At 70.2% G+C, this 111955-nt stretch carries 106 protein-coding genes and 6 pseudogenes (1 of these 112 running past the window's edge); 51 read left to right on the forward strand and 61 right to left on the reverse strand.

Features of this window, described 5'->3' with window-relative positions; translation table 11 throughout:
• Positions 1–352: 352 nt before the first annotated feature.
• Together HFP48_RS00515 and HFP48_RS00520 are read right to left on the reverse strand one after the other, a co-directional pair.
• Entirely contained in the window at positions 353–706 is a 354-nt protein-coding gene (locus tag HFP48_RS00515) for an HPF/RaiA family ribosome-associated protein (RefSeq protein ID WP_006931507.1), read from the reverse strand.
• A gap of 121 nt (positions 707–827) precedes the next feature.
• On the reverse strand, positions 828–2900 hold the full coding sequence (locus HFP48_RS00520) for an MMPL family transporter (RefSeq protein WP_029546841.1): 2073 nt from the start codon (positions 2898–2900) through the stop codon (positions 828–830).
• A 74-nt stretch (positions 2901–2974) separates the two neighbouring features.
• Between HFP48_RS00520 and HFP48_RS00525 the strand changes: the two genes are divergently transcribed.
• Complete coding sequence (locus tag HFP48_RS00525) at positions 2975–3394, forward strand: MarR family transcriptional regulator (protein WP_006931511.1); 420 nt, start codon at positions 2975–2977, stop codon at positions 3392–3394.
• A gap of 35 nt (positions 3395–3429) precedes the next feature.
• Here HFP48_RS00525 and HFP48_RS00530 read toward each other — a convergent pair whose 3' ends face one another.
• From HFP48_RS00530 to HFP48_RS00540, 3 genes are all read right to left on the reverse strand, one after another.
• Complete coding sequence (locus tag HFP48_RS00530; RefSeq protein WP_006931512.1) at positions 3430–4182, reverse strand: anti-sigma factor; 753 nt, start codon at positions 4180–4182, stop codon at positions 3430–3432.
• Complete coding sequence (locus tag HFP48_RS00535; protein WP_006931514.1) at positions 4172–4747, reverse strand: sigma-70 family RNA polymerase sigma factor; 576 nt, start codon at positions 4745–4747, stop codon at positions 4172–4174. Before HFP48_RS00535 ends, HFP48_RS00530 begins: the two co-directional genes overlap by 11 nt.
• A 219-nt stretch (positions 4748–4966) precedes the next feature.
• Positions 4967–5596: a dienelactone hydrolase family protein gene (locus HFP48_RS00540; RefSeq protein ID WP_029546843.1), complete on the reverse strand. Its 630-nt coding sequence runs from the start codon at positions 5594–5596 to the stop codon at positions 4967–4969.
• Between the two features lie 147 nt (positions 5597–5743).
• Between HFP48_RS00540 and HFP48_RS00545 the strand changes: the two genes are divergently transcribed.
• The 3 genes from HFP48_RS00545 (at position 5744) to HFP48_RS00555 (ending at position 9116) form a co-directional block, all read left to right on the forward strand.
• Positions 5744–6415, forward strand: a complete 672-nt coding sequence (locus HFP48_RS00545; RefSeq protein WP_168580489.1) for a fasciclin domain-containing protein — start codon at positions 5744–5746, stop codon at positions 6413–6415.
• Positions 6416–6444: 29 nt separating this feature from the next.
• Positions 6445–7026 carry a lipocalin family protein gene (locus HFP48_RS00550; protein ID WP_072633865.1) on the forward strand — a complete coding sequence of 194 codons (582 nt, stop codon included), beginning with the start codon at positions 6445–6447 and terminating at the stop codon, positions 7024–7026.
• A 224-nt stretch (positions 7027–7250) separates the two neighbouring features.
• Positions 7251–9116, forward strand: coding sequence for a BCCT family transporter (locus tag HFP48_RS00555; RefSeq protein WP_210432791.1), 1866 nt, complete (start codon positions 7251–7253; stop codon positions 9114–9116).
• Positions 9117–9166: 50 nt separating this feature from the next.
• Here HFP48_RS00555 and HFP48_RS00560 read toward each other — a convergent pair whose 3' ends face one another.
• The 3 genes from HFP48_RS00560 to HFP48_RS00570 all read right to left on the reverse strand — a co-directional run bounded on the left by HFP48_RS00560 (position 9167) and on the right by HFP48_RS00570 (position 13654).
• A complete protein-coding gene (locus HFP48_RS00560) occupies positions 9167–10672 on the reverse strand; it encodes an SDR family oxidoreductase (protein ID WP_168578855.1) in 1506 nt (501 codons plus the stop codon).
• A gap of 11 nt (positions 10673–10683) precedes the next feature.
• Positions 10684–12048, reverse strand: coding sequence for a TIGR01777 family oxidoreductase (locus HFP48_RS00565; protein WP_006931521.1), 1365 nt, complete (start codon positions 12046–12048; stop codon positions 10684–10686).
• 241 nt (positions 12049–12289) lie between these two features.
• The gene (locus HFP48_RS00570) at positions 12290–13654 is read right to left on the reverse strand and encodes a deoxyribodipyrimidine photo-lyase (protein WP_168578856.1); all 1365 of its coding nucleotides are present in this window, start codon (positions 13652–13654) and stop codon (positions 12290–12292) included.
• A 95-nt stretch (positions 13655–13749) separates the two neighbouring features.
• Here HFP48_RS00570 and HFP48_RS00575 point away from each other — a divergent pair, with 95 nt between their 5' ends.
• Positions 13750–13974 carry an RNA-binding S4 domain-containing protein gene (locus HFP48_RS00575; RefSeq protein ID WP_029546849.1) on the forward strand — a complete coding sequence of 75 codons (225 nt, stop codon included), beginning with the start codon at positions 13750–13752 and terminating at the stop codon, positions 13972–13974.
• Positions 13975–14048: 74 nt separating this feature from the next.
• Here HFP48_RS00575 and HFP48_RS00580 read toward each other — a convergent pair whose 3' ends face one another.
• The 3 genes from HFP48_RS00580 to rraA form a co-directional block, all read right to left on the reverse strand.
• Positions 14049–14255 carry a hypothetical protein gene (locus HFP48_RS00580; RefSeq protein ID WP_006931527.1) on the reverse strand — a complete coding sequence of 69 codons (207 nt, stop codon included), beginning with the start codon at positions 14253–14255 and terminating at the stop codon, positions 14049–14051.
• Positions 14256–14386: 131 nt separating this feature from the next.
• A complete protein-coding gene (locus HFP48_RS00585) occupies positions 14387–14791 on the reverse strand; it encodes a hypothetical protein (protein WP_029546850.1) in 405 nt (134 codons plus the stop codon).
• Between the two features lie 198 nt (positions 14792–14989).
• The gene (gene rraA / locus HFP48_RS00590) at positions 14990–15487 is read right to left on the reverse strand and encodes a ribonuclease E activity regulator RraA (protein ID WP_029546851.1); all 498 of its coding nucleotides are present in this window, start codon (positions 15485–15487) and stop codon (positions 14990–14992) included.
• A gap of 146 nt (positions 15488–15633) precedes the next feature.
• On the opposite strand from rraA, the gene HFP48_RS00595 reads away from it, so the two are divergent.
• Positions 15634–16386, forward strand: coding sequence for a GntR family transcriptional regulator (locus HFP48_RS00595; RefSeq protein WP_006931543.1), 753 nt, complete (start codon positions 15634–15636; stop codon positions 16384–16386).
• Between the two features lie 153 nt (positions 16387–16539).
• Here HFP48_RS00595 and HFP48_RS00600 read toward each other — a convergent pair whose 3' ends face one another.
• The 3 genes from HFP48_RS00600 to HFP48_RS00610 form a co-directional block, all read right to left on the reverse strand.
• Positions 16540–16917, reverse strand: a complete 378-nt coding sequence (locus HFP48_RS00600) for a DUF5313 family protein (protein WP_006931544.1) — start codon at positions 16915–16917, stop codon at positions 16540–16542.
• Positions 16918–16936: 19 nt separating this feature from the next.
• On the reverse strand, positions 16937–18775 hold the full coding sequence (locus HFP48_RS00605; RefSeq protein ID WP_168578857.1) for a long-chain fatty acid--CoA ligase: 1839 nt from the start codon (positions 18773–18775) through the stop codon (positions 16937–16939).
• 72 nt (positions 18776–18847) lie between these two features.
• A complete protein-coding gene (locus HFP48_RS00610) occupies positions 18848–19012 on the reverse strand; it encodes a hypothetical protein (RefSeq protein WP_162472571.1) in 165 nt (54 codons plus the stop codon).
• A gap of 127 nt (positions 19013–19139) precedes the next feature.
• Between HFP48_RS00610 and HFP48_RS31370 the strand changes: the two are divergent.
• The 6 genes and pseudogenes from HFP48_RS31370 to HFP48_RS31380 all read left to right on the forward strand — a co-directional run.
• Positions 19140–19426, forward strand: a pseudogene (locus tag HFP48_RS31370) (transposase); the annotation flags it as partial.
• Positions 19427–19538: 112 nt separating this feature from the next.
• On the forward strand, positions 19539–20705 hold the full coding sequence (locus HFP48_RS00620) for a site-specific integrase (protein WP_168578858.1): 1167 nt from the start codon (positions 19539–19541) through the stop codon (positions 20703–20705).
• A gap of 4 nt (positions 20706–20709) precedes the next feature.
• Positions 20710–21735, forward strand: coding sequence for a hypothetical protein (locus HFP48_RS00625; RefSeq protein WP_168578859.1), 1026 nt, complete (start codon positions 20710–20712; stop codon positions 21733–21735).
• A gap of 520 nt (positions 21736–22255) precedes the next feature.
• Complete coding sequence (locus tag HFP48_RS00630; protein WP_246872493.1) at positions 22256–22795, forward strand: hypothetical protein; 540 nt, start codon at positions 22256–22258, stop codon at positions 22793–22795.
• 263 nt (positions 22796–23058) lie between these two features.
• The gene (locus tag HFP48_RS31375) at positions 23059–23664 is read left to right on the forward strand and encodes a hypothetical protein (RefSeq protein ID WP_246872494.1); all 606 of its coding nucleotides are present in this window, start codon (positions 23059–23061) and stop codon (positions 23662–23664) included.
• A gap of 19 nt (positions 23665–23683) precedes the next feature.
• The gene (locus tag HFP48_RS31380; protein ID WP_246872495.1) at positions 23684–24082 is read left to right on the forward strand and encodes a hypothetical protein; all 399 of its coding nucleotides are present in this window, start codon (positions 23684–23686) and stop codon (positions 24080–24082) included.
• A gap of 610 nt (positions 24083–24692) precedes the next feature.
• On the opposite strand, the gene HFP48_RS00640 is transcribed toward HFP48_RS31380, so the two are convergent.
• Positions 24693–25301 carry a mobilome CxxCx(11)CxxC protein gene (locus HFP48_RS00640; protein WP_168578861.1) on the reverse strand — a complete coding sequence of 203 codons (609 nt, stop codon included), beginning with the start codon at positions 25299–25301 and terminating at the stop codon, positions 24693–24695.
• 351 nt (positions 25302–25652) lie between these two features.
• On the opposite strand from HFP48_RS00640, the gene HFP48_RS00645 reads away from it, so the two are divergent.
• On the forward strand, positions 25653–26900 hold the full coding sequence (locus HFP48_RS00645; protein ID WP_168578862.1) for a hypothetical protein: 1248 nt from the start codon (positions 25653–25655) through the stop codon (positions 26898–26900).
• 268 nt (positions 26901–27168) lie between these two features.
• On the opposite strand, the gene HFP48_RS00650 is transcribed toward HFP48_RS00645, so the two are convergent.
• The 9 genes from HFP48_RS00650 to HFP48_RS00690 are packed head-to-tail and all read right to left on the reverse strand — an operon-like array spanning position 27169 to position 36844.
• Positions 27169–27927: a 3-hydroxyacyl-CoA dehydrogenase gene (locus HFP48_RS00650; RefSeq protein WP_102799203.1), complete on the reverse strand. Its 759-nt coding sequence runs from the start codon at positions 27925–27927 to the stop codon at positions 27169–27171.
• 39 nt (positions 27928–27966) lie between these two features.
• Entirely contained in the window at positions 27967–29121 is a 1155-nt protein-coding gene (locus HFP48_RS00655; protein WP_006937359.1) for an acetyl-CoA C-acetyltransferase, read from the reverse strand.
• A gap of 29 nt (positions 29122–29150) precedes the next feature.
• Positions 29151–29630 carry a MaoC/PaaZ C-terminal domain-containing protein gene (locus tag HFP48_RS00660; protein ID WP_029547283.1) on the reverse strand — a complete coding sequence of 160 codons (480 nt, stop codon included), beginning with the start codon at positions 29628–29630 and terminating at the stop codon, positions 29151–29153.
• Positions 29627–31147 carry a long-chain-fatty-acid--CoA ligase gene (locus tag HFP48_RS00665; RefSeq protein WP_168578863.1) on the reverse strand — a complete coding sequence of 507 codons (1521 nt, stop codon included), beginning with the start codon at positions 31145–31147 and terminating at the stop codon, positions 29627–29629. Before HFP48_RS00665 ends, HFP48_RS00660 begins: the two co-directional genes overlap by 4 nt.
• A 40-nt stretch (positions 31148–31187) precedes the next feature.
• Positions 31188–32348, reverse strand: coding sequence for an acyl-CoA dehydrogenase family protein (locus HFP48_RS00670; protein WP_210432792.1), 1161 nt, complete (start codon positions 32346–32348; stop codon positions 31188–31190).
• An 8-nt stretch (positions 32349–32356) separates the two neighbouring features.
• Positions 32357–33139, reverse strand: a complete 783-nt coding sequence (locus HFP48_RS00675; RefSeq protein WP_168578864.1) for an enoyl-CoA hydratase-related protein — start codon at positions 33137–33139, stop codon at positions 32357–32359.
• Positions 33136–34803 carry a long-chain-fatty-acid--CoA ligase gene (locus HFP48_RS00680; protein WP_168578865.1) on the reverse strand — a complete coding sequence of 556 codons (1668 nt, stop codon included), beginning with the start codon at positions 34801–34803 and terminating at the stop codon, positions 33136–33138. The genes HFP48_RS00675 and HFP48_RS00680 overlap by 4 nt, the downstream gene beginning before the upstream one ends.
• 11 nt (positions 34804–34814) lie before the next feature.
• Entirely contained in the window at positions 34815–35984 is a 1170-nt protein-coding gene (locus HFP48_RS00685; RefSeq protein ID WP_168578866.1) for a thiolase family protein, read from the reverse strand.
• Positions 35985–36016: 32 nt separating this feature from the next.
• Entirely contained in the window at positions 36017–36844 is an 828-nt protein-coding gene (locus tag HFP48_RS00690) for a CoA transferase (RefSeq protein WP_029547289.1), read from the reverse strand.
• 98 nt (positions 36845–36942) lie between these two features.
• On the opposite strand from HFP48_RS00690, the gene HFP48_RS00695 reads away from it, so the two are divergent.
• The 3 genes and pseudogenes from HFP48_RS00695 to HFP48_RS00705 all read left to right on the forward strand — a co-directional run bounded on the left by HFP48_RS00695 (position 36943) and on the right by HFP48_RS00705 (position 38353).
• A complete protein-coding gene (locus HFP48_RS00695; protein ID WP_102799196.1) occupies positions 36943–37560 on the forward strand; it encodes a TetR/AcrR family transcriptional regulator in 618 nt (205 codons plus the stop codon).
• A 295-nt stretch (positions 37561–37855) separates the two neighbouring features.
• Positions 37856–38042 (forward strand): annotated as a pseudogene (locus HFP48_RS00700) (type II toxin-antitoxin system RelE/ParE family toxin); the annotation flags it as partial.
• A gap of 5 nt (positions 38043–38047) precedes the next feature.
• On the forward strand, positions 38048–38353 hold the full coding sequence (locus HFP48_RS00705) for an XRE family transcriptional regulator (protein ID WP_044476017.1): 306 nt from the start codon (positions 38048–38050) through the stop codon (positions 38351–38353).
• A 288-nt stretch (positions 38354–38641) separates the two neighbouring features.
• On the opposite strand, the gene HFP48_RS00710 is transcribed toward HFP48_RS00705, so the two are convergent.
• The 3 genes from HFP48_RS00710 to HFP48_RS00720 all read right to left on the reverse strand — a co-directional run bounded on the left by HFP48_RS00710 (position 38642) and on the right by HFP48_RS00720 (position 41787).
• A complete protein-coding gene (locus HFP48_RS00710) occupies positions 38642–39802 on the reverse strand; it encodes a serine hydrolase domain-containing protein (protein WP_168578867.1) in 1161 nt (386 codons plus the stop codon).
• An 85-nt stretch (positions 39803–39887) separates the two neighbouring features.
• Positions 39888–41099 (reverse strand): hypothetical protein, encoded by a 1212-nt coding sequence (locus HFP48_RS00715; protein ID WP_168578868.1) that lies wholly within the window; start codon positions 41097–41099, stop codon positions 39888–39890.
• Positions 41100–41265: 166 nt separating this feature from the next.
• Entirely contained in the window at positions 41266–41787 is a 522-nt protein-coding gene (locus HFP48_RS00720; protein WP_168578869.1) for a hypothetical protein, read from the reverse strand.
• A gap of 464 nt (positions 41788–42251) precedes the next feature.
• Between HFP48_RS00720 and HFP48_RS32030 the strand changes: the two genes are divergently transcribed.
• Positions 42252–42386, forward strand: coding sequence for a hypothetical protein (locus tag HFP48_RS32030; RefSeq protein ID WP_006937388.1), 135 nt, complete (start codon positions 42252–42254; stop codon positions 42384–42386).
• A gap of 622 nt (positions 42387–43008) precedes the next feature.
• Here the strand turns inward: HFP48_RS32030 and HFP48_RS00725 are convergent.
• Positions 43009–44484, reverse strand: coding sequence for a glyceraldehyde-3-phosphate dehydrogenase (locus HFP48_RS00725; protein ID WP_102799200.1), 1476 nt, complete (start codon positions 44482–44484; stop codon positions 43009–43011).
• A 695-nt stretch (positions 44485–45179) separates the two neighbouring features.
• Here HFP48_RS00725 and HFP48_RS31385 point away from each other — a divergent pair.
• Positions 45180–45341, forward strand: a complete 162-nt coding sequence (locus HFP48_RS31385) for a hypothetical protein (RefSeq protein ID WP_230304382.1) — start codon at positions 45180–45182, stop codon at positions 45339–45341.
• Between the two features lie 486 nt (positions 45342–45827).
• Here the strand turns inward: HFP48_RS31385 and HFP48_RS00735 are convergent, their stop codons facing one another.
• The 3 genes and pseudogenes from HFP48_RS00735 to HFP48_RS31390 form a co-directional block, all read right to left on the reverse strand.
• Positions 45828–47219 (reverse strand): Hsp70 family protein, encoded by a 1392-nt coding sequence (locus HFP48_RS00735; protein WP_168578870.1) that lies wholly within the window; start codon positions 47217–47219, stop codon positions 45828–45830.
• 121 nt (positions 47220–47340) lie between these two features.
• Complete coding sequence (locus tag HFP48_RS00740; RefSeq protein ID WP_029546913.1) at positions 47341–47862, reverse strand: hypothetical protein; 522 nt, start codon at positions 47860–47862, stop codon at positions 47341–47343.
• A gap of 130 nt (positions 47863–47992) precedes the next feature.
• A pseudogene (locus HFP48_RS31390) lies at positions 47993–48130 on the reverse strand (transposase); the annotation flags it as partial.
• Between the two features lie 132 nt (positions 48131–48262).
• On the opposite strand from HFP48_RS31390, the pseudogene HFP48_RS00750 reads away from it, so the two are divergent.
• Positions 48263–48486, forward strand: a pseudogene (locus HFP48_RS00750) (type II toxin-antitoxin system Phd/YefM family antitoxin).
• A 157-nt stretch (positions 48487–48643) separates the two neighbouring features.
• On the opposite strand, the gene HFP48_RS00755 reads toward HFP48_RS00750, so the two are convergent.
• Positions 48644–50128, reverse strand: a complete 1485-nt coding sequence (locus tag HFP48_RS00755; RefSeq protein ID WP_043803025.1) for an adenylate/guanylate cyclase domain-containing protein — start codon at positions 50126–50128, stop codon at positions 48644–48646.
• A 112-nt stretch (positions 50129–50240) separates the two neighbouring features.
• Between HFP48_RS00755 and HFP48_RS00760 the strand changes: the two genes are divergently transcribed.
• Genes HFP48_RS00760 through HFP48_RS00770 form a run of 3 tightly spaced genes read left to right on the forward strand, consistent with a single transcriptional unit; the run spans position 50241 to position 54347 of the window.
• Positions 50241–51794 carry a succinic semialdehyde dehydrogenase gene (locus HFP48_RS00760; protein ID WP_029546915.1) on the forward strand — a complete coding sequence of 518 codons (1554 nt, stop codon included), beginning with the start codon at positions 50241–50243 and terminating at the stop codon, positions 51792–51794.
• Between the two features lie 57 nt (positions 51795–51851).
• On the forward strand, positions 51852–53183 hold the full coding sequence (locus HFP48_RS00765; RefSeq protein WP_006935339.1) for a diguanylate cyclase: 1332 nt from the start codon (positions 51852–51854) through the stop codon (positions 53181–53183).
• Positions 53184–53237: 54 nt separating this feature from the next.
• Complete coding sequence (locus tag HFP48_RS00770) at positions 53238–54347, forward strand: CapA family protein (RefSeq protein WP_029546917.1); 1110 nt, start codon at positions 53238–53240, stop codon at positions 54345–54347.
• Positions 54348–54357: 10 nt separating this feature from the next.
• Here the strand turns inward: HFP48_RS00770 and HFP48_RS00775 are convergent, their stop codons facing one another.
• Both HFP48_RS00775 and HFP48_RS00780 read right to left on the reverse strand, forming a co-directional pair.
• Positions 54358–55128, reverse strand: a complete 771-nt coding sequence (locus tag HFP48_RS00775) for a DUF427 domain-containing protein (RefSeq protein ID WP_029546918.1) — start codon at positions 55126–55128, stop codon at positions 54358–54360.
• Between the two features lie 69 nt (positions 55129–55197).
• Positions 55198–56673 (reverse strand): NAD(P)/FAD-dependent oxidoreductase, encoded by a 1476-nt coding sequence (locus tag HFP48_RS00780; RefSeq protein ID WP_065923231.1) that lies wholly within the window; start codon positions 56671–56673, stop codon positions 55198–55200.
• A gap of 98 nt (positions 56674–56771) precedes the next feature.
• Here HFP48_RS00780 and HFP48_RS00785 point away from each other — a divergent pair, with 98 nt between their 5' ends.
• On the forward strand, positions 56772–57365 hold the full coding sequence (locus tag HFP48_RS00785; RefSeq protein ID WP_065923230.1) for a TetR/AcrR family transcriptional regulator: 594 nt from the start codon (positions 56772–56774) through the stop codon (positions 57363–57365).
• 12 nt (positions 57366–57377) lie between these two features.
• Here HFP48_RS00785 and HFP48_RS00790 read toward each other — a convergent pair whose 3' ends face one another.
• Positions 57378–57683, reverse strand: a complete 306-nt coding sequence (locus HFP48_RS00790; protein WP_006935328.1) for a DUF1540 domain-containing protein — start codon at positions 57681–57683, stop codon at positions 57378–57380.
• A 148-nt stretch (positions 57684–57831) separates the two neighbouring features.
• Positions 57832–58526 (reverse strand): annotated as a pseudogene (locus HFP48_RS00795) (MFS transporter); the annotation flags it as partial.
• Between the two features lie 116 nt (positions 58527–58642).
• On the opposite strand from HFP48_RS00795, the gene HFP48_RS31395 reads away from it, so the two are divergent.
• From HFP48_RS31395 to HFP48_RS00815, 4 genes and pseudogenes are all read left to right on the forward strand, one after another.
• The gene (locus HFP48_RS31395) at positions 58643–58801 is read left to right on the forward strand and encodes a hypothetical protein (RefSeq protein ID WP_238406244.1); all 159 of its coding nucleotides are present in this window, start codon (positions 58643–58645) and stop codon (positions 58799–58801) included.
• A 79-nt stretch (positions 58802–58880) separates the two neighbouring features.
• Positions 58881–59507 (forward strand): TetR/AcrR family transcriptional regulator, encoded by a 627-nt coding sequence (locus HFP48_RS00805; protein WP_161995345.1) that lies wholly within the window; start codon positions 58881–58883, stop codon positions 59505–59507.
• Between the two features lie 31 nt (positions 59508–59538).
• On the forward strand, positions 59539–62727 hold the full coding sequence (locus HFP48_RS00810; RefSeq protein WP_168578871.1) for a carboxyl transferase domain-containing protein: 3189 nt from the start codon (positions 59539–59541) through the stop codon (positions 62725–62727).
• 34 nt (positions 62728–62761) lie between these two features.
• Positions 62762–63375, forward strand: a pseudogene (locus tag HFP48_RS00815) (UdgX family uracil-DNA binding protein).
• Positions 63376–63439: 64 nt separating this feature from the next.
• Here HFP48_RS00815 and HFP48_RS00820 read toward each other — a convergent pair.
• The 3 genes from HFP48_RS00820 to HFP48_RS00830 form a co-directional block, all read right to left on the reverse strand.
• Positions 63440–65101, reverse strand: coding sequence for an alpha/beta-hydrolase family protein (locus tag HFP48_RS00820; protein ID WP_198163347.1), 1662 nt, complete (start codon positions 65099–65101; stop codon positions 63440–63442).
• Between the two features lie 29 nt (positions 65102–65130).
• The gene (locus tag HFP48_RS00825; protein ID WP_029546925.1) at positions 65131–65511 is read right to left on the reverse strand and encodes a PLDc N-terminal domain-containing protein; all 381 of its coding nucleotides are present in this window, start codon (positions 65509–65511) and stop codon (positions 65131–65133) included.
• A gap of 211 nt (positions 65512–65722) precedes the next feature.
• The gene (locus tag HFP48_RS00830; RefSeq protein WP_161995342.1) at positions 65723–66640 is read right to left on the reverse strand and encodes a helix-turn-helix transcriptional regulator; all 918 of its coding nucleotides are present in this window, start codon (positions 66638–66640) and stop codon (positions 65723–65725) included.
• Between the two features lie 204 nt (positions 66641–66844).
• Between HFP48_RS00830 and HFP48_RS00835 the strand changes: the two genes are divergently transcribed.
• Complete coding sequence (locus HFP48_RS00835; protein WP_246872496.1) at positions 66845–67603, forward strand: DUF998 domain-containing protein; 759 nt, start codon at positions 66845–66847, stop codon at positions 67601–67603.
• Here HFP48_RS00835 and HFP48_RS00840 read toward each other — a convergent pair.
• From HFP48_RS00840 to HFP48_RS00860, 5 genes are all read right to left on the reverse strand, one after another.
• Positions 67556–68284: an ABC transporter substrate-binding protein gene (locus tag HFP48_RS00840; protein WP_065923225.1), complete on the reverse strand. Its 729-nt coding sequence runs from the start codon at positions 68282–68284 to the stop codon at positions 67556–67558. The two genes, HFP48_RS00835 and HFP48_RS00840, sit on opposite strands and share 48 nt — an antisense overlap.
• A 169-nt stretch (positions 68285–68453) precedes the next feature.
• Positions 68454–69401, reverse strand: a complete 948-nt coding sequence (locus tag HFP48_RS00845) for a CopD family protein (protein ID WP_065923224.1) — start codon at positions 69399–69401, stop codon at positions 68454–68456.
• Between the two features lie 16 nt (positions 69402–69417).
• Entirely contained in the window at positions 69418–70020 is a 603-nt protein-coding gene (locus tag HFP48_RS00850) for a copper resistance CopC family protein (protein ID WP_029546927.1), read from the reverse strand.
• 31 nt (positions 70021–70051) lie between these two features.
• Complete coding sequence (locus HFP48_RS00855; protein ID WP_168578872.1) at positions 70052–70537, reverse strand: hypothetical protein; 486 nt, start codon at positions 70535–70537, stop codon at positions 70052–70054.
• Positions 70538–70544: 7 nt separating this feature from the next.
• Positions 70545–71219, reverse strand: coding sequence for a DUF6474 family protein (locus tag HFP48_RS00860; protein ID WP_006944681.1), 675 nt, complete (start codon positions 71217–71219; stop codon positions 70545–70547).
• Positions 71220–71326: 107 nt separating this feature from the next.
• On the opposite strand from HFP48_RS00860, the gene HFP48_RS00865 reads away from it, so the two are divergent.
• A complete protein-coding gene (locus tag HFP48_RS00865; protein WP_029546929.1) occupies positions 71327–72919 on the forward strand; it encodes a TM0106 family RecB-like putative nuclease in 1593 nt (530 codons plus the stop codon).
• Between the two features lies 1 nt (position 72920).
• On the opposite strand, the gene HFP48_RS00870 is transcribed toward HFP48_RS00865, so the two are convergent.
• Positions 72921–73736: an alpha/beta hydrolase gene (locus tag HFP48_RS00870; RefSeq protein WP_006944677.1), complete on the reverse strand. Its 816-nt coding sequence runs from the start codon at positions 73734–73736 to the stop codon at positions 72921–72923.
• Positions 73737–73806: 70 nt separating this feature from the next.
• A complete protein-coding gene (locus tag HFP48_RS00875) occupies positions 73807–74574 on the reverse strand; it encodes an SDR family NAD(P)-dependent oxidoreductase (RefSeq protein ID WP_006944673.1) in 768 nt (255 codons plus the stop codon).
• Between the two features lie 173 nt (positions 74575–74747).
• On the opposite strand from HFP48_RS00875, the gene HFP48_RS00880 reads away from it, so the two are divergent.
• Both HFP48_RS00880 and HFP48_RS00885 read left to right on the forward strand, forming a co-directional pair.
• Positions 74748–75881, forward strand: coding sequence for a helix-turn-helix domain-containing protein (locus HFP48_RS00880; RefSeq protein ID WP_168578873.1), 1134 nt, complete (start codon positions 74748–74750; stop codon positions 75879–75881).
• Positions 75882–75990: 109 nt separating this feature from the next.
• Positions 75991–76773, forward strand: a complete 783-nt coding sequence (locus tag HFP48_RS00885; protein WP_168578874.1) for a class II aldolase/adducin family protein — start codon at positions 75991–75993, stop codon at positions 76771–76773.
• 41 nt (positions 76774–76814) lie between these two features.
• Here the strand turns inward: HFP48_RS00885 and HFP48_RS00890 are convergent, their stop codons facing one another.
• From HFP48_RS00890 to HFP48_RS00910, 5 genes are all read right to left on the reverse strand, one after another.
• Positions 76815–78041 (reverse strand): MFS transporter, encoded by a 1227-nt coding sequence (locus HFP48_RS00890; protein ID WP_168578875.1) that lies wholly within the window; start codon positions 78039–78041, stop codon positions 76815–76817.
• A complete protein-coding gene (locus tag HFP48_RS00895) occupies positions 78038–78457 on the reverse strand; it encodes a MarR family transcriptional regulator (protein WP_029546932.1) in 420 nt (139 codons plus the stop codon). Before HFP48_RS00895 ends, HFP48_RS00890 begins: the two co-directional genes overlap by 4 nt.
• 125 nt (positions 78458–78582) lie before the next feature.
• Positions 78583–79290: a TMEM165/GDT1 family protein gene (locus tag HFP48_RS00900; protein ID WP_006944658.1), complete on the reverse strand. Its 708-nt coding sequence runs from the start codon at positions 79288–79290 to the stop codon at positions 78583–78585.
• A 258-nt stretch (positions 79291–79548) separates the two neighbouring features.
• Positions 79549–80076 carry a hypothetical protein gene (locus tag HFP48_RS00905; protein WP_006944656.1) on the reverse strand — a complete coding sequence of 176 codons (528 nt, stop codon included), beginning with the start codon at positions 80074–80076 and terminating at the stop codon, positions 79549–79551.
• A 181-nt stretch (positions 80077–80257) separates the two neighbouring features.
• On the reverse strand, positions 80258–80881 hold the full coding sequence (locus tag HFP48_RS00910) for a superoxide dismutase (RefSeq protein ID WP_006944654.1): 624 nt from the start codon (positions 80879–80881) through the stop codon (positions 80258–80260).
• Between the two features lie 285 nt (positions 80882–81166).
• Here HFP48_RS00910 and HFP48_RS00915 point away from each other — a divergent pair, with 285 nt between their 5' ends.
• From HFP48_RS00915 to HFP48_RS00925, 3 genes are all read left to right on the forward strand, one after another.
• Positions 81167–82270, forward strand: coding sequence for an acyltransferase (locus HFP48_RS00915; protein WP_102799736.1), 1104 nt, complete (start codon positions 81167–81169; stop codon positions 82268–82270).
• Positions 82271–82279: 9 nt separating this feature from the next.
• Positions 82280–82948 (forward strand): peptide-methionine (S)-S-oxide reductase MsrA, encoded by a 669-nt coding sequence (gene msrA, locus HFP48_RS00920; protein ID WP_006944650.1) that lies wholly within the window; start codon positions 82280–82282, stop codon positions 82946–82948.
• Between the two features lie 150 nt (positions 82949–83098).
• On the forward strand, positions 83099–83695 hold the full coding sequence (locus HFP48_RS00925; protein WP_006944648.1) for a hypothetical protein: 597 nt from the start codon (positions 83099–83101) through the stop codon (positions 83693–83695).
• Positions 83696–83708: 13 nt separating this feature from the next.
• Here the strand turns inward: HFP48_RS00925 and HFP48_RS00930 are convergent, their stop codons facing one another.
• On the reverse strand, positions 83709–84635 hold the full coding sequence (locus HFP48_RS00930; RefSeq protein ID WP_029546935.1) for an LLM class F420-dependent oxidoreductase: 927 nt from the start codon (positions 84633–84635) through the stop codon (positions 83709–83711).
• Positions 84636–85005: 370 nt separating this feature from the next.
• Here HFP48_RS00930 and HFP48_RS00935 point away from each other — a divergent pair, with 370 nt between their 5' ends.
• Genes HFP48_RS00935 through HFP48_RS00950 form a run of 4 tightly spaced genes read left to right on the forward strand, consistent with a single transcriptional unit; the run spans position 85006 to position 87823 of the window.
• Entirely contained in the window at positions 85006–85143 is a 138-nt protein-coding gene (locus HFP48_RS00935; RefSeq protein WP_202916712.1) for a hypothetical protein, read from the forward strand.
• Positions 85143–86129: a DUF4328 domain-containing protein gene (locus HFP48_RS00940; RefSeq protein WP_050034334.1), complete on the forward strand. Its 987-nt coding sequence runs from the start codon at positions 85143–85145 to the stop codon at positions 86127–86129. The genes HFP48_RS00935 and HFP48_RS00940 overlap by 1 nt, the downstream gene beginning before the upstream one ends.
• Positions 86126–86899, forward strand: a complete 774-nt coding sequence (locus HFP48_RS00945) for a glycerophosphodiester phosphodiesterase (RefSeq protein WP_050034335.1) — start codon at positions 86126–86128, stop codon at positions 86897–86899. Before HFP48_RS00940 ends, HFP48_RS00945 begins: the two co-directional genes overlap by 4 nt.
• 9 nt (positions 86900–86908) lie before the next feature.
• Positions 86909–87823, forward strand: coding sequence for a DUF5926 family protein (locus HFP48_RS00950; protein WP_050034336.1), 915 nt, complete (start codon positions 86909–86911; stop codon positions 87821–87823).
• Between the two features lie 105 nt (positions 87824–87928).
• On the opposite strand, the gene HFP48_RS00955 is transcribed toward HFP48_RS00950, so the two are convergent.
• From HFP48_RS00955 to HFP48_RS00965, 3 genes are all read right to left on the reverse strand, one after another.
• A complete protein-coding gene (locus HFP48_RS00955; protein ID WP_246872584.1) occupies positions 87929–89173 on the reverse strand; it encodes an LCP family protein in 1245 nt (414 codons plus the stop codon).
• A gap of 154 nt (positions 89174–89327) precedes the next feature.
• Positions 89328–90131, reverse strand: coding sequence for a CPBP family intramembrane glutamic endopeptidase (locus HFP48_RS00960; RefSeq protein WP_006944640.1), 804 nt, complete (start codon positions 90129–90131; stop codon positions 89328–89330).
• A 32-nt stretch (positions 90132–90163) separates the two neighbouring features.
• On the reverse strand, positions 90164–92752 hold the full coding sequence (locus tag HFP48_RS00965) for a LuxR C-terminal-related transcriptional regulator (protein ID WP_246872585.1): 2589 nt from the start codon (positions 92750–92752) through the stop codon (positions 90164–90166).
• Positions 92753–92900: 148 nt separating this feature from the next.
• Here HFP48_RS00965 and HFP48_RS00970 point away from each other — a divergent pair, with 148 nt between their 5' ends.
• Positions 92901–94061: an AI-2E family transporter gene (locus HFP48_RS00970; protein WP_168578877.1), complete on the forward strand. Its 1161-nt coding sequence runs from the start codon at positions 92901–92903 to the stop codon at positions 94059–94061.
• A 12-nt stretch (positions 94062–94073) separates the two neighbouring features.
• On the opposite strand, the gene HFP48_RS00975 is transcribed toward HFP48_RS00970, so the two are convergent.
• Entirely contained in the window at positions 94074–94883 is an 810-nt protein-coding gene (locus HFP48_RS00975; protein WP_168578878.1) for a hypothetical protein, read from the reverse strand.
• 38 nt (positions 94884–94921) lie between these two features.
• On the reverse strand, positions 94922–95356 hold the full coding sequence (locus HFP48_RS00980) for a hypothetical protein (RefSeq protein ID WP_050034340.1): 435 nt from the start codon (positions 95354–95356) through the stop codon (positions 94922–94924).
• Between the two features lie 386 nt (positions 95357–95742).
• Between HFP48_RS00980 and HFP48_RS00985 the strand changes: the two genes are divergently transcribed.
• The 3 genes from HFP48_RS00985 to HFP48_RS00995 all read left to right on the forward strand — a co-directional run bounded on the left by HFP48_RS00985 (position 95743) and on the right by HFP48_RS00995 (position 98123).
• Entirely contained in the window at positions 95743–96141 is a 399-nt protein-coding gene (locus HFP48_RS00985) for an SHOCT domain-containing protein (protein WP_050034341.1), read from the forward strand.
• Between the two features lie 197 nt (positions 96142–96338).
• The gene (locus HFP48_RS00990) at positions 96339–96608 is read left to right on the forward strand and encodes a hypothetical protein (RefSeq protein WP_006944638.1); all 270 of its coding nucleotides are present in this window, start codon (positions 96339–96341) and stop codon (positions 96606–96608) included.
• Positions 96609–96791: 183 nt separating this feature from the next.
• The gene (locus tag HFP48_RS00995) at positions 96792–98123 is read left to right on the forward strand and encodes a DUF1254 domain-containing protein (protein WP_050034342.1); all 1332 of its coding nucleotides are present in this window, start codon (positions 96792–96794) and stop codon (positions 98121–98123) included.
• Between the two features lie 67 nt (positions 98124–98190).
• On the opposite strand, the gene HFP48_RS01000 is transcribed toward HFP48_RS00995, so the two are convergent.
• Complete coding sequence (locus tag HFP48_RS01000; protein ID WP_050034343.1) at positions 98191–101160, reverse strand: serine/threonine-protein kinase; 2970 nt, start codon at positions 101158–101160, stop codon at positions 98191–98193.
• A 73-nt stretch (positions 101161–101233) separates the two neighbouring features.
• Positions 101234–102040, reverse strand: a complete 807-nt coding sequence (locus tag HFP48_RS01005) for a DUF2470 domain-containing protein (RefSeq protein WP_168578879.1) — start codon at positions 102038–102040, stop codon at positions 101234–101236.
• Positions 102041–102122: 82 nt separating this feature from the next.
• On the opposite strand from HFP48_RS01005, the gene HFP48_RS01010 reads away from it, so the two are divergent.
• From HFP48_RS01010 to HFP48_RS01025, 4 genes are all read left to right on the forward strand, one after another.
• Positions 102123–102827 (forward strand): hypothetical protein, encoded by a 705-nt coding sequence (locus HFP48_RS01010; RefSeq protein ID WP_210432794.1) that lies wholly within the window; start codon positions 102123–102125, stop codon positions 102825–102827.
• A 71-nt stretch (positions 102828–102898) separates the two neighbouring features.
• A complete protein-coding gene (pheA, locus tag HFP48_RS01015; RefSeq protein WP_065923216.1) occupies positions 102899–103813 on the forward strand; it encodes a prephenate dehydratase in 915 nt (304 codons plus the stop codon).
• On the forward strand, positions 103810–104472 hold the full coding sequence (locus tag HFP48_RS01020; protein WP_006944632.1) for a histidine phosphatase family protein: 663 nt from the start codon (positions 103810–103812) through the stop codon (positions 104470–104472). Before pheA ends, HFP48_RS01020 begins: the two co-directional genes overlap by 4 nt.
• 150 nt (positions 104473–104622) lie before the next feature.
• Entirely contained in the window at positions 104623–105270 is a 648-nt protein-coding gene (locus tag HFP48_RS01025; protein WP_006944631.1) for a TetR/AcrR family transcriptional regulator, read from the forward strand.
• Positions 105271–105279: 9 nt separating this feature from the next.
• Here the strand turns inward: HFP48_RS01025 and HFP48_RS01030 are convergent, their stop codons facing one another.
• Both HFP48_RS01030 and HFP48_RS01035 read right to left on the reverse strand, forming a co-directional pair.
• The gene (locus tag HFP48_RS01030; protein ID WP_072633914.1) at positions 105280–106062 is read right to left on the reverse strand and encodes an enoyl-CoA hydratase; all 783 of its coding nucleotides are present in this window, start codon (positions 106060–106062) and stop codon (positions 105280–105282) included.
• 49 nt (positions 106063–106111) lie between these two features.
• Positions 106112–107080 carry an NADPH:quinone oxidoreductase family protein gene (locus HFP48_RS01035; RefSeq protein WP_050034347.1) on the reverse strand — a complete coding sequence of 323 codons (969 nt, stop codon included), beginning with the start codon at positions 107078–107080 and terminating at the stop codon, positions 106112–106114.
• A 221-nt stretch (positions 107081–107301) separates the two neighbouring features.
• On the opposite strand from HFP48_RS01035, the gene HFP48_RS01040 reads away from it, so the two are divergent.
• The 5 genes from HFP48_RS01040 to HFP48_RS01060 all read left to right on the forward strand — a co-directional run.
• Positions 107302–108102: a crotonase/enoyl-CoA hydratase family protein gene (locus HFP48_RS01040; protein ID WP_006944628.1), complete on the forward strand. Its 801-nt coding sequence runs from the start codon at positions 107302–107304 to the stop codon at positions 108100–108102.
• A 78-nt stretch (positions 108103–108180) separates the two neighbouring features.
• Positions 108181–109374 (forward strand): thiolase family protein, encoded by a 1194-nt coding sequence (locus HFP48_RS01045; protein WP_029546945.1) that lies wholly within the window; start codon positions 108181–108183, stop codon positions 109372–109374.
• A 27-nt stretch (positions 109375–109401) separates the two neighbouring features.
• Positions 109402–110163, forward strand: a complete 762-nt coding sequence (locus tag HFP48_RS01050; RefSeq protein ID WP_168578880.1) for a 3-hydroxyacyl-CoA dehydrogenase — start codon at positions 109402–109404, stop codon at positions 110161–110163.
• Positions 110164–110203: 40 nt separating this feature from the next.
• Positions 110204–110866, forward strand: coding sequence for a TetR/AcrR family transcriptional regulator (locus HFP48_RS01055; protein WP_043798285.1), 663 nt, complete (start codon positions 110204–110206; stop codon positions 110864–110866).
• Positions 110867–110918: 52 nt separating this feature from the next.
• Positions 110919–111955 carry the 5' portion of an acyl-CoA dehydrogenase family protein gene (locus HFP48_RS01060; RefSeq protein WP_006944601.1) on the forward strand. Its footprint extends 121 nt past the window's final position, so only the first 1037 of its 1158 coding nucleotides appear in the window; its start codon is at positions 110919–110921; its stop codon lies beyond the right edge, outside the window.

The raw sequence follows: 111955 nt of genomic DNA on the forward strand, positions 1-111955 counted from the left end.
GTGGTGTGACTCTTTCGAGGATAATACACTGAGGTCGGGTCGGGATCTTCGAGGGTGAAGGAGAGTCCGATGTCTGCCGGATTCGATCTGGGCGTCGCATTCAGCGCGTTCCTCAAGTGGCTGAGCGTGACGTTCGGTCTCGGTGTCGGGTTGAGCTGAACACGCTCGGTCCCGTGGGGTCGTGTCCGCGCCGGTGATACCTGCCGTGCCGGGTCGGCGGCCCCCGGCGTGTCCCGCAATGCCGTCGGGGGCGGTGTTGCGGGACACGTCGTGCCGTCCTGAACGGTCGACGGTACGGAACGAGGAACTGCGGCGCGGCGATTCTCGTCCCGACGACTCCCGGGAGAGTCGTCTACTCGTCGACCTCCATGTGACGGATGGAGGGGCCGCCCTTGTGGTCGGTCGAGCGGCCGAGCTTGGAATCGAGCAGGCTGCGGAGGCGGTGCACGGCGCCGTCGAAGGCCTCCTTCACCGATCCCGCGTTGTGGGTGACCGCGATCGGTTGCTGGCCGGCGATCCGCGCCTCGAGGAGACAACGCTTGTCCGTGGTGCCGAACTTGTCCGCGTTCTCGTCGCTGAGGTGGATCTCCACCCGGGTGATCCGGTCGGCGAACCGGTTCAGTGCGGACTCCAACTCCTCCTCGAGGCGACGGGCGATGTCGTCGTCGATCTGGATGTGGCTGTCCTTGTTGAGCTGGATCTGCATCGCGAGCTGTCTCCTTCTCGAGCGCGTCGGTACGGCCGGAGGTCGTTCTCCGTGCCTTCGCGCGCTGCGTCGTGTCGATTCCACCCGAACTCGGTACGGGTGAGCAACCAGGCCGGCCGTGTCAGCCCACCTCCTCCGGTTCCCTGCGCGCGAGCGTGCTCGGCCACCAGATCCGCTTTCCGATGTCGATCGTCAGTGCCGGCACGAGCAGCGACCGGACCAGCAGTGCGTCGAGCAGCACGCCGAACGCGACGATGAACGCGATCTGCGCGAGGAACAGCAGCGGGATCACCGCCAGCGCCGAGAACGTCGCGGCCAGGACGATGCCTGCGGAGGTGATCACCCCGCCGGTCACGGTCAGGGCCCGCAGCGTGCCGCGCCGGGTGCCCACCCGGGCGCTCTCCTCCCGCACCCGGGTCATCAGGAAGATGTTGTAGTCGATGCCCAGCGCGACGAGGAAGACGAAGCCGAACAGCGGCACCACCGGGTCGGCGCCGGGGAACCCGAGCAGATGGTCGAAGACCAGCGACGACACGCCGAGGGTCGCCGCGAAGGACACGACGACCGTCAGCATCAGCAGCACCGGCGCGACGAGTGCCCGCAGCAGCAGGATCAGGATCAGCAGCACCACCGCGATGACGACGGGAATGATCACCGTGCGGTCGCGGGTGGCGGTGTTCTTGGTGTCCAGATCGACCGCCGTGGTCCCGCCCACGAGGGCCTCGGCCCCCGGCACTCCGCCGACCGCGTCGCGGATGCGCTCGACGGTGTTCTCGGCGGCCGGCGAGTCGGCGGGATCCGAGAGGGTCGCCTGCAGCGCGACGCGGCCGTCGACGACGGTCGTCGCACCGTCCGGGCCGGTCACCGGCGCCACCTCGGTGACGCCCTCGACGCGGGCGGCGGCGGCGACGTCGCCGGCCGCGGACTCGCGGGTGATGATCACGGTGGGGGAGCCGGTGCCGGCGTCGAAGTGCCTGCCGAGCATCTCCTGGCCGGTCACGTAGTCGGTCTCGAGCAGGAAGATCTCCGACTGGGCGACGCCGTCGGCCTTGAACTGCGGCAGCAGCATCGCGAAGCCGACGAGGACGAGGCTCGACACCACCCAGATCCGCCGCGGATGGGCGCCGACCCGCTGTGCGAGCCCGTTCCAGAACCGGTGCGCCGACGCCAGGTCGTCCCGATCGGCGTCGGGGTCGGCCGTCGGCCGCTTCGGCCAGAACGCGGCCCGGCCGAGGAGCACCAGTGCGGACGGCAGGAACGTCATGGAGGCGACGAACGAGGCGACGATGCCGATCGCGGCGACGGGGCCGAGGCCGCGGTTGGAGTTCAGGTCGGACAGCAACAGGCACAGCACGCCGGCGATGACGGTGCCCGCCGACGCGGCGATCGGTTCCAGCGTGGCCCGCCACGCGGTGCGCATCGCGGCGAACCGGTCCTGTTCGAGGCGCAGTTCCTCGCGGTAGCGGGACACCAGCAGCAGCGCATAGTCGGTCGCGGCGCCGAAGACGAGGATGAACAGGATGCCCTGGCTCTGTCCGTTGAGGGCGATGACGTCGGCGTCGGCCAGCAGGTACACGAGCAGGCTCGCCAGCGCGAGGGCGAACACCGCCGAGAGGATTACCACGAACGGCAGCAGGGGACTGCGGTAGACGACGACGAGGATCAGCAGCACCACCCCACCGGCGACCAGCAGCAGCAGGCCGTCGATGCCCTCGAACGCCGTCGTCAGATCGGCGATCTGCCCGGCGGGACCGGTGACGTAGATCGTCAGCCCCTCGGGCGGATCGGCAAGCTCGGCGCGCAGTTCGTCGACGGCGTCCCCGACCTCTCCGGTGCTGTCGATCGGCACGATCATCCGCGCGGCCTGACCGTCCTGCGACGGGACCGGCGGCGGGCCGGCCGACGCCCCCGCGAGGTAGGCAAGGTCGTCGGGGGTGATGCCGGAGGGGCGTTCGGCGACGACGATCGCGGGCACGTACCGGGTGTCGGTGAAGTCCGCATAGAGCTCGCCCGCCCGGGTGGATTCCGCGGAGGCCGGGAGGAACGAACTGTTGTCGTTCTGCTGGACCTCGCTGAGCTTGCCGGCGAAGGGACCGCCGGCGCCGGCGATCGCGAGCCACGCGATGAGCAGCAGCGCCGGCAGCAGCCAGCGGATGCGACGAGGTGAACGCGCCGGCGCGGTGACGGTGTTCAATCTTCCTCCAGGAGAATGCGAGTACGCCGAGCCCAGATTACTCAGCTAGCTGAACAATAGTGAAAAGGTATCTCATGACCGACGATCTCGAGAGCTGGCCGACCGGCCGGCTGCTGTCCACGGCCGCCCGGCTGGTGGAGCAGGCCTGGGAATCGACTCTGCGCGCCCACGGTCTCACCCACGCCGGGCTGGTGGCCCTGCACACGATCGCCGACGGTCCGCGCTCCCAGCGGGAGATCGCCCGGGCCTGCCGCGTGACCGACCAGACGATGAGCCGGACCGTCGAGCACCTCGAGCGGTCCGGATTCGCCACGCGCACCGTCGATCCCGCCGACGAGCGGCGCATGCGCGTCCGGATCACCGAATCGGGGTACGAGCTGTACCGGGCGATGATCGAACTCGAGCGCACCGATGCGCAGCCGACCGCGGTGGTGTCCGACCCCGCCACCTTGCGCTCCCTTCTGATCGAACTGGTCCGATCGGCACAGCGCTGAGCCGCCGCGAGGTGCGGGCGATTCCGTCCCCCGGGTCAGCCCAGCGGCAGTTGGGCGAAGATCTGCGTCGGCTGCGCCGACCCGCCCGGCGGTTCGATGCTGAATGCCAGGGCGGTCGAATGCCCGACACCCTCGAGGACGGCCGTGGTGGACGGCGCCACCGCCTCGGCGTCCATGATGCCCGCGGACTCCGGGCCCTCGGGGGTGATCAGCCACATCTGGTAGACGCTGCCCTCGGCGGGCGGCGCCACGTTGTTCATCACCAGCACCCCGGCGTCGGCTTCCTTCGAGTACACCACCGTGGCGACTCCGCCGCCCTCGATCTCACCCGACGTGGTGCGCACGTCCTCCGCCGCGAACACCTGCGCCGAGGTGGGTGCGGTGCCCTCCTGCAACTGGGCGACGACGGCGAATCCACCCACGGCGACCAGCAGTGCGGCCGCCGCGGCGAGCAGGAAGTTGCGGCGCCGGCCGCGCCGCTCGTCCAGCGAGATCGGTGCGACGGGCGGCGCCTGCGGGCCGGATTCGGCGGCGATCGCGTCCAGCAGACGCTCGCGCAGTCCGGCCGGCGGCTCGGTGGCCGTCGACGCCGACACCACGGCCATGGTCTCCCGGACGGCCGCCGTCTCCCGGGCGAACGCCGCCGCCACCTCGGGAGCGGCTTCGGCCACCCGGGACTCGATGTCGCGGCGTTCGGCATCGGACACCGCGTCGAGCGCGTACACGACCGCGAGGTCGATCAGTTCGCGGTCCACATCGCCGAAACCGGGCCGGGCCTCACTCGTCATCGCCCTGCACCCCCAGACACTTGCGTAGACGGAGCAGTCCGTCTCGGATTCTCGATTTCACGGTCGGTAGCGTGACCGAAAGTTGTTCGGACACCTCGCGGTACGTCAGCCCACCGAAGTAGGCGAGTTCGACGGACCGACGCTGCAGATCGGTCAGCGTGCCCAGACAGTGGGCGACCTGCTGCCGGTCCTCGCGCCGGGCCGCCTCCTCGCTGACGACGTCGAACGCCGCGTCGACGTTGCTCGCGCCGTAGCGTGCCTCGCGGTCGGCCCCGGACTGCTCGGACCGCACCCGGTCGACGGCCCGGCGGTGCGCCAGGGTGATCAGCCAGGACAGGGCCGAACCCTGGGCGGCGTCGAAACCGGAGGCGGAACGCCAGACCTGCAGGTAGACCTCCTGCGCCGTCTCCTCGCTGTAGCCGGGATCGCGCAGGACGCGCAGGATCATGCCGTACACGCGGGCGCGGGTCAGGTCGTAGAACTCGGCGAATGCAGCCGCGTCCTGCACCGCCACGCGCGCGAGCAGCGCATCGAGTGTGTCGGTACGTCCGCCGACGCCGGTCATCGGCCCTGTCCGCTCATCGAGCGAAAGCCTAGTCGGGCGATTCGGGCGGCTCAAGCCGTCCTCGGCCGGTCCGTTCGGGCGGCCGGGGCCGGCGGGCGAGGCAAGAGTCGAATCGAGCAAGGCGATCACCTCCGGAACGAATTCTCGAGCGCGACGCCGCCGGCCCGTTCCGGCCGGCCGGCGCCACCGCTGCCGAGCACTGCGACGTCGCGCGGGGTGTCAGGCATGGTCTCCTCCTGCCCGCCGGCCGGCCGGGGCCAGGGATTCACGGAGGAACTCGGCGGTGACGGCATGCCACCAGCCCGGCTTGGTGAGCAGGAAGTGGCCGGCCCCCGCGAGCGGCCGGAACTGGGCGTCGACGCCGCGTCCGCGGGCCTGGGCCGCCTGAACCGCGCTCAGGCGCGGATCGCACCTCGTGTCGGCGGTACCGTGCACCACCAGCAGCCGTCGCTCGGGGGGGACGAGAGCGCCGTCGTTGTCGGGCCACCACGGTGCCAGCGCGACGACGGCCCCGACGCCGGGCTGTGCCGCGAGGTGGGCCGCCACCCTTCCGCCCATGGAGTGGCCCACGAGCCCGATCCGGACGTCGCCGCGCCGCCGGTGCACTTCGTCGAGGGCGCGCAGGGCGTCGTGGACGGGACTCATCCGGTCCCCGTTCCATCCGCGGTGGGTGTAGCGCACCTGCCCGACGGTGATGTCGTACATGCTCAGCCGGGAGCGCAGGGATTCGGTCAGCAAGGTCATCCGCAGCGCGGACAGGTGCCACGGCCGGGCGGCGGCCGTGCTGGCCGGCTTGCCACCCGGAAGAACCAGCACGTGTGCGCGGGGCCGGTTCGATGCAATCTCCATGCCGGGTGTTCGGAGCGCGGCCGGAATCGGATGGGTCGAAAAAATCTTGCAGATCCACCCATCCGCCCTTCCGTCCGCGCCGAATGGCAGATGACACACCTGACCGACGTGGTCGCAAGGACCACGACACCGAAGGGAATTGGGGCCATGGTTATCAACACGCGAAAGAGCTTGGCGGCAGTCGGAATCGGCGCAATGGCGATGATGGGTGTCGCGGCGTGCTCGTCCGACGACTCGGGTTCGTCGTCGGCTACGTCGGCTACGTCGGCGATGGAGAGCGCCACGTCGGCGATGTCGCCCACCACCGAGGCCATGGCGTCGGCCCCGGTGGGTCCGGGTTGCGCCGCGTACGCCGAGCAGGTTCCCAGCGGGCCGGGTTCGCTGGAGGCCATCGCGCAGCAACCCGTCGGGACTGCCGTCGCCGACATTCCGATTCTGACCCAGTTGAACGCGGCGATCAGCGGGCAGCTCAACCCGCAGGTGAATCTCGTCGACACGCTCAACAGCGGCGAGTTCACCGTGTTCGCGCCGGTCGACGACGCCTTCGCCAAGGTCGATCCGGCAACCATCGAGAGCCTGAAGACCGATACGGCCACCCTCACCACCATTCTCACCTACCATGTCGTGCCCGGCCAGATCGCGCCGTCGGACATCGAAGGTACCCAGACCACCGTTCAGGGCGGTACCGTCGAGGTGACCGGTGAAGGCGACGAATGGAAGGTGAACGACGCCAACGTTATCTGTGGCGGCGTGAAGACGGCCAACGCGACCGTCTACCTCATCGACACCGTCCTGCTGCCGCCGGCGCCGCAGCAGTGACCCGGACCCGGTAACTCCCGAGGAGCGACGTGAGACGAACGATCCGAGGCCTCGCGGCGGCCGTCCTGGCCGCCGCGGGCGCCGCCCTCATGGCGGCACCGGCGCAGGCAGCCCCGCTCACCCCGGTGGCGGAGCTGGACGTGAACCGGTACATGGGCACCTGGTATCAGCTGGCCGCCAATCCCGCGCCGTTCAATCTCGACTGCGTGCGCGACACCACGGCGAACTACACCCTGCTCGACGAGCGCAACGTGCGGGTGGAGAACTCGTGCACCACGGTCACCGGTGAGCGACGGGGGATCGTCGGCAACGCGCGGGTCAACGACACCGCGTCGCTGCACGTGAGCTTCCCCGGTGTGCCGTCCCAGGATTCGCTGGACGGTCCGAGCAACTACATCGTGAGCTACCTCGCGGACGACTACTCGTGGGCGTTCGTGGGGGACCCGACCCGGATCTCCGGGTTCGTACTGTCGCGTTCGCCCGTCGTGGACGACGCTGCGTGGCAGCAGATCCGGACCGTGGTCGAGCAGCAGGGCTACAACAGCTGCCTCATGCTCACCTCGCCCACCACGGAGGGCCTGCAGGAGATCAAACCGCTCTGCACCGTGTGAACCGCCTTCTGCGCGTACCGGACTCGTACCGGTGCCGCTCCGCCCGGCCGAATGTCACAGTGCATCAGCTCGATCGATCGCATGTGACATTCGGCCCCCGGCGGGGGTGGCCCGGGTGCTCGGCTGCGTTTCCCGCGGGCGCGCGCCGGCTCTGTTAGGTTCGATTCGCGACGTGGGTGAGCCCTCCGAGCGCCGGATCCGGCTCGCCGCGATACGAGGAGCTGGTGAAGATGATTCGCGACGCATGGCGAGGCTTGCGCAAGCCCGTGTTCGTCCCCGCCTCGCTGGTGATCCTGGGGCTGATCGCCTTTGCGGTCGTCTACGCAGGGTCGGCCGAGGGGGCGTTCGATTCGCTCAACCGCGCCGTCACCGACGGCGTCGGCTGGTGGTACATCCTGATCGCCACCGGATTCGTGATCTTCGCGCTGTACTGCGGGATCAGCCGCATCGGCAACATCAAGCTCGGCCGCGACGACGAGCAACCCGAGTTCGGAACCTTCTCGTGGTTCGCGATGCTCTTCAGCGCCGGCATGGGTATCGGACTGGTGTTCTACGGTGTCGCGGAACCCCTGTCGCACTACGTGGATCCCCCGCAGGCGGGACGCATCCCCGGCTCCACGGACGCCGCCGCGAACCAGGCGATGGAGCTGACCCTGTTCCACTGGGGCCTGCACGCGTGGGCGATCTACGTCGTCGTCGGCCTCGGCCTGGCGTACATGACGTACCGCAAGGGCCGTCCGCTGTCCGTGCGCTGGCTCCTCGAACCGCTGCTCGGGCGCGCCCGCGTGGAGGGTCCGATCGGGCACGCGATCGACGCGATCGCCATCGTGGGAACACTTTTCGGTGTCGCGACGTCGCTGGGCTTCGGCGTCCAGCAGATCTCCGCGGGTCTCGACTACCTGGGCTGGGTGGAGACCGGAAACTGGCTCACCGTCGCGCTGATCGTCGGGGTGACGGGGCTGGCAACCTTCTCGGTGGTGTCCGGCGTCTCGCGCGGCCTCAAGTGGCTGTCCAACATCAACATGGCACTCGCGGCGGGACTCGCGGTGTTCGTCCTGCTGCTCGGGCCGACGCTGTTCCTGTTGCAGTCGTGGGTGCAGAACCTCGGCGGCTACGTGCAGGCCCTGCCCGAACTGATGCTGCGCACCGCGCCGTTCGCGGAGGACGGCTGGTCGGGGGCGTGGACCGTCTTCTACTGGGGCTGGTGGATGAGCTGGGCGCCGTTCGTCGGCATGTTCATCGCCCGCATCTCCCGCGGTCGCACGATCCGCGAGTTCGTCTTCGGCGTCCTGCTCGCCCCCACCCTCGTCGCGTCGCTGTGGTTCACCATCTTCGGCAACGCCGGTATCCTGCGGCAGCGCAACGACGGCGACATGCTCGCCGCCGACGGCACGGTGGACACCAACACGTCGCTGTTCGTGCTGCTCGACGGTCTGCCGCTGTCCGTCCTGACCAGTCTGCTCGCGATCGTCGTCGTCGTGTTCTTCTTCGTCACGTCGTCGGACTCCGGGTCGCTGGTGATCGACATCCTCTCCACCGGCGGTAATCTCGAGACACCGAAGATCACCCGTGTCTACTGGTCGGTGCTCGAGGGTGTGGCCGCCGCGGTGCTGCTGATCGTCGGCGGCAGCGGGTCGCTGACCGCCCTGCAGACGGCGTCGATCGTGACGGCGGTCCCGTTCTCGATCGTCACGGTGCTGGCGTGCGTGTCGATGCTGAAGGCGTTCCGGTACGAGGTCGCCACCGCCCCCCGGTACCTGCAGGTGGCCGTGCGGGAACCGGCCGCAGTCCCGGGTGGGCACAAGGCCGGCCACCGGCCGGGAATCTCCGCCACGTTCGCCGGCCTGGATCCGAGCCGGAACGGAGTCGTGGAGCCCGGTGCGCCCGCCCGCCTCGTCGTCGCCGTGCACGAGGTGCCCGCGAATTCCGTCAGTGTCGACGCGCAGACCGGGCAGGTCGCAATCGCAGACGACGCCCACCCGGAGGATCCGCTGGGCGGCGAGGTGTTCGACACGCCGCACTTCGCCGAGTCCGCCGAGGGTGTGGCCCAGCGAGAGGCCGAACACGGGCGCCAGCCCGCGCCGAACTGACGGCCGCGGCGGCTACTGCCGTCCTTCCGCGGGCCGAATGTCACACCGCATCACTTCACGTGACCATATGTGACATTCGGCCCCGACGTGCGGTGCGCGGTGCCGGCGATGTTCTCGAGCATGCCCTTGAAGATGATGCCGTGGAACGGCACGAGCGCATACCAGTAGATCCGTCCTGCAAGCCCTTTCGGAAAGAAGATCGCCCGCTGGTGCAGCCGGGCCCGGCCGGGATCGAGCGGCTCGATGCGCCACTCGAGCCACGCCCCGCCCGGCGCCCGCATCTCGGCCCGCAGCCGCAGCAGGGTGGGACGTTCGAGGCGCTCGACGCGCCAGAAGTCGAGCGCGTCCCCGGTGTGCAGGGTGCGCGGGTTCCGGCGGCCCCGGGACAGACCGACGCCGCCGACGAACCGGTCGAGCCACCCGCGGATCGTCCAGGCGAGCGGGAAGGAGTACCAGCCGTTCTCGCCGCCGATGCTCTCGACCACCTCCCACACCGTGCCGGCGTCGGTGTCGCAGTCGATAACGCGCTCGTCGACGAAGACCGCCTCCCCCGCCCAGTGCGGGTCGGACGGCAGCGGTTCGGCGGGGGCGCCGACGGGCGACGCGCTCGCCCAGGTGGTTTCGACGTCGCCGCGCTGGAGCTTGTGCAGGGCCAGACGGACGGCCTCGCGGTAGCCGGTCAGTCCGCCGGGCGGCGGCGGGATCACCTCGTCGATATCGTGTTCGGCGACCACCGCGTCGTTGCTCAGCGACTCGATCAGCGCCCGGCCCAGCGACGGCGGGATCGGGGTGACCAGCCCGATCCACAGGCCCGCGAGCTTCGGGGTGAGGACGGGAAGCACCAGGATGCGGCGCCGGCGCAGGCCCGCGACCTCGGCGTACACCTGCATCATCTCGCCGTAGCGCAGCACGTCCGGGCCGCCGATGTCGTAGGTGCGGCTGCGGGGGAGGGGAGCGGTGGCCGCGCCCACCAGGTAGTGCAGCACGTCGCGCACCGCGATGGGCTGGATCTTGTTGTTCACCCACTTCGGGGTGGTCATCAGGGGCAGACGGTTGCTCAGGTGCCGGATCATCTCGAACGACGCTGAGCCCGAACCGATCACCACCCCGGCCTGCAGCACCAGGGTGGGCACGCCGGACTCCACGAGGATCCGGCCCACCTGCTCCCGGGAACGCAGATGCGTGGAGAGATCGGCCGTGTCCGGGTGCAGCCCACCGAGATACACGATGCGCTGCACCCCGGCCGCCCGGGCGGCGGCGGCGACGTTCTCGGCCTCGGCGCGTTCGGTGTCGATGAATTCGCCGCGCCCGCCCATCGAATGCACCAGGTAGTACAGGACGTCGATGTCCCGGCAGGCGACGGCCAGGGACTCCGGGTCGGTCAGGTCGCCGCGCACGATCTCGACGTCGCCGGCCCACGGCACGTCCCGCAACTTGTCGGGGGTCCGGGCCAGTACCCGCACCCGGTGCCCCGCGTCGATCAGCAGCGGGGCGAGCCGGCCCCCGATGTAGCCGGTCGCCCCGGTGACGAGGATGCGCAGCGGAGGGGAGCTCATCCGTTCTCCACTCATCCGTTCTCCACGATGTGGCCGAGTTGGTGCCGCAGGCAGGCCTCGAGCTTCGGCCGGCGGAAGCGGTGCCCGTGGTCGACCAGGCACCGCGGGACGACGCACTGATCGGCCGTGGCGACCTCACGCGCGCCTTCCTCGCCGAGCAGCAGCCGCGGTCCGAACCCGGGCACCGGCAGCAGCGCCGGCCGGTGCAGCACCCGCGCCAGGGTGCGGGTGTATTCGTCGTTGCGAACCGGCTCCGGTGCAACGGCATTGATGGGGCCCGCGATGCGGGGGTCGGCGAGGGCCCGGTGGTAGACGTCGAGCAGGTCGTCGAGGTCGATCCACGACAGCCACTGCCGGCCGGTGCCGAGCCGGCCGCCGAGCCCGGCCTCGAACAGGGGGCGTTGCAACTGCAGCGGCCCGCCGCGCGGTGTCTGCACGATCCCGGTCCGCACCAGTACCACGCGCAGCCCGCCCGCGGCGGCGGGCGCGGTGGCGGCCTCCCAGTCGGCGACGACGTCGGCGAGGAACCCGGTGCCGCGCTGCGCATCCTCGGTGAGCGGCTCGTCGCCGCGGTCGTAGCCGTAGAACCCGATCGCCGACGCGGACACGAACGTCGCGGGTCCGTTCGGAGTGCGTGCCGCGAGATCGGCCAGCAGCCGGGTGGGTTCGATCCTGCTGTCCCGGATCGCGGTCTTGTGAGCGTCGCTGAAGCGCCCGGAGATCGAGGCGCCGGCGAGGTGGACGACGGCGTCGATCCCCTCGAGCAGGTCGGGTGCGGGGTCGTTCGGATCCCAGCGACGTTCGTCGTCGCCGCGCGGTTCGCCGCGTACGAGGCTGACGACGTGATAGCCGCCGGTGCTCAGGTATGCGGTCAGTGCGGTGCCGACCAGGCCCGACGTCCCGGTGACGGCGACCGTGGCGGGCCGCACCCCCTGCTCGTGTGACCATTGGTGGGCGGCGAGGTCGTCGGCGAGCTGACGGTGCCGGTAGAGGAAGGTCTGCTTCAGCAGCTGCTCCGGGACGGGCGTGTCGACCCGGTCGGTGACGCGGGTGCGACGGTCGCCGAGGGCCTCGAAGGTGTGCTCGTGCCGCCACGACACGGCGATCCCCGCGGGCAGCGACGTGAGCCCGTCGCGGCCGACGCTGTCGACGAACCGTGCGGGCGGGTCGTAGGCGTCGGGCTGGTGATCGGCGATCCAGCGCAATCCGCCCGGCAGGCCGAGGACGGCCCGGCCCGACTCGAGGGAGTCGGATTCGGTGATCACCCGCAGCGGCTGCCACGGGGGGAGCAGGCGCCTGACCGCACCCGGTCGGCTGTGCCAATCGAAGACGTCGCGGCGTGGCGCGTCGACGACGCTCGAGTACGTGATGCCCATCGTGCCTTCCTCGGCCTGGTCCGGGTGTGCGGGAGCGGCGCCGGGAGAACTCCCGGCGCCGCTGTGGAATCAGCTGGGAATCATGTTGATGAGAATGGTGTATGCGTTCACCAGAGGAGTGTGGATCGCCATGAACGCCGTTTCGACGAGTTCTCGCATTGTCGTGTTCCTCTCGGTTGTCCGTCCGGGACGGGGGTGGTCCGTCCCATCGGCATTCGGAGCGGTGCGCGGCCCGGATGGGTCAGCCTTTTCCGCCGATCCGCCCGTACCGGTCGAGTGCCACCTGCCGTTCGTGGGCGTGGTCGACGATCGGCGCCGGGTACCCGTCCGGCGGACCGTCCGGGAGCCGGTGCACGCGTTTGCCGTTCACGCCCCGCAGCTCGGGTACCCAACGGCGCACATATTCACCCGTCGGATCGAACTTCTCCCCCTGCGTGATCGGGTTGAACACCCGGAAGTAGGGCGCGGCGTCGGTGCCGCTGCCGGCGGTCCACTGCCACCCGTGCTGGTTCGAGGCCAGGTCGCCGTCGACGAGCCGGTCCATGAAATGCCGGGCGCCCCACCACCAGGGCAGGTGCAGATCCTTGGCGAGGAACGACGCGACGATCATGCGGAGCCGGTTGTGCATCCAGCCCTCGGCGAGCAGCTGCCGCATGCCCGCGTCCACGATGGGGAAGCCGGTACGGCCCTCCTTCCATGCGGCGAAGGCACGTTCGGCGTCGGGGCCGCTGTCGTAGGTGATGTCGTCGAAGCGGCGGTTGTAGTTGCGGCGAGCCGTGTCGGGCCGGTGGTACAGCACGTCCGCATAGAAGTCGCGCCAGGCCAGTTCGCTGCGCAGCCGGTTCGCCGCGCCGCCGTGGTCGGATCGCACGTCGTGCAGCAGGGTGCGCGGGTGGATGCACCCGAACTTCAGGTAGGGGGAGAGCCGGCTGGTGCGGTCGAGGTCCGGTCGGTCCCGCTCGGTGTCGTAGTGCGGCAGGTCGTCGTCGCGGAACTCGTGCCAGCGGTGCAGCGCGGCGGCTTCCCCGGCGGCTGGCAGCGTGACCCCGTCGAGGTCGTCGTCGCCGGGGATCGGCACCCGCGCGTCGAGATTGCCGGGGTCGATCCAGTCGACGGTGCCGGCGTCGGTGGCGGCCGGGGCTCGCCAGCCGTGTTCGTGCCACGCCCGCTGGAAGGGGGTGAACACCTTGTAGGGGGTGTCGTCGGGCTTACGGACGCGGCCGGGCGCGACGGCGTAGGGCGAGCCGGTGCGCACCAGCGGGACATCGCCGAGCGCCCGCTCGACGGCCTCGTCGCGGCGGGTGCCGTAGGGGCCGTGGTCGGAACTGATGTGCACCGCGTCGGCGTCGAGTTCCCGGGCCAGCGCCGGGACGACGGTGACGGGGTCGCCGTGGGTGACGAGCAGCCGTCCGCCCAGGTCCTCGTCGAGGGCGCGCAGGCACCGCATCAGGAAGGTGCGGCGCGGGAATCCGGACGGGCGCAGCAGCGACTCGTCGAGCACGAACAGCGCGAGTGCCCGGTCGGAGGTGTCGGCGACGGACAACAGGGTGGGCAGGTCCCGCAGCCGCAGATCACGGCGGAACCAGACGATACCGGGTCGGCTCACTCGTCCAGTGTGCGTGAGAACGGGGCCCGGCGTGGGCCGGGCGGGCGGGTCGAGGTCGGGCGGGTCGAAAGCACTGCGGGTGAGAGACTGGCCTCATGTCCGACGTGTTCGAAGTGCCCATCCGCGACGAGTCCATCCGGCTCGGTCAATTCCTCAAGCTGGCGAGCCTGATCGAATCCGGCGCCGAGGCGAAGGAAGTGATCGCCGAGGGACTCGTCAGCGTCAACGGGGAGGTGGAGGTGCGGCGCGGGCGGCAGCTGCACGTCGGGGACGTCGTGGAGATCGGGGCCGCCGCCGCACGCGTGACGGCCGGGGCGTGAGCCTCGAGGTGACGGCCTGCAGCGCCGGTGCGACCACAGCTGCAGTCTCCGAAATCCTCGATCCCCTGCGACGTTCAGGGGAGACGCCGCACCTGTTTGCCGAGGGCGAACAGACGGCGGGCGAGCCTCATGACGGGAATACCCAGCGGAATCAGGATGATCGTTACGCACAGCAGCCCACCGACGAGCCATACCACCGCCGCAAGGATCCCCACCACCGCCCCGAGCACGGCCGTGAGGATCCCCAGCACCGCATTGAGCAGGCCCTTTAGCGCTCGCATGATGACCTCCTGGTTACCAGTTTGCGCGCATACGGGCCGGGGCGCACTCGTTTTCGGTCGACCTCCCCACACCGGCTCGGCCCGCAGGTGATGCCCGGGTGCGGGAGGCGAAGGCTGTCTCGGAGGTGCTGTCAGTCGGTTTCGTCCGGGTCCTTGTCCTCGCGCCGATCCAGGATGCCGGCGGTGACGCCGTAGGGCAGGAAGCGCACCGACCGGAGCGGGTCGGTGTTGTTCTTGTGGGCGCGCAGCGCCTCGAGTTCGGTGGGGAAAACCTGCTCGACGCGGGCGGTTCCGTCGCCGTCGAGCGTGTAGATCACCCACACGCCGTCGCCGGTCTCGCCGGCGGTGGGCGGTGCCGGGCGGGTGTGCGGCGCGCCGCCGAGGTCGGGGAAGATGCTCGACCACGGAATCCCGGCGTCCGGTTGCTCGACGAACCGGCCGATCTTGGCGGCCAGGTCCCGCAACCCTTCCCCGGCGTCGCGGAAGACGCGGTCGAGGTCTTCCGGGTCGAATCCGAACGGGTTGTTGTCGCCCATGAGGGCCTCCTGACGTCGCGGGCCGCACGTGCGGCCGTGATCCCTCCAGTGTGGGCACTGCCGCCGAACCTCGCCACCATCGGCTGAGAGGACGGCGGCCCGCGACGTCAGGAGGCGTGTTCGTGCGGCCGGACCGGTTCCGCCTTGCGGCACGCAGGAGGTCCGCGCCGTTCGCAGCGCCACGAGCGTGCCGGTTCCCTATCGGTCCTCGGCGCGGACGACGATCCCGTCGTGGTCGCTGTAGAGCATCTCGCCCGGGTTGAACGTGACGCCGCCGAACTCCACCGGCACGTTCTTCTCGCCGGACCCGGTCTGGGTGCTCTTGCGCGGGTTGGTGCCGAGCGCCTTGATGCCGATCTCGAGGGTGCGCAGGATGGCCGAGTCGCGGACGGCGCCGTTGACGACGACACCGGCCCAGCCGTTGTCGACGCCGCGGCCGGCGATGATGTCGCCGACGAGGGCGGTGTGCACGCTGGCATCGCCGTCGACGACGAGGACGCCGCCGTTGCCGGGCTCGCCCAGGGTCTGCTTGACGAGCAGGTTGTCCTGGAAGCAGCGGATGGTGGTGATCCGGCCGGCGAAGACCTCGCGGCCGCCGAACTGGACGAACTGCGTGTCGCAGCTGCGGATGTCGGGGCCGATCTCGTCGGCGAGGTCGGCGGTGGCCGGAACGTCGTTGGTGGAGGGTTCGCTCATACCGCCGAGAGTAGTGGGGTGACGGCGTCCGCTCGGCGTGGGACAGATAGAGACAGATCATCTGCCTCTTTAGATTTCAAACCGGTAGATTCTTGTATCCTAAGTGCCATCGGGGCTGGGATGGACGACGCACACAGGACGGTGAAATGCCACTCGACGGAAGCTCGACGGTCGTTCGCGTGCCCAAGGCAGGTGAACTGATCGCCGCGAGCCTGCGCCGCCAGATCATCACCGGGGAACTGCACGCCGGCGAGCCGTTGCCGAACGAGGCCGCACTGATGGAACGCTTCGGCGTTTCCCGGCCCACGTTGCGGGAGGCGTTCCGCATCCTCGAGTCGGAAGGCATCATCACCGTCCTGCGCGGCGCCCACGGCGGCGCCCGCGTGCAGGCGCCGGACGGCTCGACCGCCGCCCGCTACACCGGGCTGCTGCTGCAGTACCGGGGTGTCCCGCTGGCCGACGTCTACCGCGCCCGCACCGAACTCGAGGTGGACGCCGTCGGCCTGCTCGCCGCCGCCCCCGCCGGGCGCATCGACACGCTCGCCGAACTGGTCGAGCGGGGCGAGGAACTCCTCGACGACCCCGCCGCCTTCGCCAAGTACGACACCGAGGTGCACCGGGCGGTGATGGAACTCGCCGGGAACCAGACGATGGCGGCGCTCGCGGGGATGCTGCTCGACATCATGGACGCACACAATGCGCTGTACCTGTCCACGCGCGCCGATTCGGCGGAACGTCCCGGGGCGTCCGCGGCGTTGCGTGCCAACCGCAAGCTCGTCACGTTGCTGCGAGGAGACGATGCCGAGGCGGCGCAAGCGTTCTGGCGCAGGCACCTCGACAGCGTCGAGCGGTACATGACGGGTGACTCGGCGACCACGCTCGTCGAGGTGCTGTCCTAGGACCCCGTGCTCCCAGGGCACCGAGCTCCCAGGGCACCGTGCTCCCAGGGCACCGTGCTCCCAGGGCACCGCGTCGAGGGGGAGGTTGCCGCGCCGACATGCGAGTGGGGCGCTACGTAGCGGCCCCCTCGGCGCAGGAAACTCCCGCTCGGCTCAGCGCCCGAATCGTCGCTCGTACTCGTTGCGTTCGCGGTCGGCCCGCACCCGCGCCTTCTCGCCGAGCAGGTTGGGGTCGAGGCCGTGCTGCTCCAGGCGGTGCCGCCGCCAGATCTGCATCAGGGCGATCGCGAAGTACACCAGCGGGATGAAGAGCAGCGCCATCATCGCCAGCGGAATCCACACCGGCCCGGGGATGAGCAGGAACAGCGCCAGGAACGGCACGATCGGCAGGGTGAACCGCACGAGGTAACGCATCGTCGCGCCGGGCCCGACGAGGTCGTTGCGGACCCAGTCCTGGAGCGAGTCGGGGAGTGTGCGGCCGAACAGGTATCCGACGTACTGGGTAAAACTCGGTCGCGCACTACTCGTCATGTATCCGAGGATAGGCCGCCTATCCGTACAGCCCGGTGAGCCGGTCGGAGAAGTTGTCGATGACGATCTTGCGGCGCAGTTTCATGCTCGGCGTGAGGTCCCCGGCCTCGACCGACAGCTCGCGGTCGATGATGGTGAACTTCTTGACCTCCTCCCACCGGTTGAGCTGCTCGTTGAGCTGGTCGATGTACCCGGCGATCAGCTCACGGGTCTTCTCGTCCCGGGCGATCTCCGCGAACGACCTGTCGCCCATGCCGTTCTTCTGGGCCCACTCGTGGATCGCCTCCGGATCGAGGCCCACCAGCGCCACGCAGTACGGCCGGCCCTCGCCGTGGACGATGATCTCGCTCGCGTACGGGCACAGGCCCTTGAAGGTCGCGGCGATGGCGGAGGGCGCGACGTACTTGCCCTGCGAGGTCTTGAACATGTCCTTCTTGCGGTCGGTGATCCGCAGGAACCCGTCGGAGTCCACCTCGCCGATGTCGCCGGTGTGGAACCAGCCGTCGTCCTCGAACGCCTCGGCGTCCGCGTCGGGACGATCGTGGTAACCGCTCATCACACCGGGACCCTTGATGAGGATCTCCCCGTCCTCGGCGATCTTGACCTCGGTCTCCGGGAAGGGCCAGCCGACCGTGCCGAAGCGGTAGGCGAGCGGCCGGTTGAGGAACGTCGCGGCGGAGGTCTCCGACAGCCCGTACCCCTCGAGGACGATGATGCCGACGGCATCGAACCACTGTGCGACGTCGCGGTCCAGCGGCGCGGACCCGGAGACGAAGAACCTCAGCCGGCCGCCGAACCGCTCCCGGATCTTGGAGAAGACGAGCTTGTCGGCGACCTTGTACTGCAACCGGTCCAGCAGCGACGGGTTGCGGCCCTCCTGCTTGGCCTTCGAGACCCGCGTTCCGACCCCGACGGCCCAGTCGAAGATCTTCTTCTTGATGCCGCCCTCCTCCGCCATCATCGCCTCGATGCGCGCGTGAGCCTTCTCGAAGACGCGTGGGGCCGCGCCCATGAAGGTCGGCCGCACGACGGCGAGGTTCTCGACGATCTTCTCGACCCGGCCGTCGATGGCGGTGGGCATGCCCACCTGCAGGGGCAGGCTCAGCAGCACCTTGCCGAACACGTGCGACAGGGGCAACCACAGGTACTGCAGATCGTCCGGGCCGAGAATGCCGAGGGCATCGACGGCGGCGGCGGTGTACGTCCACGCCGAGTGCGGCAGCCGCACGCCCTTGGGCTTGCCGGTGGTGCCGGACGTGTAGATGAGGGTGGCGAGGTGCTCCGGCCGGATCTCCCGGACCCGATCCTCGACGACGTTCGGCGACTCCGCGATCAGCTGCCGGCCCCGCTCCTCGAGGTCGGCCAGGGTGATCACCCAGTCGCCGTCCCCGGGGCCGTCGATCACCACCACCTGCTGCACGTGCGGCAGCTGTGCGCGCTGCTCGACGAGCTTGTCGACCTGCGTCCTGTCCTCGGCGACGACCACGCGGCTGCCCGAGTTGGACACGATGAACCCCACGTCGGGAGCCTTGGTGGTGGGGTAGACCGTCGTGGTCGCGGCGCCCGCGCACATCACCGCGAGGTCGACGATCACCCACTCGTACCGGGTCGACGACGCCAGCGCGATACGGTCCTCGGGCTCGACGCCGAGCGCGATCAGCCCGGCCGTGAGCAGGCGGACACGGTCACCGACCTGCTGCCACGTCACGCTCTCCCAGCCGTCGTCCTTCGGGAACCGGAACGCCTCCGTGCCGGGGCTGGCCGCGACACGATCGAGGAAGAGCCGAGCCACCGACGGTGCCCGCTTCTCGATCTTCGAGTGGTCGACGGGTTCGTCGGAGATTCGCAGCGCTGTCATACCCCGAGTCTAGGAAGGCCGCACGAACCGTGGGGAGGGTTTGGCCTGTTCCTTCCGGCGTCCGGTCCACCCTCACCGCGCCTGCGGTGCGCGCCGGGCGGTGCGGAGCACGGCCCGGTCGAGCACGGAAAGGTCGAGGGACCGGTGCGCGATCGGGGGCGGGTCCGTGATCGCGTCGGTGAGCGCGTACAGCTGCCATCGGCCGGGCACCCCGGCGAGCCGGTGCCGGCTGTGCAACGTCGTCGCGTGACTCCTCGATGGGTCATGCAGTCAAGGCGGGGTCTCACGTCCTCGGCAGGGTCGGTGACGGTCTCGGCGGGCTTGTCGTTGCGGGGACGAGCCAGAACGTCCAGGCAACGTCAACGGCTACCGCGAGATCCTGGGTTTGGATGCCACTTCCGCCGAGGACGGGGCTGGCTGCCGACCTTCCCGATCCCTGGTCGACCGCGGGCTGACCGGGGTGAAGGGGGTGACCTCCGATGCCCTCGCAGGCTGACGTCGGCGATCGGAGCGACCCTGCCCGGCGACTTGTGGCAGAGGTGCCGCACCCCTGCGCGACGAACTTCGCGGCTGTCACGCCGAGGTCGTCGTGGCTGGGGGTACCGCCCGTTGGCGGGGACGACGAAGACACTGCTGTATTCGGTCTACGACTACCGGATGGTGACGTAAAATGCCATTTACGCAGCTATCCCCGCGAACCCCCAGCTGAGCGTGGTTTTACGTTCAGAGACGGTGTCGGCGCCGTCCGGTACCGTTCCCGACCGTGGATATGGAGACCGAACCCGCCGCCGATGGCCAGATCGTGGTGCCCGCGGCCCCGTCCGGGCCCGCCCTCCCGGACCTCACCCCGGCCACCGCCGAGCGGATCGCGGCGTCGGTGGCGTCGGCGCGGGCCGCCGGCACCCGCCGCACCTACGCCTCCGCGTGGCGGGCCTTCACCACCTGGTGCGCCCGCGAAGGCCACACCGCATTGCCGGCGCACCCGGTCACCGTCGCCGCCTACCTCGTCGCCTGCACCGACACCGTCACCGAGGCGGGACAGCGGGCCTACGCCCCGGCCACCCTCGCCCACCGCCTCGCCGCGATCGCCCACCACCACCGCCAGACCGGACACCCGGCTCCCACCGGCGACGACCTCGTGAAAGCGACCATGGCCGGCATCCGCCGCGACTACGCCACCGCGGGCGAGCGGCCCCGCACCCCGCGGGCGCCGCTGCTCACCGCCGACATCGTCGCCATCGTCGACAACGCCCGCGCCGACTGCCAAGGCTGGGCGGACGAAGTGGTCGAACGCCGTGATGCTGCGATCCTGCTGCTCGGCTTCGCCGGGGCGTTCCGCCGCAGCGAACTCGTGGCGCTGACCTGCAGCGACGTCGCGTTGCACCGGCTCGACGGCCTGCACATCAAACTCCGTCGCTCGAAGACGGATCAGGAGGGCCGCGGCACCGTCCGCGCGCTGCCGTTCACGGCCTCGCATACGAGTTGCCCGCCGTGCGCGTGGCTGCGGTGGGCACAGATCGTCGCCGCCCACGACACCGGCGGCCGGCCCGCGGTGATCCGGCTGCTGCGGGGTGCGGAGCCGTTCGCGGCGCACGTGTGCCGCGGCCCCCGCCCCCGCACCGGCGGGGGAGTGCCGCTGCTGCGCGCGATCCGCAAAAACGGCAACCTCTCGGCCACCGCACTGTCGGGGGCGGCGGTGCACCACGCGATCCGCCGCCGCGCCGCACACGCCGGCTACGACCCCGAGATCGTGAAGCAGCTGGGCGGGCATTCGCTGCGGGCCGGGTTCGTCACCCAGGCCTTCCGCAACGGCGCGAGCGCGCACGCCATCATGCGCCAGACCGGACACACCACCCCCGCCATGCTCGAGGTCTACGCCCGCGAACACGCCCCGCTGCTCGGGAATGCCGTCACCAATCTGGGCTTGTAGTGCGATGAGGACCGCGAGGGAGTACAACGGCACTCGTCAGGAGTCCCTGTCCGAGCCGGCAATACCCGCTCGGTATCGGCACGACTGGGCACTGTTCGCCGACTGGTGCACCGCCACCGACCAGCACCCGCTACCCGCGAGTCCGGAGGCGCTGGCGCTGTTCCTGCGCGAGCATCCCGCCGCGGCCGCCACCCAGCGGCGGCGGGTCTCGGCGATCAACACCGTCCACACCCGCCACGGCCACCCGGCGCCCGGCCGCAACGAGACCGTCCGCCGCCGACTGGATGCCGCCCGCGCCGCCCGCCTCGACCGGCTCGCCCCGCTCCTGCTGCGAAAGGCAGCGGAGCTGCCGGTCGCCGGCTGGCCGAGCGGGGTGTTCGGGCGCCGCGACGGGATGCTGCTCGTCCTCGCCGCGACCGGGATGCCGTTCGCCCAGCTCGCCAGGCTGCGCCGCGGCGACCTCCACCTCGACGCCGGTACCCTCGTCGCCACCACGACCGACGGCGAACGGTTCTGTCTGATACCGGAGTCCGGCACCGCCGAGTGCCCGGCGGTGGGGGTGTACCGCAGATGGGCCGAGATCCTGGCGTTCCTGGATCAGTACCCGAACACCGACCTGCTCGCCCAGCACCTCACCGACCCGATCGAGGTCGAGCAGGTCACCCTCACCGACCGGCAGGCCCTCCAACCTATGTTGTCCCCGATCGACCGCTGGGGACACCTACCGCTGATGCCGCAACCGATGACGGCGCAGTCCGTCGCCGCGATCGTGCGAGACCATCTGTCCGGCCGGGCGCGGGCCCGCGGGCCGCTGCCGCTGCCGCTGCGTAAGGAGGGCGACCGCGACGATGCGCTGGCTGCGCGGATCGAGCCGGCGGTCGACCTCGATCCGCACTACTACGAACGCGGAATCCGAGCCCGCCGACTCGCCCAGCACAGTCTGCAGAATCTCGCCGACGTGCTCGACGACATCGAAGACCAGGCTGACCAACTTCTCGATGAGCTGCTGACCATTCTCGACAACCTATAGCCGAGTCGCCTGGAACGCATCCGCTGAGGACGGTCAAGTCTCGTGAGGTGGCATGTGGGGTTTGTTACGCCGATCCTCGGCGGTGGTCCAGTCAGTTACGGCCGATGTCACCTCCTCGGCGGACTTGTCGGTGCGGGAGCGCGCGAGCACATCGAGTCCGAGATAACGACGTCCTTTGATCCACGGCCCTACGACGTTGGAGGCGAGTCGGATGAGGAGTGCTATGGCATACGAAGGAACCCCCAGGAAAACCTGGGGGTTCCTTATCTTCCGTATGTCCTAGAGGGAGGCACGCGGCCCACGATCCTCAATGGCTCTGTGGTAGATACCGTACATGGTTACGACCCCTTATGCAATGAACCCTGGCGATGCGCAGGCTATCGAAAAATGCCTCTCGCCTGGTCGGGTTGGGTCGTATCACCCTCCGCTAGTCACCTGCAGTCATAATGAAGTACCGCTGCAAGCTGCGCTCCGACTCTACCGATGGAATGCTGAGATCGCTGCAGCACTGTGGCCTGTGATGCACATCTTCGAGGTGACCGTGCGAAACGCTGTGAGCGATGCCGTAGCTCACGTCCACGGACCGAATTGGACTCACGACGCCTCCTTCCACACGAAACTTCGGCCTGCACCGCGTGACCGGCACACGAACAAGGTCGTTGGGTATGGCGCTCGAGATGATCTCCAGAAGCAAAGCCGTAGCCATCCAACACCGGGCAAGGTGATCCCCGAACTGAAAATGGCGTTCTGGGAGAGAATGTTCACCCAAAGTCATGATGCCGATTTCTGGAACCCCTACCTCTTCATAGCCTTCCCGAACCTTGATTCCACCCAACCCGTTCGCGTTCACCGCAATGCGCTACGCACGAGATTCGAGCGGGTGCGCAAGATCAGAAACCGGATGGGCCATCATGAATCCATCTCGGACGCTACGCGGTTCGACCTACCTCAGTGCTTCACGGGAATGATGGAGGTTCTGTCATGGAGGTCCAGTGAGATTCATGCATGGGTCGCGGACTTCGAGACCGTTCAAGACGTGCTGTCGCGTCGTCCGCAATGACATGGTGGGTGGGCTTGCCGGTTCCCGTTGTACAGACGCTGGTGCGCCCGATCGCCACCGGAACCACCGACAACCGATCCTCATGGCATTTCTGGTTTCATTGAGTTCGGATCCATGGGTGCTTGCGAATCCTTCGAGCGCCAGGATCACAGAATGCTGATCGTCATTGCATGTGGAACCCCTGTAGAAGGTGGCGATCAATTCCCATCTTCTCTGGGCGCTTGCGATCCCCACCGCGTCCCCCAACTCTGTGGAGAACACTGATGAAGTTTCGACGCCGGAACTCCGAGGCATTGGCGGACCTGATCTGCGGAAACGTCGGCTCATCAGATCCTTCGTCCCAGGATCAACCGAAGTACTTTCCCTACCGCTCGAGCTCCTACATCACCGAGTTCTTCCAGGAGCTCAATACCGACTGGGTGCACGACGGATCAACCCGGCACCGCTGGGTGGCCGATGTCATCGACAGCATGCTGAACGAGCCTCATGCCGGCCCCACCCATCCGCCGGAGGGGTTCTGCCGGCTCATTGACCATCTGATGTCCCCCGGCGACGCGCTCAATGAGGGACCGGACCGACCCAATGCGATGCGGCAGCTCAACGAAGTTCTGACCCGCGAAGGGTATGAGGCCTTTTACGGCGACGATCGCCACTGCTACCTGCGACACATCGATACCCACACCGTGACCGTCATGCAAGCTAATCCGCACCGGCCTCTCACTACGGCCGAGGTGCAACGACGTGACAACCTCGCGCGCTTCCTCGACAACTGCAGCGAGGACGAGCTGATCGAAGAGATACTCGTACCTCTGTTCCGCCAGCTGGGGTTTCATCGCATCACAGCCGCCGGACAAGGACAAGTCCCTTGAGTACGGCAAAGACGTCTGGATGCGCTACACCCTGCCTACCCAGCATTTCTTGTACTTCGGGATCCAGGCCAAAAAAGGAAAGCTGGACGCGGCTGGCGTCACGAGGTCAGGCAACGCCAACGTGGCAGAGATCCACCACCAAGCCCTCATGATGCTCGCCCACGAGATATTCGACCCCGAGACCAACCGGCGAGTACTGGTCGATCACGCCTTCATCGTTGCGGGCGGTGAAATCACCAAAGCCGCACGTAACTGGATCGGCAACGCCCTCGATGCCGCCAAACGCAGTCAGATCATGTTCATCGACCGAGCCGATATCTTGAACCTCTACGTCGTCACCAATCTTCCGCTGCCCTCCGGAGCCCTGCCGACATCACCCACTACTTGGGGAGAATCAAACGACGAACCCCCGTTCTGACGGACCCCGGAATGAACCGCGGCCTACGTCCCGCCGCGGCGGATCATGTCCCCCTCACTCCGGTAAGTTCATGCCTCGACGCTGCCGAAAAAGACAATTGCCCCGACGGCGACGACGAATGGGCCCTCACCTGGAACATCGTGGACCTGCTGCGCGCCGCACCAACCGAACCAGTACGGCGAAGGCTCTTGCCGTTCATGATCCTGCGTCGGCTGGATGTGATCGTCGCTCAAAAAAGACCGAGGTGCTCGTCGAGTATCAGAAGATCCAGGGTTTCGGAATCGACCCGTTTAATTGTGCTCAAGAGGTCTTGCACCGTAGACCACTGCTCGTATTAGCCGTCCTGAGATGATGTGCAGATTCTTACTGCGCAGTCCGAAGGATCGACTCGTCGCTCAAGCGGCGTTGACGAGAGGGGCCCGGTCACCGTCCGCAGCAAACGCAGCTCGCCCCAGTGGGTCCGAGGCTCACACGGTTTGCTGTGAAGTCCTTGCGTAAAATCGCGCGTTGAGTGTCGTTGCTCTGCACATATCGGTTCAGTAGTGTTATAAATTCGTCCTGTTCACGACTTGACAGCCCAGCGAATCCGCTAAGTACCATAGCTACTCGTCTACTTGGCCCAGCGTTTGGGAAAGTCACCACACACTCCGCACTTGGTCGGCTTCATCGATGTTGGAACAACATTACACCCAGCGCACGCCTTCTGGCGTGTAAACAGCGCCGAGCGCATGCCGTACCTTCTTTCCTTGCGGGTGATCTCCTGCGCAAGATCGCTGTCCCGTTGAGAAGAATCGCGAGCCTCAATCAAATCGAATGCGTTTTGAAGCTCCGTTACATCGGACGGAGGGTGAGTCGCCAGTCGTGTATAGGACTCCGCGAGCTGTCGATTTGTCATCATGGACTGAACAGCGTGACTATTCTTGTCACTCCAATGAGCGATTAGCGACCACAGACTCCAGACCAACTGAATTCCTCCTAGCATGGCCGCAACGATCACCACGAGTTCGAGCGCTGATGCCGAGACTCCAATGGCAGCGACAATTCCAACGATTATTGGGATGCCGAAGCCGGCAAACGATAGCGCGTTTAAGCGCCTATTCAGACGGCGTGAACGCGCCTCGAACAGGGCGGCGGTACCGTCCGCTTCAAGCGCGCGGTTCCATGTTTGTATGCGAAGCGCGTCCGTCGGATGAGGCAGCGGGGGCGAAGGTGAGTTCATCTGTCAATCGTGTCTCAGATGATCGGCAGGTCGTGAACGTGCCGTCTGGTTGCCTTCTGGCGCCGCTATACAGATGCCTCCTCTGCAAGGGCCCAAGCTTGGAGAGCCCGCATACTGTAACGCTGCATATTCGAAGCGTGCATATTCCCGCTCGACGGATCGCCTCCGCGGGGGTCGATCTGTCCCGTTAGACGCGTCCGGCGAAGTGTCCGGCCAGGCTCCAGCTATGCTGCGGCTGAATATCTTCGCGATGCGCCCGATCAGTACTACCGCAAGCAGTAGCCTTCACGCTCCCTCGGCGCGTGCTCCGCGCGGTGTACGCGGTCGTCTAGTCTCATCCCCGATGAGCTGATGGACCCTGCAGAGGAGAGACGCAAGGTGAAGGGGCAGGGGTATTCCCGTACGAAGGAGGGCAGTGCACAGCTGCCCGAAGAGCGGCGGTTCAAGTGTGTCCTCATCGGAGTGTGCGTTGCGGTCGTCCTATTCGCGCTCGCGTTCCTCGTGCTGACTGGGGTCAAGTCCTCACAAAGCCCGCAAGACATCACCTCGAACTGGTTCGTGGCTTGGGGCACTTGGGCGGGCGGGCTGGGCACGGCTGCGGCCTTCTTGATCGCCGCATTCAGCATCTCGGTCGCCAGCGCGCACGCCCGGCTCGATCGCCGACAGGCGGCGGAGATCCGCGAGGACAACGACATGGCGCAGGCCCGACTCTTGATCATCTACAAGGTAGAGGGTGCGCACTCGATCTCGTCGTTGGCCACCTATCGGATCGAGAATCGAAGCAAGGACTTCTTCTTCGATGTCACCGTTCCGTACGTCGATTCGCCATACGGCTCGGACGCAAGCATCGAGTGCAGGACAGCTGATCTGGTCGCTCAGGACAACCGGCTCGGCGAATTCATCCCGACCGCTGAACAGCTCACCCCGTACCGCGACCACACCGACCATGAAGCGTGGTTTACTCTTGTCACCGTCCACACGAGTGACGCGAGCGGCATCAGGTTCGCCGTCGAATACACCGATGCCGGGGGGCGACGGTGGCGCCAAGAGCTCGGCGGTGAGATCACTCGAGTCCACACGATCCAGGCCGTCCCTATTCGGCCGCCTGACAGATTTCAGCCTCCTCAGCAGATCAGGCGGATGTCGGACATGGAACTCCGGCGTATGGGTGGTGGGTTCAGTAAGGATCTTGAGCCGCTGGAATCTGATGAAGAATTCCTGGACGTCATCGAGGTGCCCAACGTCGTGCGTTGGAAGCGCATCGAGCGCATTGAGGACATCGTGGCGGAAGCCGACGATGCCAGTGATCGAACCGGAAGTCTGCAAGTCTCGGTGACGTTCAGCCCGAAGGCTCCGCCCTTCTGGGGTGACCACTTCCACGGCAAGCTGGCCGGGTCTGGATTGCGTTATGCCGGCGGAAGCTCCGAAAGAACTCAGACCGATCGCTTCCGTTGCCCCCCGCAGGTCGATACGTCGGGGCTAGGCGATCTCATCGACGCCGCGATTCGATACGCCAACGATCGCTTCGAGGAGAACGAACTCGCGGCGGCGCGCAGGGCGTTGGAGTCGCGACGAAATCGAGCGAATACATCTACCTGATCTACCGCAGTACTTGACATATGAGCTGGTTACCGGCGTGTCGGATTCTTCGGTATCCGCGCTGCGGTGCTTCGTCGAGGGTGCAGTACGCGTCGGCGTCGTCTTGAGACGCCGACGCGTGCGCGAACGGGTGTGGTGGTTGCCCCCCGGAATGCCTACGCCAACTCCACCGCAGGGCTCGCCCTGGTGCAGTGCATGCGTACGGTCGATACCGCCGTTGATCCGGTGCGGGGGCTCGGGTCGACGGTGGTACGGCTGGCGGTGAGTGTCAGCGTGGGGCCATGCGGATGGCACCGTCGAGCCGGATGGTTTCGCCGTTGAGCATCGGATTGGTGATGATGGCTTCGACGAGTTGCGCGTATTCGGCGGGATTGCCGAGGCGGCGCGGGTGTGGGACTTGTGCTCCGAGGGTGGTGCGCACGTGCTCGGGCAGGGTGCCGAGCAAGGGTGTCAGAAACAGTCCGGGGGCGATGGTGTTCACCCGGATCTGCAGGGATGCCAGGTCCCGGGCGATGGGCAGGGTGGCGCCGACGACGCCGCCTTTGGACGCGGAGTAGGCGGCTTGTCCGATTTGACCTTCGAACGCGGCGACGGAGGCGGTGTTGACGATGACGCCGCGTTCGCCGTGGATCGGCTCGTTCGTCGCCATGGCGTGAGCGGCGAGGCGGATGACGTTGAAGGTACCGATCAGGTTGACGTCGATGATCTTTTTGAAGGCCGTGAGTGGGAAGGGTCCGTCCTTGCCGACCGTTTTGACGGCGTTGCCGATGCCGGCGCAGTTGACGGTGATGCGCAGGTTGTTCTCGGCGTTGGCAAGGTCAACGGCCGCGGTGACGGCGGTCTCGTCGGTGACGTCGGCGGGTGCGAAGTGGACGGCGTCGCCGAGGGCGGTGAGCGCGTCGGTGTGCGCGGTGGGAAGGTCGAGGGCGACGACGCGCGCGCCGGCCTGGGCCAGGGCCGTGGTGGTGGCCAGTCCGAGTCCGGAGGCACCGCCGGTGACGAGCGCGGTGGTTCCTGCAATGTTCATGTCGGTCCTGTTCTCTGGGTCGATGCGGTGTCGTTGGGGTCAGGAGATTCGTTCGATGATCGTGACGTTGGCCTGGCCGCCGCCTTCGCACATGGTCTGCAGTCCGTAGCGGCCGCCGGTGCGTTCGAGTTCGTGCAGGAGGGTGGTCATCAGCCGGGTGCCGGTGGCGCCGATCGGATGTCCGAGGGCGATTGCACCGCCGTTGGGGTTCACCCGCGCCGGATCGGCGTCGAGATCACGCATCCAGGCCAGGACCACCGGAGCGAAGGCCTCGTTGACTTCGATGACGTCGAGGTCGTCGATGCGCATCCCGGTCCTTTTCAGGGCCCGCTGTGTGGCGGGAATCGGAGCGGTGAGCATCAGGACCGGATCTGCGCCGAGGACGGTCATGTGGTGGATGCGTGCGCGTGGGGTGAGGCCGTATCGGCGGACGGCATCGGAGGAGGCGATGAGCATTGCCGATGCTGCGTCGGAGATCTGGCTCGCCACAGCGGCGGTGAGCCTGCCCCCGGGAGTGAGGGGGCGCAGCGTCGCCATCTTCTCTACGGTGGTGTCGGGGCGTGGTCCCTCGTCGATCGTCACCCCGGCGAACGGGGTGATTTCGGCATCGAATCGGCCTGCAGCGATGGCATGCAGCGCCCGCCGGTGGCTTTGGAGGGCGAATTCCTCCATGGCGTCGCGGGCGATGTGCCACTGTTCGGCGATCAGCTCGGCGCCGCGGAACTGGGAGATCTCCGCGTCGCCGTATCGGGCGTGCCAGGTTGTCGCGCCGGAGTACAGGTCGGGGGACCCGTAGGCCTTGCCGGCGTCGACGGCGGACAGGAGTGGGAACTGGCTCATTTTTTGCACCCCGCCGGCGACGATCAGATCGGCGGTGCCGCTCATCACGGCTTGGGCGGCGAAGTGCACTGCCTGTTGGGACGAGCCGCATTGTCGATCGAGTGTCACCCCGGGCACGGTCTCGGGCAGGCCCGCCGCGAGGGCGGCGGTGCGGGCGATGTCGCCGGCCTGTGCACCGATGTTGTCGAGACAGCCGAAGATGACGTCGTCGATTCCGGCGGGGTCGAGGTCGTGGCGCCGAACGAGGGTGGAGATGACGTGGGCGGCGAGGTCGACCGGGTGGGTGGCGGCGAAACCGCCGCCCCGCTTTCCGACCGGGGTTCGCACGGCGTCGACGATGTACGCCTCGAGCATCGAATTTCTCCTCGCGAAAGAGTGGTGGGTCAGCGGGTGTGCGACCGGGTGTGGATGTAGGCGTCGACGGTCGCCGTCAGCACCGGCCGACCGTGGTGGCCGGTCAGTTCGGCCTCGAGGGTGGTGAGAGCGCGGTTCCGGACCTCGTCGAGGACGACGTTGCGGATGTGCACGGTGCCGGTGAGGGTGTCCCCGGGTCGCACCGGGCGCAGGAACCGGACTTCGCGCAGGGAGCGGCCGGCGATGACGTGCCAGTCGGAGAAGACGGTGTCGACGACGAGTTTCTGGTACACGGACAGGGTGTGCAGGCCACTGGCGATCAGCCCGCCGTAGGCACCGGCTTCGGCGGCGTCCTTGTCGACATGGAAGCGTTGGGGATCCCAGGTGGAGGCGAAGTCGATCAGCTCGTCTTCGGTGATCGTGTGTGCCCCCAGCCGATACGTCCGGCCGACCTCGAGATCTTCCCCGTACACGAGGGCCGATGCGCGAGCAGCGATGTCGGGCTTCACGATGCGCGCACTTGCTCACGCAGGATGTGTTTGAGGATCTTGCCCGACGGATTCCGCGGAATTTCCCGGAGGACGAGGTCGCGGGGGAGCTTGTAGTCGGAGACGTACTCGGCGGCGAACGTGCGGAGGTCGTCGAGCGTCACCGTGCGTCCTTCCGCAGGGGTGACCACGGCAACGATCGTCTCGCCGAACGTCTCGTCGGGGCGACTGACGATCGCGACGTCGCGTACGTCGGGATGGGCGGCGAGCGCGTTTTCCACTTCGACGGAGTACACGTTGCGGCCACCGGTGATGATCATGTCTTTGAGCCGGTCGACGATGGTGATGTAGCCGTCTGCGTCGCGCACCGCCAGGTCGCCGCTGTGCAGCCAGCCGTCCCGGAGGGTTGCGGCGGTGGCTTCGGGGTTGTTCCAGTAGCCCTTCATGAGCGTCTCGCCGCGCACGATCATCTCCCCGGTCTCGCCGATGCCGACGTCGTTGCCGTCCGAGTCGACCAGTCGCACTTCGGCGTTGGTGATTGCCCAGCGGCCGGTCGCATCCGGACGGGCTTTGACCTCCTCGGGGGTGGAGTAGATGCCGGTAGGGCCGCCTTCGGTTTGTCCGCACAGTTGGAAGAAGCCGACGTGCGGCAGTGTCGTGACCAGCTTCGCGGCGGCGCTGGGCGGCATCGGTGCGGCACCGAAGAATCCGAGGCGCCACGCCGACAGGTCGCGGGTGGTGAGATCGGGCAGGGTGAGCATCATCTGGTACATCGTCGGCACCCCGAGGAACACGGTGATGCGATGCTTCTCCAGCGCGTCGGCGACGGCGGCGGGGTCGAAGGCCGGCAGGACGACGTGGGTGGTACCCATCGAGAACCCGGCGAGGACGAACAGGACGAGTTCGGCGCAGTGGTACATCGGTGCGACGTGGAGGTTGCGGTCGAACGAATTCATCCCCAGGGCGCTCATGGAGTGGCCCACCCACAGCATCCGGTGGTGGTCGAACAGCGCACCCTTCGGCACACCGGTGGTGCCGGAGGTGTAGATGATCATGCAGTCGTCGTCCTCGGCCACCTCGACCGTGGGCGGGTCGGCCGGCATCGTCGCTGCGATCCGGTCGAAGTTCTCGAAGCCCGATGTTCCGTCGAGCGAGAGGATCCGGGTGCTCGACGGATCGTCCATCTGGGCCAGCCCGCGTACCGCCCCGGCGGTGTCGCCGCCGAACAGCAGCACCGAGGCGCCGGAGTCGGTGAGCAGGTAGTGCAGTTCGCGGGTTGTGACGCGGGGATTGAGGGGCACCGCGATCGCGCCCACCCGGTAGGCGGCATACAGCGCCAGGAGGAACCGATCGGAGTTCGGTGAGAGCACGGCGACGCGATCGCCCTTGGCGATCTGCAACGACAGCAGTGCGTGGGCGTACCGGTCGATGTCGGCGTCGAGTTCCCGGTAGGTGCGTTCTCGGTCGCCGAAGACGAGCGCGATGCGGTCGGGATGCCGTCGGGCGTTGAGTGCGAGCTGCCCGGCAAGTGTTGCCATGGTGTGTTTTCCTCGAAGAAGTGGGCAGGGATTGCGGGGATTACAGGGAGCGGCTGATGAGCACTTTCATGATCTCGTTGGTGCCGCCGTAGATCTTCTGCACGCGCGCCGCCGCATACATCTGGGCGATGGGGTATTCCATCATGTAGCCGTAGCCCCCGAAGATCTGCAGGCAGCGGTCGATGATCTCGACCTGCTTGTCGGTGCCCCACAGTTTCGCCATCGACGCGGTCGCGGCGTCGAGGGTGCCGTCGAGATATCGCGCGATGCAGTGGTCCATCAATGCCTTGCCCGCCAGCACCTCGGTCTTGCATTCGGCGAGCACGAACTGGGTGTTCTGGAAGTCCAGGATCGGCTTGCCGAACGCCCGGCGCTCCTTGGCGTACTTGACGGTCTCGATCACCGCGGCTTCGGCCATCGCCACCCCGGCGATCCCCAGGATCAGGCGTTCGCGGGGGAGCTGCTCCATGAGCTGGTAGAAGCCGCGGCCTTCGACTCCGCCGAGCAGGTTCTCTACCGGCACCCGCATGTCGGTGAACGACAACTCGCGGGTGTCCTGCCCGTGCTGGCCGATCTTGTGCAGTACCCGGCCACGCTCGAACCCGTCGAGTCCTCGGGTTTCGGCGACGAACAGGGAGATGCCGGTGGCGCCGGCCGACGGGTCGGTCTTGGCGACGATGACCAGCAGGTCGCAGTGGGTGGCGTTGGAGATGAATGTTTTCGAGCCGTTGACAACGTAGTGGTCGCCGTCGCGGATCGCGGTGGTGCGCACGGCCTGCAGGTCCGAGCCGGTGCCGGGTTCGGTCATGGCGACCCCGATGACCATCTCGCCGCTGGCCATCTTGGGGATCCAGCGCTTTTTCTGCTCGTCGGTGGCGTAGGCGGCGATGTAGTGCGCGACGATCGTCGAGTGCACGTTGAAGCCGAACGCGGTGTCGTGCGCGAGCGCGAGTTCCTGCTGGACGACAGCTTCGTGGCCGAAGTTGCCGCCGCCACCGCCGTACTGTTCGGGCAGGCCCAGGCACAGTAGTCCGGCATCGCCCGCCTTGGTCCAGAATTCGCGGTCCACGTGATGCTGCTGGGCCCAGCGTTCCTGGTGCGGGGTGGCTTCCTTGCGGAAGAATGCGGCGGCGTGCTTGCGCAGCAGCGCCTGATCGTCGCTCTCCCAGGGGGAGCGGTAGTCGGGGAACAACTCGCTCATGATCGTCTCTACCTTCCGGTGAATGCGGGGGCGCGCTTGGCGAGGAAGGCGGCTTGGCCTTCACGGCTGTCCGCGGAGCGCAGCGCGAGGTCGAAGTTGCGTTTTTCGTGCTCGAGTCCCTGCGACAGCGACGTCTCGTACACGCGCACGGCCGCGTCCTTGGCGAGGGCCACCGCCAGGGGTGAGTTCTTCGCGATGCGTTCGGCGATCGTCAGCGCCTGGGGGAGGGCCTCGCCGTCGGGGACGAGCTCGGCGACGATGCGGGCGTCGTATGCCTTCTGTGCGGAGATGGCGTCGCCGGTCAGCAGCATCGCCATGGCTTTGGACTTGCCGACGGCGTGGATCAGTCGTTGGGTGCCGCCGCCGCCGGGGATGACGCCGAGTTTGACCTCGGGTACCCCGAATTTCGCGGACGTGCCGGCGATGACGATGTCGCAGGCCAGCGCCAGTTCGCAGCCGCCGCCGAGCGCGACGCCCTCCACGGCGGCGAGGACGGGCTTGCGGTAGGTGCCGAGGTCGGCCCAGATGTCGCCGCCCGATGCGGTGCGCTCACCGAGCAACGATTGCTCACGTAGCGCGTCGAAGGCGGTGATGTCGGCGCCGGCGCAGAACACGCCGTCGGCGCCGGTGAGCACCACCGCCCGCACGGTGTCGTCGTTCTTCATGTCGGCGAGTTCGGTGGTCAGCGCGGCGAGCAGTTCGGCGTCGAGGCTGTTCTTCGCGGCGGGGCGGTGCAGGGCGAGGACCGCCACCGCACCTTGCCGAGTGGTCTGCAGGACTGTCGTGGTCATCGGGTCTCCGTGTAGAGGTCGGCGTGCTGGGCACGCAGGCTCTTCTTGTCGAGCTTGCCGACGCTGGTACGCGGCAGGGCATCGACGTAGAGCACGGTGTCGGGGAGTTGCCATTTGGCGAATGTGCCGTCGAGCACCCTGTGGATGTCGGTGAGGTCGAGCTCATCGCCGTCGACCGTCACCACCAGGGCGACGGGGCGTTCCTGCCATTTCGGGTGGGCGACCCCGATGACGGCGGCTTCCTTGATCTTCGGGTGGCCGACGAGGGCGTTTTCCATGTCGATCGAGGAGATCCATTCGCCGCCGCTCTTGACGACGTCTTTGAGTCGGTCGGTGAGCTTGAGATAGCCGTGGGCGTCGATGCGGCCGACGTCGCCGCTACGCCAGTAGCCGTCGAGGAATCTGTCGGCGTCGTCGTCGAGCTTGTGGTAGCGCTCGATGATCCACGGACCCCGCAGCAACACCTCGCCCTGGCTCGTGCCGTCGTGTGGCAGATCGTTGCCCTCGGCATCGACGATGCGGATGTCGATACCGTTGATCGGCAGGCCCTGGGAGCGTTTTAGGTCCCACTTCTGCTCGTCGGAGATCTTGCCGCGCAGCGACGGCTTGAGCGCGCCGTTGACCGTCACCAACGGGGTGGTCTCGGTGGCGCCGTAGGCGTGGATGACGTCGGCGCCGGTGCGCTCGTAGAAACCGCGCATCAACGACAGTGCCGGTTCGGTCGCCCCGGAGAGCAGGCGGGTGCGCCGGAAGTCGGGCGCGTGATCGAGGGTGGTGATGTAGTCGAGCATGGGCTGGAAGATCGCCGGTGCACCGTTGGCGACGGTGACCTGTTCGGCGATCATCGCATCGACCAGCACGGAGGTGTCCTCGGCGACGTAGCGGCCGGGCAGCACGATCTTCGCGGCGCTGTAGGCGGCGGACTGCGGCAGGCCCCAGCTCTGTCCGTGAAACATCGGGGTGATGAGCATGACCGCGTCGTCGCTGCGCATCCCGAGGTTCGCGGCCTGGGACAGGGTGTGCAGACAGATGCCGCGGTGCGAGTAGTAGATGCCCTTCGGGCGTCCGGTGGTGCCGGTGGTGTAACACGCGCTGTAGGTGGAGGTCTCGTCGATCACGGGCCAGTCGATCTCCGGTGCGGCGGCCTCGAGGAGATCTTCCCAATGGACGACCCCGGGCAGGGAGGTGTCGATCTCCGACATCGGCTTGTCGGTCATCACCACCCACGTCTCCACACCCGGGGTATGCGGGGCGAGGGCCTCGGCGACCGGCAGCAGCGACTCGTCGACCAGCACCACCGACGCCTCGCTGTGACCGGTGACGTAGCCGAGATCCTCCGGGGCCAGACGCAGATTCATCTGCAGCATCACCGCGGCGAGGCCGGGGATGGCCCAATACAGCTCGAAATGCCGCTTGCTGTTCCAGTCCAAGATGCCGACCACGTCGGCCGGACCGACCCCGAGCGAGCGCAGCGCGTTGGCGCTGCGGATGATCCGGGTGTAGGCGTCGGCGTAGGTGTAACGGTCCCAGCCACCGTCGGCGGTACGGTAGACGATCTCCTGTTCCGGGTACGTGCGGGCGGAGTGCCGGATCACGGTGGTGGTGTTGAGCTGGTAGTGATCGCCGTGGGTGGACGGCAGACCCTTCACGATCTCCTCGGTCATGACGGTGCCTCTCAGATGCGTTCGATGATGGTGGTGTTGGCGGTGCCATGCGCTTCGCAGATGGTCTGCAGACCCACCCGGCTCTCGGAGCGTTCGAGTTCGCACAGCAGGTCGGTGAGCATCCGGGCGCCGGTGGAGCCGAGCGGGTGGCCCATCGCGACCGAGCCGCCGTTGACGTTGAGTTTGTCCTCGGGCACCCCGAACTCCTGCGCGAACATCAGCGGCACGCCGGCGAAGGCCTCGTTGACCTCGAAACGGTCGATGGCCTCGACCCTCAGCCCGGAACGCTTCAGTGCCTTGTGCGTGGCGTCGAGGACGGCGGTGAACTGGATGATCGGGTCGGCGGCGGCCACGGTCAGTGCGCGGAAGCGGGCGCGGGGAATCAGGCCGTGGGCTTGGGCGAACGTGCGGTCGGCGATCAGCAGCGCCGCGGCGCCGTCGCTGAGCTGCGACGAGTTCGCCGCCGTGGTGCGCCCGTCGGCGGCGAACACCGTCTTCAGCGACGCGATCTTCACCGGGTCGAGATGGTCGCGGATCCCCTCGTCCGCCGTGATCGCCTCGCCCGCAGGGTTGTGCGGATCGGCGGTGATCGGCACCAGCTGCTCGCGGAATCGGCCGGCGCGGGTGGCGGCGAGGGCGCGTTCGTGGCTGCGGATGCTGTACTCGTCGAGTGCGGCGCGGGTGAGCTCGAACCGCGCGTTCATCAGCTCCGACGACGGGCCCTGCGCCATCAGACCGCCGTCGTAGCGGGCGAGTTCGAGAGGGCCGTACTGCGGGCCGAGCGGGGCTCCCGGCCGGAACGCGGACGGCATGGACACCTGCGACATCGATTCGACACCGCACGCGACGGCCAGATCGTAGGTGCCGGCCATTATGCCCTGGGCGGCGAAACTCACCGCCTGCTGACCCGAGCCGCACTGTCGGTCGACGGTGACCGCGGGCACCGATTCCGGCAGCCCGGCCGACAGGACGGCGTGGCGGGCGATGTTGGAGGACTGCTGGTCGTGCTGGAGCACGCAGCCGGCGATGACGTCGTCGATCAGCATCGGGTCGATGCCGGTGCGCTCGACCAGATGCCGCAGCGTGTGGCCGAGCAGGTCGGCCGGGTGCCACGCACTGAGGACTCCGCCTCGTTTGCCGACGGGGGTGCGCACCGCGCCGACGATCACTGCTTCGCGCATGGTAGTGGTTTCCTCCTGCAGGTGGGGGTTGGTCACGCGGCGGCGATGCGCGTGAGGGGAATGTCGGCTTTGACTGCGAGCCGTTCGCAGTCGTCGACGGTGTGCGTGCCGAAGAACCGTTCGAGACCCTCGTGGGTCAACTCGTCGCCGAGGACTTCGGCGAGGCGGGTGGCGAAATGGGGCTCGAGTGCACCCAGCGCCACATAGCCGTCGGCTGCCCGGTAGATCCGGTAGGACGGCAGGGCGCCGCCGAGCGGGGCACCGGTGCCCATGAGTCCGTGCCGAACCGCGGCACCCGCATCGGACGCCGCGTGGTCGAGGACGACCCGACGGCGCCCGCCGCGTCCGGTAGCGGTGCGTTCGAGAAGAAGGAGCACGGCAGCAGACACGGCGCGTTCGGCGCCGAGCAGGTCGGCGACCGGAACGGTGGGCATCGACGGTGGAGTGAGGGTACCGTACGCGGCCTGGTAGTTCAGGTCGTGTCCGGCGATTTCCTCCAATTCGCCGTCGTAGCCGACGATTTCGACATGGCCGAGGCGAGGAAAAGTCGCGGTCACCTGACCCAGACCGAGGCGCTGCGCAGCGGAGGGACGCATCGCGGTGACGAGCAGGTCCGCGGAGTCGAGCATGCCGTCCAGGCGGACGCGGGAGTCGGAATCCTTCAGATCCAGCACCACGATGTCTTGGCCGGCAACCAGTTCTGCATACCAGTGGGGGGCGACGCCGGCGAGTGGGTCACCGGCCGGCGACTCGACCTTGGTCACGCGGGCGCCGAGTCGGTGGAGGCGATGGGCTGCGAGCGGGCCGGGCAGGTTGGGGGCGAGGGTGACGACATCGATGCCGTCGAGAATGCGGGTCATGGGGAACCTTCCCATCAGGTACTATACGAATGTATAGCAGACGGGATGACTGTATAGGAAGAGCTACGTCGCTATGCTGCTGAGAAATGAGGAATCGGATGGAGCCAGGACACGACCCGCGGATGAGTACGAACGATCTGACCGCCAAGGCCCGCATCCGCAACGCCGCCCTCGATTTGTTCGGCACCAAGGGCGAGGACGGCACCTCGATGCGTGCGATCGCGTCCGCTGCGGGGGTGACCGTCGGTCTGCTCGTGCACCACTTCGGCACCAAGGACGGCATCCGCGCCGCCGTCGAAGACCACGTCGTCGACCACTTCGCCCACGCCATCGCGCACGCCCCGAACCAGGGCACACCCCAACAGATCGCCACCGCCCGCGACGCCGCGGTGGCGCGCATGCTCGACGCGCATCCCGAGGTCGTCAACTACATGCGCCGCGCCCTGCTCGAACCCGGCGACACCCGCAACACGCTCCTGGAAAAACTCACCGATCTCACCCGGCGCGAGGTGGTGGCGTTGCGCGAGGCCGGCCTCGCCTCGACCGACCGCCACGAAGCCACCCAGATCATCGAAACGATGATCCGCCAAGTAGGCCAGCTGTTCCTGCAGCCGATGGTCGACGCCATGTGGGAAGACCTGACCCCGCTGCGTACGCCGGGCCAGGAGAAACCGGCCCTCACGGTTACCGTGCGGAAGGCGACCTCGCGCCCCTGAACGCGCGCCGCGAAGGCGATAGCCGACCACTGCGTCGGTCAGCTCCAGCGACGTACCGTCGGCAGTCTCGATGCGTCTTTGCCTCCGCGAACCGGAGCTATCGATACATGTCCGAAAAGCGCTGGAGCATGAGGCGTGGCCGGCGCATCCGGTGACTCTCCCCGCCTATCGGGTGGCCGCCGCGGACACCGTCACCGGAGAGGGAACCCGAGCCTTCGCGTTGGCGACCCGGCGCACCGTCTGGTGACACTCGGATACCGGCACCGGAGGCCAGCCAGCCCGATCCCGGCGGCGACGACCTGGTGCGCGCGACCATGGCCGATCGGAGTTGCGCGTGCTGTTCGCGTTTGACCCGCAGCGCAAGGCGATCTTTTTGGTGGCCGGCGACAAGGCCGGGAAGTGGGACAAGTGGTACCGGGTGAACATCCCCCCGTGCCGACGATCGCTTCGACGGTCACCTGAACCGACTCGAAGGGAAGTGAGATCGATGGGCATCAGCCTCGAAGACGTGCTCGCCAAGCGCCCGGTGCGACGGAACCCGGTCGAGGCGCGCAAGGCTCGGATGTTCGACCAGGTCCGCGCCTACCGACTCAAAGTGTTGCGCAAGGCACAGCCTCTGACCCAGAAGCAGGTGGCCGAGCGGCTAGAGGTGGGGCAGAACCGGGTCTCGACCATCGAGCGCGGTGAACTCGACCGTATCCAACTCGACACACTCCGTCGCTACGTCGACGCGGTCGGCGGCACGTTGCGTATCGAAGTCGAACTCGGCGACGACCGGTTCCAGATCGCGTAGACCGCATGGCTGGGGAAGGTGTACCTGCGTTCCCCAGCGCAGCAGAAGTGGGAGAGTTCCTCTCCGTCGAGCGCGCGACAAGCCAACTGAAGCCATCTAGCGCTGGGTTCCCTCGTGGGCACAGAAGCGCTCCGTCGAATAATCCGGTGGCGGAGCGCAGACTCCGGGAGCGTCGGTTGACCATCGGTCAGTTTGAGCATCAGTCGCAGGCCGTAGGAGAGTGCACCCTAGATCGAGCGTGCATGCCGTGCGCGGCCCTCGTTTCGGGGTCGTCTCGGTATAGGGGTGTCACGCTGTGGCCGTCTCGCTGAGGGCGTCGTAGGTGGCGCGCAGGTACTGCTCGCTCCGGGCCGATCCGATGATGCCCGGCCCCATCTTGTTCATCGCGTAGGTGAACGTCATTCGGCGGTCGAGGTCCATCACTGTCATCGATCCACCCCATCCACCCCAGAAGCAGATCCGACCGTCCGGGATGCTCGGCATGGTGTCGTGGCGCGGCAGCGCGTATCCGATGCCCCGCCGGAACGGCACACCCAGGACAAGGTCGACGTCGTTGTTCTGCTCTTCGAAGATCTTGTCGATCGAGGTGCTGTGGAGGAGGCGGACGCCGTTGCTCTCACCGCCCAGCGCGATGGTCGAGAGGATCCGTGCGAGCGAGCGTGCGTTGCCGTGACCGTTGAGGGCTCCCATGTCGGCGTGCCGCCACCCGGGGGTATTGGCGGCGTTCGTGTCGGCTACCGGTCCTGTCATCGTCTTCACCATGACGCTGTCGGGATCGAGTGCGGCGAGGTCGATCTCGAAGGGGGGCAGTGCGGCGATCTCGGCGATACGGCCCCCATCGTTCTCGCGGGCGCCGATCTGGAAGTCGGCACCGAGCGGACCGGCGACGTGTGTGGCGACGAACTCCTTGAACGGCTGACCGGTGATGCGGCGGACGACTTCTCCGACGAGGTGGCCCTGGTTGTTGGCGTGGTAGCCGGCGGCCGAACCCGCCGGCCACCACGGCGTCTGCTGCGCGAGCAGGGTCGTCGACTTGTCCCAGTCGTACATGTCCTCGAGGACGAAGGGCTGCTCCCAGCCCGACACCCCGGGGGTGTGCGAGAGGATGTGCCGGACCTCGATGTCGCTCTTGCCGTGGGCGGCGAACTCGGGCCAGTAGCGCGCGACGGGTGCATCCAGGTTCAGCTCGCCGGCGTCGACGAGCATCAGTGCCGCCAACGCCAGTACCGACTTCGTGCTCGACCACACGTTGACGATGGTGTCCTCGGTCCACGGCGTGGACCGGGCCTGGTCGCGGAATCCTCCCCAGATGTCGACGCGCGCCTCTCCGTCGATGTCGATGACGAGGGCGGCGCCGAGTTCTTCCCCGGACGAGACGTTCTGCTCGAAAAGGTGGCGCACGGCGGCGAAACGGTCGTCACAGTATCCGCCGATGGTCGGTTCATCCATAGTGGTGTCCTCGAGATCTGGGTGGGTGGTGGTGGCGCCGGATCCCGTCGGGTCGACGGGATCCGGCGTGGAGTGGCCGGGGCACTCAGCGGAAGGTGAGGCCGTCGAAGCTGCCCGCCGCAAGCCAGTGGTCCATCATGCGGAAGAACGCCGCCGAGCCTGCCGGATAGCCGACGTTGAGCCGATCCTTCGATTCGGCGGGTTTGCCTTCGTTGTTGTAGTAGCCGGGAGTGCATTCGGGATTACCGAGGGGCCGGCCGTGGTCGAGGAGAAGCTGCACCCACGCCTGCTCGGCTTCCTTCGTCGTCTCGACGCTGGAGGTGCCGGTGCTCAGCACGTGATCGACTATCGCAGCGACGACGCGGGCGGCTTCGACGAAGTTGTGGGGGATGTTCGATCCGAGGGCTGCGCCCTGCATCAACTGGAGCACGAATAGGTTGGGGAATCCGTAGGTGTGCATGCCGTGCAGGGTTCGTGTGCCCTGCGCCCAATGCTCGGACAGCTTGACCCCGTCGCGTCCGGTCGGGTCGAATCCGGCACGGTCGGTGTAGCCGGTGCCGAGGAACTCGAACCCGGAGGCGTAGACGATGCAGTCGACCTCGTACTCCACGTCGGCGACGACCACGCCGTGTTCGGTGATGCGCTCCACCCCCTTGCCGTCGGTGTCGACGAGGTGTGTGTTGGGCCGGTTGAACGCCGGCAGGTAGTCGTCGCGGAAGCACGGACGCTTGCACATCTGACGGAACCATGCCTTGAGCTGCTCGGCGGTGGCGGGATTGGTGACGATCTCGTCGACGCGGGCGCGGATGCGCTCCATCTGCTCGTCGTCGGCGTCTTCGAGTGCCCGTTGCACATTTTCCGGCGAGTAGTGCTCGATCGGTACGGATTTGACGGCCGCACGCATCCTCTGGCCGAGCGCGGTCCACCCGTCTCGGACGAGGTCCTCGTGTTCGATCGCCAACTCGCTCGGGTCGGTGAGCACGCCGTCCCAGATGGTGGTGAAACTGTCCAGCCAGCGCTTCTGCCAACCGGGTGTCGCGATCTGCGCGAACCACTTCTCGTCGATCGGGTGGTTTCCCCGTTCGTCGACAGCCGACGGTGTGCGTTGGACGACGTACAGTTCCCTGCAGTACTTGGCCAGTTCGGGCACGCATTGCACCGCGGTCGCGCCGGTTCCGATCACTGCTACACGCTTGTCTGCGAGCGTGTCCATCGGCGCGCCCAGCGCGTCGCCGCCGGTGTAGTCGTAGTCCCACCGGCTGGTGCGCCCCGCATCCTCACTGGTCTGATGCTGCACCCTCAAAGGGGCGTACTTGCTGCCGACGGCCCTCACCTGCACCTTTCTGGCCTGGTGCTTGCACCAAACCTGCCTGTCTGGCACTGTGATGAGTGCACGGGGCATTAGCTCCGGTGAAGTGGACCCGGCAGCCTTCCGGACGGTTGGTGAGCCGGGTTTCGCGTTTCTACCGCACTGCCACGGTCTTGGTGATCAACGGCCGGACCCGGGCGGGCCATTCGCCGCCCTTGGCCAGGCACCAGGCGACCGCGTCGGGAATCCACAGCATCGGTTCCTGCTTGGCGCGCAGATGGTGATACGTCAGCCGATCCCGGATCCCGTGTTTGCCGGTGGCGTCGAACAACGTGCGGCGATCGGACTTGACGGTGGAATCGTCCTGCTCGAGCACCAGACGCGAGACCGACAGCTCGGCAAGGTCGTCCACCAGCGCCGCGAGGCATCGTGGGCGCCCCACCTTGGGTGTCAGCCCGGTCGCGTCGTAGACGTGCACCTGCACGTCCAATGTCTCCAGGGCCGAGCAGATCGTGCGTCGGCGGGCATCGCGCTCGGACTTGAAGTGGATCCGTTCCTGACCCTTCATTCTCAGCGCCGTCAACGTTCTGCGCGCCTGATCGAGCGCCGACGGATCCGCCACTGCGGCCACCACCAGGATGCCGCGGACGGTGTTCTCATCGACGAAAGCGTGCACGAGAGGTCAGCCTAGAGCGACGCCACTTTCCCCTTCCGGATCCCCTTCGATACGCACCAAAGACAGGTGCGCACCTCGAGGGCCCGCATCTCTCCACCCGCGTACTTTCGATGCGCCCACTGTCGACACGGCCGCAGGAGGTCGACCGTCCTCGGGCCTGCCGGCTGTCACCGGTCCGGGGGTGCAGCGGCCGGGCGCACTGCTCGGGCCATCGCGCCGGCATCCCGGGGCGCCCCGGTTTGATTTCCTGCACCGAGTGCCGTAAATGTGGTTGAAGGTTGCACGACCGTCGCCGTCGACTCGGCGAGGCCCGCTGCCGCGCACCGCCACCCCCTGCCGGCGGTGCGCGCGCACCTCGGGCCGACGAGTCGCCCCTCCCGGACGCCCCGCCTTCCCCTGGGGCGGGGTGTCCGGGCCCTCCCCGTCGCCAGGCGGCCACTCGCAGAAGGAAGAGGCACGTTTTGATGATCTCCACCCTGGTCCTCCGCCCGGTGGCCCGCACCCTTGCCGTCGCGCTGATCTTCGCCGATACCGTCCTGGCCACCCGGGTGCCGCCGCTGCCCGATTGGGACGACGCTGGCCATCCCGCCCGCTACTGAACACCCACGGCCGTTCCGAGTACCGCATCCTGCTCCGAACAGACCTGCATCGCACCGACGCCGCCGTGGCATACCCCGCACTCCGATCGATGACACGCGCTGGCGGACACATGCGTGCGCTGCATCCATGCCACGAATGCAGCATTCGCATCGCAGCGGACCGGGCCTACGGCTCGACACCGCCGCCCCGGGTCTTCGCACTCGGTGGGCGCTTGTGTCGCCTGCGGGCCGAGGCGCTCGCCCCGGCCCGCAGCGCAGCCGCGTTCGTACTCGCTCGCAGCCCTGCTGGGCGTGCTTGCCCGGCATGGTTGACCGGAGCTCACGGGCGGCATTCCTGCTCCCCCGGCTCGATGCTGCGTCGCAGGCAGGGCCCTCAGTTCTGATCGTCCAACGATGCGAAACGAACGTCCCGCCAGAATTCGCGTGGGAGCCCTTCGGCGGCTCGCCTTCCGGAACCGTGAATCGCCAGTACGTGACAGGCGACAGTTCGTCTGTCAGGACGGGCCTGCCCGATTCAGCCCGGTAGACGCTCGTGGTGCCGTAGAAGAACTCTCCACGATTCGGTCCCATATCGCTGCTGCCACGGCATTCACCCCGCAGACGACCCCTCGCAGGTGCGATGTCACTGGGCAGTGGCAGGCGAACCGACCGGCTCCACGGCAGCGCTGCCCGTGACGGGATAGACGGCGTACTCCACGCCCGAGAGGTACTGGACGGTACGCACCACCTGGCATGAGTAACCGAACTCGTTGTCGTACCAGACGTAGAGAATGGCGGTGTCACCGTCGACGATTGCCGCGTTGGCGTCAATGATGCATGCCGCGCGTGAACCGATGAAGTCGCTGGACACGGCGTCGGTTGCCGCGGTGTAGTCGAGATTCCGACTCAGTGCGCCTGTCAGCGATTCCTGACGAAGATGTTCGAGCACTTCATCTTTGGTGGTCTCACGCCCCAGCTGAAGGTGGAGGATGGCGACGGAGACGTCCGGGGTGGGTACGCGGATCGAGTTACCGGTGATCCTTGCCTGAAGGCCGGGAAGCGCCTTCGCCACGGCCGACGCGGCACCTGTTTCGGTGAGCACGAGGTTGAAGGGCGCCGATCGGCCGCGCCGATCGGCCTTGTGGTAGTTGTCCAGCAGGTTTTGGTCATTGGTGAAGGAGTGCACGGTCTCGACGTGGCCTCGCGCGACACCGAACTCGTCGTCCATGGCCTTCAGTGGCGGGACAATGGCATTGGTGGTGCACGACGCGCACGAGACGATGTTCTCGGTCGGGTCGAGGTCGCGGTGATTGACGCCGTGCACAATGTTGGGCACGTCGCCCTTGCCGGGCGCGGTGAGCACCACCTTGGCCACACCCGGGCGGAGGTGCTGCGACAGCCCGTCGCGGTCGCGCCAGATCCCGGTGTTGTCGATCAGGATGGCGTTGTCGATGCCGTACTCGGTGTAGTCGACGCTCGTCGGATCGTTGCTGTAGATGAACTTGATGACGTTGCCGTTGGCGATCAGGGTGTTGTTCTCTGGGTCGACCTTGATCGTGCCGTTGAACTGCCCGTGGACCGAGTCGCGACGCAGCAGCGAGGCGCGCTTGGTCAGGTCGTCACTACCGCCCTTTCGGACCACCACGGCGCGCAAGTTCAACCCATTTCCCGAGCCGGCCTTTTCGATCAGGAGTCGAGCCACCAGTCGACCGATGCGCCCGAATCCGTACAGGATCACATCCTGCGGCTGCGGAGACGTCGGAGCGGTACCGGCCAGTTCGGCAAGACTGCGTGCAACGAACTCAGGGATCGACACTCCGTCGCCGTTCGCCCGGTAGTTCATCACCAGCAGTCCGAGATCGATCTTGGAGGGCCGGAGGTCGAGATGCGTCAGTGCCTCGAGGAAAGGGAACGTCTCTTCGACGGACAGCTCGTCGCCGCTGATCTGTCGGGCGAAACGATGGGTTCGCAGGATGCTGATGACCGACTTGTTCACCAGGGAGCGGCTGTGAAGCAGAATGGTCACCGAGCGCGTGCGGTGTAAGCCACCGATGATCGGGATCATCGCTTCCGCAAGAGCCTCCTCGGAGTTCCACTGTGCCAATTCTGCTGTGCTCACTGTGCTCCTCTGCCTTTCCGGCTCGTGGGACACGTCCGGTGGTTGGATGCCGGCCCGGACGAGACGCACGTCACTCGCCGGTCAGCGTTCCGGATCGGTGGAACAGTTCACGACCGACGCCGATCAGGACGTGCGCAACACCAAGCATATGGAAGCGCTCCCTCGGATCGACAAGCCGGTCGCCGAAACCGTCCCGGGGCGTGGACCTGCCGCCTCACGCGAAGAATGCCACGGACAACCTGCTGTCCTATCCATCAGTAGCAGCAGGAGGAGGCTTCTTCGTGTGAGTGAGCGGCGGCGGCGCACAGCAGCAAGCAAGCAGAGGCCGATACTCCCCCTCGCTGCGGTGCGGACGCAGGTCACATCCTGGTGGATCGGATTCGGTCACGTTCCAGCGGGCGCACGCGGGAAGGCGCATGTGCGCGCCCTCCGCGACCATGGCGAAGAAGAGCGGGGCTCAGGCTCGACGCATGGGCTCATGTCGGCCGTAGCCGTCCCGGTCTGTCCGTCGATCGCGTGCGGGGCAGTGGAGTGCTAGACCCGGCCGCCGCGTCCGAGGCGATGGCCGCAGTGGCTCGGAGCCTGCACGGAGCGGAGCGAGTGGCAGCGTTGACGGTTACCGGGTCTTCGCCTACGTCGACGTCCAGGGACCGGACGCAGGGTGCGCGTTCGACGCCGCCCGCGAGGAAGCGGCGTTGCATCCGCTGTCCGACACGCGCCTGCTCGGCCTTGTCGAGCAGGCACTCGAGGTCGGCTTGCACCCGACGAAGCTGCGCACCCTGTCCGGCACGGGAGTCGGGATCATGCGACGCGACTTCGGGGTCGAGTTGCCCGCGCCCGGCAACGACTGCCTCTGACAGCGCAACACAGGCGAGGCTCCCGGAATCCCTGGTTCCGGGGGCCTCGCCCGTGGCGTAGGAACGTCGTTCCGGCACGAGCCGGAATGACGTGGGCGCCACCACTACCGCGTCCAGCACAACCGGGCGCGTACGGTCGCCACGTCTCGCACCTCCAGCACGAACACCACCTCGATCCGATCGCCGGTCGGTCGCCGGACGGCACCAGCAAAGATGCCGTCGTGGCGCTGTTCGCTGCCGCCGATCCGGCCGGATTGATCGGCTGGGACGGTCCCGGTCCTGAACCCGTGTTCCCACGCCAAGCGGGCACAGACGCCATGGCACCTTCCTCGCCCGTCGTTCCGTCCAACTCTGCTGCACCGCAACATGAGTGGTGGGTAATCGTGCTTATCCACCACACCTGGTGGGGGGCTCACCGGCCTGCCGTCGAGCAAGGACCAAGCGTCACGCCTCAGAACATGTCGATGGTGTGTGGGCTCGAGGGGTTCAGAGTCCGGGTATCGGGGGCAGTTCCGGTAGGGGGAGCGGCGGGGGTGGGGGAAGTGTGGGCAGTTGGTACTGCGGGAGACCGGGAATGAGGGGGGCTGGTTCCGGTGGGGGTGGCGGAGCCGATGTGTCGGCCGGCGCACTGTTCTGCGTCCGGGGGGTGGCGGGGGGCTGGGGCGGATTGTGTGTCTGCGGCTGGTTCGTGGTGCGCGCTTCGGTCTGTTCGGGGATCGTCGGCTGCGTGTCGACCACCGGCGGGGCGGCTTCCGGGGGCGGGGCCACGTCCGCGGTCGTAGTGGGCGGTGGCGGGGCGGTGGGCTGTGCGTCCCGCTCGGAACCCTGCAGCAGGTCGGTGCCGAGGCCGGTGCCGAGGCCGATCGCCGCGACGACGGTGACGACGCTGCCGGCGAGGAGGAGGCGTCGAGGTGTCCGCGGCGGTGCGGTCGTCTCGACGGTGTGCCGGGTGTCGACGGTGTTGCTCGTCTGGTGGGGCGCGGGTGCCGTTGTCGGGGACATCACCGTGCCGGCGGCCTCGCCGGTGGCGGGGCGGGCCAGCAGCGCCGCACCCTCGGCCGCGACGAGTTCGGGTTGTGCGGGCACGATCACCGGGAGGTCGAGCCGGGACTGCATCACGGAGGTGACCAGCGGGATGTGCGCACCGCCGCCGAGGAGCACCGCGGCGTCGGGGGTGCGGCCGGAGCGGCGGATGACCTCCCGGGTGAGGTGGGCCGAGGCTTTTACGGGGCCGTCGATGAGCGAATCGAAGCTGTCCTGGGAGAGCAGCAGCAGACCGCCCTCCCCGGGCATGCACACTGCGCCGTGGGTGGACAGCTGCTCCTTCGCGTCGCGGCACCGGGCGGTGAGGGCGAGCTGTGCTGCCGGGTCGGCCGGCGGGGTGAAGCGGTGCAGTTCCAGGTGATGGTGGTAGATCAGCCGGTCGAGGAGGTCGCCGCTGATCCGGTCCGAGCGTGCGGTGCTCAGCACGAGCCCGGTGGGGCGGTCGACGACGGTGACGGTGAGGCCGGAACTGCCGAGGTCGTAGAACACGAGCGTCTCGTGGTCGCCGAGATCCCCGGACGTCTCCAGTCTCTCGAGCGCGGCCGTCACTTCGGGGACCAAGTGGAAGTGGCCGATCTCGAGTCGGGTCATCGCGGCCTGGACGGCACCGGCCTGCGCCTGGTTCCGGTACGCGACGCCGATGGCCTGGACCTCGTCGATCTCGTCGGTTTCGGCGAGCACCGTGTCGAGGGATGCGGCGGCCGGGTCTCCCGGCCGTTCGAGGGTCGCGGTCACCGACCGTGATCGGAAGAGCGGACCGTGGGGGCTCTCGGTGTCGCGGCACGCGAAGCGCACAGCGCTGGCCCCGACCGACACACCGAGAACCGACGTCATGACGCCGACTATAACGGTTCGGTCACGGGTCGCGCGCACGGAGCAGGTCGGCTCGGTGCTGCCGGTACACCACCGCCGCGCCGCTCGGTCCTGGACCCCACCACTACGCGACTCGGCCGGATCAGCCCGCGACGTCGTGCAGATGGTGCTCGACGTCGTGCAGCAGATACTGGCACAACTGCGCGATGGTGAACCGGCGGCCGTCGCTGCGCAGGCCGTCGCGCCGCCAGTCCTCAACGCCCTCGACGATCTTGACGGTCTCGTCGGTGCGTGAAGCGATCTGCTGGGCGACGGCGGCGGGATCTGCCGCCCAGAACCGCCGGCGGATCGCCTCGGCCTCGCCGTCGTAATCGGCGAACGTCGGGGTGTCCTCGGTGATCATCGCCCGCACTCGTTGTCCGAGGACGGCGATGAGGTCGCGCGCGTGGGAGGCGTACTCGAGCGTCGACCACACCCTCGGAGCGGGACGCTCGGCGACGTTCGGCCGTCGCAGCACGGCCTGCCAGCGTGGCACGCCGGCGCGCAAGCGTTGACCGGTCGTGGCCGGATCGTGCAGCGTGTACCCGCACTCGGGGCACCCTCCGTCGAGCACGAAGGTCCAGTCGCGAGTGTCGGGTTCAGCGGGTTCCGGCGCGGTGTCCATGGCCCCATGGTGCCGCTGTACGGGCTCTTCCGGTCCTGGAGTGCCTCGATCGCGCGGGTGAGGTTGCCGCAGTGCGGCAGTGACGGGATCCGGTGGGGGTCGGGTTGCCGAATCGGAGGGCGTGACGGGGCAGTGCTTCGAGTCGGGCGTTGATCGCCGCGGTGGGTCCGTTCGAGGCGCGGTGGTCGACGCAGGCGAGCACGTCGGCTCTGCGTCGGTGCAGGGTGCGTCCGAGTGAGGCGAGGTCGTCGAGACCATCCGGAACTGACCGATGGTCTTCGTTGAATAACGCACGACAACGGCTCCGTACGGTTCGGCGTTCGGGGACCAGCCGTTTGGGCGGCGGCGGGGCGCGGTGTCGCCGACATCCTGCTACCGGGTGCGCATGAGGGCAATATTCGTGCACGAGGTGCCGCTCGGCGAAGCCGAGGACAAGCTCTCGGCGCTGGTCGACAGCGACGAAGCCACGCACGACATCATCACGATCACCCGGCACGGCAAACCGGCCGCGGTCCTGATGTCGGTCGACGATCTGGAATCACTGCAGGAAACGATCTACTGGCTGTCTCGCCCGGCACCGCCGAGTCGCTCGCGGCCGCCGACGGCGATCCTGCTCAGTGCTGACTCGCAGGGCCGGATCTTGGGGAACCGGATCGGTAGCGCCGTCCCGGTTCCGGCCTCATCACAACCGAAGCCTGGCAGGCCGAGCCCGCCACCGAGACCTCGCCTGCTGATTCACACGAGGGTCACGCACGGGTGATCGTGGTCTTCCGGTCCACGCTCACCGCGCCTGCCGGTGCTGCCGGGCGTGGGCGAGAGCCGCGACCGCCCGCAGCACCTGCGGTGCGCGCCGGGCGGTGCGGAGCACGGCCCGGTCGAGCACGGACAGGTCGAGGGACCGGTGCGCGATCGGGGGCGGGTCCGTGATCGCGTCGGTGAGCGCGTACAGCTGCCATCGGCCGGGCACCCCGGCGAGCCGGTGCCGGCCCCGGTCGGCGAACCTCAGGCCCGAGCCGGTGCCGAGGTCGCGGGCGGTGCGGGAGACCAGGATCTCGCCGGGACCGGCGGTCGCGCCGATGCGCGCCCCGATGTGCACGGACAATCCGGTCAGCTCGGGTCCGGCGTGCTCGACGGTCCCGGTGTGGACGCCGGCCCGGATCTCGATGCCGAGACCGCGGGCGTCGTCGCGGATCCGCGCGGCACAGCGCACGGCCGCGGCCGGGCCGTCGAAGAGGCTCAACGTCCCGTCCCCCGTGACCTTCACGAGCCGGCCGCCGGCCTGCTCCACCTCGGCCCGGACCCGTCGTTCGTGGGCGGCGCGCAGGTCGCGGTAGGCGCCGTCGCCGATACGGGCGAGCAGTTTCGTCGAGCCGACAATGTCGGTGAACAGCAGCGACGCGAGGCTGCGGTCGGCGTCGACGGGATGCTGCATCCCGGTGGCGAGTTCCTCGACGTGGTCGAGGATCGGCCGCCACGCCTCCCCGAGCGAGGCGCCGGGCAGGGCGTTCGGCAACAGGTGGAACGAACCGCGGGGGATCTGCCGCGCGACGAACTCGGCGGCGGCGCGGGGCACGGGGCTGGCGGCCGGGAGCAGCACCCGGGCCGGGCACTGGATCGACGGCAGGGCGCTGGAGTAGTCGAGCCGGAAGATCCACTCGAGGTGCGCCTGCGTCGTGGTCGGTGTCGCGGAGCAGCGTTCGAGCATCGCCATCAGCCGCCGGTTGTAGGGGTTGTCGGCGTGGTGCTCCCACATCCGGACCGAGGCCCCGGAACCCCACTCCCGGCCCACGGTCCGCCAGTTGTCGACGAACTCCGCCCGCCGCACCGGCGTCCATCCGTGCGGCTCACCGTCGCCGCCGAGGAGACGCTCGGCAAACGGCTGGACGAGGACCAGGCCGGCGACGCGGTCCGGGGCGCGGGCGGCGACGAGGCACTGCGGTCCACAGGTGCTGGCGACGCCGACGAGGGTGGCCCGGCGCATCCCCACCTCGTCCATCACGGCCAGCACGTCGTCGGCCTGCTCCTCGAGGCTGGGCACCCGGTCCAGCGGATCGGACAGCCCGATCCCGCGGCGCTGGAAGTACACCGAGCGGCCGAAGGTGCCGTTGCGTTCGATCAGGTAGTGCAGGTGGGGGTCGGTCCACATCAGGTCCAGGTGGGTCTGGATCTCGAGGAACCACACGACGTCCACCGGGCCTTCACCCACCACCTGGTACGCGAGGCCGTGGCCGTCGCGCGGAAGATACCGGGTGACCGGTGGGTCCATCTCCTCAGGCTAGCGGGGCTGCCGGGCGGCGAACAGCCCGCTCTGTGACAAGCACCACGCTGCGCGGTAGGTTGGTGTAACTGCAAGAACTACTCACCAGTAGGGGTATGACATGCCTGCTCCCAGCGCCGCCACCTTCGCACGGTTGGCCGAGCTCATCGCCATCCCGGACGCAGCGAGCCGTCCCACCCGCTCGGTCGTGGAGGCTTTCACCGGTCGTGAACTCGCGACGGTTCCCATCGGCACCGCCGACGACGCCAGGGCCGCCCTCGAGCGGGCCCGCGTCGCGCAGGTCGACTGGGCCCGCCGCTCCGTCGAGCAACGCGCCGAGATCTTCCACCGCTACCACGACCTGGTGCTGGCCCACCGCGAAGAACTGATGGACATGGCCCAGGCCGAGACCGGCAAGGCCCGCGCGTCGGCGCAGGAGGAGGTCCTCGACATCGCCCTCACCGCGCGCTACTACGCGCGCACCGCGCCCCGGCTGCTGCGTCCCCGCCGCGCCACGGGCATGCTTCCCGGCCTGACGAAGACCACCGTGCGCTACCACCCGAAGGGCGTCGTCGGGGTCATCGCACCGTGGAACTACCCGATGACCCTCGCCGTCTCCGACGCGATCGCCGCCCTGCTCGCCGGTAACGCCGTCGTCCTCAAGCCCGACAGCCAGACCCCCTACTGTGCGCTGGCCGTCGTCGAACTGCTCTATCGGGCCGGCCTGCCGCGCGACCTGTTCGCCGTGGTGCCCGGGCCCGGCTCCGTCGTGGGCACCGCCCTCGTCGAGAACGCCGACTACCTCATGTTCACCGGCTCCTCGCAGACCGGCAGCCTCCTCGCCGAGCAGGCGGGCCGCCGCCTCATCGGCTTCTCCGCCGAACTCGGCGGCAAGAACCCGATGATCGTCACCGCCGGCGCGAACCTGCGTGAGGTCACCGACGCGGCCGTGCGGGCGTGCTTCTCCAACTCCGGGCAGCTGTGCATCTCCATCGAACGGATCTACGTGGAGAAGTCCGTCGCCCCCGAGTTCCTCCGCATGCTCGGCGAGCGGGTGCGGAACATGACCCTCGGGCCGGGTTACGAGTACGGCGTCGAAATGGGCAGCATGGTCAACGAGACCCAGGTCAAGGCCGTCTCCGGGCACGTCGACGACGCCGTCGCCAAGGGCGCCACCGTCGTTGCCGGCGGCCGGGCCCGGCCCGATCTCGGCCCCCTGTTCTACGAGCCGACGGTGCTCACCGACGTCCCCGAGGACGCCGAGTGCTACCGGGAGGAGACGTTCGGTCCGCTCGTGTCGGTGTACCCGGTGGACAACGTCGAGGAGGCGATCCGTCGCGCCAACGACACCGAGTACGGGCTCAATGCCAGCGTGTGGGCGGGCACCAAGGCGCAGGGCGAGGCCATCGCGGCGCGGGTGCGGGCGGGCACCGTCAACGTCGACGAGGGCTACGCGCCGGCGTGGGGCAGCACCGACGCGCCGATGGGCGGCATGGGCATCTCGGGTATGGGCCGCCGGCACGGCGCCGAGGGCCTGATCAAGTACACCGAGCCGCAGACGATCGCGACGACCCGGGTGATGAATCTCGGTGGGCCCCGTGGGGTTCCGCCGAAGCTGTGGTCGAAGGTGATGCCGCCCTTCGTCAAGGCGATGCAGTGGCTGCCGGGCCGGTGACGGCCGGCATTTCGCAGAGCCGGAAACACGCGGTGCGACGAACGCGATAATCCGGCTGTGGGCGATCGCCAGGTGCTGCACGGTGCGACGGAGAACCTCCGGGTCCAGCGGCGCCGTCTGCTCGTGTGGTACCTGGCAGTCAGCACCGGGCTCGTCGCGGTAGGAATCGTTGCAGCCCTGCTCGATCCGGCCATCGCCCGATCCGGTAGCTTCGCCGGCATGGCCTCGGCGCTGGCGCTGGGCATCGCCGGGCTGGGGATCCTGCGGTGGGCGCCACGGCGTCCGGGACGCACCCCCATCGTCGCCGCCACCGCGTGCGCGGTCGTCGCGATGCCCGCGGTGATCGCGTTCCACGTCGATCCCTCCCGCATCCTCATCAGCGTCATGGGATCGATGTTCCTGTCGATGTATCTCTCGGCGTTCTGGCCACCGCGGCAGGCCGTCCTGTGGATCGGGGCGCTCACCGCGGCGACCCTCGGCGCCGCGGCCGTCGCCCCGACGCGCCTGCTGTGGGTCGGTTACGTGATCGTCGCCGCCGCCCTGCTCGGGTCCGGGGCGATCTTCGGGGCCGTGGGACGGCTGCTGGTGAACGCGGCGACCCGCGATCCGCTCACCGGCCTGCGCAACCGCGCGGGTCTCGACCTCGAACTGCGCTCGCGGCCGCGCGACCGCGGCACCCGGGTCTGCCTGGGCCTGCTCGACGTCGACGGATTCAAGGCGTTCAACGACGAGCACGGGCATCCCGCGGGTGACGCACTGCTCCGCGACGCCGCCGGGGCGTGGGCGCAGCAGGTGCCGCGCGGCGGGATCCTGGCGCGTCTCGGCGGCGACGAATTCCTCGTCGTGCTCCCGGACACGGACGAAGAGGAGGGGCGCGCGGTGCTCGAGGACATGGTCCGCGCGAATCCCGTGCCGGTCAGCTTCGGGGTCGCGGCGGGCGTCGTCAGCGACCCCATGGACCTCTACCACGACGCCGACATGGATCTGTATCGGGCCAAGGCCGCGACCTGGGCGCACCTGCCGGATCGGTTGGCGCCGCTGCCCCTGCCCGCCGTCCTCGATCTGCTGCCCGTCCCCATCATCGCCGTGCGCGACGGCGGCGCCATCGCCTACGCCAATCCCACCTTTGCGGCGCTGCTCGGCGTCGACGCCCGGGACGTGGAGAACCGGGCGCTGCACGAGATCTTCACCGGCGGCACGTGGCCCGACGGTTCCGTCACCGTCCGCTCGCTGCACGACCGGACCGGGCAACTGTGCGAGTTCGGCCGCCCGGACGGGACCGTCGTGCAGGCGACGGTCGGCGCCGTCCGGATCCGGTGGGAGAACACCCTCGCGACGCTGGTCGTGCTCGGCGACGTCACCGAGCAGCCGAGCTACGCGTCGGGCTGACCTGTGCCCGCGGACGCGCGACGGATCCGGGTGCCGGGGGTTACTGTCGCAGGTGTGCCGGGCACGGTGACGCTCTTCCTCGCCGGAGACGTGATGACCGGCCGGGGTGTGGACCAGATCCTCCTGCACCCCGGAGGTCCCACGCTGCGGGAGTCCTACGTGAAGGACGCCCGGGACTACGTCGAACTCGCCGAGACCCGCAGCGGCGCGATTCCGCGGCCCGCGGGATACGACTGGCCGTGGGGTATCGCGCTGTCCGTGCTCGACGAGTGCGCCCCGGACGTTCGGATCGTCAACCTCGAGACGTCCGTGACCACGTCGCGGGACTACGCGCCGGAGAAGGGCATCCACTACCGGATGAATCCGGCGAACGTCGAGGTGGTCACCGTCGCACGGGTCGACGTGTGCACCCTGGCCAACAATCACGTGCTCGACTTCGGCGTCCGTGGTCTGCGCGAGACCGTCGAGGTCCTCACGGCGGCGGGACTGCGGCTCGCCGGCGCGGGCGGCGACGATCGGCTGGCGTGGCGGCCGGCGACGGTCCCGGTCGGGGCGGGCCGGGTGCGGGTGTGGTCGGTCGGTGCGGTGTCGAGCGGGATCGCCCCGTGGTGGGCCGCGACGGCGACGCGGCCCGGGGTGGCGCTGTTGCCGGAGGTGTCGGAGGCGGGAGCCGACGGGCTGCTCGCCCGGATCGACGCCGACCGCGCGGCCGGCGATGTGGTGGTGGTGTCGGTGCACTGGGGATCCAACTGGGGCTACGCGGTGCCGGACGAGCACGTGCGGTTCGCGCACCGTCTGATCGACGGCGGCGTCGATGTGGTGCACGGGCATTCGTCCCATCACCCGCGGCCGCTGGAGGTCTACCGCGGCAAGCCGGTGCTGTACGGGTGCGGCGACCTGATCAACGACTACGAGGGCATCGGCGGCTACGAGCGCTTCCGCGACGAGTTGCGCCTGCTGTATGTCGTCTCGTTCGACGCGGACTCGCGGGAGCTGCGGGAGTTGCGGATGATGCCGGTGCGGGCGCGGCGGATGCGGCTCGAACACGTCACGCAGTCGCAGGAGCGCTGGCTGCGCGCGGCGCTCGAGGAGTCGTCGGCGATCTTCGGCACTCGGTTGCGGGCCGCGGGGGACGGCGGCCCGTGGATCCGGCTCGAGCGGTGAGCCGGCGCGGTCAGCCGCCCGGACGCGCGACGGGAACGCCGTCGACGACGAGGTCCACCGCCTCGTTGTAGAACGCGACGTGGCCGGCGATCGGTGCGACGGCGGGGAGGGGATCCGGGTACGACCAGGCGACGTTCTCGGCCCGCGGCGTTCCGGTGAAGCTCCAGTACCGGGCCGTGCCCTTGTAGGGGCACGACGTGTGCAGTTCCGTCTCCTCGAGTACCGAGAAGTCGACGTCGGCGGGCGGGATGTAGTACCGCACGGGCAGGTGGGTCTCGAACAGCAGCACCGGGTTCCGGGTCTCGGCGACGACCGTGCCGGCGATGGACACCTGCACGTGCCGGCTGCTGGGCAGCGCATCGACCCGGTGGTGCGGGTCGCGGGGATGAACGAAGATCTCCGTGTCCTCCTCGTACCAGTTTTCGATGCCCGCTCCCCGGCGGCCGAACCATTCGAAGCCGATGTACTCCTCGAGTCCCGCGACGTCGAGCACGAACGCCGCGGCGGGCGCCCGGGTCTCGTCGTCGGTCAGGTCGAACCACCGCGCGACGTCGTTCCTGTCGCCCGGTGCCGGGGCGGGCGCGAGGAGATCGGTGCGCACGTCGTCGCGGGGGAACAGGTAGAAGGGGACGGGATGGCCGGGCGGCCACACGAGCAGCGCGCGGATGGTGTCGACCACGGTGTGACCGGCCCAGGTTCCGCGGACCCGCCGCTCGCTGGGTTCGTACAGGTAGCCGTCCGACGGGGGCGGACGGCGGCGGGTGGCGGACCTGCGGGCCATGCCCCGACGGTACGCCGGCCATCCGGGCACCGAGGACCGCCGGGCGCACGGATCACCGGCGGACACGGATCACCCGGCGGGCACGGGTTCGTCGTCGCGCGTGACGGCGTAGACGCCCGGGTCGAACGCCGACACCCGGCGACGGAGCGCGGCCGACGACCACGGCCAGTTGAAGCTGTTGCGGCCGTTGGCGTCGAAGAAGTAGCTGCGGCATCCGCCGGAGTTGTAGACCGTGCCCGGCAGGGCGGCCTGGACCTCGTCGTTGAAGGCGTCCTGGACGTCGCGCCGCACCTCGAGGGTGCGCCAGCCGCGGCGCACCGCCGTGTCGATCGCGGTCGCGACGTGCTCGAGCTGGGCTTCGAGGATGAGGAACGCCGACGTGTGACCGGTGCCGAGGCTGGGGCCGAGCAGGACGAACGCGTTGGGAAAGCCCGCGACGGACGACCCCAGGAACGCCTGCGGGCTGCCCTGCCAGTGCTCGTCGAGGCTGCGTCCCTGTCCGTCGAACATCCGGCCGGCGATCGGCATGTCGAGGATGTGGAAGCCGGTGCCGAAGACGACGGCGTCGACCTCGGCTTCGCTGCCGTCCTGGGCGATCACGGTGGAGCCGCGGATCTCGCGCACCGCGCTCGGGTGGACCTCGACGTGGGGGCGGGTGAGGGCGGGGTAGTAGGTGTTCGACATGAGCAGCCGCTTGCAGCCCAGGGTGTAGTCGGGGGTCAGGGCGCGGCGCAGCCGCGGGTCGCGGACCTGCGCCCGCAGCTGGGCGCGGCCGATCCACTGCAGTTGCCGCATGAGCCACGGGTGCCGGAAGCCGAGGCCGAGGGCCTCCATGAGCGCGTACTCGGTCGCCTCGACCAGTCGTCGCGCGCCCGGGACGCGGGCGAGCAGCCGGCGCTCGAACCCCGACAGCCGGCGGTCGGGCTTGGGCAGCACCCACTGCGCCGTCCGCTGGTACAGGTGCAGCCGCGCGACGTCCGGCGCGATCTCGGGGACGAACTGGACGGCCGAGGCTCCGGTGCCGACGACGGCCACGCGCTTGCCGCGCAGGTCGTAGTCGTGGTTCCAGCGCGCCGAGTGGAACACCTCGCCGGGGAACTGCGACAGACCGGGGATGTCGGGTACGAGCGGTTCGTTCCACGGTCCCGCGGCGGCGACGAGGAACCGCGCCCGCACGGTCCCGCCGGTGGTCTCGAGGGTCCAGCGCGCGTCGATCGGGTCCCAGTCCGCGCGCAGCATCTCGATCCCGAACCGGACGTGGGACCTCACGCCGCGGGCGTCGGCGGTGTGCTCGATGTAGTCGCGAATCTCGTTCTGCCCGGCGAAGATTCGGCTCCAGTCCCGGTTCCGGGCGAAGGAGTACGAGTACAGCAGCGAGGGCACGTCGCAGGCGCATCCGGGGTACGTGTTGGCGCGCCACGTGCCGCCGAGGGTCCCGGCCTTCTCGAGGACGACGAAGTCGGTGATCCCGCGCCGTCGCAGCGCGATCGCCGCGCCGATGCCGGAGATCCCGGCGCCGATCACCACCACCCGGTATTCGTCCATCGCGTCGTCCCCTCGTCTCCCGTGATCCCCATTCGAATACCGTCGGTATCCGGATAACCACAGTATCCGAACTTCGGCCGCTCCGGTACCGTCGAGTCGTGGCACGACCGACCCGCCAGGAGACCCAGGCACGCACCCGTGAGGATCTGCTCGCCACGGCGGCCGAGCACTTCCTCGAGCGCGGCTACGCCGCGGCGTCCCTCGACCAGATCGCCGAGGACGCCGGTTATTCCAAGGGTGCGGTGTACTCCAACTTCCGCAACAAGGACGAGTTGTGCTTCGCGGTGCTCGATCGGATCCGGGCCGAGCGCATGGGCGAGATCGCCGCGACGCTCGCGGCCGGTGCGACGCTCGACGACGTGGTGACCGCGTTCGGGGTGTGGGCCGAGCGCACCATCGGCGACCGGCGCTGGACCCTGCTCGAGATCGAGTTCTCGGTGCGCTCCCGGCACAACGAGGAGATCCGGTCCCGCATCGCGGCGGGTGCCGAAGGGGTGCGCACGCTCATCGCCGAGCTGATCCGCTCGCTCGCCGACCGGTACGACGTCACGCCCACGATGGATCCCGGGCAGGCGTCGGCCATGCTGCTCGGGCTCGGCATCGGCCTGGGCCTGCAGCGCGCGATCAGTCCCGAGCTGTCGGCGGCCGCGTTGACGGACGCGGTGCGCACGTTGATGCGGCCGCGGCGGTGAGGTCGGCGGAACCTACCGGGCTCTGTAGGTCAGGCAGTTGGCCGCGTGCTCTCCGCTGCCGGTGCCGCCCACGCGGATCTCGCTCGCGGTGCACTCGAGATCCTGGTTGTGCACGCAGTCGGCGCGCTGGCAGGCGCCGACCATGCTGCTGGTGACGGTGTCCAGGCCGCCCTTGGTCGACAGCGGGATGAACGTCTCGCAGTCGGCGCTGCCGTTGTGCCCGGCGACGTTGATGGCGTAGGCGTGGCAGCCGTCGTGGTTGTAGGAGCAGGTGCCGACGCTGCACTCGGTGACGTGCGGCATTTCCATCGTGGTCATGATCGATCCTTCCGGAGGACGGTTGTCCACTATGGGATGCAGACCATGGTAGTGGTGCGGCGGGTGTGCGAACAGGGTAGTGGCCGAGCGGATTTCGTTGGTGTGCGGTGCATTTCGAGAACACCCGTGTTGCGTAAACCGGGTCGGCTCACACCCGGGCCGCGGCGGGCTCGCGCACCGGTTCGAGGCTCGGCCGCCGGGCGACGGGGATGGCGAGGGTGACGGCGGCGGCGACGGGGGCGACACCGCAGCCGATGAGCATCCCGGTGCGGAACCCGCCCTCGGTCGGCAGGCTGTAGCCGCCGACCGGCACGCTCATCTGCGACAGGACCACGCCGACCACCGCCGCCGACACCGAGGTGCCCACTGCGCGCATCAGGGAGTTGACGCTGTTCGCCGACGCCGTGGCGGACTGCGGCACCGCACCCATGATCAGCGCGGGCATGGCCCCGTAGGCGAAGCCGACACCGGCGCTGCCGATGCAGACGACGAGCATCAAGCCCCACGTCGAGCCCATGAGCAGCAGGGACACCCGTAGCCGGCGGCGATGACCAGGCATCCGATCAACAGGGTGACCTTCGGGCCGCGGGTCGCGGACAATTTTCCGCCGATCGGTGAGACGGCCATCATCACCAGGCCGCCCGGTGCCATCCACAGTCCCATGGCCGGCATCGACTGGCCCAGGCCGTAGCCGGTCTCGGCGGGCAGCTGCAGCAGCTGCGGCACGATGAGCGACTGCGCGTACATCCCGAACCCCACCACGACCGAGGCGGCGTTGGTCGGCAGCACCTGGGGCCGGGCGGTGGCCCGCAGGTCCACGAGCGGATGCGGCCGGCGCAGCTCTCGCCGAGCGCATCCCCGACCCCGAGGGGGGCGTCGCGCGCAAGTTCCGCATCACCGCGGAGGGTGTCCGTCGCCTCGACGACGAACGCGCCCGCTCCGTCGCCGGGCTCGAGCGGGTGCTGGTCGACTGGGATCCCGCCGAGGTCGCCGAGTTCGCCCGCTGGCTCGAACGGTTCAACACCGACATCGAGCGTCTGGCGGGGCGCCCCTGGCCCCGGCCGGTGAGCTCGCCCGGATCGTCCCCGTCCCACCCCGAGGGCCGCAGCGGGTCCTGAGCCCGCGCCCGCCCGGCGGCGTGGAGCGACACGAGCGCGGCGTCCGCCGTTGACATTGACGTCAACGTCAACGCATGCTGTGCGGGTGACGACGAGCGAAGCCCAGGAACGGGCCCGGTCCGCCCGGCGCGACAGCGACGGCCCGCGCCGGCAGGCCCTGCTCGAGACCGCCCGCGACTGCTTCGGCGAACTCGGCTACGAGCGCACCACCGTCGCGGTGATCACCGGCCGCGCCGACGTCTCCCGCGCCACCTTCTACGCGTACTTCTCCTCCAAGGAGGAGGTGTTCCGCGCGCTCGCCACCCTCGTGTGCCGGCAGTTCCTCGACGCCCAGCACATGGAGGGGCGGGCGGTGGACGACCTGCGCCGGGTGCTGCGCACCACCACCCGCGCCTTCATCGAGTCCGTCTACGTCAACGGCCGCATCCTCGAGCTGATCGAACACCGCGCCCGCCTCGACGAGGAGGTCGGCGCCGAGTGGGAGAGCGTGCGCGAACGCCTCGTGGGCCGCTACGTGCGGTTCGTCGAGCGCATCAACGCCACCGGCGAGGTGCTCCCGTGCGCGCCACCCGAACGCATCGCCCGCACCCTCGCCGACGCGCAACGCGCCGGCGCCCTGCGTCTGCTCGGCGCCCCGAGACAGGAACAGCAGTCCTACATCGACGACATGATCGCGATGTCCGAACGGCTCATCGGCTTCCGCTGACCGGCCCCGACCGACAGGACCCCCGACACCCATGCTGCTCGTAGCCAACCGCGGCGAGATCGCCCTGCGGGTCATCCGTTCCGCCACCGAACTCGGCCTCGACACCGTCGCCGTGTATGCCGAGGACGACGCGGACAGCCCGCACGTCGCCGCCGCCACCCGCGCCGTCGCGTTGACCGGTGCCGGACCGGCCGCCTACCTCGACGGGCAGGCGCTGCTGCGCGCCGCCGCCGAGACCGGCTGCACCCTCGTTCACCCCGGATACGGATTCCTCAGCGAGAGCGCCGAATTCGCCGAAGCGTGCGCCGCGGCCGGGGTGACGTTCGTCGGCCCCAAGCCGCAGGTGCTGCGGATCTTCGGCGACAAGGCCGCCGCCCGCCGCACCGCCGTCGCCGCACAGGTGCCCGTGCTGCCCGCCACCGACGGGGGCGTCACGGCCGGCGCGGCCCGCGACTTCCTCGCCGCCCACCCCGGCGGCATCGTCCTGAAGGCGCTCGCCGGCGGGGGCGGCCGCGGCATGCGGATCGTGCGCGACGCCGCGGACCTCGACGACGCCTTCCGCGCGTGTACGGCCGAGGCGGAGTTGGGTTTCGGCAACGGCGCGCTGTTCGCCGAGGCCCTGTGCGCTCGGGCCCGGCACATCGAGGTGCAGGTCGTCGCGGCCCCCGACGGCGCGGGCGGGGTGCGGGCTCTCGCGCTCGGTGACCGGGACTGCAGCGTGCAGCGACGCCACCAGAAGCTCGTGGAAATCGCTCCGGCGCAACGGCTCGGCGCGACGGTGCGCCGCGCGCTGCACGAGGCCGCGGCGCGGCTGTGCGCATCGGTGGGCTATCGGGGTCTGGCCACCGTCGAGTTCCTCGTCGCCGGCGACGACGCGGTGTTCCTCGAGGTGAACCCCCGGATCCAGGTGGAGCACACGGTCACCGAGGAGGTCACCGGCGTCGACCTGGCCGCGACGCAGATCGCGATCGCCCGCGGTGCCCGGTTCGACGAACTCGGCCTGCCCGGCGGCGTCACCGCCGACGGCGCCGGCGTGCGCGGCGAGCCCGCCGCCGCGAGGGGCATCGCCGTCCAGGCTCGCGTCAACACCGAGACGATGCGCCCCGACGGCCGGGCCGTACCCGCCTCCGGCACGCTCACCGTGTTCACGCCGCCCACCGGGCCGGGCGTCCGCGTCGACACCTACGGCCGTCCCGGGCTGACGACCAGCCCGCGCTACGACTCGCTGCTGGCCAAGGTGATCACCCACACCCGCATCGACGACTTCGCGGCGGCGCTGCGCAAGACGGACGCGGCGCTCGGCGACCTGCTCGTCGAGGGCGTCGCCACCAATGCCGAGTTTCTGCAGAACATCCTGCGCGACAAGGACTTCGCGGCATCCGACGTGCACACGTCGTGGCTGGACGAACGGATCGCCGACCTCGCCGTCGCCGGCCCCGACGGCGCACCGGCCGTCGCGCCGGAACTGCACGCGGGGGAGGAGGCGGTGCGCGCCGACATGGTCGGCACCGTCGTCGAGACCGCCGCCGACGGCGACGCGCTCGCGCCGGGCGCACCCGTCGCGGTGCTCGAGGCGATGAAGATGCAGCACGTGGTGTCCGCCTCCGGATCGGCGACCGTGGTGCGCCTGCTGGTGCGGCCGGGGCAGACCGTGCAGCCGGGGGAGGTGCTCGCCGTGGTGCGCGCCGGGTCCGGCGACGCGGCCACCGGCGACGGGGGTGAGCGGGACCTCGACGCCGTGCGCGACGACCTCACCGAGATCCGGGACCGGCACGCCCGCACCCTCGACGCCGCCCGGCCCGACGCGGTCGCCAAGCGGCACCGGACGGGCCGTCGCACCGCGCGGGAGAACATCGCCGACCTCGTCGACGACGGCACCTTCGTCGAGTACGGGCCGCTCGTGCTCGCCGCGCAGCGCAGCCGGCGCAGCGAGGAGGACCTGATCGCCAACACCCCCGCCGACGGGCTCGTCGGCGGTCTCGCCCGCATCGACGGTGCCGAATCGGTGGTGCTCTCCTACGACTACACCGTCCTCGCCGGCACACAGGGCATGCGCAACCACAGCAAGACCGACCGGCTGCTCGCCCTCGCCGCCCGCCGCGAGGTGCCGCTCGTGTTGTTCGCCGAGGGCGGCGGCGGACGGCCCGGGGACGTCGACGCCGGACCCGGACAGGGCCTGGAGCTGTCGACGTTCCGCGCGATGGCCGCCCTGCGCGGGCGCGTCCCCACCGTCGCGGTGGTCTCCGGGCGGTGCTTCGCCGGCAACGCAGCCCTCGCCGGCGTGTGCGACGTGCTGATCGCCACTCCCGACACCAACATCGGCATGGGCGGGCCCGCGATGATCGAGGGCGGCGGGCTCGGCGTGTACCGGCCCGAGGACATCGGCCCGATCGACGTGCAGCGCCGCAACGGCGTCGTGCACCTCGCCGCACGCGACGAGGCGCACGCCGTCGAACTGGCCCGGCAGTACCTCGGCTACTTCACCGCCGCCGCCGGCGAGTGGGCGGCCCCGGACCCGCGGCTGGCGCGCCACGTCGTTCCCGAGAACCGGTTGCGCGCCTACGACGTGCGCGCGGCGATCGATGCGATCGCCGACGTCGGTTCCGTGCTCGAACTGCGCGGCGACTACGGTGTCGGCATCGTCACCGCCCTCGTCCGCGTCGAGGGCGCGGCGTACGGGGTGCTCGCCAACAGCAGCCACCACCTCGGCGGCGCGATCGACGCCGAGGCCGCGGACAAGGCCGCCGACTTCCTCGAGCTGTGCCAGGCGCACCGCCTGCCCGTCGTGAGCCTCTGCGACACACCGGGATTCATGGTCGGACCCGAGTCGGAGAAGGAGGCCACGGTGCGCCGGTTCGGCCGGCTGTTCGTCGCCGGTGCGCGCCTGACCGTCCCGTTCGGCACGATCATCCTGCGCAAGGGTTACGGCCTCGGCGCCATGGCCATGGCCGGCGGGTCCTTCCACGCACCCGAGTTCACCGTGGCGTGGCCCACCGGCGAGATCGGCGGGATGGGGCTCGAGGGCGCGGTGCGGCTCGGCTTCCGCAAGGAACTCGAGGCCGCACCCGACCGGGCCGCGCGCGACGAGCTGTTCGCGCAGCTCGTCGCCGCCGCCTACCAGCACGGCAAGGCCCTGCAGGCCGCGACGATCTTCGAACTCGACGACGTCATCGATCCCGCCGACACACGGGCCTGGGTGTCGCGGCTGCGCATGTCCTGAGCGCCGGTGGGTACCCGTCCGTCACCGAAGGGAGGTGGCGGTGAGCAGGCAACCGGGAGCCGAGGAGTTCGTGCCGGAGACCACCGACCTGGCCGAGCTCGCCGCCGCGGCGGGCGGCTGCCGCGGATGCGAGCTGTACCGGAACGCCGAACGCACCGTGTTCGGCGCCGGCCCGGCGATCAGGAGGACCGGGCCGGGGAGCCGTTCGTCGGCCCGGCCGGGCGGCTGCTCGACCGGGCCCTCGAGGAGGCGGGGATCGACCGCGGCGAGGTCTACGTGACCAACGCGGTCAAGCACTTCAAGTTCGAGCGGGCCGCCGCCGGCGGGCGTCGCATCCACAAGAAACCGGCACGCGGCGAGATCGTCGCGTGCCGGCCTTGGCTGGTCGCCGAGCTGCAGGCGGTGCGACCCGAGGTGCTCGTGTGCCTCGGCGCCACCGCGGCCCAGTCGCTGCTCGGCCCGTCGTTCCGGGTGACCGCGCACCGGGGGGAGATCCTGCACGTCGACGGGGAGGTGCAGATTCCGTCCGCTCCGGCCGTCGTCGCCACGATCCACCCGTCGGCGATCCTGCGCGGACCGGCGGAGCAGCGGGACGAGGCCCTCGCCGGGCTGGTCGCCGATCTGCGGGTGGCCGCCGGGGTGCTGTAGTACCTACAGATGTCCAATACCTACAGCTGTTCGGTACCCACAGCGGTTCGGTACCCACAGCGGTTCAGTCGTCGGACGCCGTCCCGGCGAGGGCGTTCTGCACCCGGTGGGTGGCCGCGTCGTCCCAGCCGTCGGGGGCGAGGATGTCCGCCCACAACTGCGCGGCCTCCGGCCCGTACGCGTGGCCGAACCCGGACGGGACGTCGGCGGAGAACACCATGTCGAGCGTGACCTGCCAGAACGTGACGAACGGCAGCCACCGCATGCCCGGATCCACATCCGGGCCGAGCGGCTCCCGCAACCAGTCCGGCTCCCGCAGCAACAGCTCGAACGACCACCAGGTGATCGGATCGCTCGCGTGCTGCCAGAACACCACCCGCGGAAACTGCCACGGCCCGGGCAGGTCCGCGTCGTCCGGGCGGGACGCGAACCGGATGTGGCGGCCGGCGTCGACCACCGGCAGCCGCTCGAGCGACCCCGGGTCGCGGTCCGCGGTGATCTCCCCCCACGGCTGCGCGAAGTTCGGAGTACCCACCAGCAGCGCCCCGTCGGTCCGGGCGACCAGGTCCGGCCCCGACGCGAACGCCGCCTGACCGCCGTACGAGCCCAGGCTCTCGCCGAACACCACCAGCGTCGGCCGATCCGGCTCGGGCCGCGCCGACCACGCCGCATACACCGCCTCGAACAGCGCCCGCCCCGCCAGCCGGGGCGTCTCCCGGTCGGCGACGAACGACAACGCGCTGGGCAGGAACGAGTACTGCATGGCCGCGATCGCCGAATCCCCGCCGGCGACGTATTCGAAGGCCCCGGCGACGTTCGCGTTGACCCAGCCGCGGCCGGTGGTGGTCACCACCGCCAGCACCCGGCGGTCGAATGCGTCGGTGCGCTCGAGCTCGGCGACGACCCGGTCCGCGATGCCCTCGACCGTGTCGGCGGATTCGCGGCCGGCATAGACCCGGATCGGGGTGCGCGCCGGCGCCCCGGTGACGGTCTCGATCTGCTCGGCGCTCGGCCCGCCCGCGACGAAGGTGCGGCCCTCCCGGCCCAGGGTGTCCCACGCCTCGTTCGAGGCCGGCGATCCGGACCGTTCCGGCAGCCCGGGCTGCACCACACCCGGTGCGGTGCCCTGATCGGCCACCTCGGACGAGCGTTCCGCCACGCCCAGCACACCCCGGTGGACGGCGCCGTCGAGCACGAACACGCTCAGGAGCACCACGAGGGTCACCGCCCCGAGCCGGGCGACGGGCCCGGGCACGTACCGCCGGCCCAGCCGGGTCAACCGGTTCGTGCCCGCACGCAGGCCCCGGCCGATCGCCAGCAGCGCCAGCGCGACGACCAGGGCGATCAGCAGCACCAGCAGATAGAACGAGCGCTGGGCCCGCGGCACCCCCACCAGGTCCCGGATGATCTGCTGCCACCACGACCCCAGCACGAGGAACACCGGCACCAGCACCAGCGCCGCCCCGGCCAGAATCCACCAGCCGACCCGGCGGGTCCGCTCCGACCACTGCGGATCGACGCCGCAGCGCCGGACCACCCAGGCGAGCAGGCAGCCGATCCCGTAGCCGGTCACCAGGCTCAGCCCCGACGCCACGCCCTGCAGATACCACACCCGCGGCAGCAACGACGGCGTCATCGACCAGACGAAGAACACCAGCGCGAAGCCCAGACCGATCGGGTGGAACCGGCGCCCGTAGCCGAGCAGCCGAGCGCGCGGCGTGACCACCCGGCCGGGCTCGACGTCAGCGGTGGTAGTCAGCGCAGGGCCTTGGCCTTGAGCCGGTCGAACTCGTCGCCGGTGATCGTCCCGGCCTCGAGCAGTGCCTGGGCCTCGGCGATCTCGGCCGCCGGGGATCGTCCGGCCACCTTGCGGATGTAGTCGTCGGCCGCGTGCTGGGCCGCCTCGTGGGCGGCCGCGTGCCGCTCGGACATGCCGCGGCCCCGCACCAGCAGGTAGACGAAGGCGGTCAGGTACGGGAGGACGACCAGGAAGATGATCCACACGACCTTGACCACGGCGGACGTGGAACGGTCACGGAACAGGTCCGTCAGCACCTGGAACAGGATCAGCAGGTACGCGACGAACGCGAAGACGACCAGGGTGTACCACAACAGGTCCCACAACGAATCCAGCATCACGCACACGCCTTTCACGGTTCGGAGGTGCCCGGGAAACGGACGGAAAGGACACCCGGACGCAAACAGGTACACGGTCTTCGCCGGGCACCGGAACACGGCGGCGCAGAATGCACCGTGGTGACGCGAAATGCACCACGATCGTTCCGGGGTGCGGGTCGAGGCCCAGCGTGGTCGCAGCCCGGTGCGGTCGAGCCCGGTGTGGTCGAGCTCAGTGCGGTCGCAGCTCACTCGGGCTCACGCCGCGCACCGCGCGAAGGGCGCGACGCAGCTCGGCGCTGGACGCGAAACCGGCGATCGCCGCGATCTCGGCGACCGTGGTGCGGGCATAGGCGGGTTCCTGGAGGAGCACGGCGGCGCGGTGCGCGCGCAGTCGCCGGATCTGGGACGCGACCGTGGTGTCGTGGGCCGCGAAGGCGCGCTGCAGGCTCCGCAAGGACATCTGCAGCCGCTCCGCGATCACGGTCGGAGTCAGCATCGGGTCGCTGTGATGGGCCCGGACGAGGGTGAGGGCGCGGGTGTACGCGCTGCCGCACAGTTCGCCGGAATCGGCGCCGTAGCCGAGCGATTCGTGGTGCAGCCCCACCACGAGCTCGATCAGGGCGTTCTCCACGCCGCGCGGGGCCGCGGTGGTGTTGTGACGACCGCGTTCGCGGAGCATGGCCATTCCCACTGCGTTGAGCGCGTGCGTCGACAGGGTGGGCTTGGCCGGCCCGAACGTCACGGCCGTCTCCTCGAGATCGAGTCCGCGTTCTTCGAGCCGGTGGCGGGGAATGCGCACCAGGAGCAGGTCCGAGCCGTCCGCATCCGCGGCCTCGTATCGATTCCACCCGACCTGCAGGACGATCCGGCCGCTCTTGACGTGTACCCGGGTGGTGCCGTGGTCGACCATCCGCTCGCCGGTGAGCATCAGGAACAGGTTCGCGACCTCGCCGTCCTCGACGACGCCGGCCAGAGCACGATGCGGTGACATCTGCACCCGGCCGACACTGATCGCCCCGACGTTGCAGATCTCCATCCGGAACCGGAACTGCGTCACGTCGGGGACGAACAGCTCGGTGCGGCTCCCGGCATCGGAGGCCATCGCCTCGAAGCCCTGCCGGCCCCGCAGTTCGATCTTCCGATACACCCTCGTCCCTTCCGCCCCGGCGCGTCCGTGGCTCGGTGCGTCAGCGTGGCATGCTGCACCGGCCGTGGCGGGGGATACGGGCGACGGATAGCTCACATTCCGCGGGGATCGGGGCCGAAGGTCTCTGGCGTCGCCTCCCCGGCCGGATCATGCTGGACCCATCGGGCGCCCGCACCGCCGAGTCGGCGTCCGGGGAGGTCGACGGTGTCCACCCCTGCTCCGCACACATCCCAGGCCCGGCGCGACGGGTCGCACCGTCCGAGCACGGCGTCGACGGTGCTGCTCGCCTGCGGGGTCGTGTCGTCGCTGTTGTACGTGGTTGCGCACGAGATACTCGCGGCTGTGCTCTACGACGGTTACAGCCGGTTCGATCAGGCGATCAGCGAGCTGACGTCGGTCGGTGCGCCGACCCGGGCACCCCTGACCGCTGTGGGATTCGTGTACGACGTGCTGATCGTCGCCTTCGGGATCGGCGTGTGGCGGACGGGCCGCGGCGTCCGCCCCCTGCGCATCGCGGGAGTTCTCCTGGTGGCCTACGGATTCGTGGGACCCCTGTGGCTGCCGTTTCCGATGACCGGACGTGAGGACATCGAGGCCGGGGCCGCCATGCCGCTCGCCGACACCATGCACCTGGTTCTCAGCGCGGTGACGGTCTCGCTGTGGTGCGCGATGATCGGGTTCGCGGCCGCTGCCTTCGGAACCTGGTTCCGGGTGTACTCGGCGGTCACGGTCGCGACGATCCTGGCGTTCGGAGCATGGACGGGCCGGTACGTGCCGGCGGTCGCCGCCGCCGAGCCGACCCCCGGCATGGGCGCGGTCGAACGCGTGATGTTCGGTGCGTTCGTGCTGTGGGTCGCGGTGCTGGCGGTCGCTCTGCTCGTCCGCCGCACCCGGCCGGCATCGCTTCGCGGTGCGTCAGGAGGACGACGTGCCGTCGCCCCGAGCGGGGGAGAGCCATCGTGAAACCAGCGCGCCGAGCGTGCCGTCCGCGGTGAGGGCGCGCTGCGCCTCCTCGAGATCGGCGCGCAGCACGGCATCGCCGAGGCGCACCGCCAGGGCGATCTCCTCGCGGGTGATGTCGTACTCGACGACGTCGACGTGTGTCCGGTCGCGGGTCAGCCACGTCAGGACGGGACCGAGCTTCATGAAGGCGTCGCACCCGCCGGTCGACAGCTCGTCCAGGGCACGGTCGATCTCGTGGTACGCGTACACCCGGATCCCGCCGATCCGTCCCTCGGCGAGAAGGCGTTTCACCACCGGTTCGCTGGTGTTCCCCTGCTGCACCCCGACGGTCAGGCCCGCCAGGTCTGCCACCCCCTGCACCGCGGGGTGACGGGCGGTGTCGACCGCCAGGGACTGCCCGGACACGAAGTACGGCGCGCAGAACGAGGCCCGCTCGCGGCGCGGCTCGGTGACGGTGGTGCCGGAGGCGACGACGTCGAAGCGCCCCGCCGCCAGCTCGTCGAAGATCGTCTCGAAGTCGTCGCCCTCGTGCGGGACGAATTCCCACCGCAGCCCGAGGTGCCCGGCGAGGGCCCGGGTGAGGTCGATGTCGAACCCCACGGGCCCGCCACGCTCGTAGAACTCGAACGGCGGATCGGGCATCGCCGATCCCACCCGCAGTGCGGAGGTCCGGGTGGTCATCACTGGCGGCCCGGGTGCGGCCGGACGCGGGTCGTCACAGCACCGGTTTCGGACATCGGCAACCGTCCCGTCCGTTGTGCCTGTCCGTTTCGTCGCACTCTTCTCGACACCTCCCATTGTGCGCGGTCACACTCCCGCAATCCAGACGCCGGGACGCCGCGGGGCCAGCTCAGGCGCTGGTGGCCAGCGCCGCAGCGAGCCCGAACGCGACGGACGTCGCGGCGACCTCGAGTACCGCGTTGCGCAGCGACGCCTCCGCGGTGACCCGGTGCGCGGCCGCGGCCGGCACCCACGTCCGCCGCCACCACCACGCCAGCGCCAGCAGTGCCGTCAGGGTCAGCGTCTTGGCCAGCACGATGCGGCCGTATCCGGTGTCGACGAGCGCCGTGACCGAGCCGAGCCGTACCGCCGCGTCGACGACGCCCGTCGCGGCGAGCACGGCGACGCATCGCACCGCGAGCACCGAGTACCGGGGGAGCAGCCGGGCCCACGCGCCGCGGGACCGGACGGTCAGGGCCAGCGCGACGAGCGTGCCGAACCACAGCGCCGCCGCCAGGGCGTGCGCCGCGTCGAGCAGCGATCCGAGGGCCTGCTGGGACATGTGGCCGGTGACCGGCCGGGCGATGAGCGCCAGCGCCGCGGCGACGAGGACCGGGACCGTGGGCCACGCCGCCGACCGGCGATACGCGAGGGCGGCGACGAGGGTGCACACCAGCACGCACAGCAGCGCGGCCACGCCGATCCGGCCGGCGCCCGCACTGCCGAGGTACTCCGCGAAGCGCGACACCCCGAGTCGCGACACGGGGACGTTCGTGGTGTCCGCGGCCTGCAGCACGAGCTGCACGACCTCCGTCAGCACCCAGAGCCCGCCGAGACCGGCGATCACACGCCAGACGTCGCCGGGGGCGACGGGGGGCCGCCGCTCGTCGCGCACCATGACACCGAGCGTGGCCAGGCCGAGCACCGTCGCGCCGACGCACAGCGACAGCGCCCGCACCCAGCTCGACGCGGCCGGGTTCGCCAGCAGCCATCCGGCGGCGACGCCCGCGGTGGCGCCGACGCCGGCGGTGAGCAGCCACGCCCGGTGCGCGGCGGTGCCGGTGCCGCTCGTCGTCAACGCCCCGCCACCGGCGTCAGGCCTTCTTCGGCTTGCGCAGCACGAACCACAGCACGCCGGCGAGGACGGCGACGCCCACGACGACGAAGACCCACACGGCCGGGCCGCTGTCCTCGTCGCTGTCCGCCGCGGGCGCCGCGGCACCGGCGGCGGCCGCCGCACCGGGTGCGCCCGGACCGTCCTGCGTGAGGGTGAAGACCTGGGTGCCGGTGACCGGATGGCCGTCCGCCGAGGTCACGCGGTAGGCGATGGTGTACTCGCCGGCCGGGCCGAGATCGCCGACGGCCACGGAGACCGTGGCGTCCTCGACGAGGGGATCACCCTTGGACCACAGGTTGCCGTCCGGGCCGACGACGGTCAGCGCGGCGAAGGACTCCTGCAGAGCCTCGTTGAAGGTCAGGCTCACGCGCTCGGGGCCCTGCGCGATCTGCTCGCCCGGCGCGGGTGTGCTGGCGATGACAACCGAGTGCGCGGCGGCCGGGCCGGCCGCGAACAGCAATGCCGCCGCGACCGCGCCGAGGAGCCCGGCGAGCCGGGCGAGGCCGAGGAGCCCGGCGAGCCGGGCGAGAACGAGTGGGGTCTGTCGCCGGCGTGCGGCGACGGTGTTCGGGATGTTCATGGGTTTCTCTCTCCGGTGGGGTGGGTCGCGGTCACGCCGCGATGGGCGGCCCCCGCCGGGAGATGCACGGTGCCGGCCGGGCCGACGCGACGGTCCGGCCCGCCTCGACCGGCAGCACCGTCCGGGCTGCCTCGATGCGAGGGGGCGCGGCGGTCCATGCCGCCCGCACCGCCCGGGTCAGCGGCCCGTACAGGCGTTGCGCCGCCTCGAGCAGGGCCGCGCACGCAACGACCGCGACGGTGTGCGCGACGAGCATCGGCGCCGACGCGTGCAGGTGGCCGGTCGTGACCGCGGCCAGCGCCAGGTGCGTCGCCCCCTGCCCGGCCGCGAGCAGCACCGCGGTGGGCACCGCGCGGAGGTGGGCGGCGACGAGCCCGACCCCGGCCGCGACGGCGAGCAGCAACGCCACCGCCGCGTTGCCGGGCACGCCGCCGCCGGCGCCGCCGTGCGCGGCGACCGCCAGGGCGGCGGTCAGCGCTCCCGCGGCGGCGCCGCGCAGGGTCGAGCCGGGCGTCACGCTGGTGTCAGCGCACGCCGAGGCGGGCGAGCAGGTCGGCCTCGATGCCGTCCAGCTCCCGCGAGATGCCGGCGTGCGCGGCCTTGCGGCGCGGTGCCGGCATCTGCTCGGCGGCGTGCACCGCGGCCGTCAGGTCGGAGAGCCGGCCCCGGATGGCGTCGGCGAACTTCTGGGTCTCGGCGTCCTTGGGATGGCGCTCGAGGATCTCGCCGAGCGACTTCTCGGCCCCGGCGATGCGGGCGCTCAGGTGCGCGCCGTGACCGGTGTATTCGCCGAGCTGGTCGACGGCGACGCCCATGCGCTGGGCGCGCGCGGCGTCGAGCTGACCGCGCAGCGCGGTCACGCCCTGGTACACCAGCGGCACGAGCACCGGCGCGAGCAGCCGCACGACGGCGAGGTAGCGCCGCACCTTCGCCGCGGTGAAGCCCTTCTGGGCGGCGGCCTTCTCCTGGGCCTTGAGCGTGGCGAGCTGCTGCTTCTCGACCCGGGTCTGCGATTCGATCAGCGCCTTGTCGGCCTTGAGCTGGGCCTTGGCCGCCTTGATCTCGGCCTTCGTCAGGCGGCTGTCGCGCTTGCGCTGATTCTTCGCGTTGAGTTTGGCCTCGAGCCTCGCCTTGTGCTTGAGAGCCTTCGCCTCCGCCTTGCGGGTGGCGCGGCGCTTCCGCCTCTTGAACAACGCCATCGAACAGGACCCTCCATTCGGTGTACGGCGCCCACGGCGCCACGGGTCAGCCTATCCGTGACGGGGGTTTCCGGTTGACCCTAGGTGGACGAATACTGTTCTTCACTGTGAACGTATCCAGCGAGAGACGGACCTCGCCGGTCCTGATCGAGGCGAGCGCGCTGACCCGCTGCCGGCACCGGGTCCATCTGGACGCGGCCTTTCCGGACGAGTTGGCCGCGGCCCCGGAGCACCCGGGAGCCAAGCAGCGGCAGGAGGCGGCGGCCACCCACCGCGAGGCCGTGCGGCAGCGGCTGTTCGACGCGAACCCCGGCGACTGGGCGCGGATCGACCCCGAGGGGCCGGCGTGGCGGCGCGCCGAAGCCACCCTCGACGCATGCCGTCGCGGCGCGAACCGGATCTGGGGCGCGGTCCTGCCGTCGGAGCCGGACTCGGGCCGGCGGGGCCGGGCCGAGATCCTGCTGCGCGACGTCGAGCGCGGCGGCTACATCCCGGTGATCGTGGTCAATCACAAGGTCACCGACCCGGGCCGGGGCGCGACGACGTCGGGGCTGTTCGCGTGGGAGCCGGTGGTCGACGAGACCCGCAAGGTGCGCAGCCAGGTGCGCGACCAGATGCGGGTGGCCCACCTGTACCGGATGCTCGAGCGTCACGGTCTGGCCAGCCCGGCGCAGGTCGGCGGCGCCATCGGGTACGGCGGGGACTGCATCCTGGTGCACGACCTGAGTGCGGTCCTCGAGGACTACGACGCGCGGCTGGCCGACCGGCTCGCGATCGCCCGGGGCGAGACGCCGACGGAACCGTTGCAGATCGGGGAGTGCAAGACCTGCCCGTGGTGGCCGCGGTGCCGTGAGCAGCTGAGTGCGACGCACGACGTGTCGCTGGTCGCGCCGGGGCAGCGCGCGGCGGTGCTGCGCGAGCTGGGCGTGCACACGATCGACCAGCTGGCCCGCTGGGAGGGGGACCCGCCCGAGACCTGGCCGCAGGGCTCGTTCGAGGACACCGTCGTGGTGGCCAAGGCGTGGCTGGCGGGTGCGCCGCTGGTGCGGCGGCACGACCACGTGCACGTGCGGCGTGCGGACATCGAGATCGACATCGACATGGAGAGCTACCACGAGCACGGCGCGTACCTGTGGGGCACGCTGCTCAACGTCGGCGGGATCTCCGCGTACCGGGCGTTCGTCAGCTGGGATCCGGTGCCCACCGATGACGAGGCCCGCTCCTTCGCCGAGTTCTGGACGTGGCTGTCCGCGGAACGGGCCGCCGCCGCCGCGAGTGGGAAAACCTTTGCCGCCTATTGCTATTCGCGTACCGCGGAGGACAAGTGGCTGCTCGGCTCGGCCCGCCGGTTCGCCGGTTTCCCGGGGGTACCGACCGAGGACGAGGTGCGCGAGTTCATCGACTCGCCGCAGTGGGTGGACATCTACCAGGTCGTCACCGATCAGTTCGTGTGCCCGAACGGCAAGGGACTCAAGAAGATCGCGCCGATCGCCGGGCACCGCTGGCGGGACGAGGAGGCCGGTGGGGAGGCGTCGATGAGCTGGTACCGCGAGGCCGTCGGCTACGACGGGGACCCCGACCCGCAGCAGCGACGTCGCCTGCTCGAGTACAACGAGGACGACGTGATCGCCACGAAGGTGCTCCGCGAGTGGATGAGCGAGCGTGCGGTGCACGAGATCCCGCACATCTCCGACCTGTAGATCACTCCTGCGGGGGCGTCACCGCCTCGGCGAGCCGGATCAGGGCGTCGACCACCGGCGGGCCGAACATCACGGGATCGTTGTGCTCGGCGCCCGGCAGGGCCACCTTCTCGACGAGCCGGCGGGCGGCGCCGGCGACGGCCTCGCTCTGCCCGGGCGGGACGATCGTGTCCGCGGTCCCGTAGACGACGGTGATCGGCACGTCGAGACGCGCGACGGTCTCGGCGACCGGGAAGCGGTCCCACATCAGCCCCGTGGGCAGCAGCGGGTAGTGGTGCCGGCCGACGGTGGGCAGATCGACGAACGGCGAGCGCAGCAGCATGCCCGCGGGCGGATGCTCGGCGGCGAGCCCCGTCGTCACCCCGGTGCCCAGGCTCTCCCCGAGGTAGAGCAGCCGGTCCGGTCGGACGTTCTCGTGCTCGAGGAGGTACTGCCGGGCGGCGCGCACGTCGCGGGCGAGGCCGTCCTCGCTCGGGCGGCCGGGGTTGCCGCCGTAGCCGCGGTAGTCGAAGAGCAGAGTGGCGAAGCCGGCCTCGGCGAGCGCCGACGCCAGCGGCGCGCGGTCGACGCGGTTGCCGCCGTTGCCCGAGGCGAGCAGCACCGTGAAGCCCCGCGCCGTGCCGCGGGGCGGGACGTACCAGGCGCCGAGTTCGAGCCCGTCGGAGGTGGTCAGCAGCACGTCGCGGGCGCCGGGCAGCAGCGACTGCGCCGGTGGCGGCGGGGACCTGTCGGGCAGGTAGATCAGCCGGCGCTGCCCGAACCACAGGGCCGACGCGAGCACCGCGACGACCGCGACCACGAGCCACACCAGGCGCATGGCACCAGTGTGCCGTGGTGTCCTATCGGATCCGGGCGGATCCGAAAGGACACCACGGCGGCGGAGCCGCCTATCGCGGCGCCATGCGCAGCGCGCCGTCCATGCGGATGGTCTCGCCGTTGAGGTAGTCGTGCTCGGCGATCATCTGCACGAGCTGGGCGTACTCGGACGGCTGGGCGAGGCGGGACGGGAAGGGCACGCCCGCCTCGAGGCCCTTGCGGTATTCGTCGGTGACGCCGGCGAGCATCGGGGTGTCGACGATGCCGGGGGCGATGGTGTTGACCCGGATACCGTACTGGGCCAGGTCGCGGGCCGCGGGGACGGTCATGCCGTGGACGCCGCCCTTGGAGGCGGAGTAGGCGATCTGGCCGATCTGGCCCTCGAACGCGGCGACGGAGGCCGTGTTGATGATGACGCCGCGCTGGCCGTACTCGTCGACGGGCTCGGTCTTGGACATCGCGTCGGCGGCCAGGCGCAGCACGTTGAACGTGCCGAGCAGGTTCACGGTGATGACGGTGCGGAACAGCTCGAGGTCGTGCGGGCCGTTCTTCGACAGCACCCGGCCGGCCCAGCCGACGCCGGCGCAGTTGACGACGAGGCGCAGCGGCAGGCCCGAGGCGACGATCTGATCGACGGCGGCCTGCACGTCGTCGGCGCTGGTGACGTCGGTGGCGATGAGGGTGACGCCGGCGGGCGCCTTGTCGCCGACGCGCTCGATGGACTGCGCGAGGTCGAGGCCGAAGACGGTCGCGCCGGCGTCGGCGAGACGCTGGGCGGTGGCTGCGCCGAGACCGGAGGCCGCGCCGGTGACCAGTGCGGCGGTTCCCTGAATTTCCACTGCCGTGCTCCTTTCGTGGCGCCACCGTCCGGCGTGCGCCTTGTCGACGCTCGCACCTTAGCGCGCGTTAGCTCGTGCGGATCGGCAGCGGTGGTAGGGCCGTCCCGCGCCGGAGCTGTCGTGCGGCGACTAGCGTCGACCACGGTAACGCCCGGTAGCGGAGGAGGGGCACCGTGGAATCCGACAGTTCGATCGCCGGGTTGTGTGACGCGGTGATCGCCGACCTCGACGCGTTGTCGGCCGAGGCGGTCGACCGGATCCGCGAACGTCTGCCGACCTACCTGGTGGTGCCGCCGGACGAGCACCGCGAATCGACCCGGCAACAGTTCCTCGTCACCCTCCGGTTGCTCGCGGATCGTCCCGCAGACACGCACCCGGCCGGCCCCGAGTTCGAGCGTGCCCAGCAACTCGGCAGGCAACGGGCACTGCAGGGGTTGACCCTTGCGAATGTGATCGAGTCCTTCCACATCGGGTCGCGAGAACTATGGCGCGCTCTCGTCGAGCACGCGCCGGAGCCCACCACGGAACTGCTGCACGCCGGGGGGCTGCTGTGGGACCTCGTCCATGCGGGGACGACCGCGGTGGCGATGGGACACGACGACGCCACCCGCACGGCGCAGGCGGTACGGGCCAATCGCCGCGCGCTGCTGTTCGAACTGCTCGAGCAGGGACACCCGACGGAGGAGGCCCGAACGCTGGCCGCTGCGCTGGGGCTGGACCCGGACGGGATGTTCCGAGCCGCATGCACGCCGTCCGAGGCGTGGTCCGATGTGCAGCTGCAGGGACTGCAGCACGCCCTGGACGACGGACCGGCGCCGGCGCTGTGCAGCCGACGCGGCACCACGGTCGTCACCGTCTTCCAGACGGTCGCGAGTTCGGTGGTCGTCGACGCGATCCGGCACGTGCGCCCCGACATGTCGGTGGGATTGGGGCTCGCCCGTCGGGGCCTGGAGGGGGCGACAACGAGCATCGGTGACGCCCGGCGCGCGCTCGCGCTGGTGCGGGGCCGGGCACAGACCGCCGACTTCGACGAGTGCTGGCTGCCGGCGATCCTCTTCGAACACCGGGAAGAGCTGGCGCCGATGTTGGCGAAGGGGGCGGAGATCGCGGCCCGGCACCCGCACCTGGCCGAAGCCGTCTCGGCGTTCGCCCAGAGCGGGTTCTCGGCCAGCGCGGCCGCCCGGAGACTGCACCTGCATCCCAATTCGCTCGCGTACCGGCTCGAACGCTGGCAGCAGTTGACCGGGTGGGATCTGCGCACGGTCGACGGGCTCGTCCGGTCGATGGTCGCTCCGGCGCTCTCGTGAAATTGCCGAACAGGATGCCCGAAGTTCGGCTCTGTTGCCGATGGTCACGGGCGAAGCGAAGGCCGAGTATGAACCGGGACACGAGATCGGCCCTCGGGAAGGAGTGCTCATGACCGACGCAGCGCAGACAGGTCCGGGGATCGAGGTGCCACGGCCACCGACGTTCGGCTCGGTCGACGGGGAGCGCCTGCACCGCAAGCAGCGCCTGGCCGCAGCGTTCCGGCTGTTCAGTGCATGCGGCTTCGACGAAGGCGTCGCCGGCCACATCACAGCTCGCGATCCCGAGCATTCCGACCACTACTGGGTCAACCCCTTCGGAGTGCACTTCAGCCTGATCCGGGCGAGCGATCTGATCCTGGTCAACCACGAGGGCGAGATCGTCGAGGGGAACCGGCCCGTCAATCGGGCGGCCTTCGCCATCCATTCCCAGGTCCATGCTGCGCGTCCGGACGCGGTGGCCGCCGCGCACGCGCACTCCCTCTACGGCAAATCGCTGTCGAGCCTGAAGATCGGACTCGAGCCGCTGACGCAGGACGCCTGTGCCTTCTACGACGATCACGCGGTGTTCGACGACTACACCGGTGTGGTGCTCGACGTCGAGGAGGGCCGACGTATCGCCACCGCCCTCGGCGACAACAAGGCCGTCGTGCTCGCCAATCACGGGCTGCTCACCGTGGGTCAGACGGTCGACTCGGCCGCGTGGTGGTTCATCACCATGGAACGGTCGTGCCAGGCCCAACTGATCGCCATGGCCGCCGGCACCCCCCGCCCCCTCGACGCCGCCACCGCGAAGTTGACGTACGACCAGGTCGGACTCGAGTACGCCGGATGGTTCCAGTTCCAGCCGCTGTATCAACGCATCGTCGCCGCCCAGCCCGATCTGCTCGACTGAAGCGGGCCCTGGCGCGGCCGCCCGGCACCGGGCGGCCGGGGTCACGACTCCGGCCCGCCGTCGCGTCCGAGGCGCGTCGCGCCGACGCCCGCGGCGACGAGGCACGCGGCGGCGCCGAGCAGCAGTCCGGCCCGGCCGCCCCACTGTTCGCTGACCCACCCGGCGATCGGGCCGCCGATCGCGGTGGAGCCGAGGAAGGCCACCGCGAACAGCGCCATCACGCGCCCGCGCATGCCGGGGGCCGCGGCGAGCTGCAGGGAGCTGTTGGTGGTGGCGGTGAACGCGACGCTGAGGACGCCGACCAGCACCATCGCGGCGAGCATGAGCTCGAGCGTGGGCGCCACCGCGGCCGCGAGCAGCACCACGCCGAACACCGCGGAGGTGGCCACCACGGCGGTCGTGCCGGTGCGACCCCACGTGGCGACGGCGAGCCCGCCCACGACGGCGCCGGCGCCCATCGCGGCGGTGAGGAAGCCGTAGGTCTCGGCGCCGGCACCGAAGGTCTGCTGCGCGACCACGGGCAGCACCACCTGGAACTCGTACGCCAGGCAGCCCACCAGCGCCATCGTCAGCAGCGGCACCGCGAGTGCCGGGGTCTGCCGCACGTGCGCGAGCCCCTCGCGGAGCTGGCCGCGGGCGCGGGCGGCGGATGGCGACGGGCGCAGCAGGGACAGGTCCAGGCTCGCCAGGGAGGCGACGACGGCGACGAAGCTGAGCGCGTTGAGCAGGAAGCACACGCCGAGACCGCCGACGGCGATGATCAGGCCCGCGACGGCCGGGCCGATCAGGCGCGCGACGGACGCCAGCACCGACTGCAGGCTCACGGCATTGCGCAGGTCCTCCGGTCCGACGAGTTCGAGCATGAACGACTGGCGGGCGGGGTTCTCGAAGCACTGGTTGAGTCCGAGCACCACGGCGAGGACGTACACGTGCCACAGCTGGACGGCACCGGTGACGGTGAGCAGGCCCAGGATCAGGGCCTGCACACCCATCGCGGACTGCAGGCCGATCATGAGCCGGCGCTTGTCGACGCGGTCGGCGACCACCCCGCCGTAGGGGCCGAGCAGCAGCATCGGCACGGTCTGCAGGGCCAGGACGAGGCCGATCGTGGTGCCGGAGCCGGTGAGCTCGAGCACCAGCCACGACTGGGCGACCGTCTGCATCCACGTGCCGATCAGGGAGACCGCCTGGCCGCTGATGTAGCGCCGGAAGTTGGCGCCGCGGAAGGCGGCGAAGGTCTGGCCGCGCAGGTCGGTGAGGACGGTCATCGGCGCTCCTCCGCGGAGCGACGGCACATCTGCTCGGCGAGCGCTTCGAGCGCCGGCAGGGCGTCGTGCAGGGCGTGGAGCCGCTCGGGGGACAGTTCCGCGAGGTGCTCGGTGAACACTGCGGTGCGCATGCGACGCAGGTCGGCGAACGTACGGGCACCGGCCTCGGTGATGTGGGCGCGGACGACGCGCTTGTCGTCCGGGTCCGGGGAACGGGTCAGGAGTCCGGCGTCCTCGAGCTTGCCGAGCATCCGCGAGAGCATCGTCGGATTGAGGCCCTCGATCTCGGCGAGCTCGCGCACGCCGACGGTCTCGCGCCGGGCGACGGTGGCGAGGATCGAGAACTGGGACCGGGTGAGTCCACCTGCGCCGGCGGTGCGGCGGTCGACGCGGCGCGCGATGCGGCCGAGCGCCACGCGCAGGCGGTTGACGTCTTCCTCGTCGAAGCGGTCGTGTGCGGTCGTGATGCCCACCTCCATTTACTTGCCTATCGGCAAGCATACTCCTGGGGAGGCGGACGCGGAGGCACCCGCGCGGTGCTCTACCGCTCGGCGGGTTCCTCGACGGCGACGGGGACCCGTGCGACCTCGGTCCGGCGGCGCAGCAGCGCCCGGCCGGTCACGACGGCGAGCGCGACGGCGAGGGTCACCCCGCCCGCGACCGGGCCGGCGGGCGTGCCGGGGGCCAGGCCTTCGCCGAGCATCCAGGCGCCGAACCCGAAGAACAGCGCCGCCGCCGCCAGCCGGATCGCGTTCTCGGGCAGGTGCTTGCCGAGGACGGCGCCGACGACGATGGCCAGCGCGTCGGCGGCGACCATGCCGATCGTCGAGCCGACCCACACGCCGGCCCAGTCGTTGTCCGCGGCCAGGGCGATGGTGGCGAGCATGGTCTTGTCGCCGAGTTCGGCGAGGAAGAAGGCCGACAGGACGGCGAGGAAGGCCGAACGGGTGACGCGGGCGGCCTTGCCCTGCTCGTCCTCGTCGAGGGAGTCGCCGCGCAGCGTCCACAGGCCGAAGAACAGGAAGGCCAGGCCGCCGACGATCGCCATTGCCGAGGTGGGGATCGCGAGGCCCAGGTAGTGGCCCACGGCGACGGACACGAGGTGCACCGCGGTCGTGGCCGCGAGGATGCCGGACAGGACCACCCACCAGCGGTAGCGCAAGGCGAACGTCATCGCCATGAGCTGCGACTTGTCGCCGAGTTCGGCGACGAACACGACGGCGAAACTCAGGACCAGGGCGGACCACATACCAGGGGTTCCTCCTCCTCGCGTGTCGGTGTGGAGGAGGTGGGGACCTTCCTCCGGCCGTGCGACGCGGGTGCGTCGCGGCCGAAGGTCTCGCCCACCGGTGCGGAATCCGGTTCGCCGGGCCGGGCTGAACGCCAGTATGTCGACCGGGCGATTGTGGGCTACTCCCCTTCGCTTAGGCAACCATAACGTGGGCTGCACGAAAAGGCAAAGGCGGCAATAAGTTTGGAAACCCGAACTTCGAGGTGCGGGTTCCGGTCAGGCGGCGAGCAGCATGGCCAGAACCGCGGTGTCGGGATCGCTGTTGGGATCGACTCCGACCCGGCTGACCAGCGACGTCACCGTCCCGTCGGCCTCCGCCTCCACCCACGCGGCCCGGTGCTCGAGGCCCAGGTGCGGCAGCCCCGGCAGCAGCACGCACCCCGACGCCGCACCCGTGCACTCCGGCAGCGACGGCCGCGTCTCCGACGGCGGGTGCAGCATGATCAGGGCGGGCGGCTGGTGCGCCGCGAACCGGCCCGGTTCCACCGCCTCGTCGCCGATCACCGGACCCTCCGCGAGCACCAGGCCCACCGTGCCCGGCGCGGGGTCGTCGGGCAGTTCCTCCCGTACCCCGAACACCGTCGACGTGGTCAGCAGGCCGGGCAGCGACGCCACCCGCACCGTCACCGCGAGCAGCTGCGCCCATTCCCGCGTGCTCTCCGGCCACCGCCCCGAAACCACGAATCCCCGCAGGGATCCTCCGGTGTGGAAGGCGGCGAGGCCGATCTGTTCGTTCCCACTCATCCCGCTACCTCCTCGGTGTGACGACAGTCGATGACCGATACACGCCGTTGGGTAGGTGAAGAATGACCGTTTCGTCCGCTGGCACACAAGAGCCCCCGAGTGCCAGCCCCGTCGCACGTCCCTCCGGAACGCGCGAAGGGGATGCCGGAATCCGGCATCCCCTTCGCGAGGTGCGACGCGACTAGACCAGCAGACCGGCGGTCTGGGTGCGGGCGCGGTCGAAGCGGGCCTGCACGTCCGCCCAGTTCACGATGTTCCAGAAGGCCTTGACGTAGTCGGCCTTGACGTTCTGGTACTGCAGGTAGAAGGCGTGCTCCCACATGTCGAGCATGAGCAGCGGGGTCAGGCCGATCGGGATGTTGCCCTGCTGGTCGTACAGCTGGACGATGATCAGCCGCTGGCCGATGGAGTCCCAGGCCAGGATGGACCAGCCGGAGCCCTGGATCGAGTTCGCGTTCGCCGAGAAGTGGTCGCGGAACGCGTCGAACGAACCGAACGCATCGTCGATCGCGGCACCGAGCTCGCCGTCCGGCTTGTCGCCACCCTCCGGCGACAGGTTCTTCCAGAAGACGGAGTGGTTGGTGTGGCCACCGAGGTGGAAGGCCAGGTCCTTCTCCAACTTGGTGGCCTGCGCCGCCATCGTGCCGTTCTCCCGCGCCTCCGCCATCTTCTCGAGGGCGGTGTTGGCGCCGGCGACGTAGGTCGCGTGATGCTTGCTGTGGTGCAGCTCCATGATCTTCGCCGAGATGTGCGGCTCGAGCGCGGCGTAGTCGTAGGGCAGGTCCGGAAGCGTGTACTCAGCCACGAAGGATCCCTTCTCTTCGGGCCCGGCGGGGCCCGTGCGTGATTTTCAAGTACTTCTGGGTTTCCACCCAAACCCATAAGTACACCCTCTGCAATACCGCCCGCGCAGCCGGTTGTGCGGGGCGGCGGTGGCGGCGGAGGGAGTCGCGTCGGCGTCCGAAAAGGGACCGACGACCTACCTGCGGAAACGCCGGACAATTCGGCCGGCGGGTGAACGGGCCCTTAACATCGTCGGGTGTTTCGGCCCCTCGCGAGCGACGGGACGCACGACGCCCCGGCGCCACGTGTGGACCTGCCCGGTGTGAACCTGCTCCGCACCGTCGCCGTCCTGGCGGTGCTGTACTCGCACATCTCCTTCTATCTCATCGACGACCTCGGCACCGGCTGGTGGGTCATCGACGTCGTGTACCGGGTGCTCGTCGAGGGCGCCGGCCTCAATCAGCACCTGTCCTTCCTCGGGGTCGCGATGTTCATGACCCTGACCGGGCTGCTCATCACCCGCTCCGCGATCCGCGACGAACCGCGGCGCTTCCTCGTCGCCCGCAGCGCGCGGCTGCTGCCGGCGTTCTGGGTTGCGATCCTCGCCGCGATCCTGCTGGTGCGGCTCGGGATCAACGGGATGTTCAGCGGCCAGACCGGCGTCTCCGGCGTCGAGGCCGTGCTCAGCTTCTTCCTGGGCGGGTTCTTCCTGAAGCCCGAGGTCGCGGTCCTCGGGGTCACCTGGACCCTCGCCGTGCAGATCACGTTCTATCTGTACTGCGTCGCCGCCCGGCCGCTCCTGCGGACCCGGCCCATCGTGGTGCCCGTCCTCGGCGCCGTGGTGTGCATGATGGTGCTGCTGTACAACCTGTACCTGCCCGAGCCGTACACGGTGCCGTTCCTGTCCAAGGTCGCGGCCACGATGCCGACCGTGTTCCTCGGCCAGATCGTGTACCTCGGCTGGGCGCGGCTGACGTCCCGGCGGTGGCTGATCGTCGCGCTGCTCGCCCAGGTCCAGGTGGTGCACCTGGCCACCGACTACCAGGTCTACTGGGCCGGCAGCCGCTACCTGTGGACCATCGTCGTGGTCACCGCGTGCGTGGTCCTGCTCTCCCGCATCGACGGCCGGTTCGCCCGCTCGCGGGTGCTGCACTGGACCGCCACCCGCAGCTACGCGATCTATCTGGTGCACACGCTGGTGCTCTACCGGGTGTACGAGAACACGGTCGCCCACCTCGGCCGCACCGGTGCCGTGCTCGCCTTCGTGGTGGTGTGCGCGGCCGTCGCCGAACTGCTCTACCGCGGCGTCGAGGTGCCGGCCGCCCGCTGGATCACCGCCCGGTGGTTGTCGCCACGCCCGTCGCCCCAGGTGGCGGCCGAGACGGAACCCGTGGAGAAGCCGCGCGCGTAGCATCGAGGCATGTCCTGGTTCGACGACATCCTCGCCCGTGCGGGTTCGAAGTCGGTGATGGTCACGCAGGAGCAGGCGCTGCCCGGCCGCGCCGAGCCGCTGCCCGTTCCCGACACCCATTACGTCAACGGGCACCGCATCATGCCGCCGTTTCCCGAAGGGATGCAGACCGCCGTTCTCGGCATGGGCTGTTTCTGGGGTGCGGAGAAGGAGTTCTGGGGGCTCGAGGGCGTGTACTCCACGGCCGCGGGATATGCCGGGGGATACACCCCGAACCCCACCTACGAGGAGGTGTGCTCGGGCCGGACCGGGCACACCGAGGTGGTGCTGGTCGTGTTCGATCCGAAGGTGATCTCCTACGAGGGCGTCCTCAAGCAGTTCTGGGAGAACCACGACCCCACGCAGGGCATGCGGCAGGGCAACGACCACGGCACCCAGTACCGCTCGGCGATCTACACGTTCGACGAGGGGCAGATCGAGATCGCCGAGGCCACCGCCGAGAACTTCGGCGCCCGGCTCGCCGCGGCCGGCTACGGCGCCGTGACGACCGAGATCGCGCCGCTCACGCAGTTCTACTACGCCGAGGACTACCACCAGCAGTACCTGGCGAAGAACCCGAACGGCTACTGCCCCGTCCACGCCACCGGGGTGAGCTGCCCGGTCGGCCTCGGCGCCTGACGCCACGCCCCGCGCCGCGCTCGGTCCCGAACGGATCGGCATCGGCGACTTCCGGGTTGTGTGACGTTGGCCGGAACGCCTTGCCGTCGTTAGCTGTGCGTATCACTCTGGAAAGAGGGAGTTGTCACGGGGGAGAGGATCGAGGCCGAGATGATGCGGAACACAAGCGGATACCTGCGGGTCCTGCGGCGGGGGCTGCGCGGCCGCCACCCGCTGATCCGGCGCACCGACCGTGCCGAGGCGCGACTCGCCGTGGCGGTGCTGCTCCTGGTCCTGGCGACGATCCCCCTCGCCGGCTGGGTCGGCGCCCGCACCTGGGACACCCAGTCGGCCCTCGCCGTGCAGCAGACCGCCGAACGCACCCTCGTGACGGCGAAGACGCAGGCTGCGGCCGAGACCACGGACGCCACTGCCGGCGAGCTCACGATGGTGGCCTCCGCGTCCGCGCCCGCCACCTGGGCCTGGGGCGACGAGAAGCGCCGGGGTGACGTCACGGTGGACTACGGCACACCCGCCGGCGCCGACGTGCAGATCTGGGTCGATCCGAACGGCGAACAGGCGCTCGCGCCGCTGAGCGCGACGAGCGCGAAGATCTCCTCGGTCCTGGTCGGGCTTTCGCTCTGGTTCGCCGCGGCCCTGCTCGCCGCCGCGGTGTTCGGCTACGGCCGGTGGCGGCTGGATCGCACCCGCAACCGGGAATGGAGCCGCGAAATCGCGGCCTTCCTCGGTTCCACCAGCAGCCACTGACCGCGCCTCGTCGTCACACTTCCGGCATGACCTCCCGCGCCACCAGTTCGAGGTGGTCGAGGTCGGCCAGATCCAGCACCTGCAGGTAGATGCGCTGCGACCCGGCCTCGGCGTAACGGGCGATCTTGTCGACCACCTCGGCGGGCGTGCCGGCGAGACCGTTCTCCCGCAGCTCGTCCACCTCGCGCCCGATCCGGGCGGCGCGGCGGGCGATCTCCGCCTCGTCGCTACCGCAGCACAGCACGAGCGCGTTCGAGTACGTCAGCTCGGAAGGGTCGCGGCCGGCCGCGCGGCACGCGTCCTGCACGCGGGCGAACTGGGCCGCGGTGGCCTCCACCGACTGGAACGGGATGTTGAATTCGTCCGCGTACCGGGCCGCGAGGGCCGGAGTACGGCGCTTGCCCCCGCCGCCGATCACGATCGGCGGACCGGAGCGCTGGTGCGGCTTGGGCAGCGCCGGTGAATCGACGATGCGGTGGTGCGCACCCTCGTACGAGAAGGTCTCCCCGACCGGCGTCTGCCACAGCCCGGTGATCACGGCGAGCGACTCCTCGAACTTGTCGAAGCGCTCCTTCAGCGACGGGAAGGGGATGCCGTAGGCGAGGTGCTCCTCCTCGTACCAGCCTGCCCCGAGCCCGAAGTCGACCCGGCCGCCGCTCATGGCATCGACCTGGGCGACGGTGATCGCGAGGGGGCCGGGGTGGCGGAACGTCGCGGAGGTCACCAGGGTGCCCAGCCGGATCGTGGAGGTCTCCCGGGCCAGGCCGGCCAGCGTGATCCAGGCGTCCGTCGGGCCGGGCAGGCCGGCGGAGTTCATCGCGAGATAGTGGTCGGAACGGAAGAAGGCGCCGTAGCCGAGCCGCTCGGCCGTCTGCGCGACGGCGAGCAGGTCGTCGTAGGTGGCACCCTGCTGAGGTTCGGTGAAGATCCGTAGTTCCATGCCGTCGATCATTTCAGTTCGCCGGAGACCACGTCGGTCTGCGTCGAAGCGCGCACTCGCCGCCGACGGTGCGCCGGAAGCCGTGAACCGTGCGCGGTGGTGGTGCAGAAGATGCCTGTGGGGCAACGAATGACGCGAGCAGCCCGGCCGCTCACCGCCGAAATGTTCCCGGAGTGAGGCGATGTGCCGCTGTGGAAACTGAGCCCTCTGTGGATGAAGCTGTGGAAACTGTGGATAACTCCCGGGCGGAGGCGTTTTCACACGACCCCGCCGGGACGGGGCGAATCGGGCGGGCGGCCCTTCTCCATGGGGTGGGCGGGATCCCCGGTGGTCGCTGCATGCGCCGCAGCGGCGTGCCAGTATTGACGGTGTGAGCTTCCCCGACGTGCCCACCGTCACGGTCGCCGACGTGCCGCCGATCGGTCCCGAGGTCGTGCTGCTCGACGTGCGCGAGGCCGGCGAACGGGATCTCGGGCACGACGGCGACGCCTCGGCGAAGATCTGTTGATGGCCGCCTACCAGATCTGCGTCCGCTGCGGACACCGCTGGCCCGTGTCCTGGCAGCCCCGGCAGTGGTGCCCGGGCTGCCGCGGGCTGCTGCTGTCCCCCGACGACACCGCGGCCCCCGTTCCACCGGGGCGCCGCAACTTCCGCTGGGTGGCACGGCCGCCGCAGGCCCGCTCCGGCCAGGACGGTCCCCGGCCGCGACGGCGGCCGGCGGGCCCGGCTCCGCGCTACCACGAGGTGCCGCGCTGGGGCCTTGCCGATCCTCGCCCGGCCGGCGAGCCGTCGACCCCGTCGCGTGAGGAAACCCTCGCGGATCTCGCCCCGACCCTGCTCGCCGGAACCGCCGTCGTATTCGGCCTCGCCGCCGTCGCAGAGGCCGTCCGCTACGGGCTGCTGCTGTACAACCGCACGCGCCTCGTCGACCCGCTCGCTCTCGCGGCGTCCGACGCCCTGGTGTGGGCCACCCAGTTGTGCGGCCCTGCCGTCGCCCTCGCCGCCGGGGTCGCGGCGACGCTGCGGCTGATCCGCGTGCGGCGACGGATGTTCGCCGCCCGCGGTGCCGCCGACCCGCGCGGCCGGATCTCGCTGCTGCTCGGGTGCCTCGTGCCCGGCGTGAACCTCGCGATGCCCGGCGTCTTCCTCTCCGAGATCACCGGTCCCGACGACCCGCGGCTACGGCGAGCCGTGCGCACGTGGTGGGTGCTGTGGGCGCTCGGCGGCGTGCTGTTCGTCGTCAACGTGCTGTGGCGGCAGAGGGACACCCTGCAGGCGCAGGCCGACGGGGTGCTGCTCGCCGCGGTGACCGCCGCCCTCGCCGCGGCCGTCGCCGTCGCGGCACTGCATGTGGTGCGGCTGTTCGACGACGAGGACCTGCGGGGCCGTCCCCGCCGCCTGCCCCGCCGCACCGTGGCGACCGGCCCCAAGTACGAACCCATCGCGCCGATCGAACCGGTCGGCGCGCGCACCGACGAGGCGGTGGCCTCGTGACGGCGGCCGGCGAACCCCGCGTCGTCGCGCACCGCGGGGCCTCCGCCGCCAGGGCCGAGCACACCCTCGCCGCCTACGAACTCGCGCTGCAGGAAGGCGCCGACGGCCTCGAATGCGACGTGCGGCTCACCCGCGACGGGCATCTCGTGTGCATCCACGACCGCACCGTCGACCGGACCTCCACCGGCAGCGGCCTGGTCAGCGAGATGACCCTCGCCCAGCTCGGGGAGCTCGACTACGGCACCCCCGGCGAGCCGGCGCGCCTGCTGACGCTGCGGCAGCTGATCGAGCTGACCCTCGACTGGACCAGCCGGCCCGTCAAGCTGTTCGTCGAGACCAAGCACCCCGTGCGCTACGGCGGGCTCGTCGAGGCCAAACTCCTCGCCGAGCTGGCCCGCTTCCGGCTCGCCACCCCCGCCTCCGCGGACTTCTCCCGCATCGTCGTGATGTCGTTCTCGGCCGCCGCGGTGTGGCGGGTGCGGCGGTCGGCGCCGCTGCTGCCGACGGTGCTCCTCGGCGACACCTCCCGCTATCTCGGGGGCAGCGCCGCCACCACCGTCGGGGCCACCGCGATCGGCCCCTCGATCCTCACGCTGCGCCAGCACCCCGAGCTCGTCGACAAGGCGGCTGCCGCGGGCCGCGCCACCTACTGCTGGACCGTCGACGATCCCGCCGACGTCGAACTGTGCCGCGACCTCGGCGTCGGCTGGGTGGCCACCAATCATCCGGGGCGCACCAAGCTTCTGCTCGGCGCTTCGCGCGGCGTGTAGTTTTGCGCCGTGGCCAAGAAGAGTAAGAGAAACAGCGGACCCAAGCCCGGCAGCAACCGTGCCGCGAAGCTCGAGCAGCGCCGGCTCGCCCGGGAGGCCGAGGCTGCCACGGTCACCCGGCCGTTCGAGGGTCTCGCTCTCGAGTGCGACCTGGTGGCCCTGCGCGAGTTCGTTCCGTCGGCGGTGTTCACGTTGCCGTTGACCACGCCCGGCCGGGCCGTCCGCGCGGCCACCGTGCTGCCCGGGGCCGTCGCCGCGCTCGCCCGCGAGGAGGGCGACGAGACCACCGCGTACGTCGGGCTGCAGCTCGCCGCCGCCGGCCCCGACCCGGCCGCCGAGCTCGGCGCGGCGATCGCGTGGGCCCGGGAGGCGGAGGCCGGCTCGTCGCTCGCCGTCGCCGAACCCGGACCGGACGAGCCGCGCCTGCACGATCTGATCGACGTCGACGTCGTCCCGGAGATCACCGTGCACCAGGACTTCGACTGGTGGATCCCCGAGGGCGTCGAGGTCTCACCCGACGTCGCGCACACCGTCAAGCACGCCAACGACGCGATCATGCCGTCCGCACGGCTCGAGGGCGAGGGCGTCGTCGCCGCCTGGTGGGTGGATGCCGGTGAGAAGGCGCACCTGCGCTGGGTGCGTCCGGAGGACGAGGACACCCTGATGTCCGCGTTGTCGCGGGTGCACGCCGCGGGCGGACTGCACCTGGGGGAGGGCTCGCGGTTCGCCGGGTCGTTCCGCACCCACGGCCTGCTCGTGCCGGTGTTCGATCTCGACCCCGAGCGGCACCCCAACGAGTGGGTCGGCCCGACCGCCGAGTTCGGTGCGCGGCTCGACGAGGCCTTGGCGGTCGACGCGCCGCTCACCGCCGCCGAGCGGCGCTCGCGCGACGGCCTGCGCAGTCGTCAGGTCACTCTGCGCTGACCCGTCCCGTCGCCGACCCCGGCCCGACCCCGGGCCGAGCGAATGTATCGTTCCGTCGGCCTACGGAGATGAGCGATACATTCGCTCGGCTCGGGGCGAGCGGGCTCACGACGGCGGCGTCAGCAGTTCCGGCGGAATCTGCTGGTCCTGGGCCAACGCGTCGAAGAACGGCACGGCCCGCGACCGATCCCACAGCAGCACATTGCCGATCCCGGAGACGTCCTCGAAGCCGCCGACCGGGACGGTGGCGGTCACCGTCTCGCCGCGCATCGCCCACCCGAGCCGGGCCAGGTGCCACATGTGGTCGCTCTCGTCGACCCGCAACGAGCCGGCGACCCCGGAGGCCAGCGACCACATCCGCACCGGGTTCAGCAGCGTGCTCAGGCCGGTGGCCTTGCTGAGCAGGGCGGACATGAACAGCCGCTGATTGTTCATCCGGTCGAGGTCGGCCAGCGCCGTCGCGCGGGTGCGCACGAAGCCGAGCGCCTGCGGACCGGTGAGTTCCTGGCAGCCGGCCGGCAGGGAGATCCCCGCCAGCGGATCGTCGATGGCCTGCGGCAGGCAGACGTCCACACCCCCGAGGTCGTCGACGATCGAGGCGAAGCCGCCGAACCCGATCTCGGCGTAGTGGTCGATGTGCACGCCGGTGGCGCCCTCGACGGTCTGCACCAGCAGCGCCGGACCACCCAGCGCGAACGACGCGTTCAGCTTGTCCTGGCCGTGGCCCGGGATCGGGACGTACGAGTCGCGGGGGAGGGACACCATCGTGGTGGCCCCGCCGCCGCTGGGCACGTGGATCAGCATGACGGTGTCGGTGCGGTCCGGGCCGGTCTCCCCGCCCGTCGCGAGTTCCTGCTCCTGCTCGGTGCTGAGGCCGGTGCGGCTGTCGGACCCCACAAGCAGCCAGTTGGTGCCCGGGGTGTCGCCGACGCGGTCGTCGTAGTCGGCGAGCGCGTCGACGCGGGTGAGCTTGCCGTCGAGGTACACGGCACCGGCGCCGACGAGGGCGATCAGCACCAGCACGACGATCGCGGCGCGGCGCAGCAGGCGACGGGCGCCGACGGGGCGACGGCGCGGGGCCGGTTCGGGCGCGGGCGGGGTGGGCCGACGTCGCGGCGGCGGGGCCGGCGGTGGAGGCGCCGCGCCGCGGCGCGGCTCGTCGTACGGTTCGGGGGTCTGTCTGGGCGCCCAGTCGCGCTGCTGCCTCGGCGGTTGCTGCCTCGGGGGTTCGTGTGGCGGCGGGGCCGGCCGCGGCTGCCGCGGCGGGGGTGCCGGCGGCCGGTACTGCGGTGTGGGCGCCTGCGACCAGGCCTGCTGCGGGGCGGGGGGACGTCCGTCGCGACGGATGATCTGCGGTCCCTCCGGCGACGGCGACGACGGCGGCGCCGGCCGGCCCATCGGTGCCGGGCGGCGCGGCGGCGGCATCTGCGGAGGCTGATGCGGCGGCCGGGGCCGAGGGTCGGGATGGTCGCCGTTCACGACCTCCCAATGTACGCAGCCCGGGCTAGGGCAGCCAGGACACGTGCCCGCGCAGCGCCTGGTAGCCGACGAATGCGACGCTGTCGATCAGCGCATGCGCCACCACCAGCGGCCACAGTTGCGACGTGCGCTGCCAGTACCGGCCGAACACCAGACCCATGACGACGTTGCCGAGCCCGCCGCCGAGGCCCTGGTAGAGGTGGTAGCTGCCGCGTAGCAGCGACGAGGCGAGCAGCGAGGAGTTCTCCGACCAGCCGAGCTGCCGCAGTCGGGTGATCAGGTACGCAACGACGAGTACCTCCTCGGCGGCGGAGTTCGCGATCGCCCACAGCACCAGCGCCGGCAGCCGCCACCAATAGTCCTCGAGAGTGCTGGGCGCGACGGTGAGGTTGATGCCCGCCGCCCGTGCCACCAGGTACAGGCCGAGCCCGGGGATTCCTATGAGCGCGGCCAGCCCCACGCCGGGGAGCAGGCCGCGGCGCAGCTGGTCCCGGGCGAAGCCGATCGCCTTCGGGCCGATGCCGCTGCGCCACAGCAGGTACACCCCGAGCGCAGCCCATGCCAGCAACCGGACGATGCCGAGCACCTGCCGGGCCAGGTCGATGAACTGCTGCGACGAGCGGGGGACGTTCAGCGCGACGGTCTGGTCGGACAGCGGCTCCGGTGCGAGTGCGGATTCGAGCAGCGACAGCATCGACGACAGCCCGCTCAGGCCGAAGGTGACGAGCAGGACGATGGTGACCTCGACCCACAGGGCGCGGCGGGCCGTCGGGTCGAGGGGCTCGGCGGGTGGCCGGGGCGGTGGCGTCAGCCAGGTACGGATCGTCACGGTCGCGATTGTGCCGCGTCGCGGCGGGCCTCTCACATCCTGATCTTGATCGCGTCCCGACGGGAGTTGACGCCCAGCTTGCGGTAGATCGAGCGCTGGTGGGTTCGCACGGTGTTCACGGACACGAACAGCGCGGCGGCGATCTCCTCCGCTGTCATCGGGGTGCGGAGGTAGGCGAGTATCTCCCGCTCCCGGGCGGACAGCCGAGCGGCGGGGACCCCAGCAGCCGCGAGCGTCTCGTCGGCCCGGACGAGGCGTGCGGTGACGAAGTCGCCGTGGGCGGTTCCCCAGGTCGCATGTTCGGTGAGGAGCCGGTGCAGTGTCGGATCCCGGCCGTCGAACGGTCGCCGGATGTTCTCGGGTGCCGCCACGTCCAGGCTCTTCTCGAGGAGGCGATGGGCTCCGGCGAAGTCGCCCCGTTCCCGCTGCACGAGTGCCGCGGTGACGAGGCGGCTCGCCTCGACGAATGCGCGCGGCTGCACGCCGGGGAGGTTGCGCAACACCTCTACAGCGCGGTTCGGTTGGCGGCCCCGGCGGTACAGCTCCGCCGTCAATGCCGTGACGATGGGAACGTTCGTGGTGTGCCGCAGCGGATCGGCCAGATCGAGCGCACGGGCCGACCCGACCGACCTCTCCGCGAGCAGGGCGTGCGCCAGGCGCGTGTAGATCGGCCAGGGGACCCCGTGCTCCTCGCTCGCGGGTACACCGTCGAGAAGTTCTCGCGCACGGGCGATCTCACGGATGTCTCCGAGTGCGGCGGTCGTCAGCGCGAAGAACACGCGGGCCAGCGACGAATAGGACGTGTCCCCACCGCCGCTCTCGGCCGCGTCGGCGAAGTACTTCAGCGCGTCGGGCAGGGCGTCCCGCCAGTAGGCGATGAAGCCGCGTCCGACGAGGTCGATACCCCCGTCGTAGGTGCGCCATTCGTCGTCCTGTTCGTTCGCCTCGCGTTCGGCCGTTGCGACGGCCTCAGTGAAGTGCCCGCCGTACGCGAGGGCGAATTCGAGGTTCGCGGCGGCGCGTCCGGCGAGTACCGTACGCCCGGCCGCGCGGGCCTCCCGGTGCGCGGACCGCAGCAACTGTACGGCTCGCACCGGACGGCGACGGAGCCGCAGTTCCGTCCACCCCAGCAGGAACAACTCGTACGCGTGCGAGCCGCTCGTGTCCGCTTCGGCGACGGACGCGGCGACCCGGTCCACGGCGTTGCCCAGGTCCGTCTGGTCGTGGGCGAGAAACAGTTCCGCAAGTGCGCGCAGGCGGGCGTGTTCGTCGGACCCGTCCGTCCCGGTGCGCGCCGCCGTGGCTCGCTCGTACAACAGGGCGGCACCGGCTCGGTCGCCGACGACGTCGAGGCAGCACGCCCGGATGAGCAGGATGTCCGGGGATTCGCTCCACCGGGGTGGTAGCTCGAGGCACAGCCGTTCGAGGGTCCGCGCGTTCGAGTCGACGACGAGCCGGACCCAGTGTTGCCGGATCGTGCGCACGGCGAGTTCCGGATCGTGCCCGCGCAGTGCGTGGGTGACGGATTCGGCGGGGGAGAGGTCGGCGAGATGGCGTGCCGCAACGCGATGCAGATGATCTGCTCGGCGAGAGTCGCGTCGCCGCAGGATGATCCGACACTGCCGGGCGAACAGCGAGTGCCATCGGTAGACGGTGGCGTTGTCCGCCTCGACGTACCTGTCGAGGAACAGCCCGAGCCCGTAACACTCCTCGAGCAGACTCCCGCTGTCGGTGTGCCCGGCGAGCGCTTCCGCCAGTTCCTGGTCGAGTTGGGTGCACGTCGTGGCGTCCAGCACGAACTCGCGCAGCTGGGGCCGCAGCCGGCCGAGGACCGACTCCGCGACGTAGTCGGTCAGCAAGGGGTCGGTGTCGATCGAATCGTCGGGCACGTCGCCGCGGGCGGCGAGCAGCAGCGCCGAACGCACCGCGACGGGCCAGCCGGAGGTCCGTTCGTGCATCGTCGCGGCGATCCCGGCCGGACAGGATCCCCCGAGCGCTGCTGCAGCCTGCTCGATATCACCGACGGTGAACGCCAGATCGTCGCGAGACAGGACCGTCGCCCGGCCTGCCACCAGATCGCGGTTGAACCATGTGGTCAGGTCGTGGGTTCCGGCCAGGACGAGCCGTAGGTTGCCCGCGGCGCGTTCGGCGAGGGAGGACAGCACCCCGCGGGCCACGTGCGGACCCGCGAGGTGGGCGTCGTCGACGACGAGGACGACCGGTTCGGAGAGGTCCTCGAGCGTCCGGACCAGCCGGTCCGCGCAGGTGACCGGATCCGTCGAATCGCCCACGAACCCGAGAAAGGGCCGCAGCGCGGCCGCATCACCGATCCGAGCGGCTCGTCGCAGGGCCGTGATCATGCCGGCGAGTATCTCGGTGTCGACGTCGTGATACGAGGTGAGGGTCAGCCAGGCCCGGGGACCGCCGCGGTGGCGGAACCACTGCGTCAGTGCCTTCGTCTTGCCGTATCCCGACGGGGCCGTCAGGAGGGTGACACGATGGCGGTCGACCGCGTCGTCGATGCGGGCGTCGAGTCGCGGGCGCGGGACGATTCCGTACGAGGGCTGCGGGGGCGTGACGAGGAACCATGGCGACCGGTTCGACGGCGTCGATACCCCCATCTTCACGCGGCGATCATAGCCGTCACCGGTCGGATCATCCGTCCAGGATGAATCTGCGGCCTCGGAGAAGGGGACGCGGCCGCCGCCGTGTCACTGTCGGCAGCGCTCTGCCTGCCCCTGTCCGAATCGACGAGCCGAAAGGCCAGCGATGCGCTCTCCCGCCACCCGGCGTGATGTCCTTGATCGTCCCGCAACCCCCGACCGACCCGCCTGGGCGATTCCCCGTGGGCTGATCGTGTTGCTCGCCGCGGCGGCCGCCGTCGTCACCGTCGCGGGGGTGTCGGCGTTCTCCGGCGTGGTGGGTCCGGTGTTCCTGGCCCTCATACTCAGCGTCGCCGTGCAGCCGGTCCAGAGCTGGGCGGGGCGGCGCGGCCTGCCCGCATGGGTCGGTCTCCTCGCCTCCCTGGCGGCGGTCTACTCGATCCTCGTCGGCCTCGTCCTCGCCCTCGTGGTGTCCACGGCCCAGCTCGCCTCCCAGCTGCCCGAGTACGACGCCGAGCTCGACGCGCTGCTCGACGGGGTGCGCGATGCGCTGGCCTCTGTCGGCATCGGTGACGAGCAGATCCGGAACACCCTGGGCAGTGTCGACCTCGGCAGGGTCGTCTCGGCCGTGGAGGCGGTGTTGCAGGGTGCGGTCGGGGTCTTCTCGAACCTGCTGTTCGTCCTGGCCCTGCTGCTGTTCATGGCCGTGGACGGGACGACCATCGGGGCCCGGATGCAGCTCGTGGCCCGGACCAAACCCGAGATCGCCTACGCCCTCGGATCGTTCGCCCACGGAACCCGCAAGTACCTCGTGGTCTCCACCGTCTTCGGTCTCGTCGTCGCCGTGCTGGACGGTGCCGCGCTGTGGCTCCTCGGGATCCCCCTGCCGGTGCTGTGGGCCCTGCTGTCGTTCATCACCAACTACATTCCCAACGTCGGCTTCGTTCTCGGTCTCGTTCCGCCGGCCCTGCTCGGCCTGCTGCAGGGCGGGGTGGGACTGATGGTGTGGGTGGTCGTCGTCTACTCGGTCCTCAACGTCGTCATCCAGTCGGTGATCCAACCGAAGTTCGTCGGCGACGCGGTCGGGCTGAGCGCCACCACGACGTTCCTGTCGCTGATCTTCTGGGCCTGGGTACTCGGCCCGCTCGGGGCCGTCCTGGCGGTGCCGCTGTCGCTGCTGGTGAAGGCGCTGCTGCTGGACGTCGACCCTGCGACCCGATGGGTCGATGCGTTGATCGGCGGAGGACCGACGCCGTCGCCGGGCCCCCACGGGAAGATCGACGGGAGCGGGGCGGTGCCGGGCCGATCGGACGTCTGCGCCTCGTGAGCCCGGCTCCGCTCACCCGCCGAGGAACCGCCCGATCCGGCCCTCACCGGTCCGGAGCGTCTGGACGAGGACCGGCGCTGCCACGACGATCACCGATACGACGAACAACCAGCCGATGGTGGTGAAGACAAGTCCCAGCGCTCCGAACTGGGCCTCGGCGGTCGCGGTGGCGCGCGGCAGGACGACGTATCCGCCCAGTCGGACCGCGGTCAGCCCGACTGCGGTGCACGCCCCGCTCGCCCACAGGACGCGACTCGGCACCGCCCCGACTGTGAGCAGAGCGGGGCACGCCGTCCACACGAACAACCACACGACGGACTCGGTGAAGAGCGCGACGGCCACCCCTGCCGGCGCTCCTGCGGACGCGGCGTGGAGCGCGGCGGTCGACACCGCAGACAGGGCGACGAGGAACAGAACGGCGAACCATCGCCAGGACCGGCGCAGGCCGATGGCGGGCACGGCCCAGATCCTGCCGTAGATCCGGGCCAGGGCCCGCGCGAAGGAGGTTCCGCTGATCGCGAGCATCAGCAGCCCCGCGACCCCGAACGCCGCGAACGACGGATCGACCGGGGGGTGTCCGCCGTATCGGACGAGGGCCGCCGGCGCGTAACCGAACTGGGTTTCGAGCGTGCGGGTGACGATGTCCCGGTCGGTGAGGACCGCGCTCGCGATGATCACCGGGAGCACCGAGGTGAACAGCTGCGCCGCCAACGTCATCGACCGATCGACCATCTCGATCTCCACCAGTCCGGTGAACGCCCGCACGAGCGCGCGACCGGACGCGAGGGTCTCCAGCCGGTCGCGCACCGAGCCGGCGCGCATCGTCGACGCCGTTCGGGCCGGCGACTCGCCGGCACCGGTCAGGCGCAGGTCAGCCCCCGGCCCGCGTCGTCCCGGGCCTTGTCGATCGCGACGATCTCCTCCTGCAGGGAGGCCGCGGCGTCCGGCACCGCGAGGTTCTCGTCGAGGTCCGCCACCGCGTCGTCGAACGACTTCCAGGCCTGGTCGATCGCGTCCACCCGGTCCTGGCCCACGGCGGACAGCGAGTCGGTGACGTCTTCGTAGCCGGCCGCCAACCGTTCCCGCACCTCCCGGATCTCGCCCACCGTGGCCGTCGACGACAGCGAGGTACGGGCCTCGTCCACCGCCGACCGGAAGTCGGCGACGGCGTCGCATGCGGCGGCCTTGTTCTCCTCCGCGGTCGGCGACGACGAGCACGCCGTGCCGAGAACGCCTGTGACACCGATGGCGACGACGGCGGTGGAGATCCTGAGGAAACTGCGGGTCCGGTGCATGCGGTGATACTCCTCGTCGGTTCGTGTCCTGGGGGACGCCCGGGCTGGCGGGCCGATGCAGTCAAGCAGGACGCACGCGGCGGCGCACCGATCGTGGTCCGGAATCGTCCACGGCTGATGAGGGCCCGGTTGCCGGCGGTCCTCCCCGTCGCCGCCGTGCCGACGACCGGGTACGGGACGGTCCGCCGGCCGGGGAGGCGGCCGGTGCTGCACGCCTCGTCCGGCCACCCGTCCGGCCACTCGTCCGCCGAGGAGTAGATCCGTGGCGGGAGGGGCCGAGCCGGCACCGTCGGTGCGACGATCGTCGTCGGCGGACCTGTGCGTACCGCCGCATTCCGGCGCGGGCTGCCGCCCGCGCGAATCCGTCACCTTCGGGAGCTGTCACCGTGGACTTCTGGGACTCGCTGTGGAACATCGTGCTGGTGTTCTTCTGGGCGTTCGTGTTCGTCGCCTCGCTCGTCGCGATGTTTTCCGTCGCGATGGATCTGTTCCGTGACAAAGAACTCAGCGGGTGGTGGAAGGCGTTGTGGCTCGTGTTCCTCGTGTTCCTGCCGCTGCTCACGGCGCTCGTCTATCTCGTCGCCCGGGGCAAGGGGATGTCCGAGCGGTCGGCGCGCGAGTACTCGGAAACCCGTCGCGCGACCGAGGAGTACATCCGGTCCGTCGCGTCCAGCGGCCCGGCCGAGGAGATCGGGCGGGCGAAGGCGCTGCTCGATGCGGGGACGATTTCCCGGGCCGAGTTCGAGTCTCTCAAGGAGCGCGCCCTGGCGGGTCGAGCGGCCTGAGTCGGCCGTCCTCCCGGTCGGGGCGTGAAGCGGTCCGGCGTCGCGTGCGGCCCACTCGTCCGGGTGGGCCGCACGCGACGTGCCTGTCCGGGGTTCCTCCGGTCGGCCGCGGCCGGACACCCCGCAGCCGCATGAGTGCCGAAAGACGTTCGCCCCGATAATCATTCGAATTCGGACTCAGCGTCTATGCTGTCGCCATGTTGCTCATCGGAATCCTCGTGTTCGGGATGGTCGTCGGCGCCGCGGCCCAGTTGCTGCTCGGCAGGTCGGCGGGACGGATCGATTGGACCCTCGCCTTCGCTGCGGGGCTCGCCGGGTCGTTCGTAGGCGGGCTGCTCGTCAGCCTTCTGGCCGGCGACGGACTGTCGCTGCGGCCGAGCGGGATCATCGGCTCGCTCGTGGGGGCGCTGCTCGTCACCGGTGCGGTGGGCTGGTGGCGGGCGCGTTCCGCCACGCCGAAGCCCTGACCCCCGGAGGGCGGGCGCGGAGCGGTGTGCCGGCGTCGAACGGGTCCTCGTCGGTCGTTCGCCGGGGATGACATTTCCGTCCCTGCCTGGCGGGTCGTCGGTGGGCGGATCACGATGACCTCCGGTCGGCCGCGTCACGATGCGCGGCCGGACCGCCGCGACGACCTACCGAAAGGACCGCCCATGCGGTTGGACGATATGGAGGAACTGGCCCGGGACGCGTACCTGTACGCGTATCCGCTGGTGCTCATGGACATCACCATGCGACAGGCCGTCAACGTGCCGGACGAGGTCACCGAGCCCATGCGGGCGCCGGTCAACCGGTTCGCCCACGTGCGGACGTATCCGGGGGCGGAGGACCGTGACGTGGTCCGCTTCAACTTCGACACCCTGTACTCGTTCGCCTGGGTCGATCTGACTGCGGAGCCGGTCGTCTTCGAAACCCCGGCTACCGGCGGTCGCTACTTCCTCACGCCGATCTACGACATGTGGACCGATGTGTTCGCGGTCCCGGGGTCGCGCACGACGGGGAACGAGGCGGCAGCATTCCTGCTCACCGCGCCCGGATGGGACGGGGAGATTCCCGAGGGACTGCGCCGGCTCGCGGCCCCCACCCCCACGGTGTGGATCATCGCCCGCGTCCAGACCGATGGTCCGGGCGACTTCGCCGCCGTGCATGCAGTTCAGGACGGGTTCGCGTTGACACCGCTCGGCCGCTGGAACTCCGGGTCGTCGTCCGCCCCCGCCCCCGCCCCGGTCGATCCGTCGGTCGACGGCCGGACACCGCCCTTCTTCCAGGCCGACGCGTTGAGCGGCGAAGAGATGCTGGTCCGGCTGAGCCGACTGCTGGCCGTCGTCCCGCCGCATCCGAACGATTATCCGATCCTCCACCGGTTGGAGCGTTTCGGAATCGGAGCGGGGAAGGTCTTCGATCCAGCCGTGCTGGACCGGCCGACGAGAGAGGCGATCGACCGGGGCGCCGCCGCGGCCAAAGCGGCCGTTCTGCGCGGGGTGTCACATTTCGCACCCGAGGTGAGCGGCTGGATGAGCCAGCTGGAGAACATCGGGACGTACGGAACGTCGTATCTGAAGCGAGCGGTCGTGGCCGCCGCGGGACTCGGTGCGAACCTGCCCGAGGATGCCGTCTACCCCGGGACCGAGAAGGACTCGGACGGTGAGCTGCTGACCGGCGATCGGCGCTACGTCCTTCGTTTCGACGCCGACTCGCTGCCGCCGGCCCGGGCCTTCTGGTCCCTCACGCTGTACGACCTGGACGGGTTCCAGGTGCCGAATGCTCTCGATCGATTCGCGATCGGTGATCGCGACGAGCTCGTGTACGGCGAGGACGGCTCACTGGAGCTGTACATCCAGGCGGACGACCCGGGCGGCGAAGCGACGAGGAACTGGCTTCCGGCCCCGCGCGGTGAGCGCTTCAGGTTGATGTTGCGGGTGTATTCGCCGGCACCCGCCGTGACGAGCGGCGGGTGGGCGGCTCCGCCGGTGCGGCGAAGATAGGGCCGGTGCGTCGTTCGTGCCGTCAGGCATGTCCCGAGGGACGCAGCGGCGCCGCAGGTACCAGGCCTCACCAGAAGTCCAGTGCCTCCGCCAACGCGGTGGACTGCGCGTGGGTGGGCCGCTGCGCGCCGTCGACGGCGTAGACGGTGGTGCCCACGGTCGCGACGACGAGACCGTGCCGGGCGACGCCCATCGGTGGCAGCTCGGACCAGGTGCCGGTGGTCAGGTCGAACGCCTCGACGTCGGCGAGGACGCGGGTGGGTTCCTCGCCGCCGACGGCGACGATGCGGCCGTCGAGGTGGGTGACACCGAGCCCGCCGCGGGGGGTGGGCATGTCGGGAAGCTGCGTCCAGGTGTCGGTGGCGGGGTCGTAGCGCTCGACGGTGGCGACGTTCTTGTCGGCGGCCAGGTCCCGGCCACCGACGGCGTAGGCGTAGGTGCCGTCGGTGGTGGCGGCGAGGTGCTCGCGCGGGGTCGGCAGGTCGGCGACCGTGCTCCAGCCGCTGCCGTCGAAGACGTCGGTCGTGGCGAGGAGGGTGTCGTCGGCCTGACCGCCGAACACGTAGATCCTGTCCCCGATGGTGACGGCGGCAGCGGCGGCACGCGCCTGCGGCATGGCCGGTAGTTCGGTCCACTGCCCGTCGCGCAGCGCGAACACCCGATCCGACGGTCGGGCGGTGAGGTCGGCGCCCTCGGGCACCCAGCCGCCGAGCACCACCAGCTCGTCCGCGTACTCGACGGCCATCGCGTGGTTGAGCGGGAGGGGGAGATCGGGTCCGACCTTCCAGGTGTCGATGGCCGGGTCGTAGCCCTCCACCCGGGCGGTGGACCCGTTGTTGTCGAGTCCGCCGAACACCCACACGGTGCCGTCGGCGACGGTGGCGGCGGTCTGCTGGCGGGCGGTGGGGGCGTCGCGCAGCTGCCGCCACGCCGGCCCGGGCTGGACGCGGCGCGGCGGGATCTGCAGCGCCTCGGTGACGGAGGTCGACTCGGCGTGGGTGGGTCCGGTGGCGCCGTCGATGGCGTAGACGGTGTCGCCGACCGCGCCGAGGACCAGCCCGTGCCGCGGGGTCCGCAGGTCCGGCAGCTCGGACCACGTGCCGGTGGTCAGGTCGAACGCCTCGACGTCGGCGAGGACGCGGGTGGGTTCCTCGCCGCCGGCGGCGACGATGCGGCCGTCGATGTAGGTGGCGCCGAGCCCGCCGCGCGGGGTGGGCATGTCGGGCAGGGCGGTCCACGCGCCGGTGGTGGGGTCGAAGCGCTCGACGGTGGCGACGTTCTTGTCGGCGGACAGGTCCCGGCCGCCGATCGCGTAGGCGTAGGTGCCGTCGGTCGCGGCCGAGAGGTGCTCGCGCGGGGTCGGCAGGTCGGCGACCGTGGTCCAGGCGGTGCCGTCGAACACGTCGGTGGGGCGGATCAGGGTGTCGTCGGCCTGGCCGCCGAACACGTAGATCCTGTCCCCGATGGTGACGGCGGCGCCGGCGGCACGGGCCCGGGGCATCGGTGGCATCTCCACCCATTCACCGTTGCGGACGGCGAAGACCCGGTTCGATGCGGTGGCGGTGAGGTCGGGGCCGTCCGGGATCCAGCCGCCGAGGACGACGGGCACGCCGTCCCACGTGACGGCCGTCGCGTGGTTGAGCGGGATCGGCAGGTCGGGTCCGGCCTTCCAGGTGTCGATGGCCGGGTCGTAGCCCTCGTGGGCGGGGGAGGAGCCGGAGTCGTCCAGGCCGCCGAACACCCACACGGTGCCGTCGGCGACGGTGGCGGCGGTCTGCTGGCGGGCGGTGGGCGCGTCGCGCAGCGGGCGCCACGCGGCGGTCGGGGCGACCTCGGTGGTCTCGCCGGCCGCGGCGGTCCCGGCGTCGCCGGCCTGCCGCGTCGCCACGTAGACCGCCGTGGCCGCGACGGCGAGCAGCGCGACGGCGAGCACGGCGAGCAGCACCGGCAGCCGCACGGTTCGTCGCGCGGGGGGTTCGCTCGGGCGGGGTGGGCCGGGCGGCGGTGGCGGTGGCGGTGGGGGACCGTTCGGTCCCGGCGGTGCGGGTTTGACGGGTGCCGCGGTGGCCGTGACGGGTGTGGCCGTGACGGGTTTCGCGAGGGGGTGCCGCCCCGTCGGCTGGTCGTGGAACCGCAGCTCGCCGGGCAGGGCCATGTCGTCGACGTGGCGGCCGTGTCGGGCCTGGGTCTGCTGCAGCTCGCGGCCGAAGTCGGCCGCGGTCGCGGGCCGGCGGGCCGGGTCGACGGACATGGCGTGCTCGATGGCAGCGCACACGTCGTCGGGGATGCCGTGGGGGCGCAGGTCCGGGATGGGCTGGCTGGTGATGCGCAGGAACTGCGCGATGATCTCCTCGCCCGTGCGTCGCTCGAACGCGGCGCGGCCGGTGATGAGGGCGAACATGGCCGCGCCGAGGCCGTAGATGTCCGAGGCCGGGGTGGGCGGCTTGCCCTCGAGCACCTCGGGTGCGGTGAAGGCGAGGGATCCGGTGAAGGCGCCGGTGGCGGTTTCGAAGCCGCCGGCGATGCGGGCGATGCCGAAGTCGGTGAGCTGCGGCTCGCCGTACTCGGTGACGAGGATGTTGGCGGGCTTGACGTCGCGGTGCAGGGTGCCGGCGCGGTGGGCGGTCTCGAGGGCGCCGGCGAGCTTGACCCCGACGCGGACGACGTCCCACCACGGCATCGGCCCGTCCCGGCGTACCCGCACCGCCAGCGAGTCGTTGGGGTGGTAGGGCATCACGATGTACGGCCGGCCGGTGGAGGTGACGCCCACCTGGAGGATGTTGACGATGTTCGGGTGGCCGGACAGCCCGCCCATCGCGAACCCCTCGCGCAGGAACCGTTCGCGGTTCTCGGCGTCGAGGTCGGAGGAGAGCACCTTGATCGCGACGGTGCGCCCGAGGGAGCGTTGCCGGCACCGATAGACGACGCCGAAGCCGCCCCGGCCGACGACGAGGGCGTCGTCGAACCCCGCCGCGGCGAGTTCCGCCGCGATCCCCTGCCCCGCGGGGCGGGTGGCTTCCGGATCGAAATCGGCCATGGTTCCCGGCTTTCGGCGTGCGACGCGCTCGGGGGAGTGCTGACTCGAGGATACCGCCGAAGCGCGGGGCCGATCAGGGCCTCGCGCGCAGCCCGTTGGCGAACGGGCAGCCCACGAGGCGGCGCAGGGCGCGGCTCAGGGACTCGACGTCGTCGGCGGGTTCGGGGAACGGAATCCGGACGTCGTGGTCGCCGCGGCCGGACTCGAGTCGCAGGCGCAGGCCGTAACGGTCCAGGCCGAGAGGCCGGATGCGGCCGCGCCGGTCGTTGACGGGGATGTGCCGGGCGATGCGGTGGACGAGGTCGCCGTGGTCCTGCTCGAGGTGCTGCAACCATGCGGACTCGACGGCCGCGAACGGGTCCGGCGCGGCCGCGAGGACGTCGGCGACCTCCACGGACTCGGCGCCGGTGGTGTCGGCGGCGACGACGGACGTGAGGCGTAGGCGCAGCAGTTCGGCGCGGTGCCCGACGTCGAGCAGCGCGGGGTGGGGCAGGGTCGCGGCGATGTCGGCGGCGAGCCGGCGGGGTTCGGCGACGGCGTGGGCGGTGCCGCTGAGCCAGATGAGCGAGCGGACGGGGTTGCGCAGCCGCAGCGGCGAGTGGTCGGTCAGTTCCAGCACGGAGTGCAGGCCCGCGGCGCCGCGCTGCCAGGTCAGCGCGACGGCGGCACAGTCGTCGGGGACGACGACGAGCAGGTCGCCGTCGCTGTGCAGGTGGTGCAGCACCGCGGTGACGGGCGCGGCCCCGTCGGTGGCGAGTACGGCGGAGCCGGTGGCAACTGCGGCGGAGCCGGTGACAACTGCGGCGGAGCCGGTGCGGGCGACGGCGGTGCGGACCGCTACGGCGGTCGTGGGCGCGGAACGGGCGGTGGTGGCCGGCATCGAATCCTCCTCGAATGGTAGGTGAGGCAAACCTAAGTCATGGTGATCGGGGTCGCAACACCCCGGCGACTAGCCTGGAGACGTGCCGATCCCGCTCACCCTCGGAATGCCGCCGTCCCGCGAGGAGCCCCGCGGCCTGCTCACCGCACTGCTCACCCGCCGGCATCCGACCCTCGCCGACGCGCTCGCCGCCCCCACGCTCGACGCGATCGGCGACCCCGTGGTGCCGGTGTCCACGCTGACCGAGGCCCTCGGGGAGACCACCGGGGCGGTGCGGATCGTCGGTGAACTCGACGTCGCCCCCGACGCGGAGCGCCTGGCCGGCCTGCGCCCGGTCCCGGTCCGCTACCAGCTCGACTGCACCGCGGCGGACCTCGACGACGCGCTCGCCGTCGCCGTACCCGCCCCTCTGACCGTCTACGTCGACGCCGGTGACCTGCCCGTGACGGCCCGCGCACTCGTCGGCGCCGGGCACAGCCCCGGCCTGCCCACCGGACGCGACGTGGGGGAGATCGCCGACTTCCTGTCCGTCCTCGCCCACGCCGGCACCGGTTACGCCGCCCGCGCCCGCGACGCCGACGAGGTGCTCGCCCTGCTCGCCGCCACCGTCGCGGCCCTGCGCGGCGACGACGTGCGCGCCGCCCTCGCCGCGCCCGACCCCGGCCGACTGACCGCCCTGATCCCCGAGGCGGCCGCGGCCGTGCGCGAGATCCTGCTCGCCGTCGAGGTCGACGACCCGGCCGGCGTCGCGCGCGACCTCGCAGCCCTCGGCCTGGCGGCGCGATGACCCCGTTGCCGCGATGACCCCGTTGCCGCGATGACAGGGCCCGGACACGTTCGATGCGTACCCTTCTAGGCGTGCCCCGCATCGCCTACTTCGGCCCCACCGGAACCTTCACGGAGATGGCCCTCGCCCGGTTCGAGGACGCCGGCACCTTCGACGGCCCGGTCGAGCGGGTGTCGGCCGCCAGCCCGCCCGCGGCGCTGCAACTCGTGCGCGACGGCGCGGTCGACGGCGCAGTGGTGCCCATCGAGAGCTCGGTGGAGGGCTCGGTGCCCCCCACGATGGACGCCCTCGCGGTCGGCCCGCGCCTGCAGATCGTGGCCGAAACCGAGCTGGACGTCGCCTTCACCGTCGTGGCCCGGCCGGGCATCACGCTCGACGAGGTCCGCACCGTGCACGCCTATCCGGTGGCCGCCGCGCAGGTGCGCCAGTGGATCGTCGACCACATGCCGAAGGCCGACGTGGTGGCCGCCTCGTCCAATGCCGGCGCCGCCGAGGACGTCGCCGCCGGCAAGGCCGACGCCGGCGTGTCCACCGCCCTGGCCGGGCAGCGGCTCGGCCTGCCGGTCCTCGCCGACGGCGTCGCCGACCACGCCGGCGCCCGCACCCGGTTCGTGCTCGCCACCCGGCCCGCCCCCACGCCGGCGCGCACCGGCATCGACCGCACCTCCGTGATCCTGCAGCTGCCGAACGAACCGGGCTCCCTCGTGCGGGCCATGACCGAGTTCGCCACCCGCGGCATCGACCTCACCCGCATCGAGTCCCGCCCTACCCGCCAGGAATACGGGACCTACTTTTTCCACTTGGACTGTGTCGGCCACATCGACGACGCGCTCGTTGCCGAGGCGCTCAAGGCGCTGCACCGCTTCGCGCAGGTGCGGTTCCTCGGCTCCTGGGCGGCGGTGTCCCAGCACGGTGTGGCCCCGGTATCGGACGAAGAGGATGCGCAGTGGCTGCAACGGCTGCGGCGCGGGGAGGAAGAGCGTTGAGCGGCCGATTGATCCTGGTCCGGCACGGGCAGACGGTGGCGAATGTCGCACGTCGCCTGGACACCAAGCTGCCGGGCGCCGAACTGACCGACCTCGGCGTCGCGCAGGCCCGCACCCTCGGACAGGGCTTCGCGCAGCAGCCGCCGACAGCCCTGTTCGCCTCGCAGGCCCTGCGCGCCCGGCAGACCGCCGAGCACGTCGAGCTCGCCGCCCGTGTGACCACCGTCGTCCGCGAAGGCCTGCACGAGGTGCAGGTCGGTGAGCTCGAGGACCGCAGCGACGAGGAATCCCACGCGCTGTTCATGAAGGTGTACGAGTCCTGGCACACCGGCGACCTGCGCGACCGGGTGCCCGGCGGCGAATCCGGCCTCGACGTCCTGGACCGGTACCTGCCGGTGGTCGAGTCGCTGCGTACCGACTACCTCGACGACGGCTCGGGGGACGTCGTCGTGGTCAGCCACGGCGCCGCCATCCGCCTCGTCGCCGCGCACCTCGGCCGGGTGCCGGGCAGCTTCGCGACCAGCAACCACCTCGCCAACACCCAGAGCGTCGAACTGGTCCCGCTGCCCGGCGGCGGCTGGGAGTGCGTGCGCTGGGGCACCTTCCAGGCGCCGTTCCACGACACCGGACGCGCCGGCGCCGACGATCCGATGGGTTAGCCCCCACCTCGTCGTCCGCGCGCCGTGGTGCTTCCTGCGCGCGTCCATCGCTCGCGGGGAGCCCCCGAGTGCGCAGGCGTCCCGGCCGGGGCCGACGCACAGGTATCCTCGAGCCGTCCGAATGTAGCGATCGATAGGTTGGGTACGGCAATGGGAACTTCCACCGACGACACCGTCGCGGACGGTGTCGCTGCGCCGGACTGGCGTCGCCTCGAGCCGATGGAGCTGACTCCCATTCTCTCCGCGGCGCTCGACGCCTTCTACGAGACCGGGTTCCACGGCACCTCGGTACGGGAGATCGCCCGCCGGGTCGGCGTCACCGTTCCCGCGCTGTACTACCACCACGAGAACAAGGAAGGCCTGCTCATCGCGCTGCTCGAGCTCTCGACCAGCGACGTGATGACCCGGGCCTACGCCGCCGACGCCGACGGCGGCGACGATCCGGTGCAGCGGCTCTCCAACGCCATCGAGGCGATCGTGCTGCGCATGACGAACCGTCCCCGCCTCGCCGCCCTCGAGGGCGAGGTGCGCTACCTCAGCCCCGAGAACCGGCAGCGCTACCGCGCGGTGCGCAAGGAGATCGAGAAGCTCGTCTTCGAGATCGTCGAGGACGGGACCCGGCGCGGGGCGTTCGACGTCGAGGATCCGGCCGAGACGACCCGTGCGCTGCTCGGCATGTGCCAGTCCATCCCGCGGTGGTACCACCGCGAGGGCTCCCTGAGCCCGGAGGAGGTGGCGCGCAAGTACGTCGCGATCGCCCTCAAGACGGTCGGCGCCACCCCTCCCCCGAAGCCCTGACGGGCGGGCTCAGCCCCGGCCGAACACCGCCGTCCGCTTCTCCTGGAAGGCGCTCACGCCCTCGTGGAAGTCCGCGGACGCCAGCAGCTCGAGCTGCCCGGCGCGCTCGCGGGTGAACGCGCTGTCGAGCTCGCCGAGGGTCGCGTCGTTGATCGCGTCCTTGGTGGCGTGGAAGGCCTCGACCGGTCCGGCGGCGAGCCGGGTGGCGAGCGCGTCGACGGCGGCGGCGAAGTCGTCGTCGGGGTGCACCTCGGCGATCAGCCCGGCCGCGAGTGCCTCGGTGACGGGCAGCCGTTCGGCGAGCAGCGCCATCTTCAGGGCACGGGCACGGCCGATCGACGCGGCGACGAGTGCGGTCGCGCCGCCGTCGGGCATGAGGCCGATGCGGGTGAAGGCGAGCAGCAGGTAGGCGGACTCGGCCGCGACGGTGAGGTCGCAGCCCAGGGCGAGGGACACGCCGACGCCGGCGGCGGGACCGTTGACGGCGCCGATGACCGGGCGAGGGAAGGCGCGGATCGCGGCGACGGTGCGGTTGGCGGCGTCGATGGTCCCGGCCGACGGCGGAGCGGACAGGTCCTTGCCGGCGAGGTCGGCGCCGGTGCAGAAGGCGCGACCGGTGCCGGTGAGGACCGCGACGCGCACGGCGTCGTCGCCGGCGTGCTTCTCGAAGGCGTCGGCGACGGTCTCGAGGGTGGCGGTGGTGACGGCGTTCATCCGTGCGGGCCGGTTGAGGGTGACGCGCAGGATGCCGTCGTCGACGGTGACGTCGACGCCGACGGGATCGATGGTCATGGGTCCTCCGGGGGTGGGGTTCTCGGGACGGTCAGGGTCTCTCGGGACGTCAGGGGCGCAGCGCCAGGGCGACCTTGCCGGTGGCGGAGCGATGTGCGAGCGACCGCAGCGCCTCGGCGGCGTGCGTCATCGGGTGGACGGTGGGTTCGGGGATCTGCAGTGCCCCGGAGCGCAGCAGCGGCTCGAGCTGCGCCCATTGCTGGGCGGTGTAGCCGGGGAAGGTACGCACGTATTCGCCCCATCCGGCGCCGAGGACCGAGATGTTCTTGAGCAGAAGACGATTCACTTTGACGGTGGGAATCTCACCGCCGGTGAAGCCGAGGACCACGACCCGTCCGTTCGGTGCCAGGCTGCGCAGGCTGTCGGTGAACCGGTCGCCGCCGACGGGATCGAGAACGATGTCGACGCCGCGTCCGCCGGTGAGCTCGAGGACCCGGTCCTTGAAGCCCTCCACGGCGACGGTGTGGGTGGCGCGGTTGGCCTTCGCGACCGCGGCCTTCTCCTCGGTGCTCACCACCGCGATGGTCTCGAGTCCGAGCGCGGCCGCGACCTGCAGGGCGGCGACGCCGACCCCGCCTGCGGCGCCGTGCACGAGCACCGTCTCGCCGGCGCGGTAGCGGGCGCGTTCGTCGAGGGCGAAGTGGACGGTCAGGTAGTTCATGAGGAATCCGGCTCCGGCCGTCAGGGACACCGAATCGGGAAGCGGAAAGACGGATTTCGGATCCACCGCGACGGTCTGCTGCCAGGCGCCGCCGGTGGCGAGGACGGCGACGCGCTGCCCCGGGCTCAGGCCGCTGCCGGCCGGGGCGGTGCGCACGGTGCCGGCGCCTTCGACGCCGAGCACGGACGGCAGGGGGCGCACGACCTGGTAGCTCGCTGTGGTCTGCAACAGGTCTGGGAACGAGACTCCGGCCGCGTGCAGATCGACGACGACGAGGCCGTCCGCGTCGGGCTCGGGAAGGTCCACGAGCCGTATGCCATCGGGCCCGGTTGCTTCGGTCAGTTGTACCGCCTGCATGAGTTCTCCTGCCGTCCTGGTGGCCGAGCCTGTCTCGGGGCTCCGTGTCTCGGGGGCCCGTGTCTTCGGGAATCCGTGTCGCGGCTCACGCGTACGGCCTCATCCATACCAGAACCGTCTGATCGGACGCTAGTTAGATCAGGCCATTGACCGATCGATCGATCCGTGATAGTCCTTTAGCGATCGATAAGTAACGCCGACTGTATCCGATAGGGGCGCACATGGCCGACGAGTCCACCGTTACCGAACCTGCCGCACAGTACGAGCGGCGTGGCGGCATCGCCGTCATCACGCTCAACCGCCCCCGGGCGCTCAACGCCGTGAACGCAGCGCTGGCGACGGCGGTCGGCACGCTGCTCGAGCAGGCGGAGGCGGACGACGACGTGCGCGTCGTGGTGCTCACCGGTGCGGGCCGCGCGTTCTGCGCGGGCGCCGACCTCAAGGCCCTGGCCACGGGCGAGAGCATCGCCGCCGACGGGCACCCCGAATGGGGTTTCGCCGGCTATGCCCAGCACTGGATCAGCAAGCCGACCATCGCCGCGGTCAACGGGTTCGCCCTCGGCGGCGGCACCGAGCTGGTGCTCGCGTCCGACCTCGCCGTCGTCGACGAGGAGGCCCAGCTGGGCCTGCCCGAGGTCAAGCGAGGTCTCTTCGCCGCCGCGGGCGGGGTGATCCGGCTCCAACAGCAGATCCCCCGCAAGGTCGCGCTGGAACTGGCGCTGACCGGTGAGCCGATCTCCGCTGCGCAGGGCAAGGAACTGGGCCTGGTCAACCGGGTCGCACCGCACGGCACGGCGCTCGAGATGGCGCTCGGGCTGGCCGAGACCATCGCCGCGAACGCTCCGCTCTCGGTACGCGAATCGAAGTCGATGATCCACCGGACCGCGCACGGCGCCGACTGGGAGCCGGGTGTGTGGGAGGCCAACGCCGCCGCGGTGAAGGTGGTGTTCACCAGCGACGACGCCAAGGAAGGCCCGACCGCGTTCGCACAGAAGCGGCAGCCGGTCTGGAAGGGTCGCTGACCCCCTGATCTCGGCCCGGGGTCTCGTCGATCCCCTCCGGGGCACCCGGGCCGCTCCAACCCTCGAAAGGAACTCCTCATGACCAACGCTGTCATCGTCGACGTGGTCCGCACCGCGGTCGGCAAGGGCAAGCCCGGCGGCGCCCTGTCCGGCACCCATCCCGTCGAGCTGCTCGCCCACGTGCTGCGTGAGATCACCTCGCGCAACGACCTCGACCCCGCCCTCGTCGACGACGTCATCGGCGGCTGCGTCAACCAGGCGGGCGAGCAGGCCCTGAACATCTCCCGCACCGCCCTGCTGTCGGCCGGCTTCCCCGAGTCGGTGCCGGCCACCACCATCGACCGGCAGTGCGGCTCGAGCCAGCAGGCCGCCCACTTCGCCGCCCAGGGCATCATCGCCGGCGCCTACGACATCGTCATCGCGTGCGGTGTGGAGTCGATGAGCCGGGTGCCGATGGGTACCTCGTCGATGGGACAGGACGCCTCCGGCCCGGGCATCGCCGCCCGCTACCCCGAGGGCCTGGTCAACCAGGGCATCTCCGCCGAGCTGATCGCCGCGAAGTGGAAGTTCGACCGCGAGGCCCTCGACGCGTTCTCGGCGCAGTCGCACCAGCGGGCCGCCGAGGCGATCGCCGCCGGTTTCTTCGACAAGGAGATCGTCCCGATCACGGTCACCAATGCCGCCGGTGAGCAGGTCCGGCACACCGTCGACGAGACGGTGCGCGCCGCCACCACCGCCGAGGCCCTGGCCGGGCTGAAGCCGTCGTTCTACACCGAGGCGTACGCCGCGCGCTTCCCGGAGGCCGGCTGGCACATCACCCCGGGCAACTCGTCGCCGCTGACCGACGGGGCGTCGGCGGTGCTGATCATGAGCGAGGAGGCCGCGGCCAAGCTGGGCCTGACCCCGCGGGCGCGGTTCCATTCCTTCGCCGTCGCCGGCGACGATCCGATGTTCATGCTCACCGCCCCCATCCCCGCGACGAAGAAGATCCTGGCCCGCTCGGGTCTGGGCATCGACGACATCGACGCCTACGAGGTCAACGAGGCGTTCGCCCCGGTGCCGCTGATGTGGGCGCACGAGTTCGGGGCGGATCCGGCCCGGCTCAACCCGCGCGGCGGCGCGATCGCCCTCGGACACGCCCTCGGCTCGTCGGGCACCCGGCTGCTGACCACGCTGGTCAACCACCTCGAGGCCACCGGCGGCCGGTACGGCCTGCAGACCATGTGCGAGGGCGCCGGCATGGCCAATGCCACCATCATCGAACGTCTCTGACCCGCAACCACATCCGAAAGGAATCTCATGATCGTCAACGACAGCGTTGCCGTCGTCACCGGCGGTGCCTCCGGCCTCGGCCTGGCCACCGTCAAGGCCCTGCTCGCCGACGGCGCGCAGGTCGTCATCATCGACCTGCCCTCCTCCAACGGTGAGACCGTCGCCAAGGAGCTCGGCGACCGCGTCCGCTTCGCCGCCGCCGACGTCACCGACGAGGCCGCCGTCGTCGAGGCCCTCGACCTCGCCGAATCGCTCGGCCCGCTGCGCGTCGCGGTCAACTGCGCCGGCATCGGCAACGCCATCAAGACCGTGAGCAAGAAGGGCGCTTTCCCGCTCGCCGACTTCACCAAGATCATCAACGTGAATCTCGTCGGCACGTTCAACGTGATCCGCCTGGCCGCCGAGCGCATCGCCAGGACCGAGCCGATCGACGGCGAGCGCGGCGTCATCATCAACACCGCCTCCGTCGCCGCGTTCGACGGCCAGATCGGCCAGGCCGCCTACTCCGCGTCCAAGGGCGGCGTCGTCGGCATGACCCTGCCGATCGCCCGCGATCTCGCGTCGCTGCTGATCCGCGTCGTTACCATCGCCCCCGGCCTGTTCAAGACCCCGCTCCTCGGCTCCCTGCCGGAGGAGGCGCAGGCCTCGCTCGGCCAGCAGGTGCCCCACCCGGCCCGCCTCGGCGACCCGTCCGAGTACGGCGCCCTGGCCGCGCACATCGTCTCCAACCCGATGCTCAACGGCGAGGTCATCCGCCTCGACGGCGCCATCCGCATGGCCCCGCGCTGAGCGCCGCGTGAGCTGATCGACGCGTGAGAGGACGGGGCCGATGACTGTGGAGCCCGCACCCCCCAGGTTCGCGAACTGGCGGGAATTCGAGCCCCTGCAGCTCGGCCCCATCCTCGATCACGCGCTGGAAGCGTTCGGAGAGAACGGTTTCCACGGAACCACCGTCCGCGACCTGGCCCGCCGGGTCGGGGTGACGGTGCCCGCGCTGTACTACCACCACGAGAACAAGGAAGCCGTTCTCGTCACCCTGCTCGACACCGCCGTCCGGGACCTGATCGAACGCGCCCTCGCCGCCGTCGGCGAGGGTGGTGACGACCCCGTCCGGCGCTTCACCAACTTCGTCGAGGCGATCGTGCTGAACTCGACGCACCGCGCCCCGCAGTCCGCACTCGACTCCGAACTGCGGCACGTGTCCCCGCAGAACCGCCGCAACTACGCCGCGACCCGGAAGCGCCTCGAGCTCATGGCCCTCGACCTCGTCGACGACGGGGTCGAGCGCGGCGTCTTCGCCGTCGACGACATCGCCGAATCCGTGCGTGCCCTGCTCGGCATGTGCCAGTCCATCGCCCGCTGGTTCCGGCTCGGCGGCCCGCTCACCCCCGACCAGGTCACCGCCCGCTACACCGTCATCGCCCTGCGCATCGTGGGATACCGGGCCGCGCCGGACCCGCCCAGCGGCTCGTCGCCGGTGCGGAGGAACTGAGCGCCGATCGCCCGCCGACCCGACCGTCCTTCGCCCTCCTGGGAGAGAACCGATGCACCGCAACCTTTTCGAAGCCGACCACGAGGCGTACCGGGACACCGTGCGCGAATTCCTCGCCCGCGAGGTCGAACCGCACTACGAACGGTGGGAGACCGAGCGGCTCATCGACCGCTCCGCCTGGCTCGCCGCCGGCAAGTCCGGCATCGTCGGCCTCGGCGTCCCCGAAGAATACGGCGGCTCCGGGGTGACCGACTACCGGTTCCGCTGCGTCGTCGCCGAGGAGATCGCCCGCACCGGCACCACCTCCTTCGGCTCCGGCATGAGCCTGCAGGACGACATCGCCATCCCCTATGTCGCCGACCTCGGCACCGAGGACCAGAAGCGGCGCTGGCTGCCCGGCATGGCCGCCGGGGAGCTGATCGGCGCGATCGCCATGACCGAACCCGGCACCGGCTCGGACCTGCAAGCCGTCAAGACCACCGCTGTGCGCGACGGCGACGACTGGATCCTGACCGGGCAGAAGACGTTCATCACCAACGGTATCCACTCCGATCTGGTCATCGTCGTCGCCCGCACCGACCCGCACGCCGGTGCCCGCGGATTCTCCCTGCTCGTCGTCGAACGCGACATGCCGGGCTTTTCCCGCGGCCGCAAGCTGCACAAGGTGGGCCTGGCCGGGCAGGACACCGCCGAACTGTCCTTCGAGGGCGTGCGGGTGCCGGCCGCGAACCTGCTCGGCACCGAAGGGCAGGGATTCTTCCACCTGATGGAGCACCTGCCCCTCGAGCGCCTCTCCATCGCCGTCGCCGCGATCGCGGCCGCGCGGGCGGCGTACGAGTGGACCAAGGACTACGTGTTCGAACGCAGGGCGTTCGGCAAGCCGATCGGCGACCTGCAGAACACCCGCTTCGCCCTCGCCGAGATGCTCACCGAGATCGAGGTCACCGGCTCGCACATCGACCGGTGCGTCCTGGCGCTCAACGCGGGCGAGCTGACCGCGGTCGACGCCGCCAAGGCCAAATGGTGGGCCAGCGAGCTGCAGAAGCGCGTCGTCGACCGGTGCGTGCAGCTGCACGGCGGCTACGGCTA

Source organism: Rhodococcus sp. DMU1 (genome assembly GCF_012272955.1).
Lineage (GTDB): Bacteria > Actinomycetota > Actinomycetes > Mycobacteriales > Mycobacteriaceae > Rhodococcus > Rhodococcus aetherivorans.

Excerpts from the sequence above, each read along its gene's own strand:
- HFP48_RS00825 (WP_029546925.1), bottom strand. The coding sequence starts at position 65,511 with ATGCTGGATTCGTTGTGGGACCTGTTGTGGTACACCCTGGTCGTCTTC.
- HFP48_RS00885 (WP_168578874.1), top strand. The coding sequence starts at position 75,991 with ATGACCGACGCAGCGCAGACAGGTCCGGGGATCGAGGTGCCACGGCCA.
- HFP48_RS01000 (WP_050034343.1), bottom strand. The coding sequence starts at position 101,160 with ATGGCCGATTTCGATCCGGAAGCCACCCGCCCCGCGGGGCAGGGGATC.
- HFP48_RS00535 (WP_006931514.1), bottom strand. The coding sequence starts at position 4,747 with ATGACCGGCGTCGGCGGACGTACCGACACACTCGATGCGCTGCTCGCG.
- HFP48_RS00890 (WP_168578875.1), bottom strand. The coding sequence starts at position 78,041 with ATGACCGTCCTCACCGACCTGCGCGGCCAGACCTTCGCCGCCTTCCGC.
- HFP48_RS00900 (WP_006944658.1), bottom strand. The coding sequence starts at position 79,290 with ATGTGGTCCGCCCTGGTCCTGAGTTTCGCCGTCGTGTTCGTCGCCGAA.
- HFP48_RS00650 (WP_102799203.1), bottom strand. The coding sequence starts at position 27,927 with ATGAACATTGCAGGAACCACCGCGCTCGTCACCGGCGGTGCCTCCGGA.
- HFP48_RS00540 (WP_029546843.1), bottom strand. The coding sequence starts at position 5,596 with ATGGAGATTGCATCGAACCGGCCCCGCGCACACGTGCTGGTTCTTCCG.
- HFP48_RS00965 (WP_246872585.1), bottom strand. The coding sequence starts at position 92,752 with ATGGGGGTATCGACGCCGTCGAACCGGTCGCCATGGTTCCTCGTCACG.
- HFP48_RS00705 (WP_044476017.1), top strand. The coding sequence starts at position 38,048 with ATGGGCATCAGCCTCGAAGACGTGCTCGCCAAGCGCCCGGTGCGACGG.
- HFP48_RS00600 (WP_006931544.1), bottom strand. The coding sequence starts at position 16,917 with ATGACGAGTAGTGCGCGACCGAGTTTTACCCAGTACGTCGGATACCTG.
- HFP48_RS00925 (WP_006944648.1), top strand. The coding sequence starts at position 83,099 with ATGATGCGGAACACAAGCGGATACCTGCGGGTCCTGCGGCGGGGGCTG.
- HFP48_RS00640 (WP_168578861.1), bottom strand. The coding sequence starts at position 25,301 with ATGAACTCACCTTCGCCCCCGCTGCCTCATCCGACGGACGCGCTTCGC.
- HFP48_RS00695 (WP_102799196.1), top strand. The coding sequence starts at position 36,943 with ATGGAGCCAGGACACGACCCGCGGATGAGTACGAACGATCTGACCGCC.
- HFP48_RS01030 (WP_072633914.1), bottom strand. The coding sequence starts at position 106,062 with ATGACCATCGATCCCGTCGGCGTCGACGTCACCGTCGACGACGGCATC.
- HFP48_RS00930 (WP_029546935.1), bottom strand. The coding sequence starts at position 84,635 with ATGGAACTACGGATCTTCACCGAACCTCAGCAGGGTGCCACCTACGAC.
- HFP48_RS01005 (WP_168578879.1), bottom strand. The coding sequence starts at position 102,040 with ATGCCGGCCACCACCGCCCGTTCCGCGCCCACGACCGCCGTAGCGGTC.
- HFP48_RS00755 (WP_043803025.1), bottom strand. The coding sequence starts at position 50,128 with ATGGACCCACCGGTCACCCGGTATCTTCCGCGCGACGGCCACGGCCTC.
- HFP48_RS00840 (WP_065923225.1), bottom strand. The coding sequence starts at position 68,284 with ATGACCACCCGGACCTCCGCACTGCGGGTGGGATCGGCGATGCCCGAT.
- HFP48_RS00670 (WP_210432792.1), bottom strand. The coding sequence starts at position 32,348 with ATGAGCGAGTTGTTCCCCGACTACCGCTCCCCCTGGGAGAGCGACGAT.
- HFP48_RS00990 (WP_006944638.1), top strand. The coding sequence starts at position 96,339 with ATGTTGCTCATCGGAATCCTCGTGTTCGGGATGGTCGTCGGCGCCGCG.
- HFP48_RS00680 (WP_168578865.1), bottom strand. The coding sequence starts at position 34,803 with ATGACCGAGGAGATCGTGAAGGGTCTGCCGTCCACCCACGGCGATCAC.
- HFP48_RS00760 (WP_029546915.1), top strand. The coding sequence starts at position 50,241 with ATGCCTGCTCCCAGCGCCGCCACCTTCGCACGGTTGGCCGAGCTCATC.
- HFP48_RS00740 (WP_029546913.1), bottom strand. The coding sequence starts at position 47,862 with ATGGACACCGCGCCGGAACCCGCTGAACCCGACACTCGCGACTGGACC.
- HFP48_RS00665 (WP_168578863.1), bottom strand. The coding sequence starts at position 31,147 with ATGGCAACACTTGCCGGGCAGCTCGCACTCAACGCCCGACGGCATCCC.
- HFP48_RS01055 (WP_043798285.1), top strand. The coding sequence starts at position 110,204 with ATGACTGTGGAGCCCGCACCCCCCAGGTTCGCGAACTGGCGGGAATTC.
- HFP48_RS00630 (WP_246872493.1), top strand. The coding sequence starts at position 22,256 with ATGCACATCTTCGAGGTGACCGTGCGAAACGCTGTGAGCGATGCCGTA.
- HFP48_RS31380 (WP_246872495.1), top strand. The coding sequence starts at position 23,684 with ATGCGCTACACCCTGCCTACCCAGCATTTCTTGTACTTCGGGATCCAG.
- HFP48_RS00595 (WP_006931543.1), top strand. The coding sequence starts at position 15,634 with ATGCCACTCGACGGAAGCTCGACGGTCGTTCGCGTGCCCAAGGCAGGT.
- HFP48_RS01040 (WP_006944628.1), top strand. The coding sequence starts at position 107,302 with ATGGCCGACGAGTCCACCGTTACCGAACCTGCCGCACAGTACGAGCGG.
- HFP48_RS01050 (WP_168578880.1), top strand. The coding sequence starts at position 109,402 with ATGATCGTCAACGACAGCGTTGCCGTCGTCACCGGCGGTGCCTCCGGC.
- HFP48_RS00780 (WP_065923231.1), bottom strand. The coding sequence starts at position 56,673 with ATGGACGAATACCGGGTGGTGGTGATCGGCGCCGGGATCTCCGGCATC.
- HFP48_RS00860 (WP_006944681.1), bottom strand. The coding sequence starts at position 71,219 with ATGGCGTTGTTCAAGAGGCGGAAGCGCCGCGCCACCCGCAAGGCGGAG.
- HFP48_RS00970 (WP_168578877.1), top strand. The coding sequence starts at position 92,901 with ATGCGCTCTCCCGCCACCCGGCGTGATGTCCTTGATCGTCCCGCAACC.
- HFP48_RS00940 (WP_050034334.1), top strand. The coding sequence starts at position 85,143 with ATGGCCGCCTACCAGATCTGCGTCCGCTGCGGACACCGCTGGCCCGTG.
- HFP48_RS00625 (WP_168578859.1), top strand. The coding sequence starts at position 20,710 with ATGAGGACCGCGAGGGAGTACAACGGCACTCGTCAGGAGTCCCTGTCC.
- HFP48_RS01025 (WP_006944631.1), top strand. The coding sequence starts at position 104,623 with ATGGGAACTTCCACCGACGACACCGTCGCGGACGGTGTCGCTGCGCCG.
- HFP48_RS00905 (WP_006944656.1), bottom strand. The coding sequence starts at position 80,076 with ATGAGTGGGAACGAACAGATCGGCCTCGCCGCCTTCCACACCGGAGGA.
- HFP48_RS00605 (WP_168578857.1), bottom strand. The coding sequence starts at position 18,775 with ATGACAGCGCTGCGAATCTCCGACGAACCCGTCGACCACTCGAAGATC.
- HFP48_RS00530 (WP_006931512.1), bottom strand. The coding sequence starts at position 4,182 with ATGACGAGTGAGGCCCGGCCCGGTTTCGGCGATGTGGACCGCGAACTG.
- HFP48_RS32030 (WP_006937388.1), top strand. The coding sequence starts at position 42,252 with ATGATCTCCACCCTGGTCCTCCGCCCGGTGGCCCGCACCCTTGCCGTC.
- HFP48_RS00735 (WP_168578870.1), bottom strand. The coding sequence starts at position 47,219 with ATGACGTCGGTTCTCGGTGTGTCGGTCGGGGCCAGCGCTGTGCGCTTC.
- HFP48_RS00580 (WP_006931527.1), bottom strand. The coding sequence starts at position 14,255 with ATGCGAGCGCTAAAGGGCCTGCTCAATGCGGTGCTGGGGATCCTCACG.
- HFP48_RS00560 (WP_168578855.1), bottom strand. The coding sequence starts at position 10,672 with ATGAGCTCCCCTCCGCTGCGCATCCTCGTCACCGGGGCGACCGGCTAC.
- HFP48_RS00690 (WP_029547289.1), bottom strand. The coding sequence starts at position 36,844 with ATGACCCGCATTCTCGACGGCATCGATGTCGTCACCCTCGCCCCCAAC.
- msrA (WP_006944650.1), top strand. The coding sequence starts at position 82,280 with ATGTCCTGGTTCGACGACATCCTCGCCCGTGCGGGTTCGAAGTCGGTG.
- HFP48_RS00515 (WP_006931507.1), bottom strand. The coding sequence starts at position 706 with ATGCAGATCCAGCTCAACAAGGACAGCCACATCCAGATCGACGACGAC.
- HFP48_RS00980 (WP_050034340.1), bottom strand. The coding sequence starts at position 95,356 with ATGCACCGGACCCGCAGTTTCCTCAGGATCTCCACCGCCGTCGTCGCC.
- HFP48_RS00645 (WP_168578862.1), top strand. The coding sequence starts at position 25,653 with ATGGACCCTGCAGAGGAGAGACGCAAGGTGAAGGGGCAGGGGTATTCC.
- HFP48_RS31375 (WP_246872494.1), top strand. The coding sequence starts at position 23,059 with ATGAAGTTTCGACGCCGGAACTCCGAGGCATTGGCGGACCTGATCTGC.
- HFP48_RS01045 (WP_029546945.1), top strand. The coding sequence starts at position 108,181 with ATGACCAACGCTGTCATCGTCGACGTGGTCCGCACCGCGGTCGGCAAG.
- HFP48_RS01035 (WP_050034347.1), bottom strand. The coding sequence starts at position 107,080 with ATGCAGGCGGTACAACTGACCGAAGCAACCGGGCCCGATGGCATACGG.
- HFP48_RS00525 (WP_006931511.1), top strand. The coding sequence starts at position 2,975 with ATGACCGACGATCTCGAGAGCTGGCCGACCGGCCGGCTGCTGTCCACG.
- HFP48_RS00710 (WP_168578867.1), bottom strand. The coding sequence starts at position 39,802 with ATGGATGAACCGACCATCGGCGGATACTGTGACGACCGTTTCGCCGCC.
- HFP48_RS00565 (WP_006931521.1), bottom strand. The coding sequence starts at position 12,048 with ATGGGCATCACGTACTCGAGCGTCGTCGACGCGCCACGCCGCGACGTC.
- HFP48_RS00655 (WP_006937359.1), bottom strand. The coding sequence starts at position 29,121 with ATGCTCGAGGCGTACATCGTCGACGCCGTGCGAACCCCGGTCGGAAAG.
- HFP48_RS00870 (WP_006944677.1), bottom strand. The coding sequence starts at position 73,736 with ATGCGCCTGGTGTGGCTCGTGGTCGCGGTCGTCGCGGTGCTCGCGTCG.
- HFP48_RS00575 (WP_029546849.1), top strand. The coding sequence starts at position 13,750 with ATGTCCGACGTGTTCGAAGTGCCCATCCGCGACGAGTCCATCCGGCTC.
- HFP48_RS00810 (WP_168578871.1), top strand. The coding sequence starts at position 59,539 with ATGCTGCTCGTAGCCAACCGCGGCGAGATCGCCCTGCGGGTCATCCGT.
- HFP48_RS00790 (WP_006935328.1), bottom strand. The coding sequence starts at position 57,683 with ATGACCACGATGGAAATGCCGCACGTCACCGAGTGCAGCGTCGGCACC.
- HFP48_RS00850 (WP_029546927.1), bottom strand. The coding sequence starts at position 70,020 with ATGAACATCCCGAACACCGTCGCCGCACGCCGGCGACAGACCCCACTC.
- HFP48_RS00675 (WP_168578864.1), bottom strand. The coding sequence starts at position 33,139 with ATGACCACGACAGTCCTGCAGACCACTCGGCAAGGTGCGGTGGCGGTC.
- rraA (WP_029546851.1), bottom strand. The coding sequence starts at position 15,487 with ATGAGCGAACCCTCCACCAACGACGTTCCGGCCACCGCCGACCTCGCC.
- HFP48_RS00685 (WP_168578866.1), bottom strand. The coding sequence starts at position 35,984 with ATGCGCGAAGCAGTGATCGTCGGCGCGGTGCGCACCCCCGTCGGCAAA.
- HFP48_RS00995 (WP_050034342.1), top strand. The coding sequence starts at position 96,792 with ATGCGGTTGGACGATATGGAGGAACTGGCCCGGGACGCGTACCTGTAC.
- HFP48_RS00775 (WP_029546918.1), bottom strand. The coding sequence starts at position 55,128 with ATGGCCCGCAGGTCCGCCACCCGCCGCCGTCCGCCCCCGTCGGACGGC.
- HFP48_RS00975 (WP_168578878.1), bottom strand. The coding sequence starts at position 94,883 with ATGCGCGCCGGCTCGGTGCGCGACCGGCTGGAGACCCTCGCGTCCGGT.
- HFP48_RS00585 (WP_029546850.1), bottom strand. The coding sequence starts at position 14,791 with ATGGGCGACAACAACCCGTTCGGATTCGACCCGGAAGACCTCGACCGC.
- HFP48_RS00545 (WP_168580489.1), top strand. The coding sequence starts at position 5,744 with ATGGTTATCAACACGCGAAAGAGCTTGGCGGCAGTCGGAATCGGCGCA.